At 71.8% G+C, this 115343-nt stretch carries 102 protein-coding genes, 1 tRNA gene, 1 pseudogene and 1 riboswitch (2 of these 105 cut by a window edge); of the genes and pseudogenes, 66 read left to right on the forward strand and 38 right to left on the reverse strand.

From position 1 onward, the window contains the following. The 3 genes from ABGB21_RS02435 to ABGB21_RS02445 all read left to right on the forward strand — a co-directional run. Nucleotides 1–33, forward strand: partial view of an SDR family NAD(P)-dependent oxidoreductase gene (locus ABGB21_RS02435; RefSeq protein ID WP_347676161.1) — the 3' portion only. The gene continues 972 nt to the left of window position 1, outside the view; 33 of the gene's 1005 nt are visible here — the last part of the coding sequence; its start codon lies off the left edge, out of view; its stop codon occupies nt 31–33. Between the two features lie 140 nt (nt 34–173). Then, complete coding sequence (locus ABGB21_RS02440; protein WP_347676163.1) at nt 174–1322, forward strand: aminotransferase class I/II-fold pyridoxal phosphate-dependent enzyme; 1149 nt, start codon at nt 174–176, stop codon at nt 1320–1322. A gap of 75 nt (nt 1323–1397) precedes the next feature. Next, entirely contained in the window at nt 1398–2273 is an 876-nt protein-coding gene (locus tag ABGB21_RS02445; RefSeq protein WP_347676165.1) for an alpha/beta fold hydrolase, read from the forward strand. Between the two features lie 62 nt (nt 2274–2335). Here ABGB21_RS02445 and ABGB21_RS02450 read toward each other — a convergent pair whose 3' ends face one another. After that, nucleotides 2336–3157, reverse strand: coding sequence for a helix-turn-helix transcriptional regulator (locus tag ABGB21_RS02450; protein WP_347654451.1), 822 nt, complete (start codon nt 3155–3157; stop codon nt 2336–2338). Nucleotides 3158–3326: 169 nt separating this feature from the next. Between ABGB21_RS02450 and ABGB21_RS02455 the strand changes: the two genes are divergently transcribed. Then, on the forward strand, nt 3327–4352 hold the full coding sequence (locus ABGB21_RS02455; RefSeq protein WP_347654452.1) for an aldehyde reductase: 1026 nt from the start codon (nt 3327–3329) through the stop codon (nt 4350–4352). Between the two features lie 320 nt (nt 4353–4672). Next, nucleotides 4673–5389, forward strand: a complete 717-nt coding sequence (locus ABGB21_RS02460; protein ID WP_347654453.1) for a C39 family peptidase — start codon at nt 4673–4675, stop codon at nt 5387–5389. Between the two features lie 85 nt (nt 5390–5474). On the opposite strand, the gene ABGB21_RS02465 is transcribed toward ABGB21_RS02460, so the two are convergent. After that, complete coding sequence (locus ABGB21_RS02465; RefSeq protein WP_347676167.1) at nt 5475–6713, reverse strand: low temperature requirement protein A; 1239 nt, start codon at nt 6711–6713, stop codon at nt 5475–5477. Between the two features lie 258 nt (nt 6714–6971). On the opposite strand from ABGB21_RS02465, the gene ABGB21_RS02470 reads away from it, so the two are divergent. Then, complete coding sequence (locus tag ABGB21_RS02470; RefSeq protein ID WP_347676169.1) at nt 6972–7790, forward strand: SigB/SigF/SigG family RNA polymerase sigma factor; 819 nt, start codon at nt 6972–6974, stop codon at nt 7788–7790. A 121-nt stretch (nt 7791–7911) separates the two neighbouring features. After that, a tRNA-Lys gene (locus tag ABGB21_RS02475) sits at nt 7912–7984 on the forward strand. Nucleotides 7985–8167: 183 nt separating this feature from the next. Here the strand turns inward: ABGB21_RS02475 and ABGB21_RS02480 are convergent. Continuing rightward, the gene (locus ABGB21_RS02480) at nt 8168–9466 is read right to left on the reverse strand and encodes a hypothetical protein (RefSeq protein ID WP_347676171.1); all 1299 of its coding nucleotides are present in this window, start codon (nt 9464–9466) and stop codon (nt 8168–8170) included. A 283-nt stretch (nt 9467–9749) separates the two neighbouring features. On the opposite strand from ABGB21_RS02480, the gene ABGB21_RS02485 reads away from it, so the two are divergent. Both ABGB21_RS02485 and ABGB21_RS02490 read left to right on the forward strand, forming a co-directional pair. Beyond that, complete coding sequence (locus ABGB21_RS02485; protein WP_347676173.1) at nt 9750–13103, forward strand: BTAD domain-containing putative transcriptional regulator; 3354 nt, start codon at nt 9750–9752, stop codon at nt 13101–13103. Between the two features lie 211 nt (nt 13104–13314). Beyond that, entirely contained in the window at nt 13315–13983 is a 669-nt protein-coding gene (locus tag ABGB21_RS02490; protein ID WP_347676175.1) for a hemerythrin domain-containing protein, read from the forward strand. Nucleotides 13984–14028: 45 nt separating this feature from the next. Here the strand turns inward: ABGB21_RS02490 and ABGB21_RS02495 are convergent, their stop codons facing one another. From ABGB21_RS02495 to ABGB21_RS02515, 5 genes are all read right to left on the reverse strand, one after another. Continuing rightward, nucleotides 14029–16134 (reverse strand): xanthine dehydrogenase family protein molybdopterin-binding subunit, encoded by a 2106-nt coding sequence (locus tag ABGB21_RS02495; protein ID WP_347676177.1) that lies wholly within the window; start codon nt 16132–16134, stop codon nt 14029–14031. Next, entirely contained in the window at nt 16131–17129 is a 999-nt protein-coding gene (locus ABGB21_RS02500) for a xanthine dehydrogenase family protein subunit M (protein ID WP_347676179.1), read from the reverse strand. Before ABGB21_RS02500 ends, ABGB21_RS02495 begins: the two co-directional genes overlap by 4 nt. Before the next feature lie 59 nt (nt 17130–17188). Next, the gene (locus ABGB21_RS02505; RefSeq protein WP_347676181.1) at nt 17189–18577 is read right to left on the reverse strand and encodes a PQQ-binding-like beta-propeller repeat protein; all 1389 of its coding nucleotides are present in this window, start codon (nt 18575–18577) and stop codon (nt 17189–17191) included. Continuing rightward, a complete protein-coding gene (locus tag ABGB21_RS02510) occupies nt 18570–19976 on the reverse strand; it encodes a hypothetical protein (RefSeq protein ID WP_347658071.1) in 1407 nt (468 codons plus the stop codon). Before ABGB21_RS02510 ends, ABGB21_RS02505 begins: the two co-directional genes overlap by 8 nt. 138 nt (nt 19977–20114) lie before the next feature. Continuing rightward, nucleotides 20115–20885 (reverse strand): protein phosphatase 2C domain-containing protein, encoded by a 771-nt coding sequence (locus ABGB21_RS02515; protein WP_347676183.1) that lies wholly within the window; start codon nt 20883–20885, stop codon nt 20115–20117. Nucleotides 20886–20947: 62 nt separating this feature from the next. Here ABGB21_RS02515 and ABGB21_RS02520 point away from each other — a divergent pair, with 62 nt between their 5' ends. Beyond that, the gene (locus tag ABGB21_RS02520; RefSeq protein WP_347676185.1) at nt 20948–22135 is read left to right on the forward strand and encodes a LuxR C-terminal-related transcriptional regulator; all 1188 of its coding nucleotides are present in this window, start codon (nt 20948–20950) and stop codon (nt 22133–22135) included. Nucleotides 22136–22184: 49 nt separating this feature from the next. Here the strand turns inward: ABGB21_RS02520 and ABGB21_RS02525 are convergent, their stop codons facing one another. After that, on the reverse strand, nt 22185–22427 hold the full coding sequence (locus ABGB21_RS02525) for a hypothetical protein (RefSeq protein ID WP_347658068.1): 243 nt from the start codon (nt 22425–22427) through the stop codon (nt 22185–22187). Nucleotides 22428–22531: 104 nt separating this feature from the next. Next, nucleotides 22532–23026: a large conductance mechanosensitive channel protein MscL gene (gene mscL, locus ABGB21_RS02530; RefSeq protein WP_347658067.1), complete on the reverse strand. Its 495-nt coding sequence runs from the start codon at nt 23024–23026 to the stop codon at nt 22532–22534. 179 nt (nt 23027–23205) lie between these two features. On the opposite strand from mscL, the gene ABGB21_RS02535 reads away from it, so the two are divergent. Continuing rightward, nucleotides 23206–24501 carry a VWA domain-containing protein gene (locus ABGB21_RS02535; RefSeq protein WP_347658066.1) on the forward strand — a complete coding sequence of 432 codons (1296 nt, stop codon included), beginning with the start codon at nt 23206–23208 and terminating at the stop codon, nt 24499–24501. Nucleotides 24502–24527: 26 nt separating this feature from the next. After that, entirely contained in the window at nt 24528–25361 is an 834-nt protein-coding gene (locus tag ABGB21_RS02540) for a peptidase (protein WP_347658079.1), read from the forward strand. Between the two features lie 81 nt (nt 25362–25442). Here the strand turns inward: ABGB21_RS02540 and ABGB21_RS02545 are convergent, their stop codons facing one another. Both ABGB21_RS02545 and ABGB21_RS02550 read right to left on the reverse strand, forming a co-directional pair. Then, a complete protein-coding gene (locus tag ABGB21_RS02545) occupies nt 25443–25793 on the reverse strand; it encodes an STAS domain-containing protein (protein ID WP_347658064.1) in 351 nt (116 codons plus the stop codon). Nucleotides 25794–25897: 104 nt separating this feature from the next. Beyond that, nucleotides 25898–26755 (reverse strand): DUF4352 domain-containing protein, encoded by an 858-nt coding sequence (locus tag ABGB21_RS02550; RefSeq protein ID WP_347658063.1) that lies wholly within the window; start codon nt 26753–26755, stop codon nt 25898–25900. Nucleotides 26756–26874: 119 nt separating this feature from the next. Between ABGB21_RS02550 and ABGB21_RS02555 the strand changes: the two genes are divergently transcribed. Both ABGB21_RS02555 and ABGB21_RS02560 read left to right on the forward strand, forming a co-directional pair. Continuing rightward, nucleotides 26875–27834, forward strand: a complete 960-nt coding sequence (locus ABGB21_RS02555; protein ID WP_347658062.1) for a threonine/serine dehydratase — start codon at nt 26875–26877, stop codon at nt 27832–27834. 43 nt (nt 27835–27877) lie between these two features. Continuing rightward, nucleotides 27878–28315: a hypothetical protein gene (locus ABGB21_RS02560; protein WP_347658061.1), complete on the forward strand. Its 438-nt coding sequence runs from the start codon at nt 27878–27880 to the stop codon at nt 28313–28315. 79 nt (nt 28316–28394) lie between these two features. On the opposite strand, the gene ABGB21_RS02565 is transcribed toward ABGB21_RS02560, so the two are convergent. Next, nucleotides 28395–28880, reverse strand: coding sequence for a peptidase inhibitor family I36 protein (locus ABGB21_RS02565; protein WP_347658060.1), 486 nt, complete (start codon nt 28878–28880; stop codon nt 28395–28397). A gap of 246 nt (nt 28881–29126) precedes the next feature. Between ABGB21_RS02565 and ABGB21_RS02570 the strand changes: the two genes are divergently transcribed. Beyond that, entirely contained in the window at nt 29127–30392 is a 1266-nt protein-coding gene (locus tag ABGB21_RS02570) for a helix-turn-helix transcriptional regulator (RefSeq protein ID WP_347676187.1), read from the forward strand. 106 nt (nt 30393–30498) lie between these two features. Here ABGB21_RS02570 and ABGB21_RS02575 read toward each other — a convergent pair whose 3' ends face one another. Beyond that, on the reverse strand, nt 30499–31737 hold the full coding sequence (locus ABGB21_RS02575) for a family 16 glycosylhydrolase (protein ID WP_347658058.1): 1239 nt from the start codon (nt 31735–31737) through the stop codon (nt 30499–30501). Between the two features lie 87 nt (nt 31738–31824). On the opposite strand from ABGB21_RS02575, the gene ABGB21_RS02580 reads away from it, so the two are divergent. Continuing rightward, the gene (locus ABGB21_RS02580; protein ID WP_347658057.1) at nt 31825–33114 is read left to right on the forward strand and encodes a hypothetical protein; all 1290 of its coding nucleotides are present in this window, start codon (nt 31825–31827) and stop codon (nt 33112–33114) included. 26 nt (nt 33115–33140) lie between these two features. Here the strand turns inward: ABGB21_RS02580 and ABGB21_RS02585 are convergent, their stop codons facing one another. Next, on the reverse strand, nt 33141–35228 hold the full coding sequence (locus ABGB21_RS02585) for a S9 family peptidase (RefSeq protein ID WP_347676189.1): 2088 nt from the start codon (nt 35226–35228) through the stop codon (nt 33141–33143). Nucleotides 35229–35307: 79 nt separating this feature from the next. Here ABGB21_RS02585 and ABGB21_RS02590 point away from each other — a divergent pair, with 79 nt between their 5' ends. After that, complete coding sequence (locus ABGB21_RS02590) at nt 35308–36723, forward strand: FAD-binding oxidoreductase (RefSeq protein WP_347676191.1); 1416 nt, start codon at nt 35308–35310, stop codon at nt 36721–36723. Nucleotides 36724–36741: 18 nt separating this feature from the next. On the opposite strand, the gene ABGB21_RS02595 is transcribed toward ABGB21_RS02590, so the two are convergent. Beyond that, nucleotides 36742–38817 carry a SpoIIE family protein phosphatase gene (locus ABGB21_RS02595; protein WP_347676193.1) on the reverse strand — a complete coding sequence of 692 codons (2076 nt, stop codon included), beginning with the start codon at nt 38815–38817 and terminating at the stop codon, nt 36742–36744. Nucleotides 38818–39160: 343 nt separating this feature from the next. On the opposite strand from ABGB21_RS02595, the gene ABGB21_RS02600 reads away from it, so the two are divergent. Together ABGB21_RS02600 and ABGB21_RS02605 are read left to right on the forward strand one after the other, a co-directional pair. Further along, nucleotides 39161–43579 carry a HAMP domain-containing protein gene (locus tag ABGB21_RS02600; protein WP_347676195.1) on the forward strand — a complete coding sequence of 1473 codons (4419 nt, stop codon included), beginning with the start codon at nt 39161–39163 and terminating at the stop codon, nt 43577–43579. Then, nucleotides 43576–44130, forward strand: coding sequence for a response regulator (locus tag ABGB21_RS02605; RefSeq protein WP_347658052.1), 555 nt, complete (start codon nt 43576–43578; stop codon nt 44128–44130). Before ABGB21_RS02600 ends, ABGB21_RS02605 begins: the two co-directional genes overlap by 4 nt. 261 nt (nt 44131–44391) lie before the next feature. Here ABGB21_RS02605 and ABGB21_RS02610 read toward each other — a convergent pair whose 3' ends face one another. Beyond that, the gene (locus ABGB21_RS02610) at nt 44392–44727 is read right to left on the reverse strand and encodes an STAS domain-containing protein (protein WP_347658579.1); all 336 of its coding nucleotides are present in this window, start codon (nt 44725–44727) and stop codon (nt 44392–44394) included. A 440-nt stretch (nt 44728–45167) separates the two neighbouring features. Here ABGB21_RS02610 and hemL point away from each other — a divergent pair, with 440 nt between their 5' ends. The 10 genes from hemL (at nt 45168) to mqnP (ending at nt 54932) form a co-directional block, all read left to right on the forward strand. After that, complete coding sequence (gene hemL, locus ABGB21_RS02615; RefSeq protein ID WP_347658578.1) at nt 45168–46502, forward strand: glutamate-1-semialdehyde 2,1-aminomutase; 1335 nt, start codon at nt 45168–45170, stop codon at nt 46500–46502. Next, a complete protein-coding gene (locus ABGB21_RS02620; protein ID WP_347676197.1) occupies nt 46499–47164 on the forward strand; it encodes a histidine phosphatase family protein in 666 nt (221 codons plus the stop codon). The genes hemL and ABGB21_RS02620 overlap by 4 nt, the downstream gene beginning before the upstream one ends. 2 nt (nt 47165–47166) lie before the next feature. Next, nucleotides 47167–47757, forward strand: a complete 591-nt coding sequence (locus ABGB21_RS02625; protein ID WP_347676199.1) for a TlpA disulfide reductase family protein — start codon at nt 47167–47169, stop codon at nt 47755–47757. Further along, a complete protein-coding gene (locus tag ABGB21_RS02630; protein WP_347658575.1) occupies nt 47757–48587 on the forward strand; it encodes a cytochrome c biogenesis protein CcdA in 831 nt (276 codons plus the stop codon). The genes ABGB21_RS02625 and ABGB21_RS02630 overlap by 1 nt, the downstream gene beginning before the upstream one ends. Then, complete coding sequence (locus tag ABGB21_RS02635) at nt 48587–50239, forward strand: cytochrome c biogenesis protein ResB (protein ID WP_347658574.1); 1653 nt, start codon at nt 48587–48589, stop codon at nt 50237–50239. Before ABGB21_RS02630 ends, ABGB21_RS02635 begins: the two co-directional genes overlap by 1 nt. Beyond that, nucleotides 50239–51234 carry a c-type cytochrome biogenesis protein CcsB gene (gene ccsB, locus ABGB21_RS02640; RefSeq protein WP_347658573.1) on the forward strand — a complete coding sequence of 332 codons (996 nt, stop codon included), beginning with the start codon at nt 50239–50241 and terminating at the stop codon, nt 51232–51234. The genes ABGB21_RS02635 and ccsB overlap by 1 nt, the downstream gene beginning before the upstream one ends. Nucleotides 51235–51323: 89 nt before the next feature. Next, nucleotides 51324–51953: a LysE family translocator gene (locus tag ABGB21_RS02645; protein WP_347658572.1), complete on the forward strand. Its 630-nt coding sequence runs from the start codon at nt 51324–51326 to the stop codon at nt 51951–51953. A 97-nt stretch (nt 51954–52050) separates the two neighbouring features. After that, nucleotides 52051–52455, forward strand: coding sequence for a hypothetical protein (locus ABGB21_RS02650; RefSeq protein ID WP_347658571.1), 405 nt, complete (start codon nt 52051–52053; stop codon nt 52453–52455). 105 nt (nt 52456–52560) lie between these two features. Next, the gene (locus ABGB21_RS02655) at nt 52561–54024 is read left to right on the forward strand and encodes a menaquinone biosynthesis decarboxylase (protein WP_347658570.1); all 1464 of its coding nucleotides are present in this window, start codon (nt 52561–52563) and stop codon (nt 54022–54024) included. Continuing rightward, complete coding sequence (gene mqnP / locus ABGB21_RS02660) at nt 54021–54932, forward strand: menaquinone biosynthesis prenyltransferase MqnP (protein ID WP_347658569.1); 912 nt, start codon at nt 54021–54023, stop codon at nt 54930–54932. Before ABGB21_RS02655 ends, mqnP begins: the two co-directional genes overlap by 4 nt. Before the next feature lie 24 nt (nt 54933–54956). On the opposite strand, the gene ABGB21_RS02665 is transcribed toward mqnP, so the two are convergent. After that, complete coding sequence (locus ABGB21_RS02665) at nt 54957–55928, reverse strand: terpene synthase (RefSeq protein WP_347658568.1); 972 nt, start codon at nt 55926–55928, stop codon at nt 54957–54959. 205 nt (nt 55929–56133) lie between these two features. Between ABGB21_RS02665 and ABGB21_RS02670 the strand changes: the two genes are divergently transcribed. Continuing rightward, nucleotides 56134–56763 carry a UbiX family flavin prenyltransferase gene (locus ABGB21_RS02670; protein WP_347658567.1) on the forward strand — a complete coding sequence of 210 codons (630 nt, stop codon included), beginning with the start codon at nt 56134–56136 and terminating at the stop codon, nt 56761–56763. A 189-nt stretch (nt 56764–56952) separates the two neighbouring features. Here the strand turns inward: ABGB21_RS02670 and ABGB21_RS02675 are convergent, their stop codons facing one another. Beyond that, nucleotides 56953–57234 (reverse strand): BldC family transcriptional regulator, encoded by a 282-nt coding sequence (locus tag ABGB21_RS02675; protein ID WP_347658566.1) that lies wholly within the window; start codon nt 57232–57234, stop codon nt 56953–56955. Between the two features lie 248 nt (nt 57235–57482). On the opposite strand from ABGB21_RS02675, the gene ABGB21_RS02680 reads away from it, so the two are divergent. Continuing rightward, nucleotides 57483–57950, forward strand: a complete 468-nt coding sequence (locus tag ABGB21_RS02680; RefSeq protein ID WP_347658565.1) for an Lrp/AsnC family transcriptional regulator — start codon at nt 57483–57485, stop codon at nt 57948–57950. Nucleotides 57951–58095: 145 nt separating this feature from the next. On the opposite strand, the gene ABGB21_RS02685 is transcribed toward ABGB21_RS02680, so the two are convergent. The 4 genes from ABGB21_RS02685 to ABGB21_RS02700 form a co-directional block, all read right to left on the reverse strand. Beyond that, the gene (locus ABGB21_RS02685) at nt 58096–58719 is read right to left on the reverse strand and encodes a putative glycolipid-binding domain-containing protein (protein ID WP_347658564.1); all 624 of its coding nucleotides are present in this window, start codon (nt 58717–58719) and stop codon (nt 58096–58098) included. A 96-nt stretch (nt 58720–58815) separates the two neighbouring features. Next, nucleotides 58816–60372 carry a DEAD/DEAH box helicase gene (locus ABGB21_RS02690; RefSeq protein ID WP_347676201.1) on the reverse strand — a complete coding sequence of 519 codons (1557 nt, stop codon included), beginning with the start codon at nt 60370–60372 and terminating at the stop codon, nt 58816–58818. A 491-nt stretch (nt 60373–60863) separates the two neighbouring features. After that, a complete protein-coding gene (locus ABGB21_RS02695) occupies nt 60864–62930 on the reverse strand; it encodes a hypothetical protein (protein WP_347676203.1) in 2067 nt (688 codons plus the stop codon). A 108-nt stretch (nt 62931–63038) separates the two neighbouring features. After that, complete coding sequence (locus ABGB21_RS02700; protein WP_347676205.1) at nt 63039–64580, reverse strand: C40 family peptidase; 1542 nt, start codon at nt 64578–64580, stop codon at nt 63039–63041. Between the two features lie 262 nt (nt 64581–64842). Between ABGB21_RS02700 and ABGB21_RS02705 the strand changes: the two genes are divergently transcribed. From ABGB21_RS02705 to ABGB21_RS02715, 3 genes are all read left to right on the forward strand, one after another. Next, on the forward strand, nt 64843–65799 hold the full coding sequence (locus ABGB21_RS02705) for an aminofutalosine synthase MqnE (RefSeq protein WP_347676374.1): 957 nt from the start codon (nt 64843–64845) through the stop codon (nt 65797–65799). Between the two features lie 136 nt (nt 65800–65935). Further along, entirely contained in the window at nt 65936–66367 is a 432-nt protein-coding gene (locus ABGB21_RS02710; protein ID WP_347658116.1) for a hypothetical protein, read from the forward strand. 73 nt (nt 66368–66440) lie between these two features. Then, on the forward strand, nt 66441–66749 hold the full coding sequence (locus ABGB21_RS02715; protein WP_347658117.1) for a DUF4229 domain-containing protein: 309 nt from the start codon (nt 66441–66443) through the stop codon (nt 66747–66749). A 144-nt stretch (nt 66750–66893) separates the two neighbouring features. Here the strand turns inward: ABGB21_RS02715 and ABGB21_RS02720 are convergent, their stop codons facing one another. Beyond that, nucleotides 66894–68285: a C39 family peptidase gene (locus ABGB21_RS02720; protein WP_347676207.1), complete on the reverse strand. Its 1392-nt coding sequence runs from the start codon at nt 68283–68285 to the stop codon at nt 66894–66896. 209 nt (nt 68286–68494) lie between these two features. Here ABGB21_RS02720 and ABGB21_RS02725 point away from each other — a divergent pair, with 209 nt between their 5' ends. Together ABGB21_RS02725 and ABGB21_RS02730 are read left to right on the forward strand one after the other, a co-directional pair. Further along, nucleotides 68495–70414 (forward strand): M14 family zinc carboxypeptidase, encoded by a 1920-nt coding sequence (locus tag ABGB21_RS02725; RefSeq protein ID WP_347676209.1) that lies wholly within the window; start codon nt 68495–68497, stop codon nt 70412–70414. Nucleotides 70415–70558: 144 nt separating this feature from the next. Then, nucleotides 70559–70906: a hypothetical protein gene (locus ABGB21_RS02730; protein WP_347676211.1), complete on the forward strand. Its 348-nt coding sequence runs from the start codon at nt 70559–70561 to the stop codon at nt 70904–70906. Here ABGB21_RS02730 and ABGB21_RS02735 read toward each other — a convergent pair. Then, nucleotides 70837–71874 (reverse strand): hypothetical protein, encoded by a 1038-nt coding sequence (locus ABGB21_RS02735; protein WP_347676213.1) that lies wholly within the window; start codon nt 71872–71874, stop codon nt 70837–70839. The genes ABGB21_RS02730 and ABGB21_RS02735 overlap by 70 nt on opposite strands. 194 nt (nt 71875–72068) lie before the next feature. Beyond that, nucleotides 72069–72158: riboswitch (cobalamin riboswitch) on the forward strand. A 114-nt stretch (nt 72159–72272) separates the two neighbouring features. Here ABGB21_RS02735 and ABGB21_RS02740 point away from each other — a divergent pair. From ABGB21_RS02740 to ABGB21_RS02750, 3 genes are all read left to right on the forward strand, one after another. Further along, complete coding sequence (locus ABGB21_RS02740) at nt 72273–73205, forward strand: ABC transporter substrate-binding protein (protein ID WP_347676215.1); 933 nt, start codon at nt 72273–72275, stop codon at nt 73203–73205. A 134-nt stretch (nt 73206–73339) separates the two neighbouring features. Next, a complete protein-coding gene (locus ABGB21_RS02745; RefSeq protein WP_347676376.1) occupies nt 73340–74374 on the forward strand; it encodes an iron ABC transporter permease in 1035 nt (344 codons plus the stop codon). A 134-nt stretch (nt 74375–74508) separates the two neighbouring features. Continuing rightward, nucleotides 74509–75276, forward strand: a complete 768-nt coding sequence (locus ABGB21_RS02750; RefSeq protein ID WP_347658121.1) for an ABC transporter ATP-binding protein — start codon at nt 74509–74511, stop codon at nt 75274–75276. A 31-nt stretch (nt 75277–75307) separates the two neighbouring features. Here ABGB21_RS02750 and ABGB21_RS02755 read toward each other — a convergent pair whose 3' ends face one another. The 7 genes from ABGB21_RS02755 to ABGB21_RS02785 all read right to left on the reverse strand — a co-directional run bounded on the left by ABGB21_RS02755 (nt 75308) and on the right by ABGB21_RS02785 (nt 83590). Next, nucleotides 75308–76045: an ABC transporter permease gene (locus tag ABGB21_RS02755; RefSeq protein WP_347658123.1), complete on the reverse strand. Its 738-nt coding sequence runs from the start codon at nt 76043–76045 to the stop codon at nt 75308–75310. A gap of 10 nt (nt 76046–76055) precedes the next feature. Then, nucleotides 76056–76979 carry an ABC transporter ATP-binding protein gene (locus tag ABGB21_RS02760; protein WP_347676217.1) on the reverse strand — a complete coding sequence of 308 codons (924 nt, stop codon included), beginning with the start codon at nt 76977–76979 and terminating at the stop codon, nt 76056–76058. Next, nucleotides 76976–77314 (reverse strand): transcriptional regulator, encoded by a 339-nt coding sequence (locus ABGB21_RS02765; RefSeq protein ID WP_347658126.1) that lies wholly within the window; start codon nt 77312–77314, stop codon nt 76976–76978. The genes ABGB21_RS02760 and ABGB21_RS02765 overlap by 4 nt, the downstream gene beginning before the upstream one ends. Continuing rightward, on the reverse strand, nt 77311–78021 hold the full coding sequence (locus tag ABGB21_RS02770) for a transporter (protein ID WP_347676219.1): 711 nt from the start codon (nt 78019–78021) through the stop codon (nt 77311–77313). The genes ABGB21_RS02765 and ABGB21_RS02770 overlap by 4 nt, the downstream gene beginning before the upstream one ends. A 113-nt stretch (nt 78022–78134) precedes the next feature. Further along, complete coding sequence (locus ABGB21_RS02775) at nt 78135–79445, reverse strand: serine hydrolase domain-containing protein (protein WP_347676221.1); 1311 nt, start codon at nt 79443–79445, stop codon at nt 78135–78137. 315 nt (nt 79446–79760) lie between these two features. Beyond that, entirely contained in the window at nt 79761–81410 is a 1650-nt protein-coding gene (locus ABGB21_RS02780) for an SMI1/KNR4 family protein (protein WP_347658129.1), read from the reverse strand. Between the two features lie 113 nt (nt 81411–81523). Further along, entirely contained in the window at nt 81524–83590 is a 2067-nt protein-coding gene (locus tag ABGB21_RS02785) for an AAA family ATPase (RefSeq protein WP_347676223.1), read from the reverse strand. 190 nt (nt 83591–83780) lie between these two features. Here ABGB21_RS02785 and ABGB21_RS02790 point away from each other — a divergent pair, with 190 nt between their 5' ends. Genes ABGB21_RS02790 through ABGB21_RS02800 form a run of 3 tightly spaced genes read left to right on the forward strand, consistent with a single transcriptional unit; the run spans nt 83781 to nt 86702 of the window. Further along, the gene (locus tag ABGB21_RS02790; protein WP_347658131.1) at nt 83781–84362 is read left to right on the forward strand and encodes a winged helix-turn-helix domain-containing protein; all 582 of its coding nucleotides are present in this window, start codon (nt 83781–83783) and stop codon (nt 84360–84362) included. A 51-nt stretch (nt 84363–84413) separates the two neighbouring features. Next, nucleotides 84414–85820 (forward strand): MFS transporter, encoded by a 1407-nt coding sequence (locus ABGB21_RS02795; protein ID WP_347658132.1) that lies wholly within the window; start codon nt 84414–84416, stop codon nt 85818–85820. Between the two features lie 30 nt (nt 85821–85850). Next, nucleotides 85851–86702 carry a menaquinone biosynthesis protein gene (locus ABGB21_RS02800; protein WP_347676378.1) on the forward strand — a complete coding sequence of 284 codons (852 nt, stop codon included), beginning with the start codon at nt 85851–85853 and terminating at the stop codon, nt 86700–86702. 64 nt (nt 86703–86766) lie between these two features. Here the strand turns inward: ABGB21_RS02800 and ABGB21_RS02805 are convergent, their stop codons facing one another. Together ABGB21_RS02805 and ABGB21_RS02810 are read right to left on the reverse strand one after the other, a co-directional pair. Continuing rightward, nucleotides 86767–87702, reverse strand: a complete 936-nt coding sequence (locus ABGB21_RS02805) for a hypothetical protein (protein WP_347676225.1) — start codon at nt 87700–87702, stop codon at nt 86767–86769. Continuing rightward, nucleotides 87702–88709, reverse strand: coding sequence for a hypothetical protein (locus ABGB21_RS02810; RefSeq protein WP_347658134.1), 1008 nt, complete (start codon nt 88707–88709; stop codon nt 87702–87704). The genes ABGB21_RS02805 and ABGB21_RS02810 overlap by 1 nt, the downstream gene beginning before the upstream one ends. Before the next feature lie 402 nt (nt 88710–89111). On the opposite strand from ABGB21_RS02810, the gene paaA reads away from it, so the two are divergent. Genes paaA through paaE form a run of 5 tightly spaced genes read left to right on the forward strand, consistent with a single transcriptional unit; the run spans nt 89112 to nt 92908 of the window. Next, entirely contained in the window at nt 89112–90197 is a 1086-nt protein-coding gene (gene paaA / locus ABGB21_RS02815) for a 1,2-phenylacetyl-CoA epoxidase subunit PaaA (RefSeq protein ID WP_347676227.1), read from the forward strand. Nucleotides 90198–90211: 14 nt separating this feature from the next. Next, nucleotides 90212–90514 carry a 1,2-phenylacetyl-CoA epoxidase subunit PaaB gene (gene paaB / locus ABGB21_RS02820; RefSeq protein ID WP_347658142.1) on the forward strand — a complete coding sequence of 101 codons (303 nt, stop codon included), beginning with the start codon at nt 90212–90214 and terminating at the stop codon, nt 90512–90514. Nucleotides 90515–90567: 53 nt separating this feature from the next. Next, nucleotides 90568–91281 (forward strand): 1,2-phenylacetyl-CoA epoxidase subunit PaaC, encoded by a 714-nt coding sequence (gene paaC, locus ABGB21_RS02825; protein ID WP_347658143.1) that lies wholly within the window; start codon nt 90568–90570, stop codon nt 91279–91281. A 41-nt stretch (nt 91282–91322) separates the two neighbouring features. Then, entirely contained in the window at nt 91323–91802 is a 480-nt protein-coding gene (paaD, locus tag ABGB21_RS02830) for a 1,2-phenylacetyl-CoA epoxidase subunit PaaD (protein WP_347658144.1), read from the forward strand. Next, complete coding sequence (gene paaE, locus ABGB21_RS02835; RefSeq protein ID WP_347676229.1) at nt 91799–92908, forward strand: 1,2-phenylacetyl-CoA epoxidase subunit PaaE; 1110 nt, start codon at nt 91799–91801, stop codon at nt 92906–92908. Before paaD ends, paaE begins: the two co-directional genes overlap by 4 nt. Before the next feature lie 91 nt (nt 92909–92999). Here paaE and ABGB21_RS02840 read toward each other — a convergent pair whose 3' ends face one another. Beyond that, nucleotides 93000–93773 (reverse strand): GNAT family N-acetyltransferase, encoded by a 774-nt coding sequence (locus ABGB21_RS02840; protein WP_347658137.1) that lies wholly within the window; start codon nt 93771–93773, stop codon nt 93000–93002. A 62-nt stretch (nt 93774–93835) separates the two neighbouring features. Continuing rightward, a complete protein-coding gene (locus tag ABGB21_RS02845; RefSeq protein WP_347658138.1) occupies nt 93836–94312 on the reverse strand; it encodes a YcxB family protein in 477 nt (158 codons plus the stop codon). 104 nt (nt 94313–94416) lie between these two features. On the opposite strand from ABGB21_RS02845, the gene ABGB21_RS02850 reads away from it, so the two are divergent. Beyond that, entirely contained in the window at nt 94417–95676 is a 1260-nt protein-coding gene (locus ABGB21_RS02850) for a phospholipase D-like domain-containing protein (protein WP_347656472.1), read from the forward strand. Nucleotides 95677–96033: 357 nt separating this feature from the next. On the opposite strand, the gene ABGB21_RS02855 is transcribed toward ABGB21_RS02850, so the two are convergent. Next, entirely contained in the window at nt 96034–96525 is a 492-nt protein-coding gene (locus ABGB21_RS02855; RefSeq protein WP_347656474.1) for a hypothetical protein, read from the reverse strand. Continuing rightward, on the reverse strand, nt 96519–96917 hold the full coding sequence (locus ABGB21_RS02860; RefSeq protein WP_347656476.1) for a hypothetical protein: 399 nt from the start codon (nt 96915–96917) through the stop codon (nt 96519–96521). Before ABGB21_RS02860 ends, ABGB21_RS02855 begins: the two co-directional genes overlap by 7 nt. Nucleotides 96918–97507: 590 nt before the next feature. On the opposite strand from ABGB21_RS02860, the gene mqnC reads away from it, so the two are divergent. From mqnC to nuoL, 18 genes and pseudogenes are all read left to right on the forward strand, one after another. Continuing rightward, on the forward strand, nt 97508–98707 hold the full coding sequence (gene mqnC / locus ABGB21_RS02865; protein ID WP_347656478.1) for a cyclic dehypoxanthinyl futalosine synthase: 1200 nt from the start codon (nt 97508–97510) through the stop codon (nt 98705–98707). A 312-nt stretch (nt 98708–99019) separates the two neighbouring features. After that, a complete protein-coding gene (locus ABGB21_RS02870) occupies nt 99020–99286 on the forward strand; it encodes a hypothetical protein (protein WP_347676231.1) in 267 nt (88 codons plus the stop codon). Then, nucleotides 99283–99531 (forward strand): annotated as a pseudogene (locus ABGB21_RS02875) (LPXTG cell wall anchor domain-containing protein); the annotation flags it as partial. The gene ABGB21_RS02870 and the pseudogene ABGB21_RS02875, both read left to right, overlap by 4 nt. 109 nt (nt 99532–99640) lie before the next feature. Next, nucleotides 99641–100351: a demethylmenaquinone methyltransferase gene (locus ABGB21_RS02880; protein ID WP_347656482.1), complete on the forward strand. Its 711-nt coding sequence runs from the start codon at nt 99641–99643 to the stop codon at nt 100349–100351. A 135-nt stretch (nt 100352–100486) separates the two neighbouring features. Further along, nucleotides 100487–101104 carry a hypothetical protein gene (locus ABGB21_RS02885; RefSeq protein ID WP_347676233.1) on the forward strand — a complete coding sequence of 206 codons (618 nt, stop codon included), beginning with the start codon at nt 100487–100489 and terminating at the stop codon, nt 101102–101104. A 221-nt stretch (nt 101105–101325) separates the two neighbouring features. Beyond that, nucleotides 101326–102603, forward strand: coding sequence for a geranylgeranyl reductase family protein (locus ABGB21_RS02890; protein WP_347676235.1), 1278 nt, complete (start codon nt 101326–101328; stop codon nt 102601–102603). A 122-nt stretch (nt 102604–102725) separates the two neighbouring features. Then, complete coding sequence (locus ABGB21_RS02895) at nt 102726–103091, forward strand: NADH-quinone oxidoreductase subunit A (RefSeq protein ID WP_196200262.1); 366 nt, start codon at nt 102726–102728, stop codon at nt 103089–103091. Nucleotides 103092–103104: 13 nt separating this feature from the next. Beyond that, nucleotides 103105–103779 (forward strand): NADH-quinone oxidoreductase subunit B family protein, encoded by a 675-nt coding sequence (locus ABGB21_RS02900; protein ID WP_347656488.1) that lies wholly within the window; start codon nt 103105–103107, stop codon nt 103777–103779. After that, on the forward strand, nt 103776–104540 hold the full coding sequence (locus ABGB21_RS02905; protein ID WP_347656490.1) for an NADH-quinone oxidoreductase subunit C: 765 nt from the start codon (nt 103776–103778) through the stop codon (nt 104538–104540). Before ABGB21_RS02900 ends, ABGB21_RS02905 begins: the two co-directional genes overlap by 4 nt. Continuing rightward, nucleotides 104537–105871: an NADH-quinone oxidoreductase subunit D gene (locus ABGB21_RS02910; protein WP_347656492.1), complete on the forward strand. Its 1335-nt coding sequence runs from the start codon at nt 104537–104539 to the stop codon at nt 105869–105871. Before ABGB21_RS02905 ends, ABGB21_RS02910 begins: the two co-directional genes overlap by 4 nt. After that, the gene (gene nuoE, locus ABGB21_RS02915) at nt 105871–106746 is read left to right on the forward strand and encodes an NADH-quinone oxidoreductase subunit NuoE (protein ID WP_347676237.1); all 876 of its coding nucleotides are present in this window, start codon (nt 105871–105873) and stop codon (nt 106744–106746) included. The genes ABGB21_RS02910 and nuoE overlap by 1 nt, the downstream gene beginning before the upstream one ends. Then, nucleotides 106743–108062 (forward strand): NADH-quinone oxidoreductase subunit NuoF, encoded by a 1320-nt coding sequence (gene nuoF, locus ABGB21_RS02920; RefSeq protein ID WP_347656496.1) that lies wholly within the window; start codon nt 106743–106745, stop codon nt 108060–108062. The genes nuoE and nuoF overlap by 4 nt, the downstream gene beginning before the upstream one ends. 31 nt (nt 108063–108093) lie before the next feature. Further along, complete coding sequence (locus ABGB21_RS02925) at nt 108094–110580, forward strand: NADH-quinone oxidoreductase subunit G (protein WP_347676239.1); 2487 nt, start codon at nt 108094–108096, stop codon at nt 110578–110580. Between the two features lie 31 nt (nt 110581–110611). Then, nucleotides 110612–112003, forward strand: coding sequence for an NADH-quinone oxidoreductase subunit NuoH (gene nuoH, locus ABGB21_RS02930; RefSeq protein WP_347676241.1), 1392 nt, complete (start codon nt 110612–110614; stop codon nt 112001–112003). A 1-nt stretch (nt 112004) separates the two neighbouring features. Next, entirely contained in the window at nt 112005–112616 is a 612-nt protein-coding gene (gene nuoI / locus ABGB21_RS02935) for an NADH-quinone oxidoreductase subunit NuoI (protein WP_347656502.1), read from the forward strand. Further along, on the forward strand, nt 112613–113383 hold the full coding sequence (locus ABGB21_RS02940) for an NADH-quinone oxidoreductase subunit J (RefSeq protein ID WP_347656504.1): 771 nt from the start codon (nt 112613–112615) through the stop codon (nt 113381–113383). The genes nuoI and ABGB21_RS02940 overlap by 4 nt, the downstream gene beginning before the upstream one ends. Nucleotide 113384: 1 nt before the next feature. Next, nucleotides 113385–113702 carry an NADH-quinone oxidoreductase subunit NuoK gene (gene nuoK, locus ABGB21_RS02945; RefSeq protein ID WP_347656506.1) on the forward strand — a complete coding sequence of 106 codons (318 nt, stop codon included), beginning with the start codon at nt 113385–113387 and terminating at the stop codon, nt 113700–113702. Between the two features lie 13 nt (nt 113703–113715). Continuing rightward, nucleotides 113716–115343, forward strand: the 5' portion of a protein-coding gene (nuoL, locus tag ABGB21_RS02950) for an NADH-quinone oxidoreductase subunit L (RefSeq protein ID WP_347656508.1). It continues 289 nt past the right edge of the window; the window shows 1628 of its 1917 coding nt (coding positions 1–1628); its start codon is at nt 113716–113718; its stop codon lies off the right edge, out of view.

The raw sequence follows: 115343 nt of genomic DNA on the forward strand, positions 1-115343 counted from the left end.
AGTGAACAGCTGACCAACAGCAGGATCCAGTAGCGGCGCCTCGTCCGAACCCGCGTTCATCGCCGCTGACCCGCACCGGCGACGCCGTACCGCCGACGCCGCACCACCAGGCCCTACCGGCGGCGCGGTCTGCGGCGGTCCGGCGCGACCGGTCCGGCGTAAGGTGTGAAGCCGTGGACAACCCCTTGCAGAGCCGTACCCTGGCCGAACTCCGGGCGCGGACCAGCGAGAAGTGGCGGCGGTACGCGCCGGACGTACTCCCGGTCTGGGTCGCCGAGATGGACGTGCCACTCGCCGAACCGGTCGCCCGGGCGCTCACCGACGCGATCGCCCGCAGCGACACCGGCTACCCGATGGGTGAGGACTACCTCGACGCGCTCGCCGGGTTCGCCGGTCGGCGCTGGGGGTGGACCCCGGACATCGACCACGCCCGACTCGTGCCCGACGTGATGATCGGCATCGTCGAGGTGCTGAAGCTGGTCACCGGGCACGGCGACGCCGTGGTGATCAATCCGCCGGTCTACCCGCCGTTCTTCGACTTCATCGCCGGAGCTGACCGGCGGGTGGTCGAGGCGCCGCTCGGCGCCGACCACCGGCTCGACATGACGGCCCTGGAGCGGGCGTTCACCGGGGCGGTGGCGGGTGGACGCCGGGCCGCGTACCTGCTGTGCAGCCCGCAGAACCCGACCGGCACCGTGCACACCCGCGACGAACTGCGCACCGTCGCCGAACTCGCCGACCGGTACGGGGTACGGGTTGTCGTCGACGAGATCCACGCCCCGCTGGTGTACCCCGGGGCGACCTTCGTGCCGTACCTCTCGGTGCCCGGCGGCGAACGCGGATTCAGCCTGCTCTCCGCGTCGAAGGCGTGGAACCTGGCCGGGGTGAAGGCCGCGGTCGCGGTCGCCGGACCGGACGCCGCCGCCGACCTCGCCCGGATGCCGAAGGTGGCCGGCGACGGGGCGAGCCACTTCGGCGTGATCGCGCACAGCGCCGCACTCCGGTACGCCGAACCGTGGCTCGACGCGCTGCTCGCCGGCCTCGACCGGAACCGTCACCTGCTCGGCGACCTGCTCGCCGAACACCTGCCCGAGGTGTCGTACCGGCCACCGGACGGCACCTATCTGGCGTGGCTGGACTGCCGGGCCCTGGACCTGCCCGGCGATCCGGCGGAGGTGTTCCTCGACCGGGGGCGGGTCGCCCTGGTCTCCGGGCCGACGTTCGGCACCGGCGGTGTCGGGCACGCCCGGTTCAACCTGGCGACCTCGCCCGAGATCATCACCGAGGCGGTACGTCGGATGGCCACCGCCGCCCGCTCCTGACCCCGCCCGGGTCCCCGGGCACGCCGCGACACCAGGTTGTCGGTATGACGGCTGGTCGATGGCAGACTGCTCGGCATGGGCGGCGGGGAGTCGGCGACACTGCGGGTGTGGACCTGGCACGGCGTACGGCTGCATGGCGGTGGCAGCGGTGACGGTGGCCGGCCGGTGCTGCTGCTCCTGCACGGGATGGGCGCCACCGGCGGCGTCTGGTACGCCTGGTCCGACCTGCTCGCGTCTCGGTGGCCCGGTCGATGGCTCGCCCCCGACCTGCCCGGACACGGCGGCTCGGCGCCGCTCGACGAGTACACGTTCGACTCGCTGGCCGCCGCGGTCGCCGAGGTGCTCGACCCCGGTGACCGGGTGGTGGTGCTCGGGCACTCGCTCGGCGGGGTGGTCGGGCTGGCCCTGGCCGCCCGGCTCGGCGATCACCACGGCGTCGGGGCCACCGGTGGTGCCAACCGCGTCGGGGCCACCGGCGGTGCCGACCGTGCCCGGGTCGAGGCGGTGGTGGGGCTCGGCGTGAAGGTTGCCTGGACTCCGGACGAGTTGGCGAAGGCGGCGGCGCTGGCCGGCCGGCCCGTCGCCTGGTACGACTCCCGGGACGAGGCGGTTCGACGACACCTCCGGGTCTCCGGGTTGGCCGACCTGCTGACCGTTGGCGACTCCAGAGTGGACGCCGGGCTCCGGGTCGAGGACGGACGGTGGCGGCTCGCCATGGATCCACGCTGCTTCGCGGTCGGCGATCCGGAGATGGTGGACCGGCTGGCCCGCGTACCGGTGCCGGTACTGCTGGCCCGGGGCGAACACGATCCGATGGTCGGGGACGCGGACCTGGCCGCGTTCGGCATACCGGTCCGGACCCTGGCCGGGCTCGGACACAACGCGCATGTCGAGGACCCGGTCGCGGTGGCGGCGCTACTGGAGCCGTACGGCCTGATGCCGGCACGCTGAACACGCCGGGATTCGCGCGCCCATGAACACGCCGGGATTCGCGCGCCCGGGGCCCGGCCGGGTCAGCCGGACGTCGTGAGCATGCCGAGCAGGTGCAGCCGTTGCTCGGACTCGGATCCGGGTTCGGCGTGGTATGTGATCAGCATCTGGCCGGTCCCGGGTAGCGCGAGTTTTTCGTACCGCAGGTCGAGGGGGCCGACCTGGGGATGCAGCAGCCGGCTCTGGCCGCTGGTCTGGTGCCGGACGTCGTGCCGGGCCCACAGGGTGCGGAAACGTTCGCTGCGCAGGCTCAGTTCGCCGATGAGCCGGGCCAGTCGGGGATCGTCGATCTCGGGGCCGAGCACCGAACGCAGGTAGGGAACCGCCTTGGCGGTCATCGTCTCCCAGTCTCGGTAGAAGACCCGCATCTCCGGGTCGAGGAAGGCGGCGCGCAGGCTGTTCGCGCCCGGCGCGTAACTCGGGGACAGGGCGACGGCCAGTGGATTCGCGGCCAGGACCGTCAGGTCGCGGCCGTGCACGTACGCCGGGGTGGTCGTCCAGTTGTTGATCAGGTTCCGGACGCTGTCGCTGACCCGTTGGGGACGAGGCGCCCGGCGGCGCTTCGGCGGCTGGGGGCGGGCCAGACTGTGCAGGTAGGCGGCGGCGTCGGGGTCGAGTTGCAGCGCCCGCGCGATGCTCGCCACCACCTGGTCGGACGGGTGCCGGTCGCGGCCCTGTTCGAGACGCAGGTAGTACTCGACGCTGATGCCGGCGAGCAGCGCCACCTCCTCGCGGCGCAGCCCGGTCACCCGGCGCCGGGTGCCGGCGGGCAGGCCGACATCGCCCGGTCGGAGGAGTTGTCGCCGGGTCCGCAGATAGTCACTGAGTGTGGCGGAGACGGTCACGCCGCCAACCGTAACTCCGTCGGCCGGGCTCATCCTGTCCCTGCTGGTCCCGGTATCAGCCCTATCTGGTTTGTCCGTTTAATCCCGGGCATCGTGGGGAGCCGGTCGCCGCACGAACCCGCCCGGCGACCGGGACGCGACAACCGGAGAAAGACGAGGACTACTGGATATGAGTGACGAACTGGTGCTGGTCACCGGCGGATCGGGATTTGTCGGCGCGCACTGCGTGGTGCGGCTCCTGACGGCCGGCTACCGGGTCCGGACCACCCTGCGCTCCCTGGCCCGGGCGGACGAGGTACGGCAGATGATCCGGGCCGGTGGGGTCGAACCGGGCGAGGCGTTGTCGTTCGCCGCCGCCGACCTCACCTCCGACGAGGGCTGGCCGGAGGCGGTCGCCGGGTGCGACTACGTGCTGCACGTCGCCTCGCCGTTCCCACCCGGAGCGCCGAGGCACGAGGACGAACTGATCGTCCCGGCCCGGGAGGGGACGCTGCGGGTGCTCCGAGCGGCCCGGGAGGCCGGGGTCCGACGGGTCGTGATCACCTCCAACTTCGGTGCCATCGGGTACGGCCACGGACCCACCGACCGGGTCTTCACCGAGGCGGACTGGGCCGACCTGGACGGCGACGACGTGACCGCGTACATCAAATCCAAAACCCTGGCGGAGCGGGCGGCCTGGGAGTTCGTGGCCCGGGAGGGCGGGCCGGAACTGGCGGTGGTGAACCCGGTCGGCATCTTCGGCCCGGCGCTCGGCCCGGACTACTCCGGTTCGATCGGCCTGGTCCGGGGCCTGCTGCTCGGGGCGATGCCCGGTCTGCCCCGGATGTACTTCGGCGTTGTCGACGTGCGGGACGTGGCGGATCTGGAGTTGCGGGCGATGACGGATCCGGCGGCCCGGGGTGAGCGGTTCCTGGCCACCGCCGGTGAACCCGTGAGCATGGCCGAGGTCGCCGCGATACTGCGGTCCCGGCTCGGTGCGACGGCGGCCCGGGTGCCCACCCGGGAGATGACCGACGACGAGGTCCGGGAGGCCGCCCGACAGAACCCGGCGTTCCACGGCATCGCGCGCGATCTGGGCAAGATCCGGCGGGGTTCGAGCGACAAGGCGCGCCGCCTGCTCGGCTGGACGCCCCGGACCGCCGAGGAGGCGATCACCGCGACCGCCGAGAGCCTGGTACGGCACGATCTGCTCTAGCTGTCCGGTTCGCCGGGTGCCGGTCCGGGGGAACATCTCGCGGGCCGGCCCGGTTGTATCCCCCGTACGACCGCAGCAGCAGGCGACACCAGGTTGACCGGTGGGGCCGTTGCGCCCGGCTGGGTGTGGTGTCCGGTTTTCGGTCGTGATCAACACTGTCGGGTGGGCGGATCGGCGGAATGCCGACCGGCCGGCCGCGGTTGAATCCCCCGTACGCCCGCAGCAGCGGCTCGTACCTGTTCTTCTCTCCCGCTGAACGTTTTCGGTGCCATCCCCGCGCGTCCCGGATGCGCCGGGTTGGGATCTCTCATCCCCGGAAAATGGAAGGCGAGACCATCATGGCTTTTGTCAACCGGTGGCTTCCGGCCATCACCGAAACCCCGATCCGTAAGACCGCGCTCGGTATCGCCGGGCTCGCCGTCGCCGGCGGTGCGATCGCCGGACCCGTCGCCACCATGGGCGCCACCGCCCCGTCGATGAGCATGACCCCGACCGCCGTGACCCAGCAGATCGGCGAGCTCGACAAGGGCCAGCCGTCGAAGGTCCTCGACGTGCAGTACCAGCCGCAGTCGACGTACTTCTACTGCGCGCCGGCCGCGACCCGGATCGCACTGTCCGCCCAGGGCCACACCCCGTCCCAGGACGACGTGGCCAAGCAGCTGGGCACCACCGAGGCCGGAACGAACTCGGCCGAGGACACCACCCGGGTCCTCAACACCGCCGGCGGTAAGGACTACCGCACCGTCGCGATCCCGGACGAGGCCGCCAAGCCGGCGCAGATGGACCAGCTGCAGGTCGACGTGGTCCACGCGATCGACAACAACCGGCCGGTCGTAACCAACATCAAGGGCACCGCGGTCGACACCGACGGTATGGCCCACTCCTACGAGGGCGGGCACTACCTGACCGTGATCGGCTACGACGACCACGGCCGCAAGGTCAAGATCGCCGACCCGGCCGACCCGAACCACGGCGAGTACTGGATGAGCACCATCAACCTCGCCAACTGGGCCGCCACCCGCGGCTACTCCGCCTGACCGGCGGCAACACGGTAGACAACCAGCGAGCGGGCCGGCTCCCCACCCCGGGGAGCCGACCCGCTCCGTCGTACCCGACGCAGGGTCAGTCGGCCGGCCGTTCTCCGGCGAACCGGATGATCAGCCGGGCGACCACGACGGCGTAGCCGACCAGGACCAGGGCGAGCGGTGGCAGGAGAGCCATCGGCTCGACCCCGACCACGCTGACCGCGACGATCAGGGCGACGGCGAGCGCCGCGAGGATCACCCGCTGTCGGGGCAGGCGTCCCAGGGAGATCCGCTGCAGGGCCAGGCCGCAGAGGATCCAGGTTCCGAGTGAGACGGCGACCAGCAGACGCAGGATGCCGGGCAGTTCCGGTGAGTCGGCGGCAACGTGTCGGACGATCTGCCCGAGGGCCCAGCCGAACAGCACCATGGCCGCGCCGAGCAGCCCGTGTACGGCCGCGTACTCGACCCCGGCCTGGAGTCGAGGGCTGCTCAACCCGCTGCTCACGAAGGTGCTGTAGACCCACCACACCGAGGCCGGGATCGCGAAGGCGACGACCGCGGTCAGCGCGACCGACGCTGACGGGCGGGCCGGCACCGCGTCGAGCAGGTCGGTCAGACTCACTCCCAGCAGAATGATGGTGAACTGTCCGAACCGCTCGGGCAGGTGCAGCGGATGGACCGGGTGCCGGATCAGCCGGCGGCGGCCGAGCCACGGGGTCAGCAGTTCGATGGCCAGCGCGACGATCCAGAACACCGGCCGGGTGTGCACCGGGGCGGCGAGCGAGGCGGCCCAGAGCAGCCAGCCGGTGCCGAATCCGGTCAGGTAGACGGTGGTCAGCTCCCGTACGACCGGACCGGTGCTGCGGACCCGGAGATAGAGCACGAGCAGGGTGCCGCGTACGACGAGGTAGCCGATCGGTAGGAGCAGCGTGTTCGGCGCATCCTCGACGCCGACCGCCATGCTGCCGGCGCCGATCATGCAGACGAGTACGGCGAGCCGGTGTGTGAAGTCGTCCGGGTCGAAGCGGGTGTCGTAGAACGCCTGCCCGCCCCAGGCCCACCAGACGACAACGTAGAGACCGGCGGTTTCGAGGATCTCCCCACCGGCGGGGGTGGCGTCGGGCAGGCGCTGCTGCACGGCGAGCAGCGCCAGGACAAAGACCAAGTCGAGGAAGAGTTCCAGCCAACTGGCGTGTCGTTCCTGCTCTTCCTGGTTTGGCAGGGCGGACGGTTCGAGCCCCCATCGGGCGGCGATCCGGGATGGCCGGAGTTCGACGCGTCGGCGGCGCCGGTCCGGCGTACCGGATCCGCCCGCCTTTTGCCGTTCCGAGCTCACAGGCGGTAATCATCTCGGTTCGCCACCCGGGCCGGGAGGCAAATCACAGACCGGCTCGGGATACGTGTGGCCGGACAGTGACGTGAGAACCTTTGGTGGGGAAAGTGGCGGGTCGCGGCTTTAATCCATCAGCCGTTCGGCTAGATTTCGTGGAGACTAACGGTCTAGAGTGATGACCTGAACGGACCACCAGACACGCCCGATTACAGACGCCCACGACCCACAGACGCCCACACGCTCGGTGCAGGGAGGACCACCATGACCGCGACCAGCAACCGGCAAGTAGTCACACCCCACACCACCGCAACCCCCGACCCGGCCACCCTCACCGACAGCGCCACCAACCTCCTGCACACCCTCACCGCGCTGCCCACCAACCACCCCGACCGGGCCACCCTGCGCGACAAGACCATCGAAGCCTGGCTCCCCCTGGCCAACCACCTCGCCCACCGCTACAGCGGACGCGGCGAACCCACCGACGACCTCACCCAGACCGCCGCCATCGGCCTCATCAAAGCCATCGACAAGTACGACCCCAGCCGCGGCGTCGACTTCGCCGGCTACGCCATCCCCACCATCATCGGCGAACTCAAACGACACTTCCGCGACCGCACCTGGGACATCCGCGTCCCCCGCCGCCTCCAGGAACTCCGCCTCGCCATCAGCGAAGCCAACAGCAACCTCCTGCAGACCCTCGGCCGCTCCCCGACCGTCACCGACATCGCCGACCACCTCAACCTCACCGAGGAAGAAGTCCTCGAAGGCCTCGAAGGCGCCCGCGCCTACAACGCCGTCTCCCTCTCCACCCCCACCGGCGACGGCGACCGCACCACCGAACTCGGCGACCTACTCGGCGCCGACGACAACGAATACGAACTCGCCGAACTCCGCGTCGCCCTCGGCCCCGCCCTCGCCACCCTCGACGAACGCGAACAGAAAATCCTCACCCTCCGCTTCTACGGCAACCTCACCCAGTCCCAGATCGCCGAACAGATCGGCGTCTCCCAGATGCACATCAGCCGCCTCCTCGCCCGCGCCCTCAGCAAACTCCGCAACCAACTCGCCGACACGTACTGAGCTGGCGGGCCATCGACCCCGTGGGCTGGGCCGGCGCCGGGGGTGCGCCGCCGCGCGCCGGACCCCCGGGTAATGACGGCCGTGTCGTAGGTCCGGAGTCCGGTACTCTGTACGGGCTGGCGGGCTGTTAGCTCAATCGGCAGAGCAGCTGACTTTTAATCAGCGGGTTCTGGGTTCGAGTCCCAGGCGGCCCACCGCGGAAGGCCCAGGTCACCGGCATGGCGCCGGGGCCTGGGTCTTCGTCGTGTTGGCTGGTACAGCCACCCGTACCGCCAACGCCGCTACGCGGCGGGCGGATCATCGAACAGAAGCGCGTGGCCCTGCCCCCGAATCCGGCGGTGCGCCACGCCACCCCTGCCCGGCGTCGGTGGACCGGATCAGCCCCACCAATTGACCATCAACTTCCTCGGCCAGCTTGATGACCAGTAGAAGACGTACGGCCGCTGTGGGCTCTCCGGGGTGTCCTGAATCGTCACGGCCGATCCGGAGTCCTGGTAGCCGAGCATCTCGGCGTCGGTGCCGGCCTGCTCCACCCATTCCCAACTGCGACCGGCCCACCAGTTGGACCAGACCGGGCCGCCGTAGCGGTCGACGACGAACAGGTAGGGCCGGTCGCCGACGCTCGGTTTGTCCTGCACGGTGACCGCCCCGACGGGGTTGAGGAATTCGAACTGGACCGGGTCGGAGTGGTACACCCACCGCCAGTCGCCGCCGGCTCCAGAGAGCTCGTAGACGGAGCCGTACGCGCTCACGAAGGCGTGCGGCCAGGCGGCCCCCTCGGATGTGTCTCGTACGGCCAACGCGCCGAGCCCGCGGGAATCCGGCATGCTCATGCCGTGCGGCGTGCCGTGGTTGGTCCACGTCCAGCGGCCGCCGTCCCAGCCGTTGCGCCACACCTGGCGCTGGTTGTCCAGCAGGAACGCCTGCGGCCAGTCGGCGCCCTCCGGCGTCAGGCGCAGGTTGACCACACCGACTCGGGCGCCGTAAGGCAGTAACGTCCCGTCGGTCGGCGTGCCCTGATCGTCCCACTGCCAACCGCCGCCGTTCCACCAGTTGAGCCAGAGGTGACCGTCGACGCCGAGCACGAAGACGTACGGCCGCTGCGGCAGACCGAAACCGTTGCGTACGGAGACCACCCCGATTCCGTCAGCGACCTTCGTGGGTGGCGGAGTGCCCAGGTCAAGCCAGGGCCAGTCGACCCCGTTGAACCAGTTGAGCCAGAGGTGACCGTCGAGGGTCTGGACAAAAACGTACGGCCGCTGTGGCGCGTAGAGGTTGTCCTGCACAGTCACCACCCCGACCGGGGCGAAGATCTCGCTCTTCGGCGGTGCCCCGAGAGGCAGCCACTGCGGCCCATCCTGGTCGGACCAGGCCGCGTAGAGTTGACCGGCGATGATGGTGAACATCCACGGTCGCTGTTCGCCGTCGATGCTCTGTTGCACCGACACCGCCCCGACGGGCTTGAGGTAGGTCGCCTCGGTCACCGGGCTGCCGTAGTCGTCGAGGTGCCACCGCCCGGCGGCCGGGCCGACCACGGCGACTCCTCGGTCGTCGACCGCGGCGACTCCCGTGGCCCGTGCGACGTCGGCACCCGCTACCGCGGTTGACGTGGTGGCCGCCAACAGCAGGATTCCAGCCGTGATCGTGGCGGGTGTCCGGACGCGTCGCGCTGCCATCGGCATGACCATCAACCTCTTCCGGTGCGCGGATGTCGCCCAGCCCACGGCCACGCCGGGACGGGTGCGACCATCCTGACCGCTGAAGCCACCGCACGGTGTCGTGAGACCTACACACGTGACAAGTTTCGAAGTGTGCCGAGTGGTGGAAGAACGGGCGCACCGTATCGAATGCCGCCGAGGTGCGGCGCGTCGAAGACTGGGCGTGAGGCCCGCGAAAGCTGGCACCGTCCAGCCGCGTATGGTCCCGGAAGCAGCCGGTACGGCTACCATTGTCCAGGTCATGCTGCTGCGGGTGCTCGGACCGTTCGAGCTCGAACTCGACACGGGCGAGCCGGTCGACCTTGGTGGCCCCCGCCAACGTGCCGTGCTCGCCCTGCTGCTGTCCGCCCGTGGCGAGGTCGTCTCCGTCGACCGGATGATCCACGACCTGTGGCGGGGCGAGGCGCCGCCCCGGGCCATCGCCTCACTGCAGGCGTACGTCTCGAATCTACGTCGGCTGCTGGAGCCGGACCGCGAGCGTCGGGCTCCGGCCCGGCTGCTGGTGACCACCCCGCCCGGCTACGCGCTCCGGGTGCCCGCCGAGGCGGTCGACGCCTGGCGGTTCGAGAAGCTGCTCACCGAGTCCCGGGCGGTCAGTGGGACCGACCCGGTACGCGCCGACCGGCTGCTGACCGCCGGGCTCGACCTGTGGCGTGGCACCCCGTACGCCGAGTTCGCCGGGGAACCGTGGGCGCAGCCGGAGGTGACGCGGCTGGCGGAACTGCGCCTCGTCGCCCGGGAGTTGCTGCTCGACGTGACCCTGCGTACCGGAAGTGCCGCCGAGGCGGTTCCGGAGGCGGAGGCGCTGACCCGGCAGGCGCCGCTGCGGGAGGAGGGCTGGCGGCTGCTGGCGCTGGCGTTGTGGCGTACCGGTCGCCAGGGTGAGGCACTCGCCGCGCTGCGCCGGGCCCGCGCCACCCTGGCCGAGGAGCTGGGTCTCGACCCGGGACCGGCGCTGGCCGAACTGGAGGCCGCGATCCTGGGCCAGCGCCTCGACCTGCTACCACCGCCGGTCACGACGACGGCGACGCCACCGGCGGGGACAGCCGGGCCGCCGCCGGCGGGTGGAGAGCCACCGGTACGCGCGGACGGAGAGCGGCCGACCGCGACCGCGCCGGACGAGTTGTTCGTCGGCCGGGAGGCGGAGCTGGCGGTCCTCGGGGCCGCCGCGGCCGGGGCCGTTGCCGGCGGACCCCGGATCGTGCTGCTCACCGGCGAGGCCGGCGCCGGCAAGACCAGCCTGCTCACCCGGTTCCGGCAGGACCTCCTCGCCCAACGCTGGCTGGTCGCCGTCGGCCGCTGCCCGGAGGTCGAGGGCGCGCCGCCGGCCTGGGCGTGGGTCGAGGCGCTGCGGCAACTCGCCACGGAGGCACCACCCGGGGACCTCGCCCCGGCGCTCGCCCCGCTGCTCGACGACACCGGCCGCGACCTCGGCGGGGACGTCGCGGCCGGCCGGTTCCGGTTGCACCGCGCCGTCGGCGACTGGTTGGCCGCCGCCGCAAGCCACCGGCCGGTCGCCGTCCTCCTCGACGACCTGCACGCCGCCGACACCGAGACACTGCTGCTGCTGACCAGCGTCACCGAGTTGACCGACGTGGCCCTGCTCTTCGTCGTGGCGCTGCGGCCCACCGACAACCGCGAGCGGCTCGCCGAACACCTGGCCACGTTGGCCCGCCGGTCCCCGCAGCGGATCTCGCTGGCCGGACTCGGAGCGGCCGACGTGGAGCGGCTCATCGGGTCGTTCACCCGGACGACCGTCGACCCGGAGACCGTCGCCGCGTTGACCGAACGCACCGGCGGAAACCCGTTCTACGTCCGGGAGGCAGCCCGGCTGCTCGCCTCCGAGGGGGAACTCGTCGCCCGGTCAGAAGTGCCGGAGGGGGTACGGGACGTGCTACGCCGACGCCTCGCCCGGCTGCCGCAGCAGGCGGTCGCGGTGCTGCGCCTCGCCGCCGTCGTCGGACGGGAGGCGGATGTGGAGACACTGGTCGAGGCCGCCGACGTCGACGAGGAGACTGTGCTCGACGGGCTGGAAGCCGGGCTGGTCTCCGGGCTGCTCACCGAACCGGCGTCGGGGCGGGTGCGGTTCGTGCACGGGCTGCTCCACGACACCGTCTACACCGACATCTCCCAGCTGCGCCGGGCCCGGATGCACGCCCGGGTCGCCGCCTGCACCCGGCGGCTGCGACCCGACGACTATCCCGCCCTGGCCCACCACTACGCCCGCGCCGCGTCGTCACAGACCGCGCGGCTCGCCGTCGAGTACGCGGTCCGCGCCGCCGAACTGGCCGAGCGGCGGTACGCGTACGACGCCGCGGTCGAACTGCTGAGCAACGCCGTGACCAGCGCCGAGGCGGTCACCGGGGACCGAGAGGAGCTGCTGGTCGACCTGCTGGGCCGGCTGCTCCGGGCCCAGGCGCGGGCCGGTGCCGTCGCCGCCGCCCGCCGGACCCGCGCCCGGGCGGTCGACGTCGCCGCAACCTCGGGCCGCGACGAACTGCTCGTCTCGGCGTTCACCGCGTGGAAGGTCGCCACCCCGTGGCTGATCCGGGAGTTCGGCGTCGTGGACCACCGGGTCGTCGACCTGCTCACCCGGCTGCTGGCCAGGGACGACCTGGACCCCGTCGACCGGTGTCGGCTGCTGGAGGCGCTGACCAGCGAGCTCGACGGTGAGTCCGACCCACGTGGCCCGGCGGCCGGGGCAGCGGCGCTACGCCTCTCCCGCGGGTTCGACGATCCCGAGCTGCGGGCGCTCGGGCTCGCCGCCCGGCTGCGTACGCTGCGGTTCGACCGGCAGGCGCGGCAGCGGCGGGAACTGGCGTGGGAACTCCACGACCTCGCCACCCGGCACGGGCTGGTGACCTACCACTGGCTGGCCGAACAGGCGCTCAGCCAGAGTGCCGCCGCGCTCAACCAGCCGGAGGAACTGCACGCGAGCATCGCCCGGCAGGCGGCGACGGTGAGCAGGTACCGGCTCAACGAGGCGATGGCGGTCGGACTTGCCACCCAGGGTGCGCTCGCGCACATCGCGGGCGACTTCGGGACGGCACAGCGCCACTACGACGAGACCGTCGAGCAGATGCGACGGCAGGGTTCGCTGCACGTCGACCCGGTCCGCTACTACTTCACGGCGACTCTGCTGATCAGTCAGCGGCGCTTCGGGGAGTATCTGGAGCCGACCCGGGTCGCGCGCGAGAGGTTCGGTCCGATCGTCGACGACCTGCTGGCGCTGGCACTCGTGCGCAGCGGCAGGGTCGACGAGGCCCGGGCCGTACCGGTCGGGGCGCACCCCTGCCGTCCCGACTACACCCAGTCGATGCTGCTCACCGTACGGGCGATGGTGGCGGTGGCGCTGGGCCGCAGGGACCTGGCCCAGCCCGTCATCGACGAACTCGTCCCGGTCCGGGGCCAGTTGGCCGGTTTCTCCAGCACCGCGTTCGTGTCCCGCCCGGTCGCGTTGACCCTCGGCGAGCTGTTCCGGCTGCAGGGCCGCCCGGAGTTGGCGGCGTGGCATTTCCGCCTGGCGGCGGAGGTGGCCCGCCGGTGGGGCGCGCCGCACTGGCTGGCGGAGGCGGAGTCCGCGCTCGCCGCCTGACCACGGTCCACCGCCCCACCGCCCCACCGCCCCGCCGCCCCGCCGGCGGCGCCCACCGCCGGGGGCGCGTTTGGTGATCTCCAAGTCGGCTGCAAGTGGTCTCGGGCAGGCTTTCCCGGGCGGTGCCGGCGCCGGACCGTCGCCGCCGGACCAGCTAGTACAGGTAGCGCCCCTCGGAAAGGTCGCAGTGAACCCCAACCACAACGAACCCATGGCCGACGTACGCGACATGTACATGGCGCACGCCAACCTCCGTCGGGAGTTCAGCCTGCTGCCGAAGCTCGTCGAGGACGTGGTCGTCGGCGACAGCCGGCGGGCGGAGCTGGTCGGCGCCCACATCGAGCTGGTCTGCGGTGTCCTGCACCAGCACCACGAGGGGGAGGACCTGCTGCTCTGGCCCCGGCTGAGCGCGCGGGGCGGAGCGGAGGCCGAGGCGGTCGTGCCGGTCGTGGAGGCGCAGCACCACGCCATCGAGGAGGCCAACGCGGAGGTGACCAGGTTGCTTCCCGGCTGGCGGTCCACCGCGCAGGGCGGTGCCGAACTCGCCGCCGCCCTCGAACGGCTGCGCGTCGCGCTGATCGAGCACATGGCGACGGAGGAGAGCCAGATCCTGCCGCTGGCGGAGAAGTACGTCACCGCCGCCGAGTGGAAGGAGATGGGCGAGCACGGGATGCGCGCGACCCCGAAGAAGCACCTTCCGGTGATCGTCGGCATGACGATGTACGAGGGGGACCCCGAGGTGATCAGGGAGGTGCTCGCCGAGGCGCCGCTGCCGGTCCGCCTGCTCATGCCGATCATCGGTCGGCGTGCCTACGCCAAGCACGCCAAGCGGGTCCACGGGACCGCGACCCCGCCCCGTTTCTCCACGCCCGTCCGCTGACCCGCCCGGTTTTCGAGGCCGTGGTCGGTCGGGCATCGTAAGGAATCACGTCGTCGGCAGCCGGTCCAGCAGCTTGTCGGGCTGGATCGGCAGCTCACGCACCCGGATCCCGGTGGCGTGGTAGACCGCGTTCGCGACCGCCGCCGCCGAGCCGACGATTCCGATCTCGCCGAGTCCCTTGATCCCGAGCGGGTTGACCCGCTCGTCCGGGTCGTCGACCCAGTCGGCGTCGATCTGCTCCACGTCCGCACAGGAGGCGATGTGGTACGTCGCCAGGTCGCGGTTCACCCAGTCGCCGAAGCGGTGGTCGAGCGCGCCCTCCTCGTGCAGCGCCATGGACAGTCCCATGGTCATCCCGCCGATCAACTGGGACCGGGCGGTGGCCGGGTTCACCACCCGCCCGGTGGCGAAGATCCCCAGCATCCGGGGCACCCGGATCTCGCCACTGTCGACGTCGACCCGGACCTCGACGAAGTGCGCGCCGAAGGCGTACCGGGCGTACCGGGGCTGTTCCGCCACGTCGGTCATGGTGTCGACCTGGACCGTCAACCCGGCGGCCGGCACGGTGCCGCCGTGCCGTTCGGCGAGCTGTCGGCGTAGCTCCCGGCAGGCCTTGTCCACCGCCCAGCCCCAGCCGGCGGTCCCGAACGAGCCGCCGGCGACAAAGGCCGGCGGCAGGTCGCTGTCGCCGACCTCGACCGTCACCCGGTCGCCGGGCACCGCCAGCGCCTCGGCGGCGACCAGCCACAGCGCGGTCCGGGCGCCGGTCCCGATGTCGGTGGCGTTGATCGAGACCTGGTACGACCCGTCCGGCTCGACCCGGGCGCGGGCGTGCGCACCGGCCGTCCGGGCCGGGTAGATCGCCGACGCCACCCCGGTACCGACCAGGCACCGACCGTGCCGGCGGACCCCCGGCGTCGGATCCCGGTCCGCCCAGCCGAACCGCCGGGCGCCCTCCCGCAGGCAGGCGACCAGGTTCCGGCTGGTGAACGGCAGCCCCTCCTCCGGGTCGACGTCGGTGTCGTTGCGGATCCGCAGCTCGACCGGATCCATCCCACAGGCCACCGCCAGCTCGTCCATCGCACACTCCAGCGCGAACGAGCCCGGACACTCGCCGGGCGCCCGCATCCAGGACGGCGTCGGTACGTCGAGCCGGGTCAACCGGTGGGTGGTCCGGCGGTGCGGTGCGGCGTACAGGCTGCGGGTCAGCACCGCGGTCTGCTCGGCGAACTCGACACCGGTGGAGGTCTGGCTGATCGCGTCGTGGCAGATCGCCGCCAGCCGCCCGTCGGCGTCGGAGCCGAGCCGGAGCCGCTGGATCGTCGGGGTGCGGTAACCGATCGGCCCGAAGACCTGCTGCCGGGTCAGGGCCAGCCGGACCGGCCGGCCCAGGTGCCGGGCGGCCATCGCGGCCAGCACCGGGGTGCAGCGCGGCGAACCCTTGCTGCCGAAACCGCCACCGACATGTGCGGAGATCACCCGTACCGTCTCGGCGGGCAGGTTGAACAGCCGGCCCAGGGTGTCCCGGACCAGGGTCGAGCCCTGGCTGGAGTCGTGCACCAGCAGCCGCCCGTCCAGCCACCGGGCGGTCGCCGAGTGCGGCTCCATCGGATTGTTGTGGTACGCCGGCGTCCGGTACGTCTGGTCCAGTTGGACCTCGGCCGCCGCGTAGCCGGCCTCGAAGTCGCCGAGCGCGGTGTCGGTCGGGTACGACGGGTTCACCTTCTCCGGCCGGTACAGACCCGGATGGTGCTCGGTCAGCAGACTGCTGTGCGGCTCGGTGTCGTAGTCGACCCGCAGCAGCAGCGCCCCCTCCCGGGCCGCCTCCAGGGACTCGGCCAACACCAGCGCCACGAACTCGCCCCGGTAGTGCACCTGCGGCGTCTGCAGCAGGAAGAGCTCGGCGCTCTCCGTCGAGTGCAGCCGGGGCGCGTTCTCGTACGTCAGCACGTCCAGCACCCCCGGCTCGGCGAGGGTCGCGGTCGGGTCGATCCGGACGATCCGGCCCTTGGCGACGCTGGACTGCACCGCCCAGGCGTACGCCACGCCGTCGGCCGGGTACTCGGCCGCGTACCGGGCGGTGCCGGTCACCTTCGCCGGCCCCTCCAGCCGGGGATGCCCCCGACCGATCCCGACCGTTCCCGTGTTCACCGGTTTACCTCGGGGGGTTCGGCCAGCTCGGTCAGGGTCCGGACGGTCAGGTTGCGGATCAACGGGATCTTGAACGCGTTGTGTGACATCGGTCGGGCCGCCGCCAACTCCTCCTCGGCGGCGAGCCGGAAGTTCTCCGGGGTGGCCGGTCGGCCGCGCAGCGCCTCCTCGGCGAGCCGGGCCCGCCATGGCCGGTGCGCGACCGCGCCGTACGCGATCCGGACGTCCCGGACCAGCGGACCGTCCAGGTCGAGCGCGACCGCGACCGAGCCGAGGCCAAACGCGTACGACGCCCGGTCCCGGGCCTTCCGGTACGTCGACCGGCGCGCGAACGGTAGCCCGGGGACCCGTACCGCGGTGATCAATCCGCCCCGGGCCAGGGTCGTCTCCTGGTCCGGACGGTCCTCGGGGAGCCGGTGGAGTTCGGTGAGCGGGATCTCCCGCGGGCCGGCCGGTTCCCGTACCTCGACCATCGCGTCCAGCGCGGCGAGCGCGACGGCCAGGTCGGACGGGTGGGTCGCGACGCACTGCGGCGACCAGCCGAGGATGGCGAGGTCGCGGTTCTGCCCGTCGATGGCCGAGCAGCCGGCCCCGGGTTCGCGCTTGTTGCACGGCCGGCTGACGTCCTGGAAGTAGACGCAGCGGGTCCGTTGCAGCAGGTTGCCGCCGATGGTCGCCATGTTGCGCAGCTGCCCGGTGGCGCCGGCGAGCAGTGCGCGGGACAGCACCGGGAAGTCCCGGCGGACGGTCGGGTGCGCGGCCAGGTCGCTGTTGCGGACCGTCGCGCCGATCCGCAGGCCGCCGTCCGGCAGCGGGTCCACCGAGCCGAGCGGCAGCCGGGTGACGTCGACCAGCAGCCGGGGCCGGGCCACCCCGAGTTTCATCAGGTCGACGAGGTTGGTGCCGCCGCCGAGGTACGCCGCCTCCGGCTCGCCGGAGACCAGCGCCACCGCCTGGCCGGTGTCGAGCCCTCGTTCGTACCGGAACGCCCTCATGACGGGAGACCGATCTGGGACATATGCCCAGATTACTGGGAATTGCGGAGCCTGGCCGGCTACTCGTAACGCCAGAGCCGCAGCTCCCGGTTGTCGGCGTGACAGGCGAGCACCCCCGGCACCAGCTGGCAGGACGAGAGGACGTACGGGACCACGTCCAGGGTCCGGACCGCCGTCGCCTCCCGGGCGAGCAACCCCAACCAGGTCTGGTGCGTGTCGGTCGGGCGGCGCAGCAGCAGCGGCGCCGACTCCGGCGGAAAACCCTCGGCCTCCCGCCACCCCGTCAGCTCGACCACCGTCCGACCGGTGGCCGGGTCGACCACCCGGCGGGGCCGCTCGTCGTACACGACCAGTCCCGAAGCGCTCGGCTGCAGGTGTCCCACCCTGGCCGCCCGCCAGGCGACCGCCCCGGTGGCCGGATCCCGTACCTCGACCCCGGTGCCCGGGTCGCTCAGGCAGATCATCGGCGCGCAGACCCCGAAGTGGCGGCGGTCCAGCTCGGGAGTTGTCTGCTCCCACAGCCGCCGCCCGAGGTCCGCCGAGTAGCCGGCCGCCCCGGCGTCCGGCCCGTCCCAAACGAGCAGGAGGACATCACCGACCTGTGCCGCGTACCGGACCGGGGCGCCGGACCGGTCGAGTGACCACCGGACCGACCCGGTCCGCAGGTCACGCAGCTCCACCCCGCCGTCGGGCAGCCCGACCAGCACCACGGGCCCACGACCACCGCCGGCCGGCAGCGCGGCGGCGGCGGTGACCTGTGACGTCCTCCAGAGCGCCGTCCCGGTGGCCAGGTCGATCACCCGGGCCGTCACTTCCCGCGAGGTCGCCAGGTAGGCGGACCCGTCCGGGCCGACCTGCAACATGGCTCCCGGCGGCACCTGGTCGCCCGGCTCGACCCGGGAGTCCGGCGGGAAGACGTCCTCGGTGACCAGCGCCGCACCGGTGTCGGAGAGCGGCGTCAACCAGTCCGGGAAGGACCAGAGCGGACGACCCGTCGCGGCATCCAGCGCCGTGGTCCGGACCAGCCCCTGGCCCGGGTTGTTGCTCATGAACAGCAGCAGCCCGGGTGCCGCGGAAAGCCCGACATGCTCGCCGTCGGCCGGCTGCGGCACGCTCCAGACCGGTCGCCCGGTCAGGTCGTACGCGGTGACCGCGGCCTCCCCGTCCGCGGGCTGGTTGGCCACGTACAGCCGGTCCGAGGTCAGCAGGAACTGGCCGTCGGAGGTCAACGGCAGGGCGTACCCGTCGCGCAGCGGTGACGGTGCCGGCGGGGCGGCGCCACCGGTGGCGAGCACCAGCGCACCGACCAGGGCCAGCACGGCGATCCGCAGCCGGTGCGCCGCCGACAGCGGGGGCCGGGCCACGGCGTCCACGGCCGGGTCGTACCGGTCGGTGCCGAGGTCGATCACCGCGACCGGGTCGTCGTCGTAACCCTCTCGGCTAGCCAACGCGCCAGACCCGAAGTTGGTGGTCCCGGGTCCGACAGGCGACAACCGCGGCCGTCGTCTCGCAGTGGGGGAGGCTGTGCGGTACCGCGGCGAGCGGTATCGCGGTGCCGTTGCGGCCGAAAACGCCCACCCGGGTCTCGTCCCGGCCCGGCGTCGGACTCAGCAGCAGTGGTGCGGTGCCGCGGCCGAGCGCGTCGAGCCACTGATTGAGATCGAGAACCTGCCAACCGGTCAGCTGGGCCACGGTACGGCCGGTCCGCGGGTCGAGCGACCGCAGTAGGTGCTCGTTGTCGTCGCGTTGGACCAGGAACGGCCCGCCCGGCAGGAACCGCGCCCGTTCGGGGAGCTGCCACCGCTGTTCACCGGTCGCCGGGTCCAGCACCTCAACGCTGGTGAATCCTGGCCTGCACAGCATCGGACCACACGGTTCGACGTAGAAGTCCGGCCCGGCCTGCGATCGACTCCACCGCAGCTGCCACCGATCGGACGAGTATCCGGCCGCCCCGGCGGGCTCGGCCCAGACCAGTACCACCACGTCACCGATCGGGTGTGCGGCGACCAGTTCGCCGTCGAACCCGTCCAGGCGGTGTCGGACCGCACCGGTGTGCGGGTCCCGGACCTCGATTCCGCCCTCGGACGGCACGGTCAGCACCGCGGCGGGCCGATCGGCGGTTCCGGCCAGCGTGACCGCCCGGGTCATCCGAGGGGAGGTCCAGCGCGGCTCTCCGGTGTCGAGGTTGATGCCGTGCAGGACAACCCCGAGGGGTGGTTCCCGGTAGATGCCGCCGGCGTTCGAGTGGTACCAGGTCGTGCTGTCGGTCGGCCGCGCTTGCGGATCGACCAGTGAGCCGGCGGGAAAGATCTCCTCAAAGATCAGTGCGGTCTGCCGCTCCCCGGGCATGACCTCCAGCTTCGACGGATACGACCAGCGGAGTTCGCCGGTTCGCGGGTCCAGGGCCCGGGTGTGGATCGGGCCACCTCTCCGGCCGCCCTCGGAGAGGAGCAACCGGTTCTCCGCCGGGGTGAATCTGAACTCCGTGATCGCCACCGGCCGACCGATGCTCCAGAGCTGTCGGCCCCGGGTCAGTTCGTAGCCGGTCAGCCGAACCTGCGGCTCGGCGACGGACTCGACCCGCTCCGCGACGACCAGCACGTCGCCGAGCAGGTAAAAACCGCCGTTCGGTTCCGACGCGAGCGGCAGGCTGAGGATCGCCCGCAGCGGGGGCGCGGGCGGGGCCGCCGCGCCGCCGACCCCGAACGCCAGGGCCGCCGCCGCTGCTGCCACCACCGGCCGGAGCCGGCGTACCGTCGACCGGCGGGGCCAGCCGGCCGGCGGTGCGGACGGGGGCTCGTACCGGTCGGTGCCGAGGTCGATCACGACGATTCTGTTGTCGTCCATCCGACCTCCACGTCCGTCCGGAGTGGTCGTCATTCCACACCGAGCCGCTCGTACCCCGGGTCGGGCCATTATTCGCCATCAACCCGGCTACCGGGGTCCCGTCGGTCCGGGGGCGGATTGACGACGACCGGCCGCGGGTCAGCCCGCAGCGGCGGCGTTCGCGGAGGGTTCGGTCGCGGCGGGCTCCTCGGCGACCGGGACGACGTCCGCGACCACCAGGGTGACGTTGTCCGGTGCGCCCGCCTGGTGGGCCAGCTTCACCAGGTGGGCCGCGCACTGCTCCCGGTCCGGGTAGCCGACCAGCACCAGCGTGATGAGGTCGTCGGTGACGACGTCGGAGAGCCCGTCACTGCAGAGCAGCAGCCGGTCGCCCGCCACCACGTCCAGTACGACGGTGGCCGGGTCGAGCGGCTCGCCCTGCACCACCCGGGTCACCAGGGAACGCTGCGGGTGGTTCCGCGCCTCCTCCGGGGTCAGTCCGCCCCGGTCGACGAGCACCTGGACGAAGCTGTCGTCCCGGGTCAACTGCCGCAGGACGCCGTCGCGGAGCAGATAGCCGCGGGAGTCGCCGATGTGCGCCACGGCGAGTTGCCCGCCGTGCAGCAGCATCGCGGTGACGGTGCTGCCCATGCCCCGGGTCGCGGGATCGGCGTCGATCACCGCGCTGATCCGCTGGTTGGCGGTCCGGACCGCGCCGGCCAGCGCGGCCACCGGCTCCCGCTCGTCGACGGCCTGCTCGATCGGCGCCAGCGCGGTGATGACGATCTCGCTGGCTACCTCGCCGGCGGGGGCACCGCCCATGCCGTCCGCGACGGCGACCAACCGGCTGCCGGCGAAGGCCACGTCCTCGTTGTTGGCCCGGACCAGACCAGGGTCGCTGACGGCCAGGCTGCGCAGGATGAAGCTCATCCCCCGAGCTTGCCCCTCGACCGCGCCGATGTCTCTACGCAGTACTGCGTAGGGTGGACGCCATGATGCCGGTGTCGATGGTGGGACGCGCCGGCGAACTGGCCGAGTTCGCCCTGGCCTGGGCCGCCGTTGCCGGTCAGTCGCGCACGCCCACCGCCCGGTCCGCCGCCGGCCAGTCCCGCCCGCTGGTCGCCGGTCAGCCCCGCACACTCGTCAGCGGTCAGCGCCGGTCGCTGGTCGCCGGCCAGGCCCGGTCGCCGCGTGCCCGGGCCGGCGCCGGTCGTGCCCGGGCGACCGGCACGGTGGTGGTCACCGGCGACGCCGGGGTCGGCAAGAGCCTGCTGATCGCCGCCGCGCTGGACGGGCTGACCCCCCGGCCGGCGACGATTCTCACCGGTGCCGCCCGGCTGCACAGCCCGGCACCGTACGACTGGCTCGCCGCCGTACTGAGCGGTCGGGACACCCGGGACCTGCCGTTGCCCGCCGACGCGCTGGCCTGGCTGGCCCAGCACCCGAACACCCCCGCGGAGCGGTACGCCCCGGACGCGCTGCTGCGGCTCGCCGTCCGCACCGTACGGGCACTGGTCGGCGCCGGCCCGGCGGTGCTGGTGGTGGAGGACCTGCACGCGCTCGATCCGGCCAGCCTGAACCTGATCGGTGAACTGGCCACCGCCTCCGACCTGCCGGCCCTGCTGGTGGTGGCGAGCCGACCGGCGGAGACGGCGGTCTCCCCACCGATCGTCGAGGCGACCCTGGCCCGGCTGGCCGGCGCGCCCGGTGCGGTACGCCAGCACCTCGCCCCGTTGACCGTCGACGACGTCGCGCAGGTGCTCGGCCAGGTCTATCCGGGTCCGGTCGAGGTGCCGGAGGAGGTGGTGCGGGCGGTGTGGCGACGTACCGGCGGCAACCCGTACCGGCTGATCGAGCTGCTGGCCACCGAGGGCGGTCGGGGTGTCGCGGAGCTTGGCCGGGAGTCACGGCCGGCGGAGGTGCGGCCGGCGGCGCCGGTCGGCGGCCGGCCGGAACCGACCGGCCGGGACGTCGAGCTGACCGGCCGGGAGGTCGAGGTGCTCGCCTGTCTGGCCGCCGGGATGTCCAACAAGCAGGTGGCCCGGTCGCTCGGGATCTCGGTCCGGACCGTCACGGTGCACGTGTCGAACCTGCTGCGCAAGACCGGCTCCGCGTCCCGGACCGAGGCCGCGCTGTGGGCGGTCCGGCAGCGCGCGGCCGACCCGGCGCGGCAGGGCTGATCGGGGTCCTGGCACGTCGGGTGCCCGCCACCGGCACCCCTGGGGCGGTTCACCGCCATCCGGCGCCGGGTGGTCGGGGAGAGAGTTCCCGCCAGGTGTCCGGGCCGGCGAGCAGGGCGCGGATCGTCTCGTACGCCGCGTCCTCGCTGTCGAACTCGTAGAACCGGGAGATCCCCTCGGCGCCGCCCGCGCGCTGCTCCACGTGCCACTGGTCGGCGTCGGCACGAAGGTAGACATCGCGTCGGGCCAGGCGTCCCCACTTGCCGTTCCACCAGTGTTTTCGCTGCTCCACGTCCGGAGCTTATCGAACGTGTGTTCGAGAGGATCTCCGGGTCGGGGAAATCCGTTCCCGGCGGGCCGGCCGCCGTGCGGTCGGCCCGTCCACGGCGGTGTGGGTCAGGGGCGGCGGGGTGCCGGCGGGTGGCCCTGGCCGTACGGGTCGTCGTACCGACCCGGCTGGCCCGGGACCGCGCCGGGGTGCTGTCCGGCCTGCTGGCCCGACGCCCGGCCGGCGGCGACCAGTGCGTCGCGGATCTCGGTGAGCAGCTTGATCTCCTCGCTCGGTGCGGCCGGCGGCGGCACCTCGCCGCGCTTGCGCCGCTCGGCGAGCTTGTTCATCGGGTAGACGACGAGGAAGTAGAGGACGGCCGCGGTCATGAGGAAGGTGATGACCGCGTTGACAAAGCCGGCCCAGTCGACGAGAACGTCGTTGGGCAGCTTCCAGGTGCCCGCCTTGACCTCGGTGCCGCCGCCGATCAGGCTGATCAGCGGTTTGAGGAACGAGGTGGTGAAGGCGGTGACCAGGCCGGTGAAGGCCGCGCCGATCACCACGCCGACCGCGAGGTCGACGACGTTGCCGCGCATGATGAAATCCCTGAAACCCTTGAGCATCCGCGCCTCCGTGAGGGGTGTCGTTTTCCGGTTCTGTTGCCGACCGCCAACCTATGCCCCGGGCGCCGTACCTGATCACGCGCGGGCGGCGGTCGACGCCGCGTGGGGGAAAGAATGCGGATGGAATGGCGTAGACCGCCGAGACAGGGAGGATCTCCGCATTACTAGGATGCTCGGCCATGATCATACTGCGTCGGTCCATCGGAGTCCTGTTAGGACTGATGGCCGCCCTTGTGTTGCCGGGTACTCCACCGGCGATCGCCGGCGAGCCCGGCGAACTCGGCGCCGAACCACCCAAAGTGGAGCTTGTGCTCGACGTGAGCGGTTCGATGCGGGCGAACGACATCAACGGCCGTAGCCGGATCTCCGTTGCCCAGCAGGCGTTCCGCGAGGTCGTGGACGCACTGCCGGACGAGACCCACCTCGGCATCCGGGTGCTGGGCGCCACCTACCCGGGCGACGACAAGGAGAAGGGCTGCCAGGACACCCAGCAGATCGTCCCGGTCGGCCCGGTCGACCGGGAGCAGGCCAAGGGCGCGATCGCCGGGCTCCGGCCGACCGGGTTCACCCCGGTCGGGCTCGCCCTGCGCGGCGCGGCCCAGGACCTCGGTACGGGTGGCACCACCCGCCGGATCGTCCTGATCACCGACGGTGAGGACACCTGTGCGCCGCCCGACCCCTGCGAGGTGGCCCGGGAACTGGCCGCCCAGGGCACCCACCTGGTGGTCGACACGCTCGGCCTGGCCCCCGACGAGAAGGTCCGCAAGCAGCTCGTCTGCATCGCCGCCGCCACCGGTGGCTCGTACACCGCCGCGCAGAGCGTGGAGCAGCTCACCGACCGGATCAAGCAACTGGTCGACCGGGCCAAGGACACCTACACCCGGACCCCGGCGATCGTCGCCGGTGGTGGGGAGTGCGCCAAGGCGCCGCTGCTCACCCCCGGCGTCTACACCGACCGGGAGCGGTTCTCCGAACACCGCTGGTACCGGATCGCGGTCCGGCCCGACCAGGAACTGCGGGCCTCGGTCAGCGTCGGCCTCGACCGCCCGCTGAACCGGGACTACGGCGTACTGCTGCGGGCCACCGCCACCGACGGGCGGGAACTCGTCCGGGGTACGGACGCCGGCAGCGGCCGTACCGACGTGCTGTCGGCCGGGCTGCGCTGGTCGGCGACCGACCCGGAGGAGCAGGTCGACGAGGAGACGACCGACGACGAGGAACCGCCGCCCACCCCCACCGTCTGCCTGGTGGTGAGCAACTCGTTCTCCGCCTCCGGTCCGGTCGACGCCCAGACCCCCGGAATGCCGGTCGAGCTGACCATCGACGTGGTGGAGCGGTCGCCCGCCCCGAACAGCCCGGGACTGGGCAAGGGCTGGCTGCTGCTCGGCGTACTGACCGTGGCCGGGCTGATCACCGGGCTGCTGGCCGGCTGGCTGACCCGCTGGTGGGTCGCCACCTGGAGGGAGAACTCGTGAAGCCGACCACCCTGCGCCGCGCCGCGCTGCCGTTCCTGGCGGTCACCGCCGGTCTGCTGCTGCCGGCCGTGCCGGCTGCCGCCGCCCCGACCTCACCCACCCCGTCCCCCGGCGCGGTGACGGTGACCAAGGCCGGCACCTCGTTCCTGACCGCGACCGGGATCTCCGCCGGCCAGCCGGTCAAGGTGGCCGCCTCGACCGGCGACTACCTGTACTGGTCCTTCCCGGCGTCAGCCGGCGAGACCAACAGCATCACGATCACCGTGACGCTGCCCTCGGCGGGCGCCCGGCACGGCGCCGCCACCTGGACCGTCGACGTCTTCGACGGGCTCCGCCGCCGCCAGGCGTGCACCGCCGGAGCGCAGACCCCGAGCGTCGGCAAGGACGACCCGCGGGTGGCGCTCGGCTGCACGCTGCGGACCGTCCGGCCGTGGGCCGAACCGTGGTCCGGTGACCCGCTGCCCGGGACTTATTACGTACGGCTCTCCACCACCGAACTGCCCGAGCAGGATCTCGGACTCCCGGTGCAGGTGGAAATGCTGGTCAGCACCGTGGACGACGGCGGGACCGCGCTCGAGGACGGCAAGCTGAAGGCGCCGCTCGTACCGGCGGTCGAACCCGGTTCGGTGCTGACCGGTGCGGCCGCCGCGCCGGGTGCCACCCCGAGCCCCGGCGCGTCCGGCCAGCCCGGACTGGCCGCCGGCGAGGACGAGGGCTGGTTCGATGGTTGGTTCGACGGCTGGTTCGACGGGTTCTCCAGCCGGTGGATCTGGACCTCGGTCGGTGGCATCCTGGCTGCGGTCGCGGGTGTTGTCGGCTTCGCCCTGACCCGGCGACCGCGTCGCCTCACCCCGCGCTGATGGTCGGGCCGGCCCGGCTGATCCGCCGCCCGGCGGACGGTCGGGCCGGCTCGGCAGCCGGCGCGTCGACGGCGCCTCCGGTCAGGCCGTGGTGGCGCCGCCGGCCACCGCCTCGTCGACCGACGGATAGGTGTGCAGCACCTCCACCAGGCCGCTCACCTCGAGGATCCGCAGGACGCCCCGACGCGGACCGGCCAACCGCACCACACCGCCGGCCTCGTCGGCGTTGTTCCGGGCACGGACGAAGACGGAGAGCCCGGTCGAGTCGCAGAAGGTCAGGTCGGCCAGGTCGAACACCAGCCGGATGTGGCCCTTCTCGAGCAGATCCGTGACCTGGTCCTGCAGCCCCGGCGCGGTGGCCATGTCGAGCTCGCCCGCGACCGAGACGACAACAACGTCGGCGCGTTCTTCGGTGTGCACCGTCAGGGACATTCGCGACCTCCTGGGATATCGGTCGAACCGTACTCCACGATCGGGCCGGTACGCACCGTGGGCGACGGGAGCCAGCGACCGGGATGAGGTTACCGTGACCGCCGTCATGCGGTCCGGACGTAGACGCCCGGTGAGGACGCCGAGTGTCGGAGCCGCAGCCGGACGATCCGGGAGTCGGCCGGGATGTCGTAGACGACCGCCCCGGTCGCCCGGTTGCCGGGGTTGAGCGCGCCGAGGAAGGTCGGCTGGTCGGCGTTGGCCAGCAGCCCCGCCCGACGGTCGACGCCGAACCGCTGCCCTGCCGGCCCGTACGCGATCTGCAGGCTGTCGTCGAAGAGCACCGGCCCGGCGCCGAGGTTGCGGATCACCAGCCCGACCACGCAGAACTGGCCCGCCGCGAGGTCCCGGATGAGCGGGTCGCCGACCTCGGCGAGACCGCACCGGATCTGGCGTACCCGGAATTCGAGGTCGCCGTCCCGGGCGGGCTGGTCGAGGCCGACCAGTTGCCGGTCCCGCCCGCGCAGGCCGCCGTACAGTTCCGGTCCCCAGGCCAGCGTGATCACCGCAGCGGCCACACAGCAGCAGGAGAGCAGCGCGGCCACGATGCCCAGGACGAACCACCACCGCCGGTCGGCCGGTCGGGCGAACTGGGGCACCGGACCCGACGGGCTTCCGCTCTCCGGTTCCGGATCTGCACCCGGGGGCCGTCCCGGCGCCGACGAATGGGCCTGCGCCGCCGCGTGCGGCGACCAGGAGACCACGTGCGGATATCCGTGCAGTGGCGGGGTGCTGGCCGCAGTCTCCGGGGTGGACCAGTCCGGGGCGTCCACCGAGCGGCCCGCGGTCGGGTCGGGCACCGGTTCCTGGTCCGGCCCCTCCGGGGGCGCCGGGTCGATCGCCCACTCCCACGATCGGGTACCCGGCTGGTGCGGATCGTCGCCGGGCTGGTCGGCCCTGGTCATCGCACCCCCGTCGGGTCGGCAGCGTTCGGACAAATACTAGGCTTTAGCCTGATTAGTCCCAGTACGGATCGGCATTCTCGGGTGCCGGCCCGCGCCGCCGGCAGTGGCAGGATGGCGGGGTGGATCTCGTAACCCTCGACGACGTCCGGCTCGCGGCGAAGGACCTGCGCGGTGTCGCGGTACGTACCCCGCTGCTGTCCTGCCGCTGGGACGACCAGCTCTGGGTCAAGCCGGAGAGCCTGCAGCCGGTCGGCTCGTTCAAGGTGCGGGGCGCGACCCACGCGGTGGCCCGGCTCGAACCCGAGCGGCGCGCCCGGGGAGTCGTCACCCACTCCTCCGGAAACCACGGACAGGCCCTGGCGTACGCCGCCCGCGTGCACGGCGTGCCGTGCACGGTGGTGATCCCGCAGGGCGCGCCGACGGTCAAGGTCGACCAGGTACGCGCCCTCGGCGCCGAGGTGCACCTGGTGCCGCCGGCCGACCGGCTCACCGTCGCCGAGCAGGTCGCCGCGGAACGGGGCAGCACGCTGATCCCGCCCTTCGACGACCGGCGGATCATCGCCGGCCAGGGCACCATCGGACTCGAGATCGTCGAGGACCTGCCCGAGGTCGACGTGGTGCTGGTCCCGGTCGGCGGCGGCGGTCTCGCCTCCGGTGTGGCCACCGCGGTCAAGGCCCTCCGGCCGGCGGCGACCGTGATCGGGGTCGAGCCGGAACTCGCGGCCGACGCCCGGGAGTCACTGACCGCCGGTGAACTACGCGTCTGGGAACCGGCCCGGACCTACCGGACCAGTGCGGACGGGCTGCGGACCAACCTCTCCGCGTTGACTCTTGCCCACCTGCGGGTGCGACTGGACGGCATCGTCACGGTCACCGAGGACGAGATCGCCGCGGCCACCGCCCGGCTGGTCCAGCAGACCCGGCTGGTCGTCGAGCCGAGCGGCGCGGTGGCCAGCGCGGCCCGGATGTTCCACGCCGCCGAGTTGCCCGCCGGTCGTACGGTGGCGGTCGTCTCCGGCGGCAACGTCGACCCGGCGGTGCTCGCGGCGGCGGCGACCCGCCCCGACACTGACGGATGACGGCGTACGCGGCCGGACGTACCGCGACGATGTGGAGGAGAACGTGAGCAGCCAGCCGCCGGGAACCGGCCGGAAACGGGTCCACCCGCTGGTCATCGTGGCCCTCGTGGTGCTGACGGTGGTCGTCGGACTGGTCCTCTACGCCAACAGCGGACCGGACGGGCCGGATGTCCGGGGAGCGGTCGACGCGACCGCGGACGAGTTGCGGCGTACCGCCGTCGACGGGCTGACCGTGGACGCCTCCGACGTCCGGGAGGCGGCGACCAGGGCCAACCCCGCCAGCGGTACCGGGAAGTTCGCCCGGGACATCACCTCCGAGCTGCGGATAGAGTCCGCCGGTGAGGACGCCCGGGGTGACCTCTTCGAGTTCACCAACTCCGACGGCGAGCACCCGGTCTGCCTGGCCGTCACGGTCGACGGGAACCTCGGCTCGCAGGATCCCGTCTTTCCGAGCACCTCGGTCACCGACGGCCCCTGTTGAGCTTGGCGTCTAGCGGTCCTCGCAACACCCAGACCTCCTGGGAGTTGCGAGGACCGTGTCCGTATCCGCTGAGGGGCGATCAGGAGAACTTGATCGAGCCGGCGCGGTTGCTCCAGCCGGCGCCGACCGCGGCCAGGTTCGCCGACGCGTCGATCCAGGTCGACGCCGCACCGGTGAAGTTGATCCCGTCGTAGAACCTCACGTCACACCGCTGGTACGTCCGCACCGAGCTGATCCGGTTGTTCCAGTTGCCGCCGCTGGTGCTGCGCAGGTCCCCCCACTGCCACTCGTTGTCGTACGACGGTGTGCAGGCCCGGGCCTGGACCCAGGTATGCACCGCACCGGAGTAGTTGGTGCCGTCGTACGTCCGGGCGATGACCACGGAGGCGGCGACGCCGGCCGCCCGCAGTGCCTGCTCCTCGGTTGCCGCGCAGGTCACGGTCCTGGAATCCAGGTCCACCACGCAGTCGCGGGCCGGCGCGGCGGAGGCCGGCGAGCCGAGCGCGCCGACCAGGCCCAGCGCCCCGAGCAGCGCACCGGTCGCGGTGATCGTTCGTGTCCTCATCTTCTTCTCCTCTCGTCGGTACGACGTCCACCGGCGGAGCCGATGGCGGCTTTCCGTCGGCACCGGCGGCGCCTCGCCTTCCTTGCTATCCGCCGCACCGGTTGACCGGAACGCCCGACAGCCCTGATCAATCAATTCCGGACAAGGGCGCCCAGGGGCGAGAATCCGACAGCCCGCTGGTTCGGGCCGGCGACCTCGGTGACGATGGGTGTGAGGTGCCCGGAAACTCCTGGGGAGAGTGATCACGTGGCTCGTTCCGAGCGACCCGTCGATCCGACCGCCGGCCCGGTGCAGGCCCTCGCGTACGACCTGCGGAAACTCCGTGCCGAGGCGGGCAATCCGACCTACCGGGCGCTGGCCCGGTCCGCCGGTTACAGCGCGTCGACGCTGTCCGAGGCGGCCGGCGGTATGCGCCTGCCGACCCTGGAGGTGCTGCTCGCGTACGTCGGCGCCTGTGGTGGTGATCCGATCGGGTGGCGTCGACGCTGGCACGAGGCCGCGGCGGCGCAGCAGCAGACGGGTGACACCGGGCTGCACCCGACGGACGACCGGGCCGAACCGCCAGCCGACGCCGGGCCAGGGGCGGCGGACCGGGCGGAACCGCCGGTTGGCGTGGCGGACCGGGCGGAACCGCCGGTTGGCGTGGCGGACCGGGCGGAACCGCCGGTCGGCGCGGGGTCAGCTACCGGTCTGATGTCGCGGCGGTGGGCCGTACTGGTCTGCGTGGCGGCGGCGACCGTCGCCGTCGGGATCGTGGCGGTGACCGGGCTGTCCCGGTCGGGCGACAACCCGGCACGGTCTCCCGCCGGGGCGGCGGGTTGTCCGGGGGCGCCGGCCGAGGCCGTTTTCAGCGGGGTCACCTACGGCGGTGGCGCGCACGTACGGGGCGGCGCCACCCGGGACGAGCCGGTGCTGCGTACCATCCCGCCGCACTGCACCGTCGGCTTCACCGGCTACTGCGTGGGCGAGAAGGTGTACGACAACACCGGCGGCACACCCGACGTGCGCTGGTTCAAGTTGGCCGGTGGCGGAGTGGTCTCCTCGGCCGTCATCCACGGCAACCCGCCACGGGGTCTGCGCGCCTCGGACTGTCCCCACGGACGTCCGGTCCCGAGCGATCTCGCCCTCTCCGTCGTCGCCGACAACTCCGACGACTCCGCGAGCGTGACGCTGCAGGCCACGGGCCGGGACCTGCACGTGGTCGGCTTCACCACCTCGACGGGTGCCGCGACGACACCGGGTCGGCGGACGTGGCGGCAGGTGGCGCTGGCTGACGTACCCGATCCGGCGGTCGGGGCGCGGGCCCGGCTGGCTACTGCGGCCACGCCGCAGGCGGGCGAGCCGGTGGTTGTGGTCGCCGCCGCCTGTCTGGGCGGGGACAGCCCGACCGGTCTGGTCCGGGCCCGGCAGGTGCGGCCGGCGGCTCCGGGCCGGGCGGTGCCGGTGACGCTGGACCCGGGGCAGCAGGCCGAGGCGGCGGCCTCCGCGTGTCGCTACCCGAACGGAGGATGACCGGACGGGGTACGACCCGGACGGGTGGTGCCGCCCCCGGGCTGAGCCCGTGCGGGGCCACCGGGGGTGATCCTTAGGCTCGGGCGAGCCGGATCGGGGCCGACGGTCAGCCGCGCCGCCACTTCTGGTTGCTGGCGCCGGTGCACTCCCAGAGCTGCAGCTTGCCGCCGTTCGCGCTGTTGTGGTCGCGTACGTCGACGCACTTGTTGGCCCGGGGGTTCACCAGGTCACCGGCGGCGCTGAGGACAAACTGCTGGGCCGCGTTGCCGTTGCAGCCGACGATCTGGATGTTGGCGCCGTTCGCGGTCGAGGCGTTCGCCACGTCCATGCACTTGCCCATCGCCCGGACGGTGCCGTCGGCGGCGAACGTCCACTGCTGGGCGGCGGTGCCGTTGCAGTCCCAGATCTGCAGTTGCGTGCCGTCGGCCGGGTTGGCGCCGGGGATGTCGATGCAGCGGTTGCCGAGCCCGATGATCGAGCCGGTGGGGCCGGGGTTGCCGCCACCGCCGGTGTTCCACGCCCAGACCCGGACGTAGTCGATCAGCATCTGCTGCGGGAACGTGGTGGTGGCGTCGGGGTAGCCGGGCCAGTTGCCGCCGACCGCGACGTTCATGATCATGAAGAACGGGTGGTCGAAGACCCAGCGGTTGCCGTTCAGGTCGGCCGGGGTCTTGCGGGCGTACTGGATGCCGTCGACGTACCAGGTGATCGAGTCGGGGGCCCAGTCGACGGCGAAGGTGTGGAAGGCGTCGGCGAACGCCTGGCCGCCGGGGAGCGTGTAGCGGGAACTGATCGCGTTGCCGCCGGAGTAGCCGGGCCCGTGCAGGGTGCCGTAGAGGTTGCCGGGTTCACGACCGATGTTCTCCATGATGTCGATCTCGCCCATGTCCGGCCACGGCATGCCGCCGAGCATCCAGAACGCCGGCCAGATGCCCTGGCCGCGCGGGACCTTGATCCGGGCCTCGAACCGGCCGTACGTCCGGGTGAAGGTGTTGGCGGTGAGCAGCCGCGCCGAGGTGTACTCGCAGCGGCCGTAGTGACACTGGTAGTTGCCGGGGTTGTCCCGGCGGGCGGTGATCACCAGGTTGCCATTGCCGTCGTGGGCGGCGTTGCTGGTGCTGTTGGTGTAGTACTGCCGCTCGTTGTTGCCCCAGCCGCCGCCTCCGGTGTCGTGTCTCCACTTGTTGCCGTCCGGTGCGGTGCCCGCCGGGGCGTTGAACTCGTCGCTCCAGACGAGGGCACCGGGTTCGGCGCTGGCGGGGGTGGCCGGGGTGGTGGCCGCGAGCGCGCCGGCGAGGCCGACGCCGAGTAGCGCGAGGATGAGGGGGGTTCGTCGCGTACGCATGTAGATGGTTCTATATCAGCTGATAGTTTCTGGCAAGGTTCTTAACTGAAAGTCTTGTTTGGAGTTTGTGCCGGTAGCATCCATGCGGTGTCGGACGAGGATCTTCCCGTGGTCGACCTGTCCCCCCTCGACCTGCGGTTCGGGCGGCTCCGCCAGGAGTATCCGGAGCGCCGGCGGGCCGCACACGCCGCAGTGGTCCGCTGGCAGTGGTACAGCGCGGACGCCGTCGACCTGCGTCCCCTCTGGTACGAACGGCACCGGTGGAGGCCCGGCCAACCGCTCGCCGAACGGCCGTCGGAGGACCGGGACCACCACCGGATCGGCTTCGACGCCGGGGGTCGGGCGGTGGTGATCGAGGAGTACAGCGGCTTCCTGCGCGGCACTCTCTACTACGAGACACTCCGGTCGGTTGCTTCGGACACCGTCGAGGAGGCGCACTTCCGCAGCGGCGGTGAACCGATCTACCTGCACGAGTACCGCTTCGAGGCCGGCCGGATCCGGTCTGCGACCACGGCCGCGACCGGTGGCGGCGGCCACGAGACGTACGCCTGGACCGGCGACCGGGTGAGGCTGGTCCGGACCTGGCGCGCCGAACGGGCGGGCCGGCCGGAGCGACGGCTGGGCCCACTCACTCCGTACCAGACGATCACGGCCGGGTACGACGACGCCGGCCTGTCCCGGCTGGAGATCGACTGGTCCGGTCATCGGACAGAGCTGGTGTACGAACGCCCGCCGGCCGGCTTCACCCTGGACGCGGCGATGGAGACGGCACACCGGGAACTGGTCCGGCAGGTGCCGGAGGAGATCCGACAGATGGCGGTCGACGAGCCGGCGTACTGCGTGGCGCTGGGCTACCTACCGAACGACCCGCTCGGCACACTCGCGGTGCACGTAGGCCTCGACTCGCAACGCCGTGACTGGCTGGCCGAAGCCGAAGCCGAAGCCGAAGCCGAAGCCGAAGCCGGGGACGAGGCCGGGGACGGCGACCCTGGCGCCTCGGACGACGACCCTGCCTGGATCATCTGGAACCCGTCCGACCTGCACCATCTCGGATCCGTCGAGCTGGAGGCGCTGTCCGACACCGTACGGCTGCTCCGGCAGGAGCTGATGGCGGCCGACAGTGACGGCAGCACCCCGGCCGCCGGCAGCGACGGCGGTGCCGGGGCGACCGGCAGCGGGGTCAACGAGCGGGCCCGTGGACTGCTCTGCGCGGTCGCGGCCGACCTCAACGCCTACGACTGGACCCCGGTCCTGCCGGTCACCGACGATTTTGTGGTCTACGCCGTCGACTGGGAACTGGTCGACCTCGACCGCAACCTGCCGGAGTGCGTACCGGCCGACCGGCTCACCCTGCTGCGCGACCGCGGCCTGCGGTGAGCCCGGTCAGCCTGTGCTGAACCCGGTCAGCCCGCCGCACCGAGGCGGTCGAGGATCCAGGCGTTGATGAACGCCTCCTCCTTCCAGGAGTCGTAACGGCCACTCGGGCCGCCGTGGCCGGCGCCCATCTCGGTCTTCAGCAGGTAGTCGCCGTCCGGGGCGGTGGCCCGCAGCCGGGCGACCCACTTGGCCGGCTCGTGGTAGAGCACCCGGGTGTCGTTCAGGCTGGTCACCGCGAGGATCGCCGGATAGTCCTGCGCCGCCACGTTCTCGTACGGCGAGTACGACTTCATGTACGCGTACACCTCGGGGTCGTCGAGCGGGTTGCCCCACTCCTCCCACTCGGTGACGGTGAGCGGCAGCGACGGGTCGAGGATGGAGGTGAGCGGGTCGACGAACGGCACCTGGGCGACGATGCCGGCGAAGGCGTCCGGTGCCAGGTTCGCCACCGCGCCCATCAGCAGCCCGCCGGCGGAGGCGCCCCGGGCGACCAGCCGCTCCGAGGAGGTCCAGCCCGCCTTCACCACGTGCCGGGCGGCGGCGACGAAGTCGGTGAAGGTGTTCTTCTTCGCCAGCATCTTGCCGGTCTCGTACCACCGCCGGCCCAGTTCACCGCCGCCGCGTACGTGCGCGACCGCGAAGATGACGCCCCGGTCCAGCAGGGAGAGCCGGGGGATGGAGAACCACGGGTCCATGCTGGCCTCGTACGACCCGTAGCCGTAGAGCAGGAAGGGCGCCGAGCCGTCCCGGGGGGTGCCGGCCCGGCAGACCAGCGAGATCGGCACCCGGGTGCCGTCGTCGGCCAGCGCCCAGTCGCGGTGCTGCTCGTAGTCGGCCGGGTCGAAGTCGCCGAGCACCGGCTTGCGTTTGCGCAGCACCATCTCCCGGGTCACCAGGTCGTAGTCGTAGACCGAGTCCGGGGTGACCATCGAGGTGTAGTGCAGCCGGATGGTGTTGGTCTGGTACTCCGGGTTGCTGTCCAGCCCGACGCTGTAGAGCGGTTCCGGGAAGGTGATGTCGTACGAGCCGGTGCTGCCGTCCGGCAGGACCCGGATCCCGGTCAACCCGCCGGTGCGCAGCGACACCACGACGTGGTTGGCGAAGGCGTCCACCGACTCCAGTCGGGTGCCGGGGGAGTGCTCGATCATCGGCACCCAGTCGCCGGGCGCGTCCGCCGAGGTGTACGCGAGCGCGAAGTCCTCGGCGCCGTCGTTGTGCAGGATCAGGAACCGGTGCCCGTGGTGCTCGATCGAGTACTCGACACCCTGCCGGCGGGGTGCGACGACCGCGGGTGCGCCGGTCGGGTTCGCCGACGGGATGACCCGTACCTCGCTGGTGACCTTGCTGTGTGCGTCGATGACGACAAACTTTTCCGAGCGGGTCAGTCCGACGCCGACCCAGAACCGCTCGTCGCTCTCCTCGTAGACGATCTCGTCGGCGGTCGCCGGGCTGCCGATCGTGTGCCGCCACACCCGGTACGGCCGCCACGCCTCGTCCACGGTCAGGTAGAACAGGATCGAGCCGTCGGCCGACCACGCGCTGCCGTAGAAGGTGTCCGGCACCTCGTCGTCGAGCACCTCGCCGGTGCGCAGGTCCTTGACCCGCAGGGTGAACCGTTCGTCGCCGTCGAAGTCGGTGGAGTAGGCCAGCAGGTGTCCGTCGGGGCTGACGTCGAAGGTGCCGAGCGCGAAGAAGTCGTGGCCCTCGGCGAGCGCGTTGCCGTCGAGCAGGATCTCCTCGCCGTCCAGCGGAGCGCCGTCGGCCGGGATCGGCGGCGCGGCCTCGCCGTCGGCGACCGCGCGCCGGCAGTGGATGCCGTACTGCTGGCCCTCCACCGTCCGGGTGTAGTACCAGTATCCGTTCTTCCGGGACGGCACCGACAGGTCCGTCTCCTGGGTGCGACTCTTCGTCTCGTCGAACAGGGTGTCCCGGAATGCGGCCAGCCCCGCCGTGCGCTGTTCGGTCCAGGCGTTCTCGGCGTTCAGGTAGGCGATGGTCTCCGGGTCGTCCTTGGCGGCGAGCCAGGCGTACTCGTCGAGCACGGTGTCGCCGTGGTGGGTGCGCTCGGCGGGCACCCGACGGGCGACGGGGGCGGCGGTCGTCTCAGAGTTCACCCGGTCACGTTACCGTCCGCAGCGACGTCCGGCCCGGACCGGGCGTTGTCAAAAATTAGTACACCTGTACGATGACGGGGTGGGGGAGATTTCCGCGCGACCCGACGGTGGCCGATCCGACGCCGGCCGATCCGACGCCGACGGGCAGGTCCGCCGCCGGCTCGCCGCGATCTGCGGTGACGGCTTCGCCCGGCCCGCCGGGGCGGCCGACGAGGTGGCCGGCACGCTGGCCCGGTGGGTGGCCGCGCCCGCCACTCCGGCCGCCGTCGCCGAGGTGGTCCGACTCGCCGGGGAGTACGACCTCTCGGTCGTCGCCCGCGGCGCCGGCACCAAACTCGACTGGGGTGCCGCACCGTCCCGGGTGGACATCGTGCTGGACACCGGTCGGCTCGCCGGTGTGTGGGGCCACCCCACCGACGACCGACTCGTCGAGATCGGCGCCGGGACGCCGGTCCGCGCCGCCGAGGCGATCCTGGCCCGGGCCGGCCGCCGGCTGCCGTTCGACGTGCCGTCGACCGGCGCGACGATCGGCGGCATGGTCGCGGCCGGCGAGGGTGGCCCGTTGCAACATCTGTCCGGCCCACCCGGTGACCAGTTGGTCGGGGTCGGCTACGTCGACGCCACCGGCAGACTCGGCCACGCCGGGACGGCGAGGCGGCCGACCGTTCCGGCCGAGCGCGCCGACCCGGAACTGACCCGACTGCTCTGCGGTTCACAGGGCGCTCTCGGTGTGCTGGTCTCGGCGTTGCTGCGGGTGCAGCCGATCCCGGAGCGCCGGATCTGGGTGAGCCGTCCGGTCTGGACCCCGCTGGAGATGCACGACCTGGTGCGCCAGGTCCGCGCCGCCGGGCTGACACCGACCGCGATCGAGGTCGACCTGCCGGCGGGCGAACCGGCCCGACCTGTCGTGCCCCGCCGCATCGGCGGATTCCGGGGGCATCCGCCACCGGACCACCCCGCCGGGTCGGCCCGCCGTGCCCGGCCGACCGGTCGCGGCTCCGGTCGGCTCGCCGTCCTGATCGAGGGCGGCGCCGCCGACGTCGCCCAGCGGGTGTCGAGGCTCAGCCAGCTGCTCGGCGGCGACGTCCGCGCCGACGACAGCCCGCCGCACTGGTGGCGTCGCTACCCGTTCCAACCCGACGAGATCGCCCTGCGTATCGAGGTGCCAGCCGACGACCTGCACGCCGCCATCTACGCGCTGCGGGACGCGGCCGGGGTGCCGGTGCCGGTCCGTGGCTCGGCCGGCCGCGGCGTCGTACACGCCGCGTTGCCGGGCAGCACCCGACCCGAGCAGGTCGCCGCCATCCTGACCGGGGTACGCGCCGTACTCTCCGCCCGCTCCGGGCGCTGCCTGGTGGTCGCCGCCCCGGCACCGGTCCGGTCCACGGTGGACCTCTGGGGCGAGGTGCCCGAGCTTCCGCTGCTGCGCCGACTCAAGCAGCGGTACGACCCGGCCCGACGGCTCGCACCCGGCCGCTACCCCGGCGGCCTCTGAGCCAATCCGGTCGCGGAGTCAGACCAGCGCGTCGTTGCGCAGCACCAGGATCGCGATGTCGTCCCGGGGCGACTCGACGGAGAAACCGATCACCGCCGAGCGGAGCCGGGCCGCCACCACCTCGGCCGAATAGCCGGCCAGGGGGGTCGCCGCCTCCCGCAGCCGGTCCAGGCCGAAGAGTTCCCGGCCGCGGCGCCGCTCGGTCACCCCGTCGGTGTAGAAGACCAGCGCGTCCCCGGGCGCCAACCGGACCTCCGCCACCGGGGAGGCGATCGAGTCGAGCAGGCCGAGCGCCGTACCACCGGCGCCCACGAACGCGGCACGCCCGTCGCCGCCGAGCTTCAACGGCCGGTCGTGCCCGGCCAGGTGCAGGGCGACGTGCAGGTGGCCGGTCGGCTCCCGACGTACCGCGGCCAGGGCCAGCGTGCAGTACCGGCCGCCGCCCCGCTCGACCAGCGTCCCGTTGAGCCGGGCCAGCGCCTCCGGCAGCGGCCGGCCGTCCCCGGCCAGCACCCGGAGCACGTTGCGGACCAGGCCGGTCACCGTCGCCGCCTGGACCCCCTTGCCGGAGACGTCGCCGACCGCCACCAGCCAGCGGTCGTCGGTCAGCGGCACCAGGTCGTAGAAGTCGCCGCCGACGTCGGCGGCGTCCCCGGTCGGCACGTACTCGGCGGCGAAGCCGATGCCGTCGACCACCGGCAGGACCGGCGGCAGCAGGGACTTCTGGAGGGTCTGCGCGACCCTGCGCCGTTCGTCGTGGATCCGGGCGTTCTCGATGGCCAACGCGGCGCGCCGGGCCACGTCCTCCAGCACGGCGATCTCGTCCGGGTCGTGCCGGTGCCGCTGGTGGCGACCGACGGCCAGGGTGCCGAGCCGCTGCCCCCGGGCGACCAGCGGTACGGCGATGCCGTCCAGCGGCGGTCCGATCGGCACCTGACCGGGGCCGCGTACCGTCTCGCGCAGCCGGGCCTGCACCGAGTCGGTGCTCTCGTCCTGCAGCATCTTGTGCAGCTCCGGCAGCTGCGCCTCGTCGGCGTGGATGGCCGCGGCCAGCCGGAGCCGGCCCCACTCGTCGACGGTGTGCACCGCGCACCACTGGCCGAGCCGGGGCACCACGAGCTGCGGGACCAACGCCATCGTCAGGTCGACGTCGAGTGACTGGGCGAGCAGCTCGCTGGCCTCGGCGAGGAACGTGAGCCAGGTCTGTCGGCGCAGGTCTGCCCGGCGCAGCCGGTCGTTCTCCAGGTGCAGGGAGAGCCGTTCGGCGACCAGGGCGGCGAGCGGGCGGGCGTACCCGGAGGGCGCCGCGTCCAGCTCCAGCTCCCCCGCGTACGGCCGGTGCACGGTCAACGGCACCCGGAGCAGTTCGTCGCCGGGGCGGGGCTGTCGGCCGTACCGGGCGAGGAGCTGCCAGCCGGCCCCGTCGCCCCGGTCGAGGCGTACCGCCCCGCCGGCCGCCCCGACCATGTCGCCGACCCGGACCAGCAGGTCGGCGGCGAAGGTGGGGAGCGGGTCGTCGGCGTACGGGTCGGGGGTGGTCTGCATCAGCGCGCTCATCGCGCCGGCGCTCGGCGCGGACGGGGCGACCGGTCGCGGCACGCTGGGGGCGGCGGGGGGCAGGGCGCTGCCACCCGGTTCGGCCGGCCGGTCGTCCGGGTCGGTGTCGCTCTTGCGGTCCAGCCGGAACCAGACCCCCTTGCCGCTGGCCTGGTGGGTGGTGCCCCAGCGGCTGGCGAAGTGGTCGACCAGGAGCAGACCGCGGCCGCGTTCCGAGACCTGGGAGATGTCGGTCAGGTCGTTGCGGGGCCGGGCGGTGACGTCGTCGATCGGCCCGACGGCGAAGTCGGAGACGGTCACGGTGAGTCCGGACTCGTCCGCGACGACCTCGATGTCCAGTTCGGTGCGGGCGTGCTCGACGGCGTTGGTGGAGAGTTCGGTGGTGAGCAGCAGCGCCTCGTTCAGCAGTTCGTCGAGGCCCGCCTCGGCCAGCACGGAACGCACCAGGGCACGGGCCGCCGCCGGGGTACGGCGGTCGGCGGGCAGCCGGACCCGACGTACCTGGTCGTCCACGCCACCGTCCCTTTCCGCTGACACCCTGTCGACTCCTCCACCAGCCGGATCCGAGATCCAAGCAACACTATCCGGGCGCGGTGACTCACCCCAGCTTGCGGCCCCGACGGGCCGGAACTGGTTCGCGCTAGGCTGAGGAATGCCCTACTGATTCCCTATGTCCGGGTGTGTTGCCGTCTGTGGCTACCGTCGGGGGTCGACGATCGACGAGCGCCACAGGGTGGCATCCGCCCGGCGACAGGCACAATGATGGGGGCGTCGCGTCGGGGCGGAGTGGCCGAGGCGCCTCGGGGATGCGGCCGGGACCACCGGGTGGGCACGGACTGGCGTGGGTTGCCCACCTGCCACCAAGCCTGAGCGAGGGACGATGACCACGGCGAACCAACTCTCTGCCGACCAGCGATCCGGCGCCGAGGACGCGGTGCTGCTCGGCGAACTCGCCGACGCGCTGCGGCGGGTCCGCCGGGGGGACTTCAAGGTACGACTGCCGCGCCGCAACGGCGCCGCGGGCGAGGTGGCCGACGCCTTCAACGAGGTGGTGTCGCTGCAGGAGCGGCAGCATCTCGACCTGCGCCGGATCAGTCGGATCGTCGGCCGCGACGGCCGGCTCACCGAGCGGCTCGACGAGGAGGGCATGGAGGGTGCCTGGGCGGAGGGCCAGCGGGCGATCAACTCGCTGATCGACGACCTCGGCCGGCCGACCACCGAGATCGCCCGGGTGATCGTGGCGGTCGCCGACGGCGACCTCTCCCAGCACATGGATCTGGAGATCGACGGCCGCCCACTGCGCGGTGAGTTCCTCCGGATCGGCCGCACCGTGAACACGATGGTCGACCAGCTCTCGTCGTTCTCCAACGAGGTGACCCGGGTGGCCCGTGAGGTCGGCACCGAGGGCAAGCTCGGCGGTCAGGCGGACGTACGCGGGGTCGCCGGCACCTGGAAGGACCTCACCGACTCGGTGAACACCATGGCGTCGAACCTGACGTACCAGGTGCGGTCGATCTCCCAGGTGACCACGGCGATGGCCCGGGGTGACCTGTCCCAGAAGATCACCGTCTCCGCCAAGGGCGAGGTCGCCGAACTGGCGCACACCATCAACGGGCTGACCGACACGCTGCGGCTCTTCGCCGAGCAGGTGACCCGGGTGGCCCGTGAGGTCGGCACCGAGGGCAAGCTCGGCGGCCAGGCCCAGGTGCCGAACGTCGCCGGCACCTGGAAGGACCTGACCGACAGCGTCAACTCGATGGCGTCGAACCTGACCGCCCAGGTGCGGAACATCGCCCAGGTCTCCACGGCGGTGGCCCGGGGCGACCTGAGTCAGAAGATCACGGTGGCCGCGCAGGGCGAGATCCTGGAGCTGAAGGACACCGTCAACACGATGGTGGACCAGCTGTCGTCGTTCGCCGACGAGGTGACCCGGGTGGCCCGTGAGGTGGGCATCGAGGGCAAGCTCGGCGGTCAGGCCCAGGTACGTGGCGTCTCCGGCACCTGGCGCGCGCTGACCGAGAACGTGAACCAACTCGCCGGCAACCTCACCTCGCAGGTGCGGAACATCTCCCAGGTCTCCACCGCGGTGGCCAAGGGTGACCTGTCGCAGAAGATCACGGTGGACGCCCGGGGCGAGATCCTGGAGCTGAAGAACACCGTCAACACCATGGTGGACCAGCTCTCGTCGTTCGCCGACGAGGTGACCCGAGTGGCCCGTGAGGTCGGGACCGAGGGCAAGCTCGGCGGTCAGGCTGAGGTGAAGGGGGTCTCCGGGACCTGGCGGGACCTGACCGACAACGTGAACTCGATGGCGTCGAACCTGACCTCGCAGGTGCGGAACATCGCCTCGGTGACCACGGCGGTGGCGAAGGGTGATCTGTCGCAGAAGATCACGGTGGACGCCCGGGGCGAGATCCTGGAACTCAAGTCCACGGTCAACACGATGGTGGACCAGCTCTCGTCGTTCGCCGACGAGGTGACCCGGGTGGCCCGTGAGGTCGGGACCGAGGGCAAGCTCGGCGGTCAGGCCCAGGTACGCGGCGTCGCCGGCACCTGGCGGGACCTGACCGACAACGTGAACTCGATGGCGTCGAACCTGACCGCCCAGGTCCGGAACATCGCCCAGGTCTCCACCGCGGTCGCCAAGGGCGACCTGAGCCAGAAGATCACCGTCGACGCGCAGGGCGAGATCCTCGAACTCAAGAACACCGTCAACACCATGGTTGACCAGCTCTCCTCGTTCGCCGACGAGGTGACCCGGGTGGCCCGCGAGGTGGGCACCGAGGGCAAGCTCGGCGGTCAGGCCCAGGTGAAGGGTGTCTCCGGCACCTGGCGGGACCTGACCGACAACGTGAACTCGATGGGCTCCAACCTGACCGCGCAGGTGCGGAACATCGCCTCGGTGACCACGGCGGTGGCGAAGGGTGACCTGTCGCAGAAGATCACCGTGGACGCGCAGGGCGAGATCCTGGAGCTGAAGGACACCGTGAACACGATGGTGGATCAGCTCTCCTCGTTCGCCGACGAGGTGACCCGGGTCGGCCGGGAGGTCGGCATCGAGGGCAAGCTCGGCGGTCAGGCCCAGGTGAAGGGCGTCTCCGGCACCTGGAAGGACCTCACCGAGAACGTCAACCAGCTCGCCTCCACCCTCACCACCCAGCTGCGGGCGATCGCCCAGGTCTCCACGGCGGTGACCACCGGCGACCTGACCCAGCGGATCACCGTGCAGGCCCAGGGTGAGGTCGCCGAGCTGAAGGACAACATCAACCAGATGATCGTCACCCTGCGGGAGACCACCAAGAAGAACGCCGAACAGGGCTGGCTCGACTCGAACCTGGCCCGGATCGGTGGCCTGCTGCAGGGCCAGCGGGACCTCGTCGAGGTCTGCCGCATGATCATGACCGAGGTGACCCCGCTGGTCGACGCCCAGCTCGGCGCCTTCTTCCTCGCCGACGCCAGCGACGAGGCCGCGATGCGGCTCCGGCTCACCGCCTCGTACGGCTACGTCGCCCGGCACCACGACGTCACCTTCGGTCCCGGCGAGGGACTGGTCGGACAGGCCGCGCTCTCCCGACGCACCATCCGGGTCGGCGCACCCCGGGACGGCAGCCTGACGCTCCGCTCCGGACTCGCCGCCACCGCCCCCGCCGACCTGGTGGTGCTCCCGGTCCTCTTCGAGGGCGAACTGCTCGGCGTGATCGAGTTCGCCAGCGTCTCGCCCTTCTCCGAACTGCACCTGTCGTTCCTGGAGCGGCTGGTGACCACCATCGGCATCGCGGTCAACACCATCCAGGCCAACCGCCGTACCGAGGAACTGCTCGCCCAGTCCCAGCGGCTCGCCCACGAGCTGCAGGAACAGTCCGCCGAGCTGCAGCGGACCAACGCCGAGTTGGAGGACAAGGCCCAACTGCTCTCCGAACAGAAGGGCAACATCGAGACCAAGAACCGGGAGATCGAACTCGCCCGGATCGGTCTGGAGGACAAGGCCCAACAGTTGGCCCGCGCCTCGGCGTACAAGTCGGAGTTCCTGGCCAACATGAGCCACGAACTGCGTACGCCGCTCAACTCGTTGCTGCTGCTGGCCCGGCTGCTCGCCGACAACTCGGAGCAGAACCTCACCGAGAAGCAGATCGAGTTCGCTCGGACCATCCACAGTGCCGGCTCCGACCTGCTCTCGCTGATCGACGACATCCTCGACCTGTCGAAGATCGAGGCGGGCCGGATGGACGTCACCCCGGCCGAGGTGCGGTTCTCCGAGATCCGCGGCTACGTCGAGCAGGCGTTCGCGCCGCAGGCCGAGGAGAAGGGCCTGGACTTCCAGGTACGCATCTCCAAGGAGCTTCCCCCGAGCCTGGTCACCGACCCGCAGCGGCTGCAGCAGATCCTCCGGAACCTGCTCTCCAACGCGGTCAAGTTCACCGACAACGGGGCGGTGACACTGCGGATCGGGCCGGCCTCGGCCCCGGAGGGCAGCTTCACCGACGTACCGGCGCTGGCCGCCGCCCGACAGGTGGTGGCGTTCACCGTCATCGACACCGGGATCGGCATCTCCGACGACAAACTCGGGCTGATCTTCGAAGCGTTCCAGCAGGCCGACGGCACCACCAGCCGCCGGTACGGCGGCACCGGCCTCGGACTGTCGATCAGCCGGGACCTGGCGCGGCTCATCGGCGGCACCATCACCGTCTCGTCGGCACCCGGACAGGGCTCGACCTTCACCCTCTTCGTACCGGACGTGCTGGCGCCGGACGCGGTGGTGACCCCGCCGCCGGTGCCGCTGCCGGCCGCGCGGGTGACCCCCGCCGGCGCGCAGCCGCCGATGCTGCGGATCCCCACCGAGCCCGACCGGCCGGTCTCGCCGGCCTCCCGGCAGCTCGACGGCGCCACCGTGCTGATCATCGACGACGACGTCCGGAACGTCTTCGCCCTGACCAGCGCGTTGGAGCTGCACGGCATGACCGTGCTCTACTCGGACAACGGGGTGGACGGGGTACGTCTGCTCGCCGAGCATCCGGAGGTGGACATCGTGCTGATGGACGCGATGATGCCGGACCAGGACGGCTACGAGACGACCCGGGCGATCCGCCGCAACCACCGGTTCACCGACCTGCCGGTGGTCTTCCTGACCGCGAAGGCGATGCCCGGCGACCGTGAGTCGGCACTGGGCGCCGGCGCGAGCGACTACATCACCAAGCCGGTGGACCTGGACGAACTGATCGAGCTGATGGCGTCCTGGGTGCACGGGGACGGCCGCGACACCGCCGGACCCGGGGCGGGCGACGAGGGGACGATTCGGTGAGCGAGCTGGCCAAAGCCCTACTGGTCGACGACCGGCGGGAGAACCTGATGGCGCTCGAGGCGATCCTGCAGGGCCTGCCGGTGCAGCCGGTCGCGGTGGAGAGCGGGGAGGCCGCGCTCAAGCAGCTTCTGGTGGAGGACTTCGCGGTCATCCTGCTCGACGCCCAGATGCCGGACATGGACGGCTTCGAGACCGCCAGCCACATCAAGCGGCGGGAACGTACCCGGCACGTGCCGATCATCTTCCTCACCGCCGCCGACCGGGACGCCCAGCTCGCCCTCCGCGGGTACGCGGTCGGCGCGGTCGACTATCTGACCAAGCCGTTCGACCCCTGGGTGCTGCGGGCCAAGGTCTCGGTCTTTGTCGAGCTGTGGGTCAAGACCCGGCAGCTCGCCGCGCAGTCCGTGCTGGTCCGGGAGCGGGACGCCCAGTGGCGGGGGTTGACCGAGGCGGTCGACGAGGCGGTCTCCCTGCTCCGCTCGGACGACCCGGCGGCGCGGGAGCGGGCGATGCAGATGCTCGAAGAGGCCCGTTGGGGTGCGGCTGCCTGAGGTTCGTCGTGGTCGGGCTTGGGGGTTGGGGGCGGATCACCCGCTCTGGGCGGTCAGGCTTGATCCCGCTGGGGTGCGGCTGCCTGAGGTTCGTCGTGGTCGGGCTTGGGGGTTGGGGGCGGATCACCCGCTCTGGGCGGTCAGGCTTGATCCCGACGCGGGCGATCCGCCCCCAACCCCGTCCGGCTCATTCTGGTCGCGCTGGCAATCCGGCCGTCGGCCGATTTGGCTGGGTGTTGGACCGGTCCGACTGACGCCGGTTCAGCCGGTGGACTGCTCGTTGCGGATCATCAGGGCGGAGCGGAGTCCGGTGATGTCCAACACCCGCAACAGGAAGTCGCCGACATTGGTCAGCATCAGCAGACTCTGTGCGTGGCTGGCCTTGCGGCTCAGTACCACCAGGGTGCCGAGGCCCTGCGAGTCGCAGAAGGTGACGTCGGCCAGGTCGAGGACGATCCGGGACGGTGCGTCGGTGAGCACCTCGTTGACGACGCTCGACAGCCTGCCGGCGGTCAGCATGTCGATCTCGCCGGCGAGGCGCAGGATCGCCTCGTCGGGATTCCGCTGGACCGCGATGGTCAGCTCCGCACGGTTCACCCGATCAGCCTATCGCGACCTGGCCGAACCGGCCTGTTGGTAACTGCCGGCTGTCCGTCCGGTATCCGGCAGACTGCCGGACTCGAGAACACCCACTCCGGCTCTGACCGGACAGGCGTGTCCCGGTTCCGAGGCCAGACCGAGATCGGGTGCGGTGGTGTGGCTGCGGAGCGCGAGCCGGACAGGGGTTGGGGGCGGCGGCGTCCGCGCGGAGAGCAAGCCGGGCAGGGTTGGGGGCGGATCGCCCGCGTCGGGATCAAGCCTGACCGCCCAGAGCGGGTGATCCGCCCTCAACCCCCCGACCACGCCCACCCACAGCCGCCTCAACCCCCCGACCACGCCCACCCACCCAGCCGCGCCCAGGAACCCGGAGTGACCCGGGCGACCCGTGCAGGGGTGGCTGCCGGCCGGCCAGATGGCGCTGACAGAATGGCGAGACCGTGAGCGCGAACCCTGCCGGACCCGGCCGCTACCCGGCCGACGCCCCGGCCTCCCAGGCCCTTTTCGACCGCGCCCGTGCCATCGTGCCGGGCGGGGTGAACTCCCCTGTCCGGGCCTTCCTGGCCGTGGGTGGTACGCCCCGGTTCATGGCACGGGGCTCCGGGCCGTGGCTCTTCGACGCCGACGGCCGGCGGTACGTCGACCTGGTCTGCTCGTGGGGGCCGCTGGTCCTCGGGCACGCCCACCCGGAGGTGGTGGCCGCGGTGCAGGCCGCCGCCGCGCTCGGCACCAGCTTCGGTACGCCGACCGAGGGTGAGGTCGAGCTGGCCGCCGAGATCGTCGCGCGGACCCCGGTGGAGCAGGTACGACTGGTCAACTCGGGTACCGAGGCGACGATGACGGCGATCCGGTTGGCCCGGGGCTATACCGGCCGCAGCAAGATCGTCAAGTTTGCCGGCTGCTACCACGGACACGTGGACGCCCTGCTCGCGGCGGCGGGTTCCGGGGTCGCCACGCTCGGCCTGCCGGACTCCCCCGGGGTGACCGGCGCGGCGGCGGGCGAGACGATCGTGCTGCCGTACAACGACGTGGCGGCGGTGGAGGCGGCGTTCGCGGCCCAGGGGTCGGAGATCGCCGCGATCATCACCGAGGCCGCGCCCGGCAACATGGGCGTGGTGGCTCCCCGGGACGGTTTCAACCAGGCGTTGGCCCGGATCGCGCACGCCAACGGCGCGCTGCTGATCGTCGACGAGGTGATGACCGGGTTCCGGGTCTCCGCTGGTGGCTGGGCCGGGCTCGACCCGGTCGACGCCGACCTGTTCACGTTCGGCAAGGTGATGGGTGGTGGACTGCCGGCGGCGGCGTTCGGTGGGCGTACCGAGGTGATGGCCCGGCTGGCGCCGGCCGGTCCGGTCTATCAGGCGGGCACCCTCTCCGGTAACCCGCTCGCCTGCGCCGCCGGCCTGACCACGCTGCGGCTGGCCGACGAGGCGGTGTACCGGCGACTCGACGAGTCCGCCGCGACGGTGGGCCGGCTGGCGAGCGAGGCGTTGGCCGCCGCAGGGGTGCCGCACCGGCTGTCGTACGCCGGGAACATGTTCTCGATCTTCTTCACCGACGCGGACGTGGTCGACTACGCGAGCGCGCGCGGTCAGGACGTCGCCGCGTTCAAGGCGTTCTTCCACACGATGCTGGCCGGCGGGGTCTACCTGCCGCCGAGCGCCTTCGAGTCGTGGTTCGTGTCGACGGCGTTGGACGACGCCGCGCTGGAACAGTACGCGGCGGCGCTGCCCGCCGCGGCGGAGGCTGCGGCGGCGGCCGGTCACGGGGAATGACGGGGGATGACGCGGTGAGCACCACGGTGGTCCACGTGCTGCGGCACGGCGAGGTGTACAACCCGGACAAGATCCTGTACGGGCGGCTGCCCGGTTACCGCCTCTCCGAGCTGGGTGTGCAGATGGCGAAGGCGGCGGCGCAGGCGCTCGCCGACCGCGACATCGCGTACGTGGTGGCCAGTCCGCTGGAGCGGGCGCAGCAGACCGCCGAGCCGATCGCCGCCCAGTTCAACCTGCCGGTCGGGGTCGACGAGCGGCTGATCGAGAGCACCAACTGGTTCGAGGGTAAGCGGGTGTCCCCCGGGGACGGCTCGTTCCGGGATCCGCGGAACTGGTGGGTGCTGCGGGATCCGGTGACCCCGTCCTGGGGTGAGGCGTACCGGCTGATCGCCGAGCGGATGTTCGGGGCGCTGCACGCCGCCCGGGTGGCGGCCGAGGGGCGGGAGGCGGTCTGCGTCTCGCACCAGTTGCCGATCTGGACGCTGCGTCGGCATGTCGAGCGCAAGCGGCTCTGGCACGATCCGCGCCGGCGGCAGTGCGGGTTGGCGAGCCTGACCTCGTTCCACTTCGACGGTGCCAAGATCGTCGGGATCGGCTACTCCGAGCCGGCGGCGCACCTGGTGGCGATGTCGCCGAGCGCCCGGACGGCCAAGGGAGCTTGACGATGAGTCGTCCCCGGCGTGTCGGCCTCGGCGTTTCGCTCGTCGCCGCCGCGTCGTTGGCGTTGACCGGCTGCTCGGGTGGTGACGGCGGCCGGTGGCAGGACGACTGTACGACCACCGACGGCATCATCGAGTGCGCGCCGGAGCACCGGCCGGCGGCCCCGAAGGTCGCCGGTGAACTGCTCGACGGCGGCAGCTACGACCTGGCGCAGGACCGGGGCCAGGTGGTGGTGGTCAACTTCTGGGGTTCCTGGTGTGCGCCCTGCCGGGCCGAGGCCGACGACCTGGAGGCGACCTACCAGGCGACGAAGGACCAGGGCGTCCGGTTCGTCGGCATCAACATCCAGGACGGCCGGGACAAGGCCCGGGCGTTCGAGGAGGCGTTCAAGGTCACCTACCCGAGCCTGTTCGACCCGCCGAGCCAACTGGCGCTCGCCTTCGACATACCGCCGAACTCGATTCCGGCGACCGTGGTGCTGGACCGGGAGGGGCGGATCGCGGTGGTGATCCGGGCGTCGACCAAGCAGGAGACGCTACAGCCGATCGTCGGCCGACTCGCCGGCGAGCAGCCGGCCGCGGGCGGGCCGGGCTGATGGGCGAGACGTTCGCCAGCATCGCCGAGAGCGGTCCGCTGCTGCTGGCCATCGGCGCGGCGGCGCTCGCCGGGCTGGTCAGTTTCCTGTCCCCGTGTGTGCTGCCGCTGGTGCCCGGCTACCTGTCGTACGTGACCGGGCTGGCCGGCAACGACCTGGAGCGGCGGGACGCGGCGGACGGCCCGGGCGCCGGCCCCGAGGCTGCCGGTGGGGTCGCGGTCGCGACCCGGCCGACCCGGTCCCGGGTACGGGTGCAGGGGCGGGTGCTTGCCGGCACGCTGCTCTTCATCGCCGGCTTCACCGTTGTCTTCACCCTCACCGCCGTACTGGTCACCGCGCTGGGTCAGGCGTTGTTCGCGCACCAGCGACCGCTGGAGATCGTGGTCGGTGCGGTGATCGTGGTGTTGGGCCTCTCCTATCTCGGGCTGATTCCCGGCATGCAGCGGGAGTTTCGGATCCGGCGGCTGCCGGACGCCGGCCTGCTCGGCGCCCCGGTCTTCGGGGCGGTGTTCGCGCTCTCCTGGGCGCCGTGTGTCAGCCCGACCCTCGGCGCGGTGCTCGGCATGGGTACGGCGAGCGGCCAGGCCGACCGGGCGGTGGTGCTCGCGATCGCGTACTGCCTCGGCCTCGGGGTGCCGTTCATCGTCTTCGGGTTGGGGTTCCACCGCCTGCTCGGGCTCTTCCGGGCGGTGCGCCGGAACAGCCGCTGGGTGACCCGGGTCGGCGGCGTACTGCTGATCATCATCGGGCTGGCGCTGATCACCGGTGGCTGGGGAGAGATCAACATCTGGTTGAAGACCACGGTCGGGGTGGGCGAGGTGAGCATCTGATGTCGACCGTGGACGACCGCCCGACCACCGGGCCGGAGGCCGTCGAGGCGCCCGGGCGTCGGCGTACCGCGGCACCGCTGGCCCTGCTGCGCAACTCGTGGCGGCAGTTGACCAGCATGCGTACCGCGCTGGTCCTGCTCTTCCTGCTCGCCGTCGCCGCGATCCCGGGTTCGCTGCTGCCACAGCGCAACGTCAGCCTCGAGAACGTCCAGGGCTTCCAGCGGGACCACCCGGACTGGTATCCGATCGTGGACCGGCTCGGCGGTTTCGACGTGTACGCCTCGCCGTGGTTCTCGGCGATCTACGTACTCCTGTTCACCTCGCTGATCGGCTGCATCGTGCCGCGGCTGCGCGACCACGTCCGCGCGCTGCGGGCGGTGCCGCCGGCGGCGCCGAGGCGGCTGGACCGGCTGCCCCGGCACGCGGTGCTGACCGACCCCGACGTCGACCTGGCCGCGGTCGCGGCGATGCTGCGGAAGCGGCGCTGGCGGGTGGCGGTCCAGGGCGACACCGTGTCGGCGGAGAAGGGTTACCTGAAGGAGACCGGCAACCTGCTCTTCCACATCTCGCTGATCGGGGTGCTGGTCGGCGTCGGGCTCGGCTCGTGGTATGGCTGGCACGGCAACCGACTGCTGGTCGCCGGCCCGGACAACGCGTTCTGCAACACGCTGCAGCAGTACAGCGAGTCGAAGCTGGGGCACCGGTTGGACGGTGATCGCCTGCCGCCGTTCTGTCTGGAGCTGACCGACTTCGAGGCCGGGTTCCTGCCGACCGGGCAGCCGGAGTCGTTCCGGGCCAAAGCGCTGCTGAAGGAGCAGGGCCGGGCGCCGCGTCCGGTGAGCTTCTCGGTGAACGACCCGTTGCGACTGGGCGGTGGGACCAGCGTCTACCTGCTCGGGCACGGCTACGCGCCGATCGTGCGCTACACCGACCGGTACGGGAAGTCGCAGACCAGCGACGAGGCGTTCCTCAGCATCGACGGGAACCTGACCAGCGAGGGTGTCGCGATCTTCCCGGACGTGAACATCGACCCGAAGACCGGGGAGCGTGCCCCGGACCTGCAGGTCGGCTTCGAGGGGCTCTACCTGCCGACCACTCCGGCGCAGGGGCCGTTCGTCCGTTCCGAGTACCCGGCCGAGCGGTCGCCGGGGCTGATGCTGATCCCGTACCGGGGCAACCTCGGCCTGGACGCCGGGATTCCGAACTCGGTCTACTCGCTGGACCGGCGGCAGGTCGACAACGGTCGGCTCAAGCAGGTCGGCGAGGGCAAGCTGCTACGGCCGGGTGAGAAGTGGACGCTCGACGACGGTACGACGGTGGAGTTCCTCGGCACCCGCCCGTACGCCACCATCTCGGTCCGGTACGACCCGGGCGAGACGATCGTCCTGGTCAGTTCGGCGCTGCTGCTGCTCGGGCTGATGCCGGCGCTGTTCGCCCGCCGCCGTCGGGTGTGGTTCCGGGTGGTTCCGGTACCCGCCGACACGTCCACGACGGATCGTAGTAGTTTGGTGGAGGTCGGCGGGTTGCCCCGTACCGACTACTCAGGCTTTGCCGAAGAGTTCGACCGGCTCGTCGCCGCCGCCCGGAACGACCGGACGGCGACGGGGTCGCCCCGGAACGACCGGACGGCGACGGAAGAGGAGACCGACTGATGGCTGCGCTCTCCGACCAGCTCCTGGCGGTGGCGATTCTGGGCTACCTGCTGGCCATGATCTGCCACGCCGCCGAGTACGCCTTCGGCAACCGCAGCCGGGTCGGCCGGGCGGCGCTCCGGCCGGAGCGGGAGTTGGCGCTGGTCGGCGCCGGCGCGCCGGCCGACTCCGCAGCCGGCCCGGACCCGGTCGTGAAGGTGCCGGCCGGCTCGACGCCCGGCGGGACAGCGTCGACCCGGGTCGCGCTGCTCGGGCGGGCGGCGGTCGCGCTCACCGTCGTCGCCGCCGTGCTGCACCTCGCGGTGCTGGTCACCCGTGGGGTGGCCGCGGACCGCATGCCGTGGGGCAACATGTACGAGTACGTGCTGGCGGTCACCTTCGTCGGCACCGTCGCCTGGCTGGTGCTGCTGCACCGGCGGCCGACGGTCCGGCACCTCGGGCTCTTCGTCACGCTCGCCATGGTGCTGCTGCTCGCGGTCGCGGGCCTGGTGCTCTACGTGCCGATCGTGCCGTTGGTGCCGGCGCTGAACTCGTACTGGTTCGTCGTGCACGTCTCGGCGGCGGCGCTCTCCTCCGGCCTGTTCCTGCTCGGCGCGGTGCCGGCGGTGATGTACCTGATCCGCAACGGGTACGACCAGGGCAAGCGCAGTTTCCCGTACACCCTGGGGGCCCGGGTGCCGGCCGCCGCCAGTCTGGAGCGGATGGCCTTCCGGCTGCACGCCTTCGCGTTCCCGATCTGGACCTTCGCGGTGATGGCCGGCGCGGTCTGGGCCGAGGCGGCCTGGGGTCGGTACTGGGGTTGGGACCCGAAGGAGACCTGGGCGTTCATCTCCTGGGTGGTCTATGCCGGCTACCTGCACGCCCGGGCCACGCCCAGCGTCAAGCGTCCGGTCGCGACCTGGATCGCGGTGATCGGCTTCCTGACCATGCAGATGAACCTGTACGGCGTGAACATCTTCTTCGAGGGTCTGCACTCGTACGGCGGACTCGACTGAGTCGTCGCAGGGGCAGGGTGCCGGGCCCGGAGTGTTGGTCGACCGGTGACCTGCCGGCGTGGGTGGCCGGCTGATCTTACGCTCGGGCGATGTCGTGGACGGCGTACGGGACGTTCCTGGTCTTCGCGGTGGCGCTGGTGCTGGTGCCCGGTCCGGACTTCGCGGTGGTGACCCGGAACACCCTGGCCGCCGGTCGGGGCCGTGGTGCCTGGAGTGCCATCGGGGTGGCCAGCTCCAACGCCGTACAGGGCAGTGCGGCGGCGGCCGGGCTGGGTGCGGTGATCCTGCAGTCGCAGCCGTTGTTCCTGACCATCAGGTGGTTGGGCGTCGGTTACCTGACCTTCCTCGGGATCCAGGCCTGGCGGTCGGCCTGGCTCGGCCGGTACCCGAGCCTGAACGGTGACGGTACGACCCTGCCCGGGCAGGCCGTCGTCGGGTGGCGGCAGGGTTTCCTGTCCAACATCACCAACCCGAAGGTGCTGGCGTTCTACCTGGCGGTGCTGCCGCAGTTCGTGGCGCCGGGGGCGCCGGTCGCCGTACTGCTGGTCTTCGCGCTGAGTCACGCGGTGCTGTCGCTGCTCTATCTGCTGCTGCTGGTCGGGGCGCTGCACCGGGCCCGGCGGCTGCTCTCCCGACGTCGGGTACGCCGGGCGCTCGACGGGTTCACGGGCGCCGCGATGCTCGGTTTCAGCGCCCGGCTCGCCACCGAATCTGCCTGACCGGCCCGACCAACAAATCTAGCTGTTGACAAGATGCTCGTCCAGGGATCAATCTTGACAGCGGAAAGTTCCGCTCGTCGTCCCGTTGGAGCCCCTGATGACACCCGCCACCCAGACCACCGCCGCCATCCTGCTGATCACCGTGTCGACGATCGCGTTCGGCGGACTCTCCCTGCTCATGCACCTGGTCCGCCGGATACCCGGCTACCTCGACAATCCGGTCCGCCGGGGCCTGTGGACCGCCGGGCACGCACACGCCGGGGTGCTGGTGCTCTTCGCCCTCGTCGCCCTGCTCTACCTCGACCGGACCGGGTACGGCGCCGGCACGCTGACCCTGATCCGCGTCCTCTTCGTCGCCGCGCCGATCCTGATGCCGCTCGGCTTCTTCCTGTCCGTCGTACGCCCCTCGGACACCCGACCCAACGGGTTGATCTGGCTGACCGTGCTCGGCGGGGTGAGCCTGACCGTGGCCACCCTGTTGCTCGGCTTCGGTCTGCTGTGACCGGGCGGCGGTGACTGGCCACGCCCACCCGGGTCGGCACGGCCGGGGTCACGCCGAGGGACCCGGGTCGGGCCGCTGGACGGGGGGTGCGACAGACTAGCGGCCATGGCGGCTCGTGGCTTCCCGTACGACGATCTCCGGGCTTTTGTCGGCGCGCTCGAAGGCGCCGGCGAACTACACCGGGTCCCGGTACCGGTCGATCCGACCCTGGAGATCAGCGAGGTGGTCACCCGGACGGTCCGGGCGCACGGCCCCGCGCTGCTCTTCGAACGCCCGACCCGGGGCGAGATGCCGGTCGCGGTCAACCTCTTCGGCACCGAGCGTCGGATGGCGATGGCGCTCGGCGTGGACCGGCTCGACGAGATCGGCGACCGGATCGGCGCCCTGGTCAAGCCGGAGCTGCCGGTCGGCTGGTCGGGGATCCGGGAAGGGCTCGGCAAGGTCCTGCAGCTCAAGTCGGTGCCGCCGCGGAAGGTGAAGACCGCGCCCTGTCAGCAGGTGGTCTACCGGGGCGCCGAGGTCGACCTGAACCGGCTGCCCGGCCTGCAGGTCTGGCCCGGTGACGGCGGCATCTTCCACAACTTCGGGCTGACCCACACCAAGCACCCGGAGACCGGCAAGCGCAACCTCGGCCTCTACCGGCTGCAGCAGCACTCGCACAACACGCTCGGCATGCACTGGCAGATCCACAAGGACTCGACCGCCCACCACGCCGTCGCGGAACGGCTCGGCCAGCGGCTGCCGGTGGCGATCGCGATCGGCTGCGACCCGGTGGTCAGTTACGCCGCCTCCGCGCCACTCCCGGGCGACATCGACGAATACCTCTTCGCTGGTTTCCTGCGGGGCGAGCGGGTCGAGATGGTCGACTGCCTGACCGTGCCGCTGCAGGTGCCGGCACACGCGCAGATCGTGCTGGAGGGTTACCTGGAGCCGGGGGAACGGCTGCCGGAGGGCCCGTTCGGTGACCACACCGGCTTCTACACCCCGGTCGAGCCTTTCCCGGTGCTGCACATCGAGGCGATGACCACCCAGCGGGACCCGATCTACCACTCGATCATCACGTCCAAGCCGCCGCAGGAGGACCACGGCCTTGGCAAGGCCACCGAGCGGATCTTCCTGCCCCTGCTCAAGCTGCTGATCCCGGACATCGTCGACTACGACCTGCCGACCGCCGGGGTCTTCCACAACTGCGTGATCGTCTCGATCCGCAAGCGCTACCCGAAACACGCCCAGAAGATCATGAACGCGATCTGGGGCGCCCACCTGCTCTCGCTGTCGAAGCTGATCGTGGTCGTCGACGACGACTGCGACGTGCACGACTACGCCGAGGTCGCCTGGCGGGCCTTCGGCAACGTCGACTACTCCCGCGACCTGCTGCTCACCGAGGGCCCGGTGGACCACCTGGACCACGCGTCGTACCAGCAGTTCTGGGGTGGCAAGGCCGGCGTGGACGCGACCCGCAAGCTCCCCACCGAGGGCTACACCCGAGGCTGGCCGGAGGAGATGACCATGTCGCCCGAGATCCGGGCACTGGTCGACAAACGCTGGAAGGAGTACGGGGTCTCATGACAACGACGGCAGCGGTGGCGGAGGCGCCGGGGCGGGTCAGGTCCTTCCTGCGGCTGGTCATGATCGAACACTCGGTCTTCGCCCTGCCGTTCGCGTACCTCTCGGCGTTGACCGCCATGGAGCTGCACGGTGGCCGGGTCCGCTGGGGCGACCTGGCGCTGGTGACCGTCGCCATGGTCGGCGCGCGGACCTTCGCGATGGCGGCGAACCGGATCATCGACCGGCGGATCGACGCGCGCAATCCGCGTACCGCCGGACGGGAGCTGGTCACCGGGAAGGTGAGCGTCCGGACGGCCTGGACCGGCGCGATCGTCGCCCTGGTCGTCTTCCTCGCCGCCGCGGCCGCGCTCAACCCGCTCTGCCTGGCCCTCGCCCCGCTCGCGGCGATCCCGCTGGTGGTGTACCCGTACGGCAAGCGGTTCACCGACTGGCCGCACGCGATCCTGGCGCTGGCCCAGGCGGTCGGCCCGGTCGGCGCCTGGCTCGCGGTGACCGGCACCTTCGACGGCTCCGGCCCGGCGTGGCTGCTCGGCGCGGCGGTCGGGCTCTGGATCGGCGGCTTCGACCTGATCTACGCCTGTCAGGACACCGAGGTGGACCGGGAGATCGGGGTACGCAGCGTCCCCGCCCGGTACGGCAAGCGGTTCGCGCTGCACGCCTCGACGGTGGCGCACGTGGTGACGTTCGGCCTGTTCCTGTGGTTCGGTGCGGTGGTCGGGCTGGGCTGGCTCTGGTGGGTCGGGCTGGCGGTCACCGCGGTCGCCTTCGGCTACCAGCACCTGGTGGTCACCCCGACCGACCTGTCCCGGGTCAACCGGGCCTTCTTCACCGCCAACGGGTTCGTCGCGATCACGCTCTTCGTCTTCGCGCTGCTCGACCTGGTCGTCCGGTTCCACCTCGGGGTCTGAACGGCCGGCGGGACACGCCGGGGGTCACCGGTTGACGGTCAGGGCGTCGGCGTAACGGGCGCTCTCCAGCGACCAGTCCATCGTGCCGCGTACCGAGTTCGCCACCCCGTCGAGGTAGCGGCCGAGCGCGTCGTCCAGGTCGGGGCCGAAGGACGGCACGGCGGCACGCAGCGGACCGAAGTCGCGCATCGCCTCCCGCCAGCGCCGGACCACCAGGGGCATCGCCGCCTCGACCGTGATCCGCTGCTCGCGGGCGACCGCCAGCACCAGGTTGTGCCCGCCCGAGGTGGCGGCGTCCCGGTCCAACGACAGCAGGTCGTTGAACCAGGAGAGCAGGTCGTTGGCCTTGTCGGCGACCGCGCGTACCGCCGGGTGGTGGTAGACGGCGTCCGGTACGGGGCACCCGGTGGCGAACTCGATCAGGGCGTACGAGACGTACGCCGCCGACGTGGCCCGACGCAGCGGCACGTAACTGGCGACATCGGGCCGCCGACCGGTCGCCTTGTTGCTCGCCTCGGCCACCACCCCGTGGAGGTGGTGTGCCACCGCGTCGACGAAGCGGGCCCGCCAGCCGGCGGTCATCCGGTGCCGGGGCGTCTGCCAGGCGTGGGTCAGCATCCGCCGCAACGGGCCGGGCAACGCCTCCGGGCGAACCGGTGACTCCCCGCGCAGCAGTCGGAGCACCTCGGCGCAGAGCGCGCTGACCTGCGCCGGCCGGGGGGTGCCGGTGCCGTCGCAGGCGTCGTCGAGGAGGAAGAACCAGAGGAACAGGGCGGTGAGCACCCGCAGGTCGGCTTCGCTGGCGTCCGGGTAGAGCCGGCCGGCGTACCGGGCCACGCCGCTGCGGGCCAGCCGCTGCCGGGCCGCCGGGTCGAGCGGCCCGTCGACCCGTTCCACCCAGTCGAGCAGCCAGTCCTGGACCGGATCGGCGAACGGGGACAGCCGCCCGGGAATCGGACAGTCGAGTTCGGCGACCCAGGACGGGAGCCCGGCCATCCGGTCCTCCTTGCTCGCACGGGTGACGTACGCGAGCAGGATTTCAGGTTCGACGGGCGGGGTGGTCCCCGCCGCCCTTGTCGGATCTTGCAGTTGGTGATGATCCGGTCACCTGTCGGTGCTTTCCGCCGGTGCGCCCGGTGGTCTGGCCCGGGGGTGGGGGTCGGCTGGTCGGGCCGGAAACGGTTCGGGCAGGCTGGAGGGTATGCGACGGCCGTGGGTGATCGGTGTCTCCGGAGCCTCGGGTACGCCGTACCCGGCGGCGGTGCTCGGCGCGCTGCTCGACGCCGGCGAGGCGGTGGATCTGGTCGTCTCCAGGGCGGCCCGGTTGACGATCCTCGACGAGACCGGGCGGCCGTTCCGGGACGCGCACTGGAAGGACGACCTCGCCAGCTGGCTGGGACGCGACCTGTCCGACGCGGACGTGACGTACTGGCCGGCCGGGGACATCGCCGCCGGGCCCAGCAGCGGGTCGTATCCGACGCGGGGCATGGTCGTGGTGCCGGCGAGTACGGCGGCGTGCGCCGGGATCGCGATCGGCCTCTCCAAGGACCTGCTGCAGCGGGCCGCCGAGGTCAACCTCAAGGAGCGCCGGCCGGTGGTGGTGGTGCCGAGGGAGACTCCGGTCACCCGCAGCCACCTGGAGCACCTGATCACGCTGCACGACGCCGGCGCGGTGGTGCTGCCGGCCAGCCCCGGCTTCTACGGTGCCGGTGCCGGCGCGACCGCCGGGCAACTCGTCGACTTCGTCGCCGGAAAGGTGCTGGACGCCATCGGCGTACCACACACGCTGTTCCAGCGCTGGGCCGGCGAGCTCGGCGCCGACCGGAGCTGACCCCCGGCCCGCGTCACCCCGGCCGCGGTGCGTCGACGGCGGTGATCCGCGGCCGGTCCGACCCGTGCCGGCCCCGTGCACCGCAACCGACGCCGGAGCTGGCTGCCCCGGCTGTCCGGCGGCCGGTGTCTGGCCGACGTACCGCCGCCGCGACGACGGTACGCGCGTCCAGGGCCCCTGCCCGTCCGGTCAGTGCATCCCCATGTTGCCGGCGCCGGCTGGGCCGGGGCCGCTCGGGGTCGCGGGACCGGCGTTCCGTGGCCGGTTCGCGATGCCGTCGTCGACCTCGTCGAGCATGCCCTCGCCCTCGAGCAACGCGCGCACCTCCGACTCGCGGAAGCGCCGATGCCCACCCGGTGTCCGGATGCTCCCGATACGCCCGGCCGCGGCCCAGCGTGTCACGGTCTTCGGATCGACGCGGAAGAGCGCTGCCACCTCGCCCGGTGTCAGCAGACGATCTCCTGTGTCCACAGCCCCCTCCTCGCGTCTACGAAGCCCCCGGACTGGTAGGACCGTCCCTGTAACACATGCTTGCCAGAGCCTTCGTTTAAGGGACGTACGGCAATTACAACACCGCCGGGATGTCGTGTCCGGCAAACGCGAAAACGTACTGTCTGTGAGGTTACTCGGCACGATTTACGGCATTCGCGCGCCTTTGTCAGCAACAATGTCGCTGCCGCTCGCGGCGCCTCCGTCGACTCCGACTAGGGTCTCACCTCGTGGACTCCATCGACCTGACGCTCGTGGAGCTGTTGCGTGGCAACGCCCGACTCTCGTACGCCGAACTGGCCCGCCAGGTGGGCCTGTCCGCGCCGGCGGTGCACGAACGGGTGGGCAAGCTCGAGGCCGGCGGCGTCATCCGGGGCTACCGGGCCGAGGTCGAGCCGGAGGCGATCGGGCTCGGCGTGACGGCGCTGATCGGCATCGTGCAGGACTCGGGCGGCGACACGGACGACGTGCTGGCCGCGATTCGGGACATGCCGGAAATCGAATCCTGCTACTTCATGGCCGGCGTCGAGTCGTTCCTGCTGAAGGCGCGGGTAGGCACAATTGCCGAGTTGGAACAGCTGATTCTGCGGCTGAACCGGACCGCCGGGGTCGCCTCGACCCGGACCGGGGTGGCCCTGTCGACCAAGTGGGAGAACCGGCCCCAGCCGGTCACCCCGCCCCGCCCCGGACCGGCCTGACCGCCGGCCTGTCACGCTGCTGGGCGCGGATCGGGCCCGGCCGCTGTTCCGGTGCGGCACTCCGCGACGGCTCCGACCAGCCGAGCCACCACTGTGGAAACGTGGCCCGGCTCCACCGGGGTCTCCGAGAGCCGGAATCCGGCTGTCAGGCGCCGCGTTCCGCCAGACCGGGATAGTTCCGTACGTAGCCGTCCGCGTCGAGGGCGAGGTCGGCGGTGAAGCCCGTGACGGCGAAGCGCACCGTCCGCGTGTCCAGTGCCGTGTACGTCTGCTCCACCGGTAGCACCTGCAGGCTGGGCAGCAGCACCCAGACGACGGTGACGGTCCGGGTGGTCCCCGGGGCGGCCTCGGTGAGCCGCAGTCGACGTACCGGAAGGGTGTTGAACAGCGGGGAACCGCTCAGGTCCACGTCGACCGCCTCGGCGAGCCGTTCCGGCTGCTCCGTACCGGGGAAACCGGCCGGCGGTCGCCCGGTGGCGGCCAACGCGGCGTCCAGGTCGCCCTGTTCTGCCGTGGTGGCCCGCCACCGGCCGGCCGCGCGGACCAGCCGCAGCGTACGCAGCCACCCCGCGCCCTCGCAGCTGACCTCGAATCCCTCGGTCGTCCAGTGCTCGTCGGTGCGCAGCTCGTAGCGACAGGTGAACGGCACCGGATCAACCGCGAGCAGGGTGCCCCGGGCGGAGAGACCCCGACGGTCGTCGACGGTGACATGGTCGGCGCCGGGCAGGTCGGTACGTACCCAGAACAGCGACTTCGGCAGGCTCGACATGCCTACGGAGGCTACCGGCCCGGCCGACGTCGGGACCGGACAAGCCGGAACCGGCGGGGGCACCGGAGCACGCTACGGTGCCCCCGCCGGGACGGTTCAGCGGGTCGGGGTCGGGCGTCGCCGCTCGTCGGACCAGCGCTCACGAGGTCCGCGTCGCTCGTCCGGGCGACGGTCGTCGCGTCCCTGGTGGTCGCCGTAGCGCCGTTCACCCTGCGGGCGGTCGCCGTAACGCCGTTCGCCGTGTGGCCGGTCGCTGTAGTGGCGTTCGCCCTGGGGCCGGTCGCCGTAACGCCGTTCGCCCTGGGGCCGGTCGCTGTAGTGGCGTTCGCCCTGGGGTCGGTCGCCGTAACGCCGTTCGCCCTGGGGCCGGTCGCTGTGACGGCGGTCGCCGTAGCGTCGTTCGCCCTGGGGCCGGTCGCCGTAGCGACGCTCACCGGTGCGGCGCGGCGCGGGCGGCTCGTCGACCACCGGTACGCCGCTCGGCTGCCGGGCCCCGGTCACCTCGGTGAGGACCTGGTCGCCGGCGCGTACCCGGGTCTGGGCCGGCTCCACGCCGGCCTTCTGCAACACGGCCAGGGTGGAGCGGCGCTGCTTCGGCAGGACCAGCGTCGCCACCGCCCCCGACTCCCCGGCCCGGGCGGTACGACCGGCCCGGTGCAGGTAGTCCTTGGGATCCTTCGGCGGGTCGATGTGCACCACCAGCGAGACCCCGTCGACGTGGATGCCGCGTGCCGCGACGTCGGTGGCGACCAGGACGTTCATCCGGCCCTCTTTGAACTCGGCGAGGGTACGGGTACGGACCCGCTGGGTCTTGCCGCCGTGCAGCGCGCCGGCCCGGACCCCGACCTCGGCCAACTGTGCGACCAGCCGGTCGACGCCCATCTGGGTACGGGCGAACATCATCGTCCGACCCTGTCGGGCCGCGATCGACGCCGCCACGGCGAACTTGTCGTGCGGCGGGATCAACAGCATGTGGTGGTCCATCGTGGACACGGCGGCGGTCGGCGGGGCCGTCGAGTGGGTGACCGGATCGGTCATGAACCGCTTGACGAGTGTGTCGACGTCACCGTCCAGGGTGGCGGAGAAGAGCAGCCGCTGCGCGTCGGCCGGAGTCTTGGCGAGCAGTTCGGTGACGTCCGGCAGGAAGCCCATGTCAGCCATCTGGTCGGCCTCGTCCAGGACGGTCACCTGGATGTCGTCGAGGCGGCAGACGCCCCGCTCGATCAGGTCCCCGAGGCGGCCCGGGGTGGCCACGATGATCTCCACACCCCGGCGCAGCGAGTCGATCTGCCGGTCGTACGGCACACCGCCGACGGCGGTCTTGAGGAACACCCCGACGGCCCGACCGAGCGGCATGAGCGCGTCGTTGACCTGCATGGCGAGTTCCCGGGTGGGGACCAGGATCAGGGCCCGGGGGTGGTTCGGACGGGCCTTCGGCCCGGCCGCCATCCGGGCCAGTACGGGCAGCCCGAACGCGAGGGTCTTGCCGGAGCCGGTCTGCCCCCGGCCGAGCACGTCCCGACCGGCGAGCGCGTCCGGCAGGGTGGCCCGCTGGATCTCGAACGGGCTGGTGATGCCCTCCCGGTTCAGCGCCCGGACGAGCTGCCGAGGCAGCCCCAGGGCGGCGAAGTCGGTGGCCTCCGGCGTGGTCACCGCCTCGGTCGCCTCAACGGAATCAGCGAGATCAGCCGAAACAGGGGCATCGGTGTGCGCATTCGGCGCAGATTCCGCTCCGGAAACAATCTGCTCCGGAGAAACGACAGATTCGAGTGATTCGGATTGCGTGTCGAATACGGACGGAAAGGTGCTGGGGTCAGCAAAGCTGGTCAAGAAAAACCTCTCAAGCGGGGCGCATCTTCGCGATGGCCCGCCGCGACCAGAGTCGCCGTCGATTCGCCCGCAAGATCGCCCATGGGCGCGTCACGCGCCAGGTCAACAACTCTACGAGTGTAGGGGTGGACAGCGGCCGGCGGCACATCGCCGCGCTCGGCAGTGGGCAGACTCACCTCGGTGATCACGCCGCCGCCGGCCGGCCCGGAGGGCGTCGTCGTCGGGCGGCCCGGCGAGCACGCCACCGGCCGGCCGTGCTCCCTGCCGCAGGTCTGGCCCCGGGCGCGCCCCGGGTGATCCGCTGGACGCCCCGGTCAGCCGCCCAACAGGCCGCCGAACAGACTGTTGAAGGAGTCTCCGACCAGGAGCACCACGAGCAGGCCGACCGCGACCAGGAAGGCGAGCCCGACCAGCAGTACGAGCACCACCTTCTTGTTGTTGTTGCTCTGCTGCGTCGGCGTGTCCGCCCAGCCCTGGGCCAGGATGTGGCCGGTCAGTGAGCCCGAGTTCTCCACCTGGTCCCGCATCGCCGTCGACGTGCCGGCCGCGCCGCCGTACACGGTGCCTCCCGGCTGCTGCCCCCGGGCGCCGTCACCGTACTGGGCCGGGGGTGCGGATGTGGTGGCCCGGGCGGGGTTGACGTGTGCGTCGGGAGGTCCGGCGGCGGGCCGTGCCGACGATCCGACGTACGGAGGACCCGCCTGGATATTGGGGCCGGCACCGGCGTCGGCCGGCGCGCCGTTCAGGTCGGAGTCGGCCGGTGGAACCTGTACGCCGGGGCCGACGGGTGGCACGTTCGGGCCGGGACCGGCCGGCGGAAGCGAGTAGCCGGGCGTGGTGGTGGCCCGGTAGCCGCCCGGTGCGGTCGGGTTCGTCGGCGGAGGCCAACTGGGCAGGGCGGGCGCCGGAACGACCACCGGCGCGGCGCTCGACGGCCGGGCGTCGAGCGCCGACCCGCCGGCGGGTCCGGCCGAGGTCGGCGGCGGATACGGCGACGGCGGATACGGCGACGGCGGATACGGCGGCACCGGGCCGGGCTCCGGCGTGGGCGGATACGGCGTGGGTACCGGCCCCGGCGGTACCGGGCCGGGGGTCGGCGTCGGCGGCGTGGGGGCCGGGAACGGGCTCGGGCCCGGCGGATCCGGCCAGGTGGGATTCGGCGGCTGTGCCGGCTCGGGTGGCCGTACCGGCTCGGGAGGCTGATGCGGAGGCGGCGGCGTGGCCGGGTCGGGCTCGGTGGCCCGATAGATCTTCGCCTGGGCCGGTACCGACGCCACGGCGGCGGCCTCGGCGGGCAGCACCCGGGCCAGCCCCGGCACCGACGCGCTGGCCCGGGTCGTGCCCGAGCCGCCGCCACGCGGCGCGCTCCGCTGCGGCGGCACCGTGTACGTCACCGGCTGGCCCGCCTCACCGGCCGGTGAGTCGGAGGTGGCGGCGGTGGCGGTCGGTCCCGGGGCAGGTGCCCCGACCGACGGGGCCGGCGGTTCCCCGGCCGGGGCGGCCGGGGACTTCACGGCGTTGGCGAACGCGGACCACGGCGAGTCGATCGTCGGTGTCTGTGGACGGCGGCGCTGCAGCGGGGGCGCCGGAGTCGCGGGCCCGGGGGCCGGCGTCACCCCGACGGGCGGGGCCGGCGACGGCGTCCCGGGCGTCACGCTGACCGGACCCCCAGTGGCCGGGGTGGCCGGAGCGGCAGGGGTGTCGGCCTGGTTGGCAGGGGCATCGGCCGGAGCGGCAGGGGTGTCGGCCTGGTTGGCAGGGGTGTCGGCCGGGGCGGAGGACGGCGGTGTCGCGTTCGCCGCGGCGCCGGAATCGGCGAGTTCCCTCGACCGGTAGGTCCGGCCGATCGACTGGGCAGCCGGTACGGCGGCGATGTCGGCCGGGGTGGGGCTGGCCGTGGACGGCGGCACGGCACGCCCCCGGACGACCGAGGTGCCGGCGTTGACCGGCGACTCAGCCGGCGGGTCCGTGGCCGGCCGGCCGGGCTGGGGACTGCCGTCCTGCTGGGCATGCTCGTCGACACTGTCGGCCGGTTCGGTCCCGCCAGTCGGTCCGGTCTCGTCGGCCGGTTCGGTCTCGTCGGCCGACTCGGCCGGTTCGGTCCCGTCCGAGGGTTCCGCCCGATCAGCCGATCCGGCCGTGCCCCGGGGTGCCTCCGTCCACAGTGCACCAGCGGGCGGTGGCGGCGGTGGTTCGTACGCCTCGGGAAGCTCCTCGTCGGCGGGCTCCGGCAGTGCGGTGCCCACCGGCGGCGGTGGCGGCAGCGGTGACAGTTCACCGCTGTCGCCGGCGTCGCCGGAGGCGGGCGAGCTGGAGCCGACCGGAACGTCAGGGGTCGATGGTGCGTCCCCGGCGTTCGGCTTCGCCTGTGATCCGTCCAATGTTGCCTCCCGCGCCCACGCCCGGACCGGTAGGCCGGGCCGGAAGTACGTCCCCCTCACCGTGCCATATCTCAGCACGAGCGCACAGTCGGGCGGAGCCCGGCTCCGTCAGCTTCCGGTGGGGCTGGCGCCAGTGGTAGCGGCGGCCGGAGACGACCCGGTGGCACTGGGTTCACCGGTCGGCTCGTCGTCCGTGCCGGTGGGCTGGCCGGTCGGTTCCTCGGTCGGCTCTTCGGTGGGTTCCTTGGTGGGTTCCTTCGTCGGTTCCCCGCCGGTCGGCCTCGGGGTCAGCGTCGGCAGCGGCGTGGTCGTCGGCGGAGGTGTCGTCGGCGGAGGTGTCGTCGGCGGCGTGGTCGTCGGTGGGGGTGTGGTCGGCGGCGTGGTCGTGGGCGGCGTCGTCGTCGGCGGGGTTGTCGGCGGACGCGTGGTCGGCGTGCTGTTCGGAGCCGGCACCGCGTCGAAGACCCGGGTGGCGGCGAAGAACCGCGACCAGCGGACGGTGGCGACCCTGACCACGTCACCGGTCGTCGGGGCGTGCACCATCTTGCCGCCACCGATGTACATGCCGACGTGGTAGATGGACGACGGGCTGCTGCCGGAGGCGAAGAAGATCAGGTCGCCGGGGAGCAGCGCCGACCGGGCCACCGTTTTGCCCTTGGTGCCGTTGTACTGGTCCCGCGACACCCGGGGCAGCGTGTAGCCCTGGCTGCGGTACGCCGCCCACATCAGCCCCGAACAGTCGAACTGGTTCGGGCCCTCGGCGGCCCAGACGTACGGGTCACCCCGCTGGGCGAGGGCGTAGTTCATCGCCCGGATCGCCTTCGGGTTGGCGACCAGACCGTTGACGCTGTCCAGGCCGATCGAGGCACCCAGACGCTGCTCGGCGGCCTCCCGTTCGCGCTCGATCGCGGCGAGCTTGTCGGCGTTGTCCCGCTTCAGCTTGAGCAGCGCGTTGGTGCGTTCCTTGTACTTCCGCTCCGCCGTGGCGAAGTTCTGCTCCGCCAGCCGGCTCTCCGCCACCGCCTGCTGGTGCGCCGTCTCGGCCTGCCGTTGGGCGGCAAGAGCGTTCTGCACCTCCGCTTCGACCAGGCCGGCGTCGCGCGGGCTGCGCTGCTCGCCGCGCTGGATCCGCTTGAGCAGCTCCAGCCCGTGCAGGTCGGACCCGAACGCGCCGGGCGGCAGTCCGGCGGCGTCCTTGAGCGCCTCGGCCGCGGCGTTCTCCGCGGTCGCCCGGGCCCGGGTCACGTTCTCCTGGGCCATCCGCAGCGCGGCCTCGGCGGTCGACATCCGGGCGGCCCTGTCGTCGCGGGCCTGCTGCAGGTCGAGCAGGTCCTCACCGAGCTGGGCGACCTCGACCTCGAGCGCGTAGATCTGACTCGCCAGCGGACCGTCGACGCTCGGCACCTGGAAGTTCGGCGGCGGTGTGCCGGTCGGCGCGCCGGTCACCGGAGTACCGCCGAGCTGCGGGCGTACGCCGGGGTCGGGAACGCTGCTGGGTGCGCTGTTCGACGGTGGTGGGTCAGCCCAGACCGGAGTGGCGAGCGCACCCGCGACGATCGCGCCGACCAGGGCGGACCAGACCAGCGGACGAAGGACCGGTGACACCGTGTTGTCCGTTCGCTCCGCCTGTCCGCGCCTGCTGTTCGCCATGCCGCTCCCCGTCCGACGTACGCCGCGGCACGTGTCCGTGCCGCCGTCATACTGCCTTGAGTGGTGTATCCGTCCCACTTCGTCTTACCTGAATGTGTCCGCGATGTCGATCCGGGGTAGGTAACGAGACGCTGAGAAGCTGGTGAACCCGGTCGCCTCCACCGGCCGTCCGGCGAGGGTCGCCTCCACCGCCACGTAGGCTCGTCGGGGACCGGCTGGAGGAGACGTGGTTGTGGTGGAAGGTACCGGGCGCGGGCGCGAGATGGAGGGTACCGGGCGCAGGCGCGAACTGGCGGAGAAGGTGTACGCCGGGGAGCGGCTGACCCGGGCCGACGGCGAGGCCCTCTACGCGAGTGACGACCTGGTGTGGCTGGGCGGGTTGGCGCATCGGCGACGGACCGACCGGCACGCCGACCGGGTGCTGGTCGAGTTGACCGCCGGGGAGCCGGTGCCGGCCCCCGAGAGCTACACCGAACTGCTGCGCGAGCTGCCGGCGGCCCAGTCGGAGGGTGTACCGGTGGTGGTCACGGCCACAGACGTGCGGCGCTTCGCCACCGCCGCCGGCCGGTCCGTCGAGGAGATCCTCGACGAACTCGTCGACGCCGGGCTGGACAGCCTGGCCGGCGGTGACCTGGAGATCGTGGAGCCGGACGGTGGGCAGCCGGCGTCGGGCTGGACGGACTGGTCCCGGATCCACCGGGCGGCGCACGGCAGAGGGCTGCGGACGGTCGCGACAATGCGGCACGGACGCACCGAGCAGCCTGGGCAGCGGATCGACCAGCTGCTCCGGATCAGGGAACTGCAGGACGAGACGAGTGGTTTCGTGGCCTTCGTGCCGCTGCGCCACCCGTACGACGGTTCGACGCCGGCCCCGTCCCCGGCCGAGTCGCTGAAGACCTTCGCGGTCGCCCGGCTGTTGCTCGACAACGTGCCGCACGTACGTGCCTCCTGGGTGGCGTACGGGTTGTCGACCGCCCAGCTGGCCCTGAACTTCGGCGCGGACGAGTTGGCCGGCTCGCTCGCGGAGCACCGGCTCCTGCACACCGACGACGACCACCCGGCACCGGCGGCCCCGGACCGGGAGGAGCTGCTGGACCTCGTCTGGGACGCCGGCTTCCGACCGGTCGAACGGGACGCCCGGTACACCGTGGTACGGGAGCACGACGCACCCGTGCCGCTGGCGCAGCGGCGCGCCGAGCCGCAGCGGATCTGGGCCTGACGCCTCGACGCATTCCCGGCCGGGGCCAGCAACGGCACGAGGCCGGGCCACGGACGGCACCGGGTCGGGGTCACGGGCGGAACCGGTCGGCCCGGCGCGGGCCGTTCCGCGCCGGCTCACGTACGCTCGACTGGTCATGAGCGAGCAGCGCGAACGAACCCCGTCCTTTCCCCGACGCGACGACGAGGGGCGGATCGTCGTCCTCGCCGACCTGCTCGGGCTGGTGCTGGCCGGGGTGGTCATCGGGGTACTGGCCCTGCTGGTCTTCGACTGGACCTTCGCGCTGATCGGTCTGGGGCACTCCGGCCAGGCGAGCGGCTGGCTGGCCGTGATCCTGCCGGCCTGGGTCTTCGTCGAGGAGTTCCGGGCCTGGCGGTTCGGTCCGGCCCGGGTCGCGGCGGCGCTGGTCGCCGCCGCCGTCGGGATCACCGCCGGGCTGTTGGCGGCCGGGCTGGCCGCCGGGGCCCCGGCGCTGGTCTCGGGCGGGCTGGCCGCCGCCGTCTTCGCCATGGCGTACGGGCTGATCTGGTTCGTCGGCGTCCGGTGGCTCGCCGGCCGGACGAACTGACCGGACGACCGGACGAAGAGCTGACCGGACGAAGAGCTGACGTGGAGCGGACGAGCTGATCGGAGTGGCAGACATGAGTCCCGCGGTGAAGTACACGCTGGGTCGGATCGGCCTGTTCCTGGTCGTCGCCCTGGCGCTCTGGCCGGTCGAGATGGACATCTTCCTCAAGCTGATGCTGGCCGTGGCGTTCTCCGCCGCCCTGGCGTTCTTCCTGCTCCGTGGCTGGCGTGACCAGATGGCGCAGCAGTTGGCCGGCGCGTCGGACCGGCGCCGCAGTGAGAAGGAGCGGCTGCGTGCCGCGCTGGCCGGTGAGGACCAGCCCGGCGGCGGAGCCGACCGGTCGACGGACCAGTCGGCCGAGAAGCCGAAGGACGTGCGCTGAGTCACCCGGCCGGTGGCCGCTGCCCGGGCCGGGTCGGGCCCGTACCGGAGCGAACTCCGTACCGGAGCACCGGCCCCGTACCCGGGCGTCGTTGACCGGGTACGGAGTCGGCGTCCTCCCCAGAGGATCGGGGTCCGGCCGGACCTACCAGTTGGTCGAGCCGGGCACCCGGGGCCAGTGCCGTTCCCGCGGCTTGATCAGGTACGCGATCCCGCCCGACCCGCCGGAGACGCCGCCGCTGGCGTTGTACCGCTTGGTCCGCAGCCAGATCTGCTCGAACTGGTCCCGCCGGTAGACGTTGCGGACCACGTCGTTGCCGGCCGACGCCGGGTCGTTGACCACCACGTCGCCGTCGCGGGTGAAGCCGACCACCACGAACAGGTGCCCCGAGGTGCCGTAGTTGGCGCCGTCGAGTTCCTCGGCCAGGAACGACTGGCTGGTCACCACCGGGATCCCGGCGTTGATGAAGTGCTCGACCTCGTCCAGCGAGTGCAGCCGGGTCACCTTCGCGTCCAGCCCGTACGAGGCCGCGTACGCGGTGTTGAACGGCCAGTTCCCGCAGCCTTCGTACGCGTAGTCGTAGGTCATCCGGGCGGCGTGGTTGACCGCCGGGTCGGGGTAGTCGGGGTCGACCCAGGCGGTCTCCTCGGCCGACGGGCGCCGGCCCCAGTACTCCAGCACCATCGTGGTCGAGGTCGGTGAGCACCAGGCCTGCCCGCCGCCGTCGTACTCCGGGTAGTGGCCGGCGTGGATGTTCTGCGAGTAGGTGGGGACGGCGAGTTCCCGGCCCCAGGCGATCCGGCCGGCGCTCGGCGTGACGGTGAACCGGTCCGGGACCAGTGAGGTCATCGCACCGAGCAGGGTGACCTTCGGCGCGCGGCGGGTCTGCGGGTCGCGGTACAGGGTCAGCCGCAGCTGGTACGCCCGCAGCAGCACCCCGGTCGCGACGTCGTCGATCGAGAACGTGTCGGTCCAGATCGTCGACCAGGGGTCGCCCTGCCGGTTGACGCTGGTCCGGCGGATGTCCTGGTCGCCGGAGGCCCAGCGGCCCAGGACGTACCAGGGGGTCTGGTCACCGGTGTTGTAGGTGCCCTGCATCTCGACCTGGATCCAGGTGCCGGCCGGGGTTTCGGCGTTCCACGAGGCGACCAGTTCGCTGGCGTCGAAGCCGACCGGGGTGACCGGCGAGGTCCAGGTGGCGTACGACCAGGTCCGGGTGGTGCCGGTGTGCGGGTCGGGGTAGTCGACGGTGCCGGCCGGGCGGCTGATGGTGAGGCCGGGTCGGTGACCGGCGACCGCGACCGTGCCGTGGTGGGTGCCGCGCCGCCAGTCGGGGTGCCGGGACCGCTCGTGGAAGGTGATCTGCTCGTCGTGCCCGATCGGCCGTGGGCCGCCGGGTCGGGGGGTGTCGTGCCGGGTGGTGTCGGGTCGCGCGCTGCCGGCCTGGGCCGGTGCCGCCGTGCTGAGCAGGGCGAGGCTGCCGAGGCCGGCGAGGGTGAAGGCGCGTCGGCTGATCGGGTTCGGGGGTGTGGCCATCGAAACTCCGCGGGGGACGAAGGTCGGGTCCTGTGGCCACTATCGCGCCCGTCGAGAATTTTCGCCAGAGTCTGCGACAAAGAAAATCTTTGCCGGAGGGAGGGAGAGGCTGGGATGGAAATCAGGAAGATCGATATTGATATGACCATGGGCCGGGTGGTGCAGTGTGGACTATCCAGCGGGACCCTCCACACCCCCAGGAGGTTTGCATGCCCTTCCGCACCCCGACCCCCCTGCCCGGTGGCACCACCGTGACGACGCTGCGGCGTCGGACGGCGGCCCTCGCCGGCACCGTCGTACTCGCCCTGATCGCGACGACCGGGCCGGTCGCCGCCGACGCCCGGACCGAACTGGCCGTCCCCGCCGGGGAACCGGCCGCCTCCGCCGAGTACCGGGTGCTCGGCCCGCGTACCTGGGCCGACCGGGACGCGGTCGCCCGGACCGGCACCGCCATCGACTACGTCGAGCACGGGGTGCTGCACGTGACCGCCACCGAGGCCGAGGTGAAGGCGATCACCGCGCTCGGCTTCGAGGTGGAGGCCGTACCGGCGCCGCCGGACCGGACGCACAGTCACGGCGACGTGGGGCTGCTCGACTTCCCGGCGGCCGACTCGGCGTACCACAACTACGCCGAACTCAACACGGTGCTCAACCAGGTGGTCGCGGACCATCCGGGCATCGCTCGCCGGTCCAGCATCGGGACCTCGTACGAGGGGCGCGACCTGCCGGTCATCAAGATCTCCGACAACGTCGCGGTGGACGAGGACGAGCCGGAGATCCTGTTCAACCACCAGCAGCACGCCCGCGAGCACCTGACCGTGGAGATGGCGATCTACCTGCTGAACCTCTTCACCGACAACTACGGGTCGGACTCCCGGATCACGAACATCGTCAACACCCGGGAGATCTGGATCGTGCCGACCGTCAACCCGGACGGCAGCGAGTACGACATCGCCACCGGCTCGTACCGGTCGTGGCGGAAGAACCGGCAGCCGAACAGCGGCTCGTCGAACGTCGGCACCGACCTGAACCGGAACTGGAGCTACAACTGGGGCTGCTGCGGCGGCTCCTCCGGCTCGACCGGCTCGGAGACGTACCGGGGCCCGTCGGCGTTCTCCGCACCGGAGACCGCCCGACTGCGCGACTTCGTCAACAGCCGGGTCGTCGGCGGGGTGCAGCAGATCAAGGCCAACATCGACTTCCACACCTACTCGCAGCTGGTGCTCTGGCCGTACGGCTACACGACGGCGAACACCGGGCCGGGGCTGAACGCCGACCAGGAGGCGACGTTCCGGACCATCGGCCAGCAGATGGCGGCCACCAACAGCTACACCCCGCAGCAGTCGTCGGACCTCTACATCACCGACGGCGACAGCATCGACTGGATGTGGGCGACGCACAACATCTGGGCGTACACCTTCGAGATGTACCCGGGATCGTCCGGCGGCGGCGGTTTCTACCCGCCGGATGAGGTGATCCCGGCGCAGACTTCCCGCAACCGGGAGGCGGTGCTGATGCTCGCCGAGTACGCCGACTGCCCGTACCGGGCGATCGGCAAGCAGGCCCAGTACTGCGGCGGCGGCAACCCGGGCACCACGGTCTGGTCGGACACCTTCGAGACCGCGACCGGTTGGACGGTCAACCCGTCGGGGACCGACACTGCCACCGCCGGGGTCTTCGAACGGGGTACCGCCCAGCCGACCAGCTCCAGCGGCGCCAAGCAGCTCGCCCCGTACGCCGGCAGCAACGACCTGGTGACCGGCCGGCTGGCCGGGTCCGCGGCGGGTGACCACGACGTCGATGGCGGGGTGACCAGTGCCCGGTCCCCGGCGATCACCCTGCCGGCCGGCGGCACGCTGACGCTCTCCCTGGCCTGGTACCTCGCACACGGCTCGAACTCGTCGAGCGCGGACTACCTGCGGGTCAGCGTGGTGCACAGCGGCGGCACGACCCAGCTGCTCAACCAGAACGGGGCGGCGTCGGACCGGGACGGCACCTGGACGACCGCCACCGCCAACCTCTCCCCGTACGCCGGGCAGTCGATCCAACTGCTGGTCCAGGCCGCCGACGCCTCCGGGGCAAGCCTGGTCGAGGCGGCGATCGACAACGTGACCGTCACCAGTTCGTGATCGGCTGACGAGCGGTCCGGCGGCCGGCCGCGGCCGGTTCCGCCGGTCGGCCCTGGTGCCTGGGAGTCACCTCGGTGACTCCCAGGCACCAGCCCGCAGTCAATCCGGTGGCGTCCGGCGGACCCGAGCGGCACCATGGGCGCCATGGGCGTCCTGGACGCGATGGCCGGCCGGGTCGCCGCCGGATCCACACTGGACTTTCGACCGACCGGCAACTCGATGGTGCCGCTGATCCGCAGCCGGCAGCGGGTGACCGTGGCGCCGGTCGACCCGGCCAGGGTCGAGGTCGGCGACATCGTCCTGGCCAAGGTCGCCGGCACGGTCTACCTGCACCTGGTCTCCGCGGTCGACGTGGCGACCGGACGGGTCCAGATCAGCAACAACCGGGGCCGGGTCAACGGCTGGACCAGCCAGGCCAGGGTCTACGGCATCTGCGTCGCGGTCGACGGAGTTCCCCGCCCCCGGCTCGACGGCAAACTGCGTACCAGCTGACCGCCGCTGCTGATCCTGACCAGTGTGCTGAGCGCCAGGCCGGCGAGGAGCCCGACCAGGGCGTGCAGGGTGTCCGAGTCGGCGGCGTTGACCGGCGGGCTGCCGGCGAGCGCGGTGAGCCACCCGCCGACCGGCACCACGAAGATCAGCAGAACCGCCAGGCACATGACCAGCACCGGACAACCGACCACCGCGACGCTCAGCACCCCGATCCGACGAACCCGGTCGGCGGCACCGGTCGGCCGGTCCCACGCCAGCAGCGAGCCTCCGACGAGCAACGCCGTCATCAGCGCCAGCGTCGGGACAAGCTGCGCGTCGATGCCGACCAGCCGGACGAGGACCACCCCGGCGACACCAGCCACGGTCAGCAGACCGGCGCCGAGCCAGCGCCGGGCGACCGCGGTCGGGGGTGCCGCCGCCCGGGCCGCCGCCACGCCGGCGACCACCAGCAGTACGCCGAGCGTCAGCGCACCCGCCGTCAGCGCCGGCTCGGTGTCGGTCGGCGACTGCATGCCGGCGGCGAGCGGGGCGGTCACGGCGGCGATCGTGGAGATCACGAGCAGGGTGCGTGGTTCCGCCTGTCGCCGGTCGGGAGCCAGCCGACGGCCGAGCAGCGGCACCACCGCCAGCGGCAGCGCGCAGCCGACCACCGCCAACACGGTGGCCGTCGTCGCACCGGCCAGGTCGGCCCGGTCCAGCGCCAGGTCGGCGGCGAGCCAGAGCAGCCCGAGTGCGACGATCGGCCGGACCGCGCCGCGCGCCCCGTCGAGGGCCAGCAACAGCCCGAGTGCGACCACCAGCAGCGCCATCATCCGCAGGTCGCGTACCCAGTAGGTGTTGTTTTCCGCGAAGACGTCGGCGCCGGTCGGCTCTGTCGTGTGTTGGAGCACCGCCAACCCGATGGCCCAGAAGACCACCGCGCCGAGGGCCACCCCGACCCCAACCAGATGCCGCCAGTGGATCCGCATCGCAGGACGGTAACCCAACGTCCCGGTCGCCGCTGTCCGTCCTGCGGCGGGTTCCGGCCGGGACGTCGGCCGGCCGGGGCCGCCGGGCGCCGGAGACAGCTGTGATCAGCGGTGACGCCACGATGCGGCGGGACGGCCGATGGGGAGTGACCGGGTCGATGCGCTACGGTTTCCCCCGACCACCCCGCAGCGAAGCCGGTGCGAAACCGGCGCTGTCCCGCAACTGTGATGCCTCACACCTCCTCGGCGTTCACGCGCCCCGGAGACGACGAGGATGAGCCAGGTCGCCTGCGGCGCGGTCGCGGATTGCGCCTTCGAGGAAGGGCGCCCCGCAGGCGGGGCGGATCGGATCAGCCCCTGTCGGCGGAGCACCAGCACCTCGACCGACAGGAGGATCGATGAGACGTACGCCCAGAATTCTCGCCGCGCTGCTGGCCACGGCGGCGCTGGCGCTCGGCGGCTGCGCCGACAGCACGGCGGAGCAGCCGACCACCGGCGCGAGTGGTTCGACCGCCAGTTACCCGGTCACCGTCGGGTCGCTCACCCTCGACAAGCGGCCGGAGAAGATCGTGGTGCTCGGGCCGAGCGCCACCGAGATGCTCTTCGCGATCGGGGCGGGCCAGCAGGTCACCGCCGTCGACGACAACTCCAACCATCCGGCCGAGGCGCCGAAGAGCGAGCTGTCCGCGTTCACCCCGAACGCCGAGGCGATCGCCGCCAAGCAGCCCGACCTGGTGGTGCTGACCAACGACCTCAACAAGATCGCCGACCAGCTCGGGCAGCTCAAGATCCCGTTCTACCTGGCGCCCGCCGCCACGACGCTCGACGACTCCTACCGGCAGATCACCGACCTCGGCACCCTGACCGGGCACCCGGACGAGGCCGCCGACGTGGTCCAGCGGATGAAGGACGACATCGCCAAGCTCACCGCCGACCTGCCGCAGCGGGCGAAGAAGCTGACCTACTTCTACGAACTCGGGCCGGAGTACTACTCGGCGACCAGCAAGACCTTCGTCGGATCGCTGTTCACCCTGGTCGGGCTGGAGAACATCGCCGACCCGGCCGACGCCGACGGCGCCAAGGGCGGCTACCCGCAGCTGAGCGAGGAGGCGATCATCCAGGCCAACCCCGACCTGGTCTTCCTCGCCGACACCAAGTGCTGCCAGCAGTCCGCCGACACGGTCAAGGCGCGCAAGGGCTGGGCCGGGGTGACCGCGGTGAAGAACAACCAGATCGTCGCCCTCGACGACGACATCGCCTCCCGGTGGGGGCCCCGGGTCGTCGACCTGCTGCGGGCGATCGTGGACGCGGTGGCCAAGGTCCCGGCTTGAGCCGTACCGACGAACCGGTGACCCCCGGCGCCCTGGTCGACACCGACCAGGGCGCCGCGCCGGCCGCCCGCGAGCGGAGCCGGCCCACCGTCGGCCGCTCCGCCGTCGGCCGCCGCCCCGCCCGGCCGGCGGGCCTGCGGCGACGCTGGCTCGTGGTCGGATTCCTCGCCGTCGCGGTCGCGGCGGTCGCCGGCATCGCCTTCGGGCCGGTCAGCCTGCCACCCGGCAGCGTGGCGGTCGAACTGCTCAACCTCGTGCCCGGGGTGCACCTGAACAGCGGGCTGAACGAGCGGGAGATCGCCATCATCACCGAGCTACGGCTGCCCCGGGTGGTGCTCGGACTGCTCGTCGGCGGAATGCTGGCCCTGGCCGGCGGCTGCTACCAGGGCGTCTTCCGCAACCCGCTGGCCGACCCGCACCTGCTCGGCGTAGCCGCCGGCGCCGGCCTCGCGGTCACCGCCGTCATCGTGACCCGGGGTGTCACCGGTGCCGACATCACCATCGGACTCCCGGTCACCGTGCCACTGGCCGCCTTCGTCGGGGCGCTCGGCGCGGTACTGCTGACGTACCTGCTCGGTGCCGCCGGGGGACGGGACCGGTCACCGGCCACCCTGATTCTGGCCGGGGTCGCGGTCTCCGCGTTCCTCTCCGCCGGGCAGACCTACCTGCTGCAACGCAACGCGGAGAGCATCCAGGAGGTCTACTCGTGGATGCTGGGGCGGCTCGCCACCGCCGGCTGGCACGACGTCCTCGTCCTACTGCCGTACGCGGTGGTCACCGCCGTGCTCGTGCTGCTGCACCGTCGGGAACTCGACGTGCTCGCGGTCGGCGACGACGAGGCGAGCAGCCTCGGCCTGCACCCGCAGCGGTCCCGGCTGCTACTGGTCGCCGCCGCCTCGCTCGGCACCGCCGCCGCCGTCTCGGTCTCCGGGTTGATCGGCTTTGTCGGGATCATCGTCCCGCACACCGTACGGCTGCTGGCCGGGGCGAGCTACCGGGCGATCCTGCCGCTGTCGGTGCTCTTCGGCGCGGCCTTCCTCACCCTCACCGACCTGGCCGCCCGGACCGTCGCCGCCCCGGCCGAGATTCCCATCGGGGTGGTCACCGCGCTGCTCGGCGGCCCGTTCTTCGCCCTGGTGTTGCGGACCACCCGGCGGGTGCCACTGTGACCGGCACCCCCTCCACCGGCTCCGGCTCGCCGCCCGTTTCCGATCAACCGCCCGCTTCCGATCAACCGCCCGCTTCCGATCAACCGCCCGCTTCCGATCAACCGCCCGCTTCCGGTCAGCCGCCCGCGGTCGAGGTGGCCGGCCTGCGGGTCACCCTCGGCGGGGTCACCGTCCTGGCCGGGGTCGACCTGTCGGTCAGCACCGGGGAATGGGTCACGGTGATCGGCCCGAACGGCGCCGGCAAGTCCACCCTGCTCCGCGCGGCCGGCGGGCTGCTGCCGCCCGGATCCGGCACGATCTCCCTCCTCGGTACACCACTGCCCCGACTCGCCCGCCGCGAGCGCGCCCGGATCGTGGCGACCGTGGCCCAGTCGCCGGTCGTACCGGCCGGCATGGCGGTCGTCGACTACGTGCTGCTCGGCCGCACGCCGTACATCCCGCCGCTGGGGCGGGAGTCGGCCGCCGACCTGGCGGTTGTGTACGACGTACTGGACCGGTTGGAGCTGGCCCGGTTCGCCGGCCGGCCGCTGGCGACGCTCTCCGGCGGGGAACGGCAGCGGGTCTTCCTGGCCCGGGCGCTGGCCCAGGGCGCCCCGCTGCTGCTGCTCGACGAGCCGACCAGCGCCCTCGACATCGGGCACCAGCAGGAGGTGCTGGAGCTGATCGACCAGCTCCGCCGCGACGACGGTCTGACCGTGCTGGCCACCATGCACGACCTCTCGGTCGCCGGCGAGTACGCCGACCGGCTGGTGCTGATGGCCGGCGGCGCGGTGGTCGCCGCCGGACCGCCCCGGGAGGTGCTCACCGGCGAACTGTTGTCGACGCACTACCAGGCCCGGGTACGCGTGATCGACGGCGAGCACGGCCCGCTGGTGGTCCCGGTCCGCCCACCCCGGGGGTGAGGACGAGCTTCTTCCCCACAGCCGACCGGAGTCAGCTGAACCGGCGGCCCTCGTCCCGGCGGTACGCCAAGCCGGCGACCCCGGCCAGCGCCACGATCCAGACGCCGAGCATCACCAGGGCGGTCGGGTTCGGCCGGAAGTCGCCGACCGCCGTCCACATCAACTCCGCCGCACCCCGGGTCGGCAGGTAGGGGGCGATCACCTCGATGAACCCGGGCGAGCTGCCGGGCGGGAAGAGCAGTCCGCCGCCGAAGGCCAGCGGGAAGAACAGCACCTGGGCGACCACGATCGCCGCCTTGCTCGGCAGCGAGTAGCCGATCGCGAGTCCCATCAGGGTGAACGGCACCGCGACGAGGACGGTGGTACCGAGCGCGGCCAGGAACGCCGGCCCGCTAATCCGGGCCTCGGTCCCGACCGCCGCGATGACCACCACCGGGAGCAGCGAGAAGGTGGTCATCAGCAGGCCGGCGAGGATCCGGCCGGCGAAGCGCGGGGCCGCCCCGGCCGGCAGGGTACGCAGGTACGGGTCCCAGGGCTGCGCCCGGTCCTCGGCGACCCCGATGCCGTACTGGAAGATGTTTGTGCTCATCACCGCGAAGGTCACCATCGACGCGGTGGCGTACGTCGCCGCGACCGGGTCGTCACCGGCGAACGGCACCACGAAGAAGAGCATCGACGCGGCCGGGAAGAAGGCGCTGCCGACCAGGGCGATCGGAATCCGGATGGTTTCCAGCAACTGGAACCTGGCGTGGACGAGGGCGAGTCGCATCGGGATCTCCTCAGGCTTCGACAGGCTGGCCGGCGGGTACGTCCCCGGATTCCGTGGTGACGGTCTCGCCGGATTCGGTGGTGATGGCCAGGAAGGCGTCTTCCAGCGAGGTGGCCCGGATCTCCAGGTCGGAGAAGGAGACGCCGCTGCGTACCAGTTCCCGGACCAGGAGGTCCGAGTCGCTGGTCAGCAGGTGGGTCACCCCGTCGACCAGGGTCACGTTCCGTACCCCGGGCAGGGTCGGCAGTTCCGGGACGACCAGGCTGACCCGACGGAGCCCGACCAGGTCGCGGACCGCGGCGACGCTGTCGTCGGCGAGCACCCGGCCCCGGCCGAGCACCACCACCCGCTGGGCGAGCGCCTCGATCTCCTCCAGGTAGTGGCTGCTGAGCAGGACCGTGCCGCCCTCGGCGTGGAAGTGGCGGATGCCGTCCCACAACTCCCGGCGGGCGGTCACGTCGAGGCCGGTGGTCGGCTCGTCGAGGAAAACGAGCCGGGGCCGGCCGACAAACGCCAGTGCGACGGCGAGCCGGCGCTTCTGCCCGCCGGAGAGGCCACCGGTCTGCCGGCGGACCAGGTCGTCGAGGCCGAACCGGCCGAGCAGTTCGGCCCGGGGCACCGGGTCGGGGTAGTGCGCCGAGACGAAGTCGACCACCTCGCCGACCCGTAGTGTCGGCGGCAGCCCGGTCTCCTGTGGGGTCATCCCGATCTGCCGGCGGTACGCCGGATCGCGGGGGTCGCCGCCGAACAGTTCGACCCGGCCGGCGCTGACCCGTCGCAGACCGACCAGCAGGCTCAGCAGGGTGCTCTTGCCAGCACCGTTGGGGCCGAGCAGCCCGACGAGTTCACCGGAGTGCAGATCGAGGGTGACCTGGTCGAGGGCGGTCACCTCGCCGTACCGGCGGGTGGCCTGGAGGGCGCGGGCGACGATCATGACGTCTCCTCGGCTGAGGGGGCTGCGGAGGGCGGTTCGAGCAGGGCGCGGACGGCGGCGGTGTACTCCTCGAAGGCGAGCCGGCCGCGTGGGGTCAGCCCCACGAGGGTCGCCGGGGTACGCCCGTGGTGGGTCTTGACGATCTCGACGTACCGGGCGTCTTCGAGCTTGCGTAGGTGTACCGAGAGATTGCCGGCGGTCATCCGGAGGATCTCCTGGAGCCGGGGGAAGGTGATCCGGTCGCCGACGGGCAGGGTGGCGAGGGTGGCCGTCACCCGGAGTCGGGCCTGTGCGTGGATCACCGGATCGAGTTCCGGGATCGGGGCCTCGGTCATCGGGCACCGGGCGCGGGGCGGGTCGTCGCGCGGGGCCGCCGCCGTTCCACGATGGCGCCGACCAGCAGCATGCCGCCGCCACCGCCGATCGCGATCACCAGGGCGTGCCAGCCCGGTCCAGCGACGATCCCGACAATGTTGATCACGCTGATCCAGGCGCCGAGCGTGAACAGGTTGCGGTCGAGCCAGACCGCGCCGCCCGCCATGTGCAGGGCGCCGGTGAGCCCGACCGTGGCGCCGGCCCAGAGCAGGGTGCCGAGGTCGTCGGGCAGGTGTGGGCTGATCCGGCTCAGCACCACGGTGAGGGTGGCGAAGCCGAGTCCCCAGGACAGGCCGTACCAGGCACCCCGCCGGTTGGAGTCGCCGCTCACCTGTCCGTACGTCCGGGCGCTGCCGAGACCGGAGACGAGGGACGCGACGACGAGCAGCGCCAGCAGGGTGGCCAGCGGCAGCCAGCCGGGCAGGGCCACGAACACCCGGTTGTCGGGGCCGAACCGGAGGAAGAAGAGGCCGAAGCCGATCAGCCAGGCCAGGCCCCAGGGCCAGTAGTAGAAGAGCATGTTCGGTCTGAGTCGTCGGGCCGCCTCCGCCTGTTGCTCGACGATCAGGCGCAGCGCGGCGGCGGCGTCGACGGGGGGCCGTTCGTCGTGGTCGGGGGCTACCCCGTGGTCGTCGGTGGCCACCTCGCGCTCGGGGCTCTCGGTCACGTAAACGAGTTTACAATACAAAGTCCACGATGCTGTAAACGAGTTTGGTCGGAGACAGGACAGGGGAGCCGCCCGACGAGCGGCTCCCCTCGTCAGCGGGGATCCGGCGGGCCTCAGCCTCCGGCGACCGGCCAAGTCCCGGTCGTCCCGTCCGACAGCGCGGCGGCGAGGGCGGGCTGACCGGGCACCACACTCAGCGGACCAGGCCGGACGGACAGCGCGTTGTCGTCGACCGGGCGTGCGTCCCCCGCTCGCCGGCGAGCCGGGTCGGCCGGTGCGCCGAGCGCGTCGGTCGGCGTGCCCAGGGCCAGCAGCAGGAAGCTGTTGAGCGCGGCACCGATCGGGTCGGGCTGTCCCGGCACCCAGTAGTGGGTGGCGTTCATCGCGACGGTCGCCTGCCGGCGGCCGTCCGGCGAGTGCAGCGAGATCGCCTGGTGCCCGAGCACCACTCCGTCGTGCCCCCACACCCGGCCGGCGGGCAGGGCCAGACCCATCAGGCCGAGCCCGTACCCGGCCGCGTCCGGGTACGCCGGATCCAGCACGACGGTCCGCCGCATTTCGGCGAGTTCGGCCGGACGCAGCAGCCCGCCGCCGTGCAGCGCCCGGAAGAACCGGTTCAGGTCACTGGTGGTGGAGACCAGCGCTCCGGCGGTCCAGGCCCACGACATGTTGTAGACACTGAAGTCACGCGGGACGCCGTCCAACCACGGGACGTAGCCCCGGGCGTGCGGCCCGTCGATCCGACGGTCCGTACCCGGAAAGTACGTCTGCCGCAGTCGAAGCGGGCGGAGGATCCGACGGTCGATCTCCCGTTCCGCCGACCGGCCGGTGATCCGCTCGAGCAGCAGCCCGGCCAGGACGTAGTTGGTGTTCGAGTAGACGTGCCGTTCGCCCGGGGCGTTGGTCGGCGGCTGCGACAGTCCGATCCGGACCAGCTCCACCGGGGTGACCGTGGTGTGCTGGTACCGCTCGATGCCCTCGACCGTGCCGAAGATGACGTGGTCGTAGTCGTTGATGCCGCTGGTGTGGTTGAGCAGCATCCGTACGGTCACCCCGGCGGGGGCGAACTCCGGCAGGTAGCGGCCCAGTGGCGCGTCGAGGGCGAGCCGGCGCTCGCCGACGAGCTGCAGCAGCGCCGTGGCCACGAACGTCTTGGTGATACTGCCGACGCGGTGCTGGAAGTGCGGCAGCATCGGGCGGCCGGTGGTGAGGTCGGCGACCCCGCTCGCCCCGCGCCAGGTCGCCCCGCCGTCGCGTACCTCGGCGAAGACCCCCGGCATGCCGGCGTCGGTGATCGCCCGCAGGCCGGCCTCCAGCGCGTCCCTGGGCAGGGCGCGGGAGCCGCCCCGGGCGGTGGTCGTCGGTGCGGCGACGGCCGGGGTCGCGCCGGCGGCGAGCGCGGTCAGCGCGACGGTGGAGCCCACCGCGGTACGGAGAATGTCGCGTCGCGACCGGAAAACATGAGGCGCGTGCACGGGCCCTCCCAGGTCCAGATCGGAACGGGTCACAGCGGAACGGGTCACAGCGGAACGGGCTGCGGCGGAACGGGTTGCGGCGGAACGGGTACAGCGGGACGGGTGCGGCGGAACGCTCGTCCCAGCATGTCCGGCCCGCCCGGACGGATCGTCGGCCCTGGTGACGATTCACCGTTCCACGCCGTGGGGGAGTCACCGGTCCGGCCTCCGCCACCCGGTTCCACCTACCGACGGACCGGCGACACCCGACGGAGCGGCCGGTGGCTACCTGGGCGGTCCGGTCGTCGCCGGGACCACGCCCTCCCACTCCAGTACGCCGTCCGCGGTGACGACCGGACGGAACCGTCCCAGATACGGCTCGCCGCTCTCCACCGACCGGGCCACGCCCTCCAACAGCTCCGTCACCGACGGCGGCCAGCCGTCGAACCGGGTGCCGTCCTCGGGATAGAACTCGCCGACCCGGCCGTGTCCACCGGACCGCTGGTCGACCAGCAGGGCGCCACCGTCTCCGGCATCCGCGAACGGGACGAACGACCGGTGCCACCAGTCGTCGTCCCCCGGCGCGCGGGCGAGGACGGTGCAGGAAACCTCCCAACTGCGGACGATCTCCGGCAGCGACATGAGCCGGTAGAGGAACGTCAGCCTGAAGCCTCCGGGCGTCGCGCCGTCGTGCCGGCGCAGCGAGGCGACCAGGTCGGGCGGGAAGGCGACGGACATCCGTACCTGCAGGGCGTCGATCTGCTTCGCGGCGGCGGGCGGACGCAGCGACTGGCGACTCCGGGGGGCGTGTTCGGCCAGCCAGCGTTCGATCCGCAGCCAGGCGGCGTCGACCCGGGCCGTGGTCCGCCGGTCCGGGGAGGTCGGCCGCACCGTGCCGACGTGTTGCGGGCAGACCGTGCTGGCCGGGGGCCGGAGCGGCCGGGGCATCCCCGGCGGGGTGACCGGAACGGCGTGCGCCGAGGCGGGCTCCGGTGCCGGGTGGCCCGGCCCGACCCGTCGTGACTCGACGGAGATCTCGGTACGGTCGAGCGGGTCGTCACCGAGACCGGCGACGGTGATGCCGCAAAGCAGCAGCACCAGCGCGACGAAGACGCCGAGCAGGACGAGCAGCACCCGTCGGCCGCTGACCGTACCGGCCGTCCGGAGCTGGCCGGTGCCGCTCGGAGCCGGGTCGGCGGTCGGCGTCGTCGGTCCGACCGGCGCCGGTCCGACCGGGACGCCGGCGTCGGAGTCACCGACACCGGAGTCACCGGAGTCGGCGTCGTCGGCATCAGAGGTGTCGACGACGGATCTGTCGGCGGCCGCCGGTCGCCGTTCGGGGCCGCTGTGCAGCAGGGGGTCGAGCCACCGTACGGCCTCGGTCGCGACCAGTTCCGGGCGCTGCGTCGCCTCGTCCGGGATCCGGCCGGCCAGGGCCACCGGCAGGGTGTCGAAGGTGTTCCCCGCGCCGATCGCGACCACCGTGGCGGGCAGCTCCCGGTTGGCCAGCGCGTCGAGGGCCAGCAGGGTGTGGTTGGTGGAGTCCGCCCCGGAACCGGTGACCACGACGACCGGCGCACCCAACGCCCAGGCCAGGTCGGCGAGCGTCCAGCCGTCGCCGCCGAGCGGTGCGAGCAGCCCGGAGGTGGCGCCGACCAGGACCAGGCCGTGCCGCCCGGCCAGCGAGCGGACCAGCCCGACGACGTCGTCGACGGTGAGTGGATCGCTGCCACCGGCCCGCACGTCGAGCTGGCTGGCCAGCCCGTCGGTGTGCCGGAAGCCCTGGGCGGCGGCAGGTTCCTCGTCCGGGCCGACGATCCGGAGCACCGCCACCCGGTGTGTCGACGCCGCGCCGAGCACGGCGGTGGCCAATGCCCAGTTCGTGGCGGTCGACGTCGTGCTGACGATCCAGGCACCACTGTCCGGCCAGGACACTCGGCCTCCTCTCGGCACCGGCCGAGCCTACCGAGCCGCCATCCCGGCCGCCGCCCCGTCGACCCGTCGGCCTCGGCCTCCGTCGCCCCCGGGCCGCCGCCCCGCCGCCGGTCTCAGCCGAGGGGCGCGGGCAGCGGGGCGCTGTGCAGCACGGCGAGTCGGGACACGGCCCGGGTCAGCACCACGTAGAGGCGGTGCAGGCCGCGGGGCTCCGCCGCGACGATCCGGGCCGGCTCGACGACGATCACATGGTCGTACTCCAGGCCCTTGACCAGGGTGGCCGGCACGACCGAGACCCGCGTCCCGGCCTCGACCTCGTCGGCGGTCGCGGTCGGCACCCCGGCGTCGGCGAGCGCCGCGCGGAGCCGGTCAACGTCGTCGTCCGCGGCGATCACCGCGACCGAGCCGTCGTGCGCCAGCGCCGCCCGCACCTCGGCGACCGTCGCCATCGGCAGGTCCTCGACGGTACGGATGTCGAGCGCGCCGTCGCGGCGCAGCGACTCGGCCGGCGGTACGTCGACCGCGAGCACCGGCAGCAGCCGGTTGGCGAACGCGACCACCACGGCCGGTACCCGGAACCCCATGGTCAACGGCACCACCGAGGCGTCCGGCTTGCCCAGGTGGCGCAGCGACTCCCGCCAGTCGGAGGCGGCCCACGGCGCGGTGCCCTGGGCCAGGTCACCGAGCAGGGTCAGCGAGCCGTGCTCGCTGCGTCGGGCGATCGCCCGGCACTGCATCGGGGAGAGGTCCTGCGCCTCGTCGACCACCACGTGCCCGAAGCTGGGCAGCCGGTCGATCAGGCCGGCGGCCTCGTCGACAAGTACGGCGTCCGCCGCGCTCCACCTCGCCGCCTTCGGGGTGCGCGGCGGCTTCGGCCAGGTCAGCGCCGCCTGCTCGGTCTCGGTGAGCAGCCCGGCGGCGGCCTCCGCCAGCGCCTGCGGGTCGGCGAGCAGCCGGTGCACCAGCCCGTCCGGGGTGACCGCCGGCCAACAGCGGTCGAGGAACTCGGTGACCGGCTTCGACCGGCCCATCCGGCGCAGCCAGCCGTCGCCGGGTGAGTCGCCCCGGCGGGCCTCGGCCTGGCGTTGCAGCAGCCCGACGACCCGGGCCCGGACCCGTTCCCGGCCGGTGGCGTACGGCAGGTCCTCCCGGCGGGCTTCGGCGACCACCCGGCGCAGCGCCTCGGCGGTGATCCGCCACCGGTACGACCCGTCGGAGACGGTGATCGGGTCCTCGGGATCGCGGACCAGCCCGGCGAGCGCCCGGCGCAGCACCTCGGCCATCCGGGGGTCGTGTTTCACCACCGTGGTCTCCGGCGGGTCGATCCCCCGGACCGCGAGGGGGGTACCGGTGGCGGTGCCGTCCGGCCGGTACGTCGCCGAGGTCACCAGGTCCTCGACGGTCGCCTGGGTCACCTCGACCTCGCCGAGGGCGGGCAGGACCGCGGAGATGTACGACAGGAACGCCCGGTTCGGTCCGACGACCAGTACGCCGGAGCGGCGCAGCCGTTCCCGGTGCAGGTAGAGCAGGTACGCGGCCCGGTGCAGCCCGACCGCCGTCTTCCCGGTCCCGGGCGCCCCCTGGACGCAGATCGAGTCGGCCAGCTCGGCCCGGACCAGTTCGTCCTGCTCGGGTTGGATGGTGGCGACGATGTCCCGCATCGGCCCGACCCGGGGGCGTTCGATCTCGGCGGTGAGAATCCGGCTGCTGGTGCCGTACTCCTCACCCCGGTCGAGGTGCTCGTCCTCGAAGCTGGTCAGTTCCCCGGTCTGGAAGCCGAACCGGCGCCGGGTGCGTACGCCCTGTGGGTCGCGGGCGCTGGCCCGGTAGAACGACCGGGAGATCGGGGCCCGCCAGTCGAGCACCATGGGTTCGCCGAGTTCGTCGGTGACGTGTCGCCGGCCGATGTGGTAGTCGCCGTCGGCGAAGTCGAGGCGGCCGAAGAAGAGCGGGGTGGTCGGGTCGTCGGCGAGTTCGGCGACCCGGCGGGCGAGCGTGGTGCCGAGGGTCTCGGCGGCGTACGCGTCACCGGCGACGCCGTCGCCGGAGCGGAACAGCGCCTCGGCGTGTTCCCGCATCCGGCGCAGCGCGGCCCGGGAGGCGGTCAGGTGGGCCCGCTCGGCGGCGAGGTCGGTGGTGAGGTCGGGCGCGGGGTCGGTGGCGAGGTCGGGCACGGTCATCGAACTTCCTCGGGTACGACGATCTGCTCTGCTCGCGTGTCCGTCGGGCTGGATGGCCAGCCCCGGCGCGGGGACGTCCGCTGCGGTGCGTGCTCACCGCGGCCGTCGGCAGGGCCGGTAAGCGTACGCCGGAACCGGCCGGCCGGCGAGTGGTTTAGGTCGGTCCGGGCTGGCGCGGGATCATGGGGGCATGACTGAGCAGCCCGTGGAGCAGCGTTCGTTGGTGATCAGCGATCCGCAGGTGATGCGGGCGCTGGCGCATCCGGCCCGGGTCGAGATCATGGAGCATCTGAGTTCCACCGACACCGCGATCACCGCCACCGAGTGTGCCGAGATCGTCGGGTTGTCGCCCAGCGCCACCAGCTACCACCTCCGGGAGCTGGCCAGATTTGGCCTGGTCGAGCAGGCGCCCAGCCGGGGTGACGCCCGGGAGCGGCTGTGGCGTAGCAGCGTGCGCTCGTTCGGGGTGGAGGCCGGGCCGGATTCGTCACAGGAGGCGCGCGCCGCCCAGGAGACCCTGATAGAGGTGTACGCCGCCCGGGACTACCAGCGGATCCGGGCGTGGGCACGGCGGCTCGGGGACGAGTCGAAGGAGTGGTACGACGCCACCGCGTACGGCGGGTCGGTGCTGATGCTGACCGCCGAGGAGCTGACCACGTTGAATGCGGCGGTACGGGAGCTGATGAAGCCGTACCGGCGTCGTGACCGTACCGAGCCGCCTGAGGGTGCCCGGCCGGTGGCGGCCCACTACATGGCGATGCCGATCGACTGACTCCCGACGCCGGGGCTTGCCCGGGTGGTTATGAAGGATTATTTTCGAAGCATGTCCTTCACGACTGCCGGCGTTGACCTGCCTGCCTCCCGGTGGACCGACGTCCACCTGGCCGCCGGCGCCCGGGCCTTCTCCACCTGCGGGGACTACCTCGCCGCCACCTCCCTGGCCCTCGCCCTCCAGTCGGCCGGCGCCGGCGGACTCGCGGTCTCCGGGGTGATGCTCGCCGCGACCCTCCCGCTGGTGCTGCTCGCCCCGCTGACCGGACGGCTCGCCGACCGGGTGGACAGCCGTCGACTGCTCATCGGGGCCGGTCTGGTGCAGGCCGCCTGCTGCGCCGTCCTCGCGTACACCGAACGGGCCGAAGTGATCATGCTGTTGGTCGCCCTGCTCGCCTGTGGGCTGGCGGTGACCCAACCGGTCCTGGCGGCGCTGCTGCCCGAGATGGTCCGCCGCGAGGACCTGCCCCGGGCCAGCGCCGTGAACCAGACCGCCGGCTTCCTGGGCCTGCTGGTCGCGCCCGGCCTGGCCGGACTGCTGGTCGGCGAGTTCGGCGTACGACTGCCGCTGCTGCTCGACGCCGCCAGCTACCTGGCCCTGGTCGGGGCGGGGCTGCTGCTGCGTACCCGTCGGGGAGGGCGACGGTCGACGGCCGTGGGCCGCGTCGCGGCCGGCACCGGGTCGACGGCCGCGACCGGAGCGACCCCGCCCGGTCGCGGCGACGTCGGAGAGTCCGCCGGCCCGGGGTGGCGGCTGCGGCACGATCCGCTGCTCTGGACCATGGTGCTCGCCATCGCCGCCACGGTCGCCGGAGTCGGTGCGGTCAACGTGATCGACGTCTTCTACGTACGCGAGACCCTGGCCGCCTCCACCACGACGTACGGCCTGGTGAGCATGGCCTGGACCGCCGGCATGCTGGCCGGGTCGTGGCTGCTGGCCGGCGCCGCCGGCCGGCTGCCCGACGATGCCGCCCGGGTCTGGAGCGTGCTGGCCATGCTCGGCCTGGCCTGCCTGGCGGTGCTGTTCGGCGCCACGGTTCCCACGGCCGGGTGGCTGATCCCGCTCTGGCTGCTCGGCGGGGTGGCCAACGGCGGCCTCAACGTGTTCAGCAACCTGCTGATGGTCGACCGGGTGCCGGCGACGGTACGCGGACGCGCCTTCGCCACCCAGAGCGCGGCGATCCAGGGCGCCGGCATGCTCGGGTACCTGGTCGGCGGTCTGCTGCTCACCCGGTTCGCGCCGCGTCCGCTGGTCGCGGTGACCGCGCTGGCCGGCCTGGCCGTGGTCGCCGCCGTGGTCCCGGTGGTGCTCCGGGCGGTCCGGACCGAGTCGATCCGGCGACCGGGTCCGAAGCCCGGCGCGGCACCGGAGCCGGAGCCCGCTGGCGCGGTACCGAAGCCCGGCGCGGCACCGGAGCCGGGTGGTGCGGCACCCGCCACTTCCGTGCCGGTCGGCTGAGCGGGCGTCCGATTCGAGGTCTACCGTCTGATCATGACCGAGCTACGGCGACCCCGGGTAGGACATATCCAGTTCCTCAACTGTCTGCCGATCTACTGGGGCCTGATGCGCTCCGGCGCGCTGATCGACGTCGACCTGCACAAGGACTCGCCGGAGCGGCTCAGTGCCCAGCTGGTCGCCGGTGACCTCGACATCGGGCCGATCACGCTGGTCGAATACCTCAAGCACGCCGACGAGCTGCTGCTCCTGCCCGACCTGGCGGTCGGCAGCGACGGGCCGGTGCTCTCGGTGAACGTGGTCTCCACCCGCCCGCTCGCCGAGCTGGACGGCGCCAAGGTCGCGCTCGGCTCGACCTCCCGGACCGGCGTGATGCTGGCCCGGCTGATGCTCGCCGAGAAGTACGGGGTCACGCCGGAGTATTTCAGCTGCCCGCCCGACCTGACCACCATGCTGCTCGAGGCCGACGCCGGTGTGCTGATCGGCGACGTGGCCCTGCGGGCCCTCCACGAGGCGCCGGGCCGGGGACTGGAGGTCACCGACCTGGGGCAGGCGTGGCGGGACTGGACCGGCCTGCCGATGGTCTTCGCCGTCTGGGCGGTACGCCGCGACTTCGCCACCGACCACCCGGGCCTGGTCAAGGACGTGCACGAGGCGTTCCTCCGGTCCCGTGACCTCTGCCTGGCCGAGTTGGACGAGGTCGCCGAGGCGGCGGCCCGGTGGGAGACGTTCGACGCGGCGACGCTGGCGACGTACTTCCGGACGCTGGACTTCTCGCTCGGCGAGCGGCAGGTGGCGGGACTGCGGGAGTTCGCCCGCCGGGCCGCCGCACTGGCCGACCTGCCCACCCTGCCGGCCGACGGCCCGGCGTTTTTCGTCGGCTGATCGTGGCCGGAACGGATGGGCCCCTCCCTGTTGCTTCGGGCAGGGATGGGCCCTTCCTGCCGGCTCAGTCCGTACGGAGTTGGGCGGCGACCTCTTCGCAGATCTTCGCGCCGTACGTGTAGCCGAGGTTGATGTCGTAGCGGGTCTCCACCGCCATGGTCCAGCCGTCGCCGACGGCCAGGCAGTTGACGGTGTACTTCTGCTCGGGGGTCCGGTCGACCCAGCCGTTCTTGATCGCGATGGTCTTCTGCACCTGCGGCGGGAACGCCTTGCGGATGCCGAAGTTGCCGACGCCGCGGACCGCCCGCATCTCGTCGAGCAGCCAGTTGGTCCACTTCGGCCCGGCGGCCCGGCCGTCGGCGATGCAGGCGCCCATCCGGGCCGCGTCCCGGGCCGAGAGCGCGGTACGACTCCAGCCGCCGTCCGGGGCGGGACTGCTGTCGGTCAGGTCGCAGGTGCTGATCAGGCGCCGGATCGACGCCGTACCGCCGTTGACCTTGTAGAGGTCCGAGGCGGCGTTGTTGTCGCTGTCCCGGATCATGATGGAGACCTCGTCCAACCGGGCGTCGCTCGGGGTCTGGCCCTGCTCGGCGGCGCGGCGCAGGTAGTCCGCGCCGATCCACGCCTTGATCATGGAGGCGGTCGGGTTGGTCTCGTCCATGTTGTCCGAGCCGGTGACCGTGCCGGTCCGGGTGTCCAGCAACGCCCAGTTCCACCAGCCGTCGGTGTCGACGTCGACGTCGGTCGGCGCCACCGGCAGCGGCGGCAGGCTCGGGCTCGGCGTCGGCGTCGGCTGCTCCGACGGTCCGGCGGTCGCGCCTGGGCCACCGGTCGGCTCACCCCACCGGGCGGCGGCGTTGCTGGCGAGCGGGGATCCCGGCAGGAGCCGGAGGGCGACCAGTACCAGCACCAGCAGGACGCCGCTGATCAGGCCCAGCCGGAGCAGGGTTCGGCGGTTGGAGTCGGGCGCGGACGTACCGCGTCGCTGGTCGCTGGACATCAGGAGGGTCTCCCACCGGGCTTGGCCGCCGCGTTGTCGATCGGCGGAGGAATCTTGAGTACGGCGCCCGGACGCGGCGTCACCAGTTGGCTGGCGACGCTGGCGCAGATCTTCGCGCCGTAGTCGAGGCTCTTGTTCGCCGGATAGCGGGTCAGCACCGACAGCACCCAGTCGCCCGAGATCGCGAGGCAGTTCAGGTGCCACTTCCAGTCGGCCCCGATCCGGGTCCAGCCGTTCTTGATGGCCACGCCCTTGGCGAGCTCTGGCGGGAGGCCGTCGATGATGCCCCAGCGGCCACCGCCCCGGCCCGCCTTCTGGTCCTTGGCGGCGGTGCTACCGCGTACCTTGGTCATCTCGTTCAGTACCCACGTGGTCCACTTCTTGCCGGCGGCGGTGCCGTCCTTGATGCACTCTCCCATCCGGACGGCGTCCCGAGCGGACATCTGGGTGTAACTCCACCAGACGGTCCTCGCCTTCGGCGGGACCACCGCTCTGGTGTCGGTGAGTCCGCACATCTTGATCAGCCGCTCGATCACCGGGGCCCGGCCGCCCTGGTTGAAGAGCACCTCGGCGGCCCGGTCGTCGCTGTCCCGGATCGCGTGGCTGGCCGCCTTGAGCATCGGTTCCGCCGGTTTCCGGTTGCCGAGCCGGCGCAGGTAGTCCGAGACGATCCAGACCTTGATCATCGACTCGGTCGAGTTGGTCGCGGTCATGTTCCGGGCGCCGGAGATCTTGCCGCTGTGCCGGTCCAGCAGGGCCCAGGAGAAGAAGCCGTCCACGCCTGGTACGGACACCGGCCCGGCGGCGAGTTCGGGGGCGGGCGGCGCGGCCGGGGTGATCCCGGTCGGGGCGCTCTTCTCCTGCTGCTGCTCGGGCGGCGGGGTGATGGCCTCGGTGGCCTCCGGGATGGCCTCCTGGTTCGGTGGCGGGCTGACCCTGGCGTACACCACCGGGACGAGCAGCAGCCCGCCGAGTACGGCAGCGGCCAGCGTGACCACCAGGGGCATACGGGAGCGCATGAGAAATACGGGCTCCAAGCGTGAGGGCGGGGGCCGGCTGTCCGGGGCGTCGGAGGTCCCGTCGGATCGCGCCGATGCGTCCGCAGGCCCCGCACCCAGTGGTGCTCCGCGCCCCCGTACCACCGGGGGAAACGGCTGTACGGGACGGGAAAAGCTTACGTCGCCCGGGGCGGTTCGCCAGGTGGCGCGCTCGTGAAATTGTTGTGAGGTGCCCTGGAATAGAAGGCTATTCGGCATTAGGTCCGGAAAAGTGGCGGCTGCTGTGACCGGGGTCATCGCTCCGTCGGCGGTCAGTCGCTCCCGTCGTACCGGCCGGCACCGCCGCCTCGCTCGGCGGCAGTTCTGTTACACGTCTTGGTATCCGGCTAGTTGAGCTGTAACACTTATTCTGTGTACGGACATCACTTTCCCGAGCCGGACGCCCGGCCGGCCGACGGGCTGCTTGATCAGGTCGAGGCGGCCGAGGCGGCGCTGCGGGCCGCCGCGGCCCGGGGGCGTCCCGACGTCGCGGACGGCGCCGCGACCGACACCGATCCGCAGGCGTACTTCACCGGGCTGATCGAGGCCGACCAGAAGATCGAACCCCGGGACTGGATGCCGGACGCCTACCGCAGGACCCTGATCCGACAGATCGCCCAGCACGCCCACTCCGAGATCATCGGCATGCAGCCGGAGGGGAACTGGATCAGTCGGGCGCCGTCGCTCAAGCGCAAGGCGATCCTGCTCGCCAAGGTCCAGGACGAGGCCGGGCACGGCCTCTACCTGTACGCGGCCGCCGAGACCCTCGGGGTGACCCGGGACGAACTGGTCGACCTGCTGCTCGCGGGCCGGCAGAAGTACAGCTCGATCTTCAACTACCCGACGCTGAGCTGGGCCGACGTCGGGGCGATCGGCTGGCTGGTGGACGGGGCGGCGATCGTCAACCAGGTCCCGCTCTGCCGGTGCTCGTACGGGCCGTACGCCCGGGCGATGATCCGGGTCTGCAAGGAGGAGTCCTTCCACCAGCGACAGGGCTACGAGATCCTGCACACCCTGGCGCACGGCACCCCGGCCCAGCGGGAGATGGCCCAGGACGCGGTCGACCGCTGGTGGTACCCGTCGCTGGCGATGTTCGGCCCACCGGACGGCGATTCCACCCACTCCCAGCAGTCGATGGCCTGGAAGATCAAGCGGTTCTCCAACGACGAGCTGCGGCAGCGCTTCGTCGACATGTGCGTGCAGCAGGCCGAGGTGCTCGGACTCCGGATCCCCGACCCCGACCTGCGCTGGAACGCCGAACGGCAGGCGTACGACTTCACCCAGCCGGACTACGCCGAGCTGATGCGGGTGATCTCCGGCGACGGGCCGTGCAACCGGCAGCGCGCCGCGCACCGGAGGCGGGCCCACACCGACGGGGCGTGGGTGCGGGAGGCCGCCGAGACGTACGCGGCCAAGCAGGCGGCCCGGTCCGCCGAGCGACTGGAGGTGGCGGCGTGAGCGACCGTGGCGGCATGACCGACGGGTCGACGGACCGGCGCGGCTGGCCGCTCTGGGAGGTTTTTGTCCGACCCCGGCGCGGGCTGGCGCACAGTCACGTCGGCAGCCTGCACGCGCCGGACGCCGAGCTGGCGCTGCGCAACGCCCGGGACGTCTACACCCGCCGCCAGGAGGGAGTGTCGATCTGGGTCGTCCCGGCCGCCGTGATCACCGCCTCCAGCCCGGACGAGAAGGACGCCTTCTTCGCCCCGGCCGCCGACAAGGTCTACCGGCATCCGACGTTCTACCAGGTACCGGACGGGGCGGCGCACCTGTGAACACGTCTGTCGACAGTGCGGCCGGCACGACCGGCACCCCGGCCGGCACGACGGTGCCGCACCTGCTGGCGCTCGGCGACGACGCGTTGATCGCCGCACAACGGCTCGGGGAATGGGTTTCCGCCGCCCCGGAGCTGGAGGAGGACGTCGCACTCGCCAACATCGCCCTGGACCAGCTCGGCGCCGCCCGGCTGCTGTTGACGTACGCGGGTGAGCTGGAGGGCGCCGGCCGGGACGAGGACACGCTCGCCTACCTGCGGGGGGACCGCGACTTCCGTAACTGCCTACTGGTCGAGCTGCCGAACGGGGACTTCGCCGTCACCATCGCGAAGCTGCTCTTCCTGGCGGCGTACCAGCTGCCGCTCTACACCGCGCTGCGCGACTGCGCCGACGAGCGGCTCGCCGCGATCGCCGGCAAGGCGTGCAAGGAGGTCGCGTACCACCTCGACCACGCTCGGCTGTGGACGGTGCGGCTCGGTGACGGCACCGCCGAGTCGCACCGGCGGATGCAGGCGGCGGTGGAGGAGGTCTGGCCGTACACCCACGAGCTGTTCACCCCCGACCCGACCGCGCCGGTCGACCCGGCCGGGCTGCGGGCCGAGTTCCTGGCCACCGTCGAGCCGGTGCTGGCCGCCGCGACGCTGGACCGGCCGGCCGACGGCTGGGCGCCGGACGGCGGACGCGCCGGTCGGCACACCGAACACCTCTCCTACCTGCTCGCCGAGATGCAGGTCGTCCACCGCGCCCACCCCGGAGCCTCCTGGTGAGCGCGAGGAACGCAGTGGGTGTGGAGAAGGTGGTGACCGGGCTGAACGCCGCGCGGGCGGCGGTGGCGGCGGTGGTGGACCCGGAGCTGCGGGTGCTGACCATCGACGACCTCGGGATCCTGCGGGACGTGGCGGTCGAGCCGGAAACCGGACGGGTCACCGTGACGATCACCCCGACCTACACCGGCTGCCCGGCGATGGACGTTATCCGGGCCGACATCAGGGCCGCGCTCGCCGCCGTCGGGCACCCGGATGCCGAGGTACGCACCGTCTACGCGCCGGCCTGGAGCACCGACTGGATCTCCGAGCCCGGTCGGGCGAAGCTCGCCGCCGCCGGCATCGCCCCGCCCGGGCCGGCGTCCCGGCCGGCGGGTCCGGTGGCGCTGTCCCTGTCCGTACGCTGCCCGCGCTGCGGGACCGCCGACACCGAGCAGATCAGCCGGTTCGGTTCGACCGCCTGCAAGGCACTGTGGCGGTGCCGGGCCTGCCGGGAACCCTTCGACCACCTGAGGGCACTGTGAGCGTGACCATCACCAGACCGGTACGTCGCCGGCCGGTCTTCCACCCGCTGCCGGTCGTCGCCGTGGACCGGCTGACCGAGGACGCGGTCGCGGTCACCTTCGCGGTGCCGGTCGAACTGCGGGACGTCTTCGCCTTCCGGGCCGGCCAGCACCTCACCGTACGCCGGTTCGACGAGGAGAACCTGGAGGTGCGGCGGTCGTACTCGATCTGCTCGACCCCGGTGGAGCTGGCCGGGACCGGTCGGCTGCGGATCGGCGTGCGCGAGGTGCCGGGCGGCGCCTTCTCCCGGTTCGCGGTCAGCGCGTTGCGGGCCGGGGACACCGTCGAGGTGCTGCCGCCGCTCGGGCACTTCACCTCGGCGTTCACCCCGGACCGGGTCCGGCACTATGCGGCGGTCGTCGCCGGCTCCGGGATCACCCCGGTCCTCGCGCTGGTCGCGACCGCGCTCGCGGTCGAGCCGGCGAGCACGTTCACCCTGGTGTACGGCAACCGGCACGCCCGTACGGTGATGTTCGCCGACGAGTTGGCGGACCTGAAGGACCGGTATCCGCAGCGGCTGCACCTGCTGCACGTACTGTCCCGGGAGCAGGGCGAGTCACCGCTGCTCTCCGGCCGGATCGACGCCGACCGGCTGGGCCGGCTGCTGGACACGCTCGTACCGACCGACCGGATCGACGAGTGGTTCCTCTGTGGCCCGTACGGGATGGTGCTGGCCGCCCGGGAGGTGCTGGCCGCCCGGCAGGTGCCGGCGGAGATGGTGCACGCGGAACTGTTCCACGTGGACACCCCGCCCGCGCCGCCGGTCAGGCCGGAGGCCGGCTCGGCGGCCGGCAGTGAGGTGACGATCCGGCTGGACGGTCGGACGTCGAGTTTCCGGATGGGGCGGGACGAGCGGGTCCTCGACGCGGCGCTGAAGGTCCGCGGCGAGCTGCCGTACGCCTGCAAGGGCGGGGTCTGCTCGACCTGTCGGGCGAAGGTCGTCTCCGGCGAGGTGACGATGGCCCGCAACTACGCCCTGGAGCCGGACGAGTTGGCCGCCGGCTACGTGTTGACCTGCCAGGCCAGCCCGGTGACCGACACTCTGGAGATCGACTACGACGGCTGACTCCGGTGTGGACGGATTCCCCGGCCGGTCCCGTGGCGGAACCAACCGGTCCGGCCCGACCGTCGGAGTCGAGCCCGACCCGTCGGCGGGTCTACTCCGGGGCGGGCAGCTTGACCGCCAGGACCCGGGTGCGTACCCGGAAGCCGGCCCGGTCGTACATCCGGCGCGCCGGGTTGCCGTCGGCGACCTGGAGGCCGAGGGCCGGCAGCCCGGCGTCGCGGGTGCCGTGCAGGGTGTGGACCAGTAACGCCCGGCCCAGCCCGATGCCCTGCGCGTGCGGCGCCACCGCGAGGTTGAGGATCCAGCCGCAGACGTCGTCGGTCCACGGCACCGGGCCGGCGCAGAGGACGTGACCGGCGCTGCGCCCGTCCGGCCCCACCACCCGAGCCGAGGCGGTGACCAGCGGCGGCACCGGTTCGCCGGTCTCGTACATCACGCTGATGTACCGGGTGTCCTCGTCCCGCCAGGAGCCGTCCGGATGGTCCGGGCCGTACGCGGCGGCGCACGCGCTGGCCAGGTCGTCGTCCCAGCCGGCGGGGGCCAGGGTCCAGCCCGTCGGCAGCTCGGGAACCTCCGGCAGGTCGGCGAGGTCGTGCCGCAGGTCGGTGGCGGCCCGGTCCAGGGTGAGACCACTTGCCAGCAGGGCTGCCAGCAGGTTGTCGTCCGGAGTCTCCAGCCGGAGCCCGGCGAGGTCCCGGCGGGCCTGGTCGACGACCTCGGACAACTCCGTCCCGGGCAGCGGCCGGACGTCTTCGACGACCTGTTCCCCGTCGTCGTCCCCGAGACGCAACCGGGCGAGCGGGCGGCCGTCCACCGTGTGGAGCAGGGAGCCGGCGGGATCGTCGGGGTCGGGCTGCAACGGCATCGCCGGACCATAGCCGGGCCGGTCACCCCCCGGCCAACGGATTTGGGTACGGGTACCGGAGACTACCGGGCCAGACCCCGGTCCACGAGCAGCCGACGAAACTCCTGCCGGCCGGTCTCGTCGGTGCCGTCCTTCGGCAGCATGAGCAGATGGGTGTGTCCGAGGCGGACCAGCCACATGTCGTCGGTCTCCTGCACCCGGCGCACCGCCGACCAGACGAACTCGGACGACGAGGTCGCGGATCGGCTGGCCAGCTTCTCGTCGCTCACGGTGATGGTGATGGGTGGGGTGAGCAGCCACTTCTGCATCCGTACCGACAGCCGGGGCAGCAGCGGTCCCAGCGACAGCAGGACGAGACCGAGCACGATGAACTGGATGCCCTCGCCGGGGTCGGCCGGGTCGAGCGCGACGATCGTGCCGCCACCGAGCACGACCAACGCGGACCCCACCCAGATGACCAGCAGGTACGGACGCATCGCCCGACGGGTGGCCCGTACCCAGGCTCGCGGATCCGCGGTCACCTCGAACGTCACTGTCATCGGTCCCTACTCCTCGGGTCGGGTCAGAGCCGGGACGGATGCTAGATGAAAAAGACCTTCGAGAGCATGTTGCCTGATCGACATATCTGGACTAATAAGAGCGGATGGAGAGTCTGCGGGCACGGCGTACTCCGATCCGGGTCGTCCTGGCGGGGTGCCTGGCGGTGGGCGTGGCGGTGGGTGGACCGCCCGCCTCGGCGGCGACTCCGGCCGGCACCGCTGCCAGGGCGTTCGTCACCGCCGCCGACCCGTTCCCGGCGTACACGGTCTTCAACGTGCCGGCCGAGGACGGCACCCGGGACCGGGCGATCGAGGACGAGCTGGTCCGGCTCGCCGACGGCGTGCCGTCGGGCGGCTACGTCCGGGGGCTGATGTACAGCTGGAGTTCTCCGGTGGTGGCCGAGGCGCTGGCCCGGGCGGCGGCCCGGGGCGCGGTCGTCCGGGTGGTGCTGGACGAGACCGGCGGCGGGGTGAACACCGGCGCGGACAACGCCGCGATGCAGGTGCTCCGGGCGGCCAACCTCGACGACCTGGTGATCTGCGGCAGGACCTCGTCAACGGTGGCCGGGTCGACGGCCTGTATCGGCAACCAGAGCAACTCGATCAACCACAACAAGGTCTTCACGTTCTCGACCAGCGGCACCATGAAGCGGGTGGTCGTGGTCAGTTCGCAGAATCTGACCTTCTCCCAGAACAACCTCTTCAACACCGCGCTGGTCGTGCACGAGGACTACGAGCTGTACGACCACTTCACCGCGTACTTCAACGACATGCGGGCCCAGCGCAAGAACAACAACTACTTCAACGCCACGAACGGCTACTACAAGTCACCGACCACGGCGGTCACGGTCTACCACTCGCCCCGCTCCGACAGTGACACCCTGGCGAACCGGCTGGCCGAGGTGTCCGCGTACGAGCCGGGCTGCTCGGTGGACGTGGCGCACGCCCAGATCACCAACGCCCGCCCCGAGGTCGCCACCGAACTGCGTCGGATCGGCCGGATGGGCTGCCGGGTCCGGGTGGTGTACGGCTCGATGGGCAGCACCACGTACGCCACCCTCAACGGTCAGCCGAACATCTCGCTGAAGAAGTACCACGACGCCGAGGCCAGCAACTACGACGGCCGGGTGGTCACCGTGCACTCCAAGAACATCATCATCCGGGGCACCTTCGTCGGGGTGCCCGGGCGCAGCGTCGTCTTCACCGGTTCGCACAACATCACCGGGCCGGCGCTGCAGGACCATGACGAGACGCTGGTGAAGATCGAGCACCCGACCGTCTGGGACGACTTCCACGCCAACTTCGAGACGCTGTGGAGCCGGGCGAAGTGTGTCAACCCGGACAACGGCAGCTGTACCACCTGAGTTCGTACCCGCCAGGCAGACGCAACTTCGGGGAAGAAGTGGCATCCTCCCGCCAGGAAAGCCACTACTTCCCCGATGTAGTGCGATCTTTCCCCTGGCGGGACGGAAGCGCTGGTTCAGCAGGCCAGTACAGCATGTCGGAGTGGTGCTCGACCATGCTGATCGGCGTGCCGCGAGCCTCCGCGATGTAGTGAGGTCGTCGTCGCGGAGCCGGAGCCGGGCGAGGGGTGCGCCGTAGTCGGCGCAGAGCAGCGAGCGGCTGGGTTCGGCGGGCTCTGGCGGCACGGGCATCGGCGCACCGTCACCGCGCCGTTCGCCCTGCACCACCGGACAACTCGCCCTCTGGGTGGCGCGACCTCAGGCCGGCGTCCGGGCCGGGCACGGGCCGGAACCGGCACCGGTCCGGCAGGTGATCGGTGCCGACACGCTCGACCAGCAGTAGCGCACCCCCTTGATCTTGTTCATCGGCTCGAAGTAGGCGGCGAATCCGGTCACCCGGTGGTTGGTGGGCGACAGCCGGGCAACGCCGCCCGGCCGGGTCACGCTTGCCCGGCCGTCGGCGTCGGTGGTGGCGCGGAACAGCGCCTCGCTGTGCGCGTTGCCCGGCCCCACCACCGTCATTGCCAGCTTCACCGTGACCCCGGCGAACGGCTCGCCGTCCCGGGTCAGCCGGGCGCTGACCGTGAGCGGGGCGGCCACGTCGTCGACCTCGATCGGCGACACCTGAAGCACGGTCTCGGTGCAGCCGCCGGAACAGCCCCCGAGCGGCGTGACGAGGCCGCCGGCGAGCACCAGGGCCAGCAGCCTGGTGCCCCACCGACGGCCCGTCGCCGGCCCGCCGGTCAGCATGCCCCGCCGTCGCCGGTGTTCTCCTGCCTCGGCGCGTGCTCACCGGCGAAGGGCCAGGCGGCGTACGCCAGCAGGTCGAAGCTGTCGTCGTCCACGTCGTCTCCCGGGTCGAGCATGGTCACCACGCTCGGCCGGCCACCGGGCACTGTCACCCCGTTGCGGGGCTTCTCCGCCTGGCCGGGCCAGATCGCCAGGACGATCTCGGCCAGCGGGATGCCCCAGGTGCTGACCTCGAGCATCACCATGCTGGGCTGGCGCAGATCGTATCGATGGTAGTAGACGCTGTCATGCAACCGGGTCAGCGTCAGGTCCTGCGTGAAGAAGTCCGGCCCGACGATCTTGTCGATCCGGAGCAGCAGGTCGATGTCGAGATCGAGGTGGACGCCGGCCATCGACATGGTCGCCGCATCGAACCGGGTTCGCCGGGTCGACGAACTGGGCCAAGGTGACCTGGGGCTGGAGTTTGCGGATGTCCAGATCGGAGGTGCGGTCCGGGGGCAGCCGGACAGCCGCCGGGCGACCTGTACCGAGTCCGGTGCCGGGTCGACCGGCGGCACCTGGGCGAGCCGCGGTATCACCGCGGTACGCGGGGACGGCTGCGCGGCCCGGTCCTGCGCCGCCTCGTCCTGCGTTGCCTCGTCCGGGGTCGCCGAACCAGGTGGCGAGGTCGCGGGCCGGGGTTCGGGGCGGCCGGAGCGGGTTCGGCCCGACCCGGATCCGGTACGGCGAGTTGGCCCGGCCACCAGGAGCACGGCGACCGCGGTGGTCAGGAACGCACGGCCCATGAGCGCGTGACGGCGCATGACGACGCCGCCCCCGGGTGTCGATGGATCCGCCTCACTTTTCGGTGACGTCGATAAATGTCTACGGAGAATCGGGTATCGGACTCATGGCTGTGTTCGGCGCGGCGCGGGATCGGCGCGGGTCACACCGGCGGGGGTGAGGGTGGGTTCGGGCCGGGGCTGGGACGTAGGCTCGGATTGTGACGGTGAGCCGGGAAATCGACGACATCCTGCAACGCGGCGCGGACGGCGGACGGATCACGCCCGAGGAGGCGCTGCTCCTCTACACCGAGGCGCCCTTCCACGCCCTCGGTGAGGCGGCCGACGCGGTACGCCGGCGCCGGTACCCGGACAACATCGTTACGTACCTGATCGACCGCAACATCAACTACACAAACGTCTGCGTCACCGCCTGCAAGTTCTGCGCCTTCTTCCGGGCGCCGAAGCACAAGGAGGGCTGGACGCACCCGACCGAGGAGATCCTCCGCCGGTGCGGCGAGGCGGTCGAGCTGGGCGCGACCCAGGTGATGCTGCAGGGCGGCCACCACCCCGAGTACGGCGTCGAGTACTACGAGGAACTCTTCTCCTCGGTGAAGCGGGCGTACCCGCAGCTGGCGATCCACTCGATCGGGCCGAGCGAGATCCTGCACATGGCGAAGGTCTCCGGGGTCAGCCTGGACGAGGCGATCAGCCGGATCAAGGCCGCCGGGCTGGACTCGATCGCCGGCGCCGGCGCCGAGATGCTGCCGGACCGGCCGCGCAAGGCGATCGCCCCGTTGAAGGAGTCCGGCGCCCGATGGCTGGAGGTGATGGAACTCGCGCACCGGCAGGGCGTCGAGTCCACCGCCACCATGATGATGGGGACCGGCGAGACCAACGCCGAGCGGATCGAGCACCTGCGGATGATCCGTGACGTGCAGGACCGTACCCGGGGATTCCGGGCGTTCATCCCGTGGACGTACCAGCCGGAGAACAACCACCTCAAGGGCCGGACCCAGGCGACCACCACGGAGTACCTGCGGCTGATCGCGGTGGCCCGGCTCTTCTTCGAGACGGTGCCGCACCTGCAGGCATCCTGGCTCACCACCGGCAAGGACGTCGGCCAGCTCGCCCTGCACATGGGGGTCGACGACCTGGGTTCGATCATGCTGGAGGAGAACGTCATCTCGTCGGCCGGTGCCCGGCACCGCTCCAACCTGCACGAACTGATCTGGATGATCCGGTCCGCCGACCGGATCCCGGCCCAGCGGGACACCCTCTACCGACACCTGCGGGTGCACCACACCCCGGCCGACGACCCGACCGACGACCGGGTGGTGTCGCACTTCTCCTCGATCGCCCTGCCCGGCGGCGGGGTCGGCCGGGCGCTGCCGCTGGTCGAGGCGCAGCCGGCCAGCTGAGGATCACCGAATCCGGCCCGGTTCCGCGTCGAACGGTTGACCGGAGGCGAGCGCTGGGTGCCGGCGACGGCTGCCGGTGATCATCCGAATGGTGGATCACGCCCTGTCGATGCGAATGGAATTTCTGTCCGTTGTCCTGGGAGCCCCGGGGAAAGGGGCGCCGCGAAGCCCATTAATTCCGGACATTCCTTGAGTTCCGCCTTGTATGGCGGGCGATAACGGTTCCGTCAAGAGTGTCGCGCCTCGTCCGTGGGACGGGATAACGTCCCGGCTCGTACTTCCGATCTTTCTGCGGGGGAGAGCGTCATCTTCGTGAAGCCAGTACGTGCTGCCCTGCTCAGGGCCGGTGGCGCCGCGCTGCTCGAGGTCGGCGCCGTGGCCGTGGCCGAGGCGCCGTCGTACGCCGCCGGTGCCGGGACAGACCTGGAACTCTCGGTCGCCGGAACCCGGCTGGCCGCCAACGCTCCGGACAAGGAAGATTGGGTCAAGGTCACCAACAACGACACCGGGACCCCGGAGTCGTTGACGATCTTCGTCGACACCTCGTCACCATGGTCAGCGCCAAGGCGGCCGGGGTGACCGAGGTCGACGCGAGCGACAACTCGGACGGCTTCGCGGTCGTTGTCTCCAACGGCGCCGGCAACGGCGGTGGTGGCGGTGCCGGCGAGGGTGACGGCGGTGGCCTGCCGGTCACCGGTGTGCAGGCCGGCCTGCTCGGCGGGATCGGAGCCGCCGTGGTGCTCGCCGGAGCGCTGATGTTCGTGGCCAGCCGGCGGCGCCGGGTGGTCCTGGTGACCCCGGGCGACGAGAAGTCGGACGCCTGACGGTCGTTCCTTACCGGTCCGCGAGGACCGTTCACATAACGCACGGCATCGAGGGCGGGGTGGGTGACCACCTCGCCCTCGGTGTGTCCGGGGCTGGCAGACTCGCGACGTGACCCGTACTCCGTCTGGACGGCGCGCCAGCCTGGACAAGCAGCCGCACGAGGTCGCGGCGATGTTCGACCAGGTGGCGTCCCGGTACGACCTGACCAACACCGTCATCTCGTTCGGCCAGGACCGGCGTTGGCGTAGACTGACCCTGGCCGCCCTGGAGCTGAACCCCGGTGACCGGGTGCTCGACGTGGGCGCGGGTACCGGTGTCTCCACCGCCGAACTCGCCACCTCCGGGGCGTACGCGGTCGGCATGGACCTGTCGATCGGCATGCTCCGGGCCGGCCGACGGGTACGCCCCGAGGTGCCGCTGCTGGCCGGGGACGCGCTGCGGCTGCCCTTCCCCGACCGGTCCTTCGACGCGGTGACCATCTCGTTCGCGCTGCGTAATGTGGTCGACCCGACGGCGGCGCTGCGGGAGATGGCCCGGGTGACCCGGCCCGGCGGCCGGCTCGTGGTCTGCGAGTTCAGTACGCCGACCAACCCGGCCTTCCGGACCGTCTACCTGTCCTACCTGATGCGTTCGTTGCCGACGGTGGCCCGGGCGGTGGCCAGCAACCCCGACGCGTACGTCTACCTCGCCGAGTCGATCCGGGCCTGGCCGGACCAGGCCGGCCTGGCGGCCCGGATCGTCGACGCCGGCTGGGAGCGGGTGGCCTGGCGGAACCTGACCGGCGGGGTGGTCGCCCTGCACCGTGCCGTCCGGCCGTGACCGGAAGACGTTCTCGGATTCATCTTTCCTGGCGTCGTCACCACAGCGACTGTCGGTCGATTGTGGCCTTCCGGTGGTAAAGGTCTTTGGCCAGTTTGATCCGCATAGCCGGGTTTGACCCCGTAGGCTGCGCCCATGACGGGGGCAGACCGGCGGACCGACGGCACGGAGCCGAACGACCGCGGCGGGTCACCGGTGGGGCCGGCGACCACGGGCGCGGAAGCCGAGGCGGAGGCCGCCGAGCTGATCGCCCAGCTGCGGGAGCTGGCCGGGCCGGATCCGGCCACTGTGCGCACCGTCGTCTCCGACGTGCTCGCCGCACTGGACCGGGTCAGCGGCGGCGCGCTGCGGGAACAGTTGCCGTACGACAGCGAACTGCGCCGTGGTCGGGGTCCGGCGGCAGACGGTGGTGACCTGGACCGGGGCGCCGACATCCGTCCGGCGGCGACGACCAACGGGCATCCGGTCGAACCGCACCCGGCCCAGCCGTACCCGCCGTCGCCGCACCCGGTCGAACCGCGCCCGACCGATCCACAGCCCGGCCGTCCCGGCCCGGCGGATCCGCATCCCGAGCGCCCCGCGCCCGCCGGTCCACATCCGGTCGAGCCCCGACCCACCGATCCGCATCCGGTGGAGCCCGGGCCGACCGACCCGCATCCGGCGGAACCGGGGCCGGTCACCCCGGGTCCGCTGCGCCGTGGGCCCACCCAGCGGAGCCGGCCGCAGCAGCGCGACGGCGACGACCGCACCTGACCCGGACCGGTCGTCGCACGTGATGCCGGCCCTCCGGCGGCCACAGTGGACGACGCGACGTGACGCGGACCGAGACTGTCGGGTACGTCGGAAGGTAGCCACCACGCCTACCTCGACAGGTTAGGGTCACCTAACCGGGCGCCGACCTTGTCGCGGTCTTAGACTCCTCCCCGAAACAAGCTTGTGAAGCATTTCACGAGCGACCGGCAGGGGAGGCGCAGATGGCCGCAGTCGAACACGACGCGGATGTCATCGTCGTCGGCGCCGGTCCCGGTGGTTCCACCACCGCCTACCACCTGGCCCGGCACGGGGTCAGGGTGCTGCTGCTGGAGAAGACCGAGTTCCCCCGCGAGAAGGTCTGCGGCGACGGGCTCACCCCGCGCGCGGTCAAGCAACTCGTCAAACTCGGCATCGACACCTCGCCCGAGGCCGGCTGGCTGCGCAACCGCGGCCTGCGGGTGATCGGCGGCGGGATCCGGCTCGAACTGGACTGGCCCGACCTGGCCAGCTTCCCCAACTACGGTCTGGTCCGAACTCGACTCGACTTCGACGACCTGCTCGCCAAGCGTGCCGTCGAGGCCGGCGCGACGCTGCGCACCGGGGTCACCGTCACCGGCCCGGTCCTCGACGAGACCGGCCGGTCGATCGGGGTCACCGCCGAGGTCGGCCCGGACAAGGCCCCGGCGACGTTCCACGCGCCGCTGGTCGTCGCCGCCGACGGGGTCTCCGGGCGGCTGCCGCTCGCGCTCGGTCTGACCAAGCGGGACGACCGGCCGATGGGCGTCGCGGTCCGCCGCTACTACCGGTCGCCGGTCAAGCACCAGGACGACTACCTGGAGTCCTGGCTGGAGCTGCGCAGCCGGGAACACCCGGACAAGCTGCTGCCCGGCTACGGCTGGATCTTCGGCATGGGCGACGGCCGGGTCAACGTCGGCCTCGGCGCGCTGAACTCGTCGCCGAGCTTCGGCAAGACGAACTACCGCCGCCTGCTGACCGACTGGCTCGGCAACACCCCGGAGGACTGGGGCCTCGCCGACGAGGCGAACGCGGACGGCCCGATCCTCGGCGCCGCGCTGCCGATGGGCTTCAACCGGGTACCGCACTACACCCGGGGCGTGCTGCTGGTCGGCGACTCCGGCGGCATGGTCAACCCGTTCAACGGCGAGGGCATCGCGTACGCGATGGAGTCCGGTGAACTCGCCGCCGAGGTGGCGGTGCAGGCGCTGGCCCGACCGGTCGGCGCCGAGCGGGAACGGGCGCTGGCCGGGTACCCGACCGAACTGAAGCTGCGCTACGGCGGCTACTACCGGCTCGGCAACATCTTCGTGAAGCTGATCGGCAACCCGCAGGTCATGCGGCTCGCGACCAGGCACGGCATGCCGCATCCGACCCTGATGCGGTTCGTACTCAAGTTGATGGCCAACCTGACCGACCCGCGTGGCGGGGACGCCATGGACCGGGTCATCAACGCGATGGCAAAGGCGGCTCCGGCCGTGTAGACCGCCGCCGGACCCGCACCTCGCGGGTGTCAGCGGCACCCCGGGCAGCGTCGCCCGGAGGACTGTGAATAGTGTGAATTTGGCATTGACCGAGGGCCGGGAAGGACGAGCAGGGGAAAACGATGTCGCTCTCGCCGTACGTACCCATCATCGGGCTGTTCGCCCTCGCCGCGGGCTTCGCGCTCTTCTCCGTCGCGTCCGCGCGCCTCGCCGGCCCCCGGCGCTACAACAAGGCCAAGCTCGAAGCGTACGAGTGCGGCATCGAGCCGAGCCCGCAGCCGGTCGGCGGCGGCCGGTTCCCGATCAAGTTCTACCTGACGGCGATGCTGTTCATCGTCTTCGACATCGAGATCATCTTCCTGTATCCGTGGGCGGTCTCCTTCGACGTGCTGGGGACCTTCGCCTTCGTGGAGATGGTGCTGTTCATCGTCGCGGTCTTCGTCGCGTACGCCTACGTCTGGCGCCGCGGCGGCCTGGACTGGGACTGAGGGAGGTCGTCAGATGGGTATCGAGGAAAAACTCCCGGCCGGCATCCTGCTGACCTCGGTGGAGAAACTGGTCAACTGGTCCCGCAAGTCGTCGTTCTGGGGCGCCACCTTCGGCCTGGCCTGCTGCGCCATCGAGATGATGGCCGCCGGCGGCTCGCACTACGACATGGGTCGGTGGGGCATGGAGGTCTTCCGCGCCTCGCCCCGGCAGGCCGACCTGATGATCGTCGCCGGCCGGGTCAGCCAGAAGATGGCCCCGGTGCTCCGGCAGATCTACGACCAGATGGCGGAACCGCGCTGGGTGCTCTCGATGGGCGTCTGCGCCAGCAGCGGCGGCATGTTCAACAACTACGCCATCGTGCAGGGCGTCGACCACGTCGTACCGGTCGACATGTACCTGCCCGGCTGCCCGCCCCGGCCCGAGATGCTGATCGACGCCGTTCTCAAGCTGCGCGAGAAGATCGGCCACGAGCCGCTCGGCCCGAACGGCCGCAAGATGCTCGAGGCGCGTCGGGCCCGTGGTGACGTACCGCTGGTGGCGCCGGGCTCGATGCCCTCGTCGTACCGCAACGACAAGGCCCGGCGGGCCGAGTGGACCCGGGCCGTCGCCGAGGGCCGCGAGGAGCAGCTGCGGATCGAGAACTGGATGAAGGCGCAGAACCACCTGGTAGGGGGGTCGGGTCGGTGAGTGACTCCGGTAAGAACGGCGCCACGCCGAACCGGCCCAGCGAGCAGCCGGGCGGCGGCGTGCCGGTGGCCCGGCCGCCGGTCGGCGCGACCAGCGGCGCCCCGGCGGAGTACCCGCCGGCCAGCCGGGCCGGCCGCGGCATGTTCGGCATCCACGGCTCCGGCGACACCTCCGGCTTCGGCGGACTCGTCCGGCAGCGGGTCACCGTCGAGGACAGCCCCCGGCCGTTCGGCGGCTACTTCGACGAGGTCCACGACGCGCTGGAGGAGGCGTACCCGGGCTTCGCGGACGCGATCGAGAAGGTCGTGGTCGACCGGGGCGAGCTGACCCTGCACGTACGCCCGGAGCGGATCGCCGAGGTCTGCCAGGTGATGCGGGACGACGCCGCGCTGCGGTTCGAACTCTGCTCCTCGGTCTCCGGGGTGGACTACCTCGGCAGCGACGCCCGACGGCTGCACGTCGTCTACCAGCTGACCTCGATGACCTTCCGGCGTCAGGTCCGGCTGGAGGTCGCGGTGCCGGCCGACGCGCCGCACGTGCCGAGTGTCACCGCCGTCTACCCGACCGCCGACTGGCAGGAGCGGGAGGCCTACGACATGTTCGGCGTGGTCTTCGACGGCCACCCCAGCCTGACCCGGATCCTGATGCCGGACGACTGGGAGGGTCACCCGCAGCGCAAGGACTACCCGCTCGGCGGCGTCCCGGTCGAGTACAAGGGCGCCCAGATTCCACCGCCGGACCAGCGGAGGTCGTACCAGTGAGCAGCGCACCGAACCCGAGCTACGCCGAGTCCCGGGAGACCACCGAGGGCCGGGTCTTCACCGTCACCGGTGGGGACTGGGACCAGGTGGTCAGCGGGCACGACCCGATCAACGACGAGCGGCTCGTCGTCAACATGGGTCCGCAGCACCCGTCGACGCACGGCGTGCTCCGGCTGATCCTGGAGCTGGAGGGCGAGACCGTCCGCGAGGCGCGGGCGGTGGTCGGCTACCTGCACACCGGGATCGAGAAGAACCTCGAGTACCGCAACTGGGTGCAGGGCAGCACCTTCGTCACCCGGATGGACTACCTGTCGCCGCTGTTCAACGAGACGGCGTACGCGCTGGCGGTGGAGAAGCTGCTCGGCATCACCGACGAGGTGACCGAGCGGGCGACCACCATCCGGGTGCTGATGATGGAGCTGAACCGGATCTCCTCGCACCTGGTCTGGATCGCCACCACGGCGATGGAGCTCGGCGCGGTCAACGTCATGCTCTACGGCTTCCGCGAGCGTGAGTACGTCTTGGAGATCTTCGAGCTGATCACCGGCCTGCGGATGAACATGGCGTACGTCCGCCCGGGCGGCGTCGCGCAGGACGTCCCGGACGAGGCGATCGTCAAGATCCGCGAGTTCCTGAAGCTGCTGCCGAAGAAGCTGAAGGAATACGAGGACATGCTCTCCGGCCAGCCGATCTGGCTGGAGCGGACGCAGAACGTGGCGGTGCTGGACGTGACCGGCTGCGTGGCGCTCGGCGTCACCGGGCCGGTGCTGCGCTCCGCCGGGCTCGCCTGGGACATCCGCAAGACCATGCCGTACTGCGGCTACGAGAACTACGAGTTCGACGTGCCGACCACCGAGTCCGGTGACGTCTGGGGCCGCTACCTGGTCCGGATGGCCGAGATGCGGGAGTCGCTGAAGATCGTCGAGCAGGCGCTGGACCGGCTCCGCCCCGGCCCGATCATGGTCGCCGACAAGAAGATCTCCTGGCCGGCGCAGCTCGCCATCGGGGTCGACGGCATGGGCAACTCGCTGGAGCACGTCGCCAAGATCATGGGTCAGTCGATGGAGTCGCTGATCCACCACTTCAAGCTGGTCACCGAGGGCTTCCGGGTGCCACCGGGCCAGGTCTACGTCGGCATCGAGTCGCCCCGCGGCGAGCTGGGCGTGCACGCCGTCTCCGACGGGGGCACCCGGCCGTACCGGGTGCACTACCGCGAGCCCAGCTTCGTCAACCTGCAGGCCCTGCCGGCGATGGCCGAGGGCGGCCTGATCGCCGACGTGATCGCGGGCGGCGCGTCGCTGGACCCGGTGATGGGTGGGTGTGATCGCTAATGACCGAGACTCAGCTCAACGGCGCGTCGGCGTCCGGGCCCGGCAACGTGCCGGCGCCGCGGAGCAGTGTGGACCGTGCCGAGGACCTGGTGGAGAAGCTGTCGGAACGGGCGAAGGAGATCATCGCCCGTTATCCGGCGGACCGGTCCCGCTCGGCGCTGCTGCCGCTGCTGCACCTGGTCCAGTCCGAGGAGGGGTACGTCTCCCCGGCCGGCGTCGAGTTCTGCGCCCAGGTCCTCGGCCTGAACAAGGCGCAGGTCGGCGCGGTGGCCAGCTTCTACACCATGTACAAGCGCCGGCCCACCGGTGACTGGCTGGTCAGTGTCTGCACCAACACGATGTGCAACGTGCTCGGCGGCCAGCAGGTCTACGACACGCTCAGCGAGCACCTCGGGGTCGGGCACGACGAGACCACCCCGGACGGCAAGGTCACCCTGGAGCACGCCGAGTGTCTGGCGGCCTGCGACTACGGCCCGGTGCTGACCGTCAACTACGACTTCTTCGACCAGGTCGACCCGGACACCGCGGTCGCGCTGGTCAACGAGCTGCGGGCCGGTGGCCGGCCGCAACCGGCCCGGGGCGGTCGGCTCTGCACCCTCAAGGAGATGTCGCTGCAGCTCGCCGGCTTCGCCGACCCGCGCCCGGAGGCGGTGGCCGACGGCGCCGCCGGTGACCCGACGCTGCGCGGCCTGCGCCTGGCCCAGCAGCACGGCATCTCGGTGGCCGGCTTCGACCCGAACACCCCGATCAAGGCCCCGGCCGACAGCGCACCGGCCGAGGCGGCCGGTGCCGGGGCCAACAGGCCGGCCAGCGACCGCAAGCCCGCCGGTGACGCACCGAAGCCCCAGGAGCAGGCGCTCAAGGAGGCCAAATGAGCACCACGCCGCGCCGGGAGACGCTGGAGAAGCTGACCCCGGTCCTCACCAAGCGCTGGCTGTCGCCGGACGCCTGGCGGCTCGACGTCTACGAGCGGCTCGACGGCTACGCGGCGCTGCGCAAGGCGCTCGCCGCGCACCCGGACGACCTGATCCAGCTGGTCAAGGACTCCGGCCTGCGCGGCCGGGGAGGCGCCGGCTTCCCGACCGGTCTGAAGTGGGGCTTCATCCCGCAGGGTGACGGCAAACCTCATTATCTGGTGGTCAACGCCGACGAGGGCGAGCCGGGCACCTGCAAGGACCTGCCGTTGATGACCCACGACCCGCACTCGCTGGTCGAGGGGGTCATCATCGCGTCGTACGCGATCCGGGCCAACCGCGCCTACATCTACATCCGGGGCGAGGCGGTGCACGCCGCCCGCCGGCTGCGCAACGCGGTCGACGAGGCGTACGCCAAGGGCTACCTCGGCCGCAACATCCTCGGCTCCGGTTTCGACCTGGAGCTGGTGGTGCACAGCGGCGCCGGGGCGTACATCTGCGGCGAGGAGACGGCGCTGCTCGACTCGCTGGAGGGCTTCCGGGGTCAGCCCCGGCTCCGTCCGCCGTTCCCGGCGGTCGCCGGCCTGTACGCCTCCCCGACGGTGGTCAACAACGTCGGGACGATCGCCAGCGTGCCGTACATCGTGCTCGGTGGCGCCGCCTGGTGGAAGACCATGGGCACGGAGAAGTCCTCCGGCCCGATGATCTACTCGCTCTCCGGCCGGATCAACAACCCCGGCCAGTACGAGTGCGGCCTCGGCATCACGCTGCGGGAGCTGATCGAGCTGGCCGGTGGCATGCAGCCCGGCCACAACCTGCGGTTCTGGACACCGGGTGGCTCGTCGACCCCGCTGCTGACCGCGGACCACCTCGACGTGCCGCTGGACTTCGAGGGGGTGGCGGCGGCCGGGTCGATCCTCGGCACCACCGCCACGCAGATCTTCTCCGACCAGGACTGCCCGGTCTACGCCACCTACCGGTGGCTGGAGTTCTACCACCACGAGTCGTGCGGAAAGTGCACGCCGTGCCGGGAGGGCAACTACTGGATGGTCCGCACCTACCGGCGGATCCTGGCCGGCCAGGGCACCCACCAGGACCTGGACACCCTGCTGGACACCTGCGACAACATCCTCGGCCGCTCGTTCTGCGGTCTCGGTGACGGCGCGACCAGCCCGGTGACCTCCTCGCTGCAGTACTTCAAGCAGGACTACCTCGACTACATCGAGGGCCGGACGGCGCCGAAGCTGTCGGAGAAGACCCTGGTAGGGGCGCACTGATGCCCGCACTCGCGAAGGAGGGGCGGCCCTCATGACGGACGTTGCTAAGAAGGCCGACACCGTCACACTCACCATCGACGGCATCGAGGTCACCGCGCCGAAGGGCGCGCTGCTGATCCGGGTCGCCGAGCAGTTGGGCATCGAGATCCCGCGGTTCTGCGACCACCCGCTGCTCGCGCCGGCCGGCGCCTGCCGGCAGTGTCTGGTCGAGGTGGAGGGGCAGCGCAAGCCGGTCGCCTCCTGCACCCAGACGGTGGCCGAGGGCATGGTGGTCCGGACCCAGCTCAGCTCCCCGGTCGCCGCGAAGGCGCAGCAGGGCATCATGGAGCTGCTGCTGATCAACCACCCGCTCGACTGCCCGATGTGTGACAAGGGCGGTGAGTGCCCGCTGCAGAACCAGGCGATGTCGACCGGCCGCACCGACAGCCGGTTCCAGGAGCAGAAGCGGGAGTACCCGAAGCCGCTCCCGATCTCCACCCAGGTGCTGCTGGACCGCGAGCGCTGCGTGCTCTGCCAGCGCTGCACCCGGTTCTCCGAGGAGATCGCCGGTGACAAGTTCATCGACCTGATGAACCGGTCGAGCGCCGAGGAGATCAACGTCTACCGGGACGAGGTCTACGGCGGCGAGGAGGGCGACGAGGGCGACGTCCCGTTCAACTCCTACTTCTCCGGCAACACGGTGCAGATCTGCCCGGTCGGCGCGCTGACCGGCGCCCAGTACCGGTTCCGGGCCCGCCCGTTCGACCTGGTCTCCACCCCGAGCGTCTGCGAGCACTGCTCGGCCGGCTGCGCCCAGCGCACCGACCACCGGCGCGGCAAGGTGATGCGCCGGCTGGCCGGCGACGACCCGGCGGTGAACGAGGAGTGGAACTGCGACAAGGGCCGCTGGGGCTTCCGGTACGCCACCGCCAACGAGCGGGTCACCACGCCGCTGCTGCGTGACCGCCGTACCGGTGAGCTGCGCGAGGCCTCCTGGAGCGAGGCGCTGGCGTACACCGCCGAGAAGCTGCGCGACGCCCGGGACGCGGGTTCCGGTGTCGGCGTACTGACCGGCGGCCGGCTCACCGTCGAGGACGCGTACGCCTACGCCAAGTTCGCCCGGGTAGCGCTGCACAGCAACGACGTCGACTTCCGGGCCCGGCCGGTCTCCGCCGAGGAGGCCCAGTTCCTGGCCAGCACGGTCGCCGGCACCACCGACGTCAGCTACGCCGACGTGGAGAACGCGCCGGTCGTGGTGATCGCCGGACTGGAGCCGGAGGAGGAGTGCCCGATCCTCTTCCTGCGGCTGCGCAAGGCGTACAACAAGAAGCGTCTGAAGGTGCTGGCGCTGGCGCCGTTCGCCAGCCGGGGCCTGGTCAAGCTCGGCGCGACAGTGCTGACCGCGGTCCCCGGCGACGAGGCCCGGCTGCTGGCCGAGGACCCGACGGTCGCCGAGGCGCTGCGCCAGCCGGGCGCGGTGCTGCTGGTCGGCGAGCGGCTGGGGACCGTACCCGGCGGGCTCTCCGCCGCCGCCGAGCTGGCCGAGACCACCGGGGCCAAGCTGGCCTGGGTGCCCCGGCGGGCCGGCGACCGCGGCGCGGTCGACGCGGGTCTGCTGCCGAACCTGCTCCCCGGCGGCCGGCCGGTCACCGACCCGGCGGCCCGGGCCGAGCTGGCCGAGCTCTGGGACCTGGCGGCCGGGGTCATCCCGAGCGCGCCCGGCCGGGACACCGACGGCATCCTCGCCGCCGCCGCGTCCGGCGGCCTCGGCGCGCTGGTGGTGGCCGGGGTCGACCCGGCCGACCTGGCCGACCCGAGGCTGGCCGACGAGGCGCTGGAGACGGTGCCGTTCCTGGTCAGCCTGGAGCTGCGGCACACCGCGGTGACCCGCCGCGCGGACGTGGTCTTCCCGGTCGCCCCGGTGGTGGAGAAGCCCGGCAGCTTCCTGGACTGGGAAGGCCGGCTGCGTACCTTCGACGCGGTCCTGAACACCACGGCGATGACCGACGCCCGGGTGCTGGACGCGATCGCCGCCCAGCTCGACGTGCGGCTCGGCACCGGCGACGTGTTCAGCGTCCGCCGGGAACTCGGCGCGCTGCCACCGACCCGGGCCACCCGGACCGCCGCCCCGGCGGTGGCGCCGGCCGAACCGGCCCGGCCGGGTGCCGGCGAGGCGGTCCTGGCCACCTGGCACCAGCTGGTCGACAACGGCACGCTGATCGAGGGCGACCCGCACCTCGGCGGTACGGCCCGGCCGTCGCTGGTCCGGCTCGGCAAGGGCACCGCGGAGGCGCTCGGGGTCGCGGAGGGCGACGCGGTCACGATCGGCACGGAACGGGGCGCGCTCACCCTGCCGGTGGCGATCACCGACATGCCGGACGGGGTGGTCTGGCTGCCCACCAACTCGCCCGGTGCGACCGTACGGCGCAGCCTCGGGGTGACCTCCGGAGCGATCGTCCGGCTGACCGCCGGACCGGTCGCCGCCGATGCTGCCGCCGCGCCGGGACCGCTGCTGAACACTGCTGGAGGCCTCCAGTGAGCACCGCAGTCGCGAACAGAGGGGAAGCCCGGTGAGCGGACTCACCTACCTCGCCCAGGATCCGACGCTGCAGGACTTCGGCAGGGATCCGTGGTGGCTGGTCCTGATCAAGATCGTCGGGGCCTTTGTCTTCGCCGTCCTGGCGACCCTGCTCGGGGTCTGGTTCGAGCGGCGCGTGGTGGCCCGGATGGCCCAGCGTCCCGGTCTGAACCAGATCGGCCCGTTCGGCCTGCTGCAGACCCTCGCCGACGGTCTCAAGATGGCCTTCAAGGAGGACATCCTCCCGAAGGCGGCGGACAAGGTCGTCTACTTCTTCGCCCCGACCATCTCGGTGATCAGCGCGGTCACCGCGCTGTCGGTGGTGCCGTTCGGCCCGATGGTGAGCATCTTCGGTGAGCGGACGCCACTGCAGGTCACCGACGTCTCGGTGGCGGTGCTGGTGCTGCTGGCCTGCTCGTCGATGGGCGTCTACGGCATCGTGCTCGGCGGGTGGGCGTCCGGTTCGACGTACCCGCTGCTCGGTGGTCTCCGGTCGACGGCGCAGATGATCTCGTACGAGGTGGCGATGGGTCTGTCCATCGTCGCGGTCTTCATGACCGCCGGCACCATGTCGACAAGCGGGATCGTCGCCGCCCAGGGGGACGGCACCCGGCTGAACATCGCCGGCGTCGACCTGCCCGCCCCCGGCTGGTACGCCATCCTGCTGCTGCCGAGCTTCGTCATCTTCTTCATCTCCACCGTCGGTGAGACGAACCGGGCGCCGTTCGACCTGCCCGAGGCGGAGTCTGAGCTGGTCGCGGGCTTCATGACCGAGTACAGCTCGCTGAAGTTCGCGCTCTTCATGCTCTCCGAGTACGTCGCCATGGTGACCATGTCGGCGGTCACCGTGACGCTCTTCCTCGGCGGCTGGCGGGCGCCGTACCCGATCACCCTCTGGGAGGGGGCGAACTCCGGCTGGTGGCCGCTGCTCTGGTTCATGGGCAAGGTCATCGCGCTGGTCTTCGTCTTCATCTGGCTGCGCGGCACCCTGCCCCGGCTCCGGTACGACCAGTTCATGCGGCTCGGCTGGAAGGTGCTGCTGCCGATCAACCTGGTCTGGATCCTGGTCCTGGCCGGCATCCGCACCCTGCAGAAGGAAGACCTCGGCACCACCACCAAGGCCCTGATCGCCGCCGGGACGGTGCTGACCGTGCTGCTGGTCTCGCTGCTCTGGCCGAGCAGGCCGCAGCCGCCGAAGCGGACGCTGCAGGAACAGGTGAACCGGCGCCCGACGGGCAGCTTCCCGCTGCCGCCGATGGATCTGCAGGTGCCGCCGAGCCCCCGGATGAAGCGTGCGGTCGCCGAACGCGAGCCGGCGAACGCGGTCGAGGGCGAGCCCGCGAGCGTGGGCGCCGGTACCGGCTCCGACGAGAAGGAGGTGTGACGTGGGCGCGATCACCGGAACGTTCAAGGGCTTCGGGGTCACCTTCTCGCACATGTTCAAGAAGGTCGTCACCACCGACTATCCGTTCAAGCCGCCGGTTTCGGCGCCGCGCTACCACGGGCGGCACATCCTCAACCGGCACCCGGACGGGCTGGAGAAGTGCATCGGCTGTGAGCTGTGCGCCTGGGCCTGCCCGGCGGACGCGATCTACGTCGAGGGTGGCGACAACACGGAGGAGCAGCGCTTCTCGCCGGGCGAGCGGTACGCGAAGACGTACCAGATCAACTACGCCCGGTGCATCTTCTGCGGACTCTGCATCGAGGCCTGCCCGACCCGCTCGCTCACCATGAGCAACGAGTACGAACTGGCCCGGGACAGCCGGCAGGACCTGATCTTCACCAAGGAGCAGCTGCTGGCGCCGCTGCTGCCCGGGATGGAGCAGCCGCCGCACCCGATGCGACTCGGTGACACCGAGAAGGACTACTACATCGGCGCACTCACCAACCCGGGCACCTCGGCCGGCGCGGAGCGCGCACCCTGGGCGGACAACACCGCCGTGGACGGCTCGGGACCGGCCGCCGGTACGGCTGCCGCCGGAGAGAAGGCGTCATGACGACACAGACGGTGCTCGCCGCCGCCGGCGGGGTGACCGGCGGGGAACAGGTGACCTTCTGGATCCTCGCCCCGCTCGCCCTGATCGGCGCGCTCGGCATGGTCTGGGCGCGCAACGCGGTGCACTCGGCGCTCTGGCTGGTGCTGACGATGCTCTGCCTCGGCGTCTTCTACGTGCTGCAGGCCGGACCGTTCATCGGCATGGTGCAGATCATCGTCTACACCGGCGCGATCATGATGCTCTTCCTGTTCGTGCTGATGCTGGTCGGCCGGGACGCCACGGACTCGCTGATCGAGACGCTGCGCGGGCAGCGGGTCGCGGCGATCGTGCTCGGCCTCGGCTTCGGCACCCTGGTCGCCACCGGCCTGTGGCGGGCCATCGGCCAGTCCGACGCCGTCGGCCTGGAGCAGGCGAACGCGAACGGCAACGTGCAGGGAATCGCGACGCTGCTCTTCACGAAGTACGTCTTCGCGTTCGAGATCACCTCGGCGCTGCTGATCACCGCCGCGGTCGGCGCGATGGTGCTGGCCCACGTCGAGCGGCGCCGCCAGGACCGGATGGACCAGGTGGCGACGATGAAGGCCCGGTTCCGGCCCGGCAACTACCCCGGCCCGAAGCCCGGCCCCGGCGTCTACGCCACCTCGTCCTCGGTCGCCACCCCGGCCCGGCTGCCCGACGGCGCGGTGACCGAGCGGAGCGTTCCGCAGATCCTGCCGCAGCGTGAACTGGCCGACGAGGAGATCGCGCTGAAGGGGACGGAGAAATAACATGTCGGACTTCTTCTCGGTTTCGCCGACCCACTACCTGATCCTCGCCTCGGTGCTCTTCACCATCGGCGCGCTCGGGGTGCTGGTCCGGCGCAACGCGATCGTCCTCTTCATGTGCATCGAGCTGATGCTCAACGCGGCCAACCTGGCGCTGGTCACGTTCAGCCGGATCAACGGCGACCTGAACGGTCAGATCATGGCGTTCTTCGTCATGGTGGTGGCCGCCGCCGAGGTTGTGGTCGGGCTGGCCATCATCATGACGATCTTCCGGACTCGGCGCTCGGCGAGCGTCGACGACGCCAACCTGTTGAAGTACTAAGAGGGGCCCACCAGTGGAACATACTGTGGAGTACGCCCAGGCCACGGGGTTGTTGGGCAGCGTGTGGCTGCTGGTGGCGATCCCGCTGGTCAGCGCGGCGATCCTCCTGCTGCTCGGCCGGCGGGCGGACCGGTGGGGGCACTGGCTCGGCGTCGCCAGCGTCGGTGTCGCCTTCGTGCTCGGCCTGACCTACTTCTTCCAGCTGCGCGGCCTGGAGAACCGCTCGGTCGAGCGCAGCCTCTGGGAGTTCATCACCGTCGGCGACCTGCACGTCGACTTCGGCCTGCTCTTCGACCCGCTGGCCGCGGTCTTCGTCCTGCTGATCACCGGGGTGGGCTTCCTGATCCACCTGTACGCGGTCGAGTACATGCGCCACGACGCCGGCCGGCGACGGTTCTTCGGGTTCTTCAACCTCTTCGTCGCCGCGATGCTGCTGCTGGTGCTCGGCAACAACTACGTGATGCTCTACGTCGGCTGGGAGGGCGTCGGTGTCGCGTCGTACCTGCTGATCTCGTTCTGGCAGGACCGGCCGAGCGCGGCCACCGCCGGCAAGAAGGCTTTCCTGATGAACCGGGTCGGTGACGCCGGCCTGGCGATCGCCATCTTCATCATGTTCGCCACCCTGGGCAGCACCCAGTACGCCGACGTCTTCAACGGCGCGGGCGCGCTGGCCGGCGGCACCGTCCTGGTGATGGGCCTGCTGCTGCTGCTCGGTGCGGCCGGCAAGTCCGGCCAGTTCCCGCTGCAGGCCTGGTTGCCGGACGCGATGGAGGGCCCCACCCCGGTCTCCGCGCTGATCCACGCCGCGACGATGGTGACCGCCGGCGTCTACCTGATCGCCCGGTCCAACCCGATCTTCTCGCTCGACCCGACGCTGCAGACCGTGGTGGTCAGCGTCGGCGCGCTGACCCTGCTGATGGGCTGCATCATCGGCGCCGCCAAGGACGACATCAAGCGGGTCCTGGCCTGGTCGACGGTGAGCCAGATCGGCTACATGTTCCTCGGCGTCGGGCTCGGCGGCGGGGCGTACGCGCTGGCCATCATCCACCTGCTGGCGCACGGCTTCTTCAAGGCCAACATGTTCCTCGGCGCCGGCTCGGTCATGCACGGCATGAACGACCAGGTCGACATCCGCCGCTTCGGCGGGTTGGCGAAGTACATGCGGATCACCTGGGTCACCTTCGGCCTCGGCTGGCTGGCGATCATCGGCATGTTCCCGTTCTCCGGCTACTTCACCAAGGAGCCGATCATCGTCGAGGCGTTCGCCCGCGAGGGCTGGACCGCCTGGCTCTACGGCGGTGCCGCACTGCTCGGCGCCGGACTGACCGCCTTCTACATGACCCGGCTCTTCGTCCTCACCTTCCACGGCCCGAAGCGGTGGACCGAGGACATCCACCACCCGCACGAATCCCCGCTGTTGATGACCGTGCCGCTGATCCTGCTCGGTCTCGGCTCGGTGGTCGCCGGCTTCCTGATGAAGAGCCCGGTCGCCCAGTGGCTGACGCCGGTGCTCGGACACGGTGAGCACCACGAGCCGGTGCTTTCGCACACCGTGATCACCGTGCTGTCGCTCGCCCTCACCGTGCTCGGTGCCGGACTGGCCTGGGTGTTGTTCCGCAACGGCACCGCCCCGCAGGAGCA

The sequence above is a fragment of the Plantactinospora sp. B24E8 genome (assembly GCF_039871735.1).
Taxonomy (GTDB): domain Bacteria; phylum Actinomycetota; class Actinomycetes; order Mycobacteriales; family Micromonosporaceae; genus Plantactinospora.

Excerpts from the sequence above, each read along its gene's own strand:
- ABGB21_RS02940 (WP_347656504.1), top strand. The coding sequence starts at position 112,613 with ATGACGACACAGACGGTGCTCGCCGCCGCCGGCGGGGTGACCGGCGGG.
- ABGB21_RS02470 (WP_347676169.1), top strand. The coding sequence starts at position 6,972 with ATGACCGCGACCAGCAACCGGCAAGTAGTCACACCCCACACCACCGCA.
- ABGB21_RS02500 (WP_347676179.1), bottom strand. The coding sequence starts at position 17,129 with ATGAGGGCGTTCCGGTACGAACGAGGGCTCGACACCGGCCAGGCGGTG.
- nuoE (WP_347676237.1), top strand. The coding sequence starts at position 105,871 with ATGACCGAGACTCAGCTCAACGGCGCGTCGGCGTCCGGGCCCGGCAAC.
- paaB (WP_347658142.1), top strand. The coding sequence starts at position 90,212 with ATGACCGACGGGTCGACGGACCGGCGCGGCTGGCCGCTCTGGGAGGTT.
- ABGB21_RS02790 (WP_347658131.1), top strand. The coding sequence starts at position 83,781 with ATGACTGAGCAGCCCGTGGAGCAGCGTTCGTTGGTGATCAGCGATCCG.
- ABGB21_RS02485 (WP_347676173.1), top strand. The coding sequence starts at position 9,750 with ATGCTGCTGCGGGTGCTCGGACCGTTCGAGCTCGAACTCGACACGGGC.
- ABGB21_RS02760 (WP_347676217.1), bottom strand. The coding sequence starts at position 76,979 with ATGATCGTCGCCCGCGCCCTCCAGGCCACCCGCCGGTACGGCGAGGTG.
- ABGB21_RS02850 (WP_347656472.1), top strand. The coding sequence starts at position 94,417 with ATGGAGAGTCTGCGGGCACGGCGTACTCCGATCCGGGTCGTCCTGGCG.
- ABGB21_RS02620 (WP_347676197.1), top strand. The coding sequence starts at position 46,499 with ATGACGGGGGATGACGCGGTGAGCACCACGGTGGTCCACGTGCTGCGG.
- ABGB21_RS02685 (WP_347658564.1), bottom strand. The coding sequence starts at position 58,719 with ATGTCGAGCCTGCCGAAGTCGCTGTTCTGGGTACGTACCGACCTGCCC.
- ccsB (WP_347658573.1), top strand. The coding sequence starts at position 50,239 with ATGGCTGCGCTCTCCGACCAGCTCCTGGCGGTGGCGATTCTGGGCTAC.
- ABGB21_RS02720 (WP_347676207.1), bottom strand. The coding sequence starts at position 68,285 with ATGGCCACACCCCCGAACCCGATCAGCCGACGCGCCTTCACCCTCGCC.
- ABGB21_RS02645 (WP_347658572.1), top strand. The coding sequence starts at position 51,324 with ATGTCGTGGACGGCGTACGGGACGTTCCTGGTCTTCGCGGTGGCGCTG.
- ABGB21_RS02765 (WP_347658126.1), bottom strand. The coding sequence starts at position 77,314 with ATGACCGAGGCCCCGATCCCGGAACTCGATCCGGTGATCCACGCACAG.
- ABGB21_RS02445 (WP_347676165.1), top strand. The coding sequence starts at position 1,398 with ATGGGCGGCGGGGAGTCGGCGACACTGCGGGTGTGGACCTGGCACGGC.
- ABGB21_RS02635 (WP_347658574.1), top strand. The coding sequence starts at position 48,587 with ATGTCGACCGTGGACGACCGCCCGACCACCGGGCCGGAGGCCGTCGAG.
- ABGB21_RS02710 (WP_347658116.1), top strand. The coding sequence starts at position 65,936 with ATGAGCGAGCAGCGCGAACGAACCCCGTCCTTTCCCCGACGCGACGAC.
- ABGB21_RS02885 (WP_347676233.1), top strand. The coding sequence starts at position 100,487 with ATGACGGGGGCAGACCGGCGGACCGACGGCACGGAGCCGAACGACCGC.
- ABGB21_RS02855 (WP_347656474.1), bottom strand. The coding sequence starts at position 96,525 with ATGCTGACCGGCGGGCCGGCGACGGGCCGTCGGTGGGGCACCAGGCTG.
- ABGB21_RS02520 (WP_347676185.1), top strand. The coding sequence starts at position 20,948 with ATGATGCCGGTGTCGATGGTGGGACGCGCCGGCGAACTGGCCGAGTTC.
- mscL (WP_347658067.1), bottom strand. The coding sequence starts at position 23,026 with ATGCTCAAGGGTTTCAGGGATTTCATCATGCGCGGCAACGTCGTCGAC.
- ABGB21_RS02565 (WP_347658060.1), bottom strand. The coding sequence starts at position 28,880 with ATGAGGACACGAACGATCACCGCGACCGGTGCGCTGCTCGGGGCGCTG.
- ABGB21_RS02700 (WP_347676205.1), bottom strand. The coding sequence starts at position 64,580 with ATGGCGAACAGCAGGCGCGGACAGGCGGAGCGAACGGACAACACGGTG.
- ABGB21_RS02455 (WP_347654452.1), top strand. The coding sequence starts at position 3,327 with ATGAGTGACGAACTGGTGCTGGTCACCGGCGGATCGGGATTTGTCGGC.
- ABGB21_RS02895 (WP_196200262.1), top strand. The coding sequence starts at position 102,726 with ATGTCGCTCTCGCCGTACGTACCCATCATCGGGCTGTTCGCCCTCGCC.
- ABGB21_RS02860 (WP_347656476.1), bottom strand. The coding sequence starts at position 96,917 with ATGGCCGGCGTCCACCTCGATCTCGACATCGACCTGCTGCTCCGGATC.
- ABGB21_RS02600 (WP_347676195.1), top strand. The coding sequence starts at position 39,161 with ATGACCACGGCGAACCAACTCTCTGCCGACCAGCGATCCGGCGCCGAG.
- ABGB21_RS02740 (WP_347676215.1), top strand. The coding sequence starts at position 72,273 with ATGAGACGTACGCCCAGAATTCTCGCCGCGCTGCTGGCCACGGCGGCG.
- ABGB21_RS02705 (WP_347676374.1), top strand. The coding sequence starts at position 64,843 with ATGGAGGGTACCGGGCGCAGGCGCGAACTGGCGGAGAAGGTGTACGCC.
- nuoF (WP_347656496.1), top strand. The coding sequence starts at position 106,743 with ATGAGCACCACGCCGCGCCGGGAGACGCTGGAGAAGCTGACCCCGGTC.
- ABGB21_RS02650 (WP_347658571.1), top strand. The coding sequence starts at position 52,051 with ATGACACCCGCCACCCAGACCACCGCCGCCATCCTGCTGATCACCGTG.
- ABGB21_RS02480 (WP_347676171.1), bottom strand. The coding sequence starts at position 9,466 with ATGGCAGCGCGACGCGTCCGGACACCCGCCACGATCACGGCTGGAATC.
- ABGB21_RS02925 (WP_347676239.1), top strand. The coding sequence starts at position 108,094 with ATGACGGACGTTGCTAAGAAGGCCGACACCGTCACACTCACCATCGAC.
- ABGB21_RS02535 (WP_347658066.1), top strand. The coding sequence starts at position 23,206 with ATGATCATACTGCGTCGGTCCATCGGAGTCCTGTTAGGACTGATGGCC.
- ABGB21_RS02725 (WP_347676209.1), top strand. The coding sequence starts at position 68,495 with ATGCCCTTCCGCACCCCGACCCCCCTGCCCGGTGGCACCACCGTGACG.
- mqnP (WP_347658569.1), top strand. The coding sequence starts at position 54,021 with ATGACAACGACGGCAGCGGTGGCGGAGGCGCCGGGGCGGGTCAGGTCC.
- ABGB21_RS02755 (WP_347658123.1), bottom strand. The coding sequence starts at position 76,045 with ATGCGACTCGCCCTCGTCCACGCCAGGTTCCAGTTGCTGGAAACCATC.
- ABGB21_RS02665 (WP_347658568.1), bottom strand. The coding sequence starts at position 55,928 with ATGGCCGGGCTCCCGTCCTGGGTCGCCGAACTCGACTGTCCGATTCCC.
- ABGB21_RS02670 (WP_347658567.1), top strand. The coding sequence starts at position 56,134 with ATGCGACGGCCGTGGGTGATCGGTGTCTCCGGAGCCTCGGGTACGCCG.
- ABGB21_RS02810 (WP_347658134.1), bottom strand. The coding sequence starts at position 88,709 with ATGCCCCTGGTGGTCACGCTGGCCGCTGCCGTACTCGGCGGGCTGCTG.
- ABGB21_RS02840 (WP_347658137.1), bottom strand. The coding sequence starts at position 93,773 with ATGCCGTTGCAGCCCGACCCCGACGATCCCGCCGGCTCCCTGCTCCAC.
- ABGB21_RS02785 (WP_347676223.1), bottom strand. The coding sequence starts at position 83,590 with ATGACCGTGCCCGACCTCGCCACCGACCCCGCGCCCGACCTCACCACC.
- ABGB21_RS02890 (WP_347676235.1), top strand. The coding sequence starts at position 101,326 with ATGGCCGCAGTCGAACACGACGCGGATGTCATCGTCGTCGGCGCCGGT.
- ABGB21_RS02715 (WP_347658117.1), top strand. The coding sequence starts at position 66,441 with ATGAGTCCCGCGGTGAAGTACACGCTGGGTCGGATCGGCCTGTTCCTG.
- ABGB21_RS02730 (WP_347676211.1), top strand. The coding sequence starts at position 70,559 with ATGGGCGTCCTGGACGCGATGGCCGGCCGGGTCGCCGCCGGATCCACA.
- ABGB21_RS02630 (WP_347658575.1), top strand. The coding sequence starts at position 47,757 with ATGGGCGAGACGTTCGCCAGCATCGCCGAGAGCGGTCCGCTGCTGCTG.
- ABGB21_RS02845 (WP_347658138.1), bottom strand. The coding sequence starts at position 94,312 with ATGACAGTGACGTTCGAGGTGACCGCGGATCCGCGAGCCTGGGTACGG.
- ABGB21_RS02575 (WP_347658058.1), bottom strand. The coding sequence starts at position 31,737 with ATGCGTACGCGACGAACCCCCCTCATCCTCGCGCTACTCGGCGTCGGC.
- nuoK (WP_347656506.1), top strand. The coding sequence starts at position 113,385 with ATGTCGGACTTCTTCTCGGTTTCGCCGACCCACTACCTGATCCTCGCC.
- ABGB21_RS02460 (WP_347654453.1), top strand. The coding sequence starts at position 4,673 with ATGGAAGGCGAGACCATCATGGCTTTTGTCAACCGGTGGCTTCCGGCC.
- ABGB21_RS02545 (WP_347658064.1), bottom strand. The coding sequence starts at position 25,793 with ATGTCCCTGACGGTGCACACCGAAGAACGCGCCGACGTTGTTGTCGTC.
- ABGB21_RS02805 (WP_347676225.1), bottom strand. The coding sequence starts at position 87,702 with ATGTCCAGCGACCAGCGACGCGGTACGTCCGCGCCCGACTCCAACCGC.
- ABGB21_RS02735 (WP_347676213.1), bottom strand. The coding sequence starts at position 71,874 with ATGCGGATCCACTGGCGGCATCTGGTTGGGGTCGGGGTGGCCCTCGGC.
- ABGB21_RS02550 (WP_347658063.1), bottom strand. The coding sequence starts at position 26,755 with ATGACCAGGGCCGACCAGCCCGGCGACGATCCGCACCAGCCGGGTACC.
- ABGB21_RS02625 (WP_347676199.1), top strand. The coding sequence starts at position 47,167 with ATGAGTCGTCCCCGGCGTGTCGGCCTCGGCGTTTCGCTCGTCGCCGCC.
- ABGB21_RS02655 (WP_347658570.1), top strand. The coding sequence starts at position 52,561 with ATGGCGGCTCGTGGCTTCCCGTACGACGATCTCCGGGCTTTTGTCGGC.
- ABGB21_RS02900 (WP_347656488.1), top strand. The coding sequence starts at position 103,105 with ATGGGTATCGAGGAAAAACTCCCGGCCGGCATCCTGCTGACCTCGGTG.
- ABGB21_RS02490 (WP_347676175.1), top strand. The coding sequence starts at position 13,315 with ATGGCCGACGTACGCGACATGTACATGGCGCACGCCAACCTCCGTCGG.
- ABGB21_RS02515 (WP_347676183.1), bottom strand. The coding sequence starts at position 20,885 with ATGAGCTTCATCCTGCGCAGCCTGGCCGTCAGCGACCCTGGTCTGGTC.
- ABGB21_RS02510 (WP_347658071.1), bottom strand. The coding sequence starts at position 19,976 with ATGGACGACAACAGAATCGTCGTGATCGACCTCGGCACCGACCGGTAC.
- ABGB21_RS02795 (WP_347658132.1), top strand. The coding sequence starts at position 84,414 with ATGTCCTTCACGACTGCCGGCGTTGACCTGCCTGCCTCCCGGTGGACC.